Origin of the sequence: Amycolatopsis sp. NPDC048633 (assembly GCF_040650695.1) — a bacterium.
Lineage (GTDB): Bacteria > Actinomycetota > Actinomycetes > Mycobacteriales > Pseudonocardiaceae > Amycolatopsis.
The window spans coordinates 1-113690 of the sequence record NZ_JBEZHS010000016.1 but is presented as its reverse complement, the minus strand read 5'-3'; the positions used below and the strand labels follow the sequence as shown (position 1 = coordinate 113690).

Sequence of the window (113690 nt, the reverse complement as noted above, 5' to 3'; positions counted from 1 at the left end):
CGGGCGCTTGCCGTCGCGCAGGGCGTCGGCCAGGTCGGGGTCACTGAGCTCGAGATTGCGCTCGATCTTCTCGAGCTCGGTGCGATCGTGGTGACTGAGCATCGGGGTACTCCTTCGGCGCCGAACCCGCCGTGTCGCCGTAGCGAATACCCCATCGTCCTCCTGGCTAACCGCCAAACGTCTTCTCATTTCGTGCTTTTCGTTGCTCCGACCGGGTGATCCGCGCTCCGTGACCGCCCGGGAGCGCGTTAGGTTCGCCTGACACGAGGCCGGTCCAGGCCGGCTTCGCGCCGGTTCGAGACCGGTCTGGACCTTCAAACCGCGGAGGACTCCATGACCCTGCCCACCGAACCGATCGGCAGCATCCCGCGCCCCGAGTACCTCATCGAGGGGCTCGGCGCGTTCGCCGCCGGACGGATCGACGGTGCCGCGCTCGCCGAGCTGGAGAGCCGGGCGCTGGCCGACACGATCAGCCGGTTCGAAGAGACCGGCTCCCCGGTCGTGTCCGACGGCGAACAGGGCAAGCCGAGCTTCGCGACGTACCCGCTCGCCGGGCTGAGCGCGCTGGCGCCGGACGGCGTCGTCATCCCGTTCGCCGACGGGCACACCCGGCAGCTGCCGCGGCTGACCGCGGGTCCGTTCCGCTACGCGACCCACGCCGACGAGTACCTGACGCGGGCGAAGGCGCTCACGGACAAGCCGGTCAAGCAGGCCGTGATCGCCGCGTCCGCGATCTCGCTGATCTACCCCGGCGACGGCATCGACGGGTACTCCCAGGAGCAGTTCGTCGCCGACCTGGTGAACGAGGCCGAGGCGGACATCCGGCGCAGCCTCGACGCGGGGGCGCACGCCGTCCAGATCGACTTCACGGAGGGGCGGCTGTCGCTCAAGCTCGACCCGTCCGGCGGGCTGCTGCGGCAGTTCGTCGACCTCAACAACGCGGTGCTGGAGAGGTTCACGGCGGAGGAGCGCGCGAAGATCGGCGTCCACACCTGCCCGGGCGGCGACCAGGACTCGGTGCACAGCCTCGACGTGGACTACGCGGGCCTGCTGCCGGCGTTGTTCTCGCTGAAGGCGGGGAACTTCTACGTCCAGCTGGCGAGCGAGGCCGAGCCAGCCGCCGCGCTGGCGGTGATCCGGGACAACCTCAAGGCGGACCAGCGGATCTTCGTCGGCGTGATCGACCCGATCGACCCGCGGGTGGAGACGCCGGAGGAGGTCCGCGACCGCGTGCTCGCGGCGGCGAAGTACCTGCCGGCCGACCGGCTCGGCACGTGCGACGACTGCGGGTTCTCGCCGTTCGCGGACGACACGTCGACTTCGCGCGACATCGCGTTCGCGAAGATCCGGGCGCGGGTCGAGGGAACGCTCTTGGCGGCCGACGAGCTGTGACGCTGCTTGAGGGCCCGCACCCGCGGGCCCTCAAGCCGTCTCGGCGGCGACCTTCACCCCGAGCGCGACGAGCACGCTGCCGAGCACGGCGTCGAGGCCGCGCCGGACGCGCCCGTCGCTGAAGAACCGCTTCAGCGCCCCGACGACGAGGGCGAGGGCGGCGAACCACAAGACGGTGCCGACGGTGGCGATGGCGGCCAGTTCGAGCGTCTGCAGGGTGGAGCTGCGGGTGGGCAGGAACTGGGGGAGCAGGGCGAGGAAGTAGACGGCGACCTTGGGGTTGAGCAGGTTGGTGAGGAGCCCCTGCCGGAAGGCGGCGCCGGCTTTGAGCGTTGCTCGCTCGTCGGTTTCGCCGGGCTCCCGGTACTCGCCGCGGCGCACGGCCAGCCAGGCTTTGACCCCGAGGAAGACGAGATAGCCGGCCCCGACGAGCTTGACGACGCTGAAGGCGACGGCCGAGGCGGTGAGCACGGCGGCCACCCCGAAGGCGATGGCGACGACCCAGGCGAAGACGCCGAGCGAGATCCCGGCCCCGGCGGCGATCCCCGCGCGCCGCCCCCCGGCGAGGGAGGAGCGGGTGACGACGACGAAGTCCGGTCCGGGCGACATCGCCCCGAGGATGACGACGAGCAGGAACGACGCGGCGGTGGCACCGGGGATCATGAGCTGAGGATACGAGAGTGATGCGAGCGATTTTCCCGGCCGTCCGGGAAGAACCGGTGATCCGCCGGTGTTCGTCCACAGTGACGTAAGGCGCGATCCCGAATGTTCGAATTTGAACTTCCGGTAGGGTCGATCACGTGGGCGATCGCAGGGGAGAAGGCATGACGGCTGAGGTGCGGACGCGGGTGCGGATCCCGCTGCGGCTCCACGGCGGCGTCGAGGTCGATGCCGAGGCCGTCACCTTCCGGGGGCTCGCTGACGGGGGTGAGCACCTCGCTCTCGTCCTCGGTACCCCCGGGGACGTGCCGCTCGTGCGGCCGCACTCCGAGTGCCTCACCGGGGACGTCTTCGGGTCCATGCGCTGCGATTGCGGGCCTCAGCTGGCCGAAGCCGTCGAGCTGATCTCCGAGGCCGGCGGCTACCTGCTCTACCTGCGTCAGGAAGGCCGGGGCATCGGCCTCTACAACAAGCTCGACGCCTACGCGCTGCAAGACCAAGGCCTCGACACCTACGCCGCCAACGCCGCGCTCGGCCTGCCCGAGGACGCCCGCGACTACACCGTCGCCGCGCAGATGCTCGAAGCGCTCGGTGTCGCGAAGGTGGACCTGCTGTCGAACAACCCCGACAAGATCGGGCAGCTCGAGGCGGCCGGGATCGGCGTGCGCGAGCAGGTTCCGACCGGGGTCTTCGCCACCGAGAACAACGTCCGGTACTTGCGCGCGAAGGCCGAGCAGACCGGGCACACGCTGCCCGGGCTGGCCAGCTGAGCCTTACGCCAGCCGCTGGGCCGCCGCGGCCACCGGGCTCGTCGTGAGCTTCTCGAGCAGTCCGATGAGGACCGTCTGTTCCGACGGCGTCAGCGACGCCGCCCAGGCCTGCTCGCGGACGTTGTGCGCCTGGTAGGCGTCCGTCACCGCCGCATGACCCGCTTCCGTCAGCGCCAGCCGGACCGCCCGGCGGTCGCGGGGGACCTGCGTGCGCGTCACCAGGCTGTCGCGCTCCAACGTCTTGACCAGTGCCGACACCGCCGCGCGGCTCATCCCGGCCAGGCGCGCCGCGTGGCGGGACTCCAGCGGGCCGGCCAGCCACAGCACGAACAGCACCCGGAACCCGCCCCAGCTCAGGCCGCGCGGCCGGTGCACCGTCGACTCCCAGTCGTAGACCAGCGCGCCCGCCAGCCGGTGCAGCGTGAGGCCGAGGCGCATCGCGACGGGGTCGGTGGCCGGCAGTTCCGCCTTCGTCTTCCCGATCGCGTAGTCGACGAACGAAAGGTAGTCGAGGTCTTCGGCCGGTCGGTCGGTCATGCGGCCCAGGTTAGGCGAAGGGGTTCCGTGAGCGGGCCGGCCGGGTTAGTGTGACGCGGGAGATAGTCAAACCTTTGATCAAAGGAGCGCTCGCCGTGACGAAGAAAGCATTCGCCTCTTCGGCCGACCTGGCGGAGAAAGCGCAAACCCTCGAAGTCCTGGACGACGGCGTCTACGCGCTGACCGCCGAGGGCGATCCCAACATCGGCGCGATCGAGGGCGAGGACTTCCTCGTCTGCTTCGAAGCGCTGGCCACGCCGGTCGCCGCGGGCGAATGGCTCGCGAAACTCCGCGAGCACACCGACAAACCCGTGCGCTACCTGGTCTTGAGTCACTACCACGCGGTGCGCGTGCTGGGCGCGTCGGCGTTCGACGCCGACGTGATCGTCGCGCACGAGAACACCCGGGCCCTCGTCGCCGAGCGCGGCAAGGAGGACTGGGCGAGCGAGTTCGGCCGGATGCCGCGGCTGGCGAAGGCCGCGGAGTCGGTCCCGGGCCTGACCTGGCCGACGCTGACCTTCTCCGACCGGCTCACCATCGACCTCGGCGGCGACCGCGGCGACCTGGTCCTGCAGTACTGCGGGCGCGGCCACACCGAAGGCGACATCGTGGCCTGGCTGCCGCGGCAGAAGATCCTCTACGCCGGCGACCTCGTCGAAGCCGAAGCCGCGCTCTACACCGGCGACGCGTTCCACCGCGAGTGGGCGTCGTCCACTTTGGACCGCGTCGGTGCTTTCGGGGCCGAGACGCTGATCGGCGGACGCGGCGGCGTGAGCCGTGGCGGCGAAGCGGTCGAAGCGGCCATCGCGCAGACCCGGCACTTCCTGGACACGATGATCCGCGAGGTCGGCGCGGCCCGCGACGCCGGTGGCACGCTCAAGGACGCCTTCGAACGCACGCACGCGGCGCTCGTCGACCAATACGGCCAGTGGCCGATCTTCGAGCACTGCCTGCCCTTCGACGTCTCGCGGCTGTGGGACGAGCTGGGTGGCATCGAGCGGCCGGTGGTGTGGACCGCCGAACGCGACCGCGAAGTCTGGGACCAGCTCCAGGGCTAGAACGATGACTGTCGCGGTTCTCGGCGGCGGCCCGGTCGGCCAGACGGCCGCGCTGCTGCTCGCGCGCTGGGGCGTACCGGTGGTGCTCGTCGACGAGCACGAGGTGCGCGACCCCGTGGGGTCCAAGGCCATCTGCCAGCAACGGGACACATTGGACGTCTGGGCGTCGCTCGGCGCGGGCTGCCTCGCCGAGGAGGGCCTCACCTGGACGACCGCGCGGACGTTCCACCACGACACCGAGCTGTTCTCGCTGAAGCTGCCCGACGGCGGCTCGGCCCTGCCACCGTTCGTCAATCTTTCGCAGGCCCGCGTCGAAGAGGTCCTCGACGGCTTGATCGCGCGGCAGCCGCTGATCGACGTCCGCCGCGGCCACCGGGTCCGCGACCTGACCCAGCCCGGCCGGGTGGTGGTCGAGTGCCACACCGCGGACGGGCCGCGCCGGATCGAGGCCGACTACGCGATCGCCTGCACGGGCGCGCGCGGCGACGCCGTGCGGCGGGCACTCGGGCAGCGTCTCGACGGGGTGTCGTTCCGGGACCTGTTCCTGATCTGCGACATCCGGGCCGACCTGCCGGGCTGGGCGGCGGAGCGCCGGTTCTGGTTCGACCCGCCGTGGAACCCGGGCCGTCAGGTGCTCATCCACCCGTGTCCGGACTCGCAGTTCCGCATCGACTGGCAGGTCCCGGCGGACTACGACCTCGCGGCCGAGGAGTCGGGCGGCGCGATGGAGGCGCGGATCCGGGCGATCATCGGCGCGGCACCGTACGAGGTCGTCTGGCGTTCGGTGTACCGCTTCCACACGCGGCTGGTTCCGCGGATGCGCGTCGGCCGGGTCCTGCTGGCCGGGGACTGCGCGCACCTCGTCGCGCCGTTCGGGGCGCGCGGTCTCAACTCCGGGGTGGCCGACGCGGAGAATGCGGCGTGGAAGCTCGCCCGCGTCCTGCGCGGCGACGCGGGGGAGGAGCTGCTGGAGAGCTACCACACCGAGCGGCACGCCGCGGCGGTGGAGAACGCGGCCGTCACCACGGCCACGATGGACTTCCTGGTGCCGCAGGACGACGAGCAGCACCGGCGTCGCCTGGACGTCCTCACGCGCGCGGCGCACGATCCGGCCGCCTACGAACAGGTCGACTCGGGCCGGCTGGCGGAACCGTTCTGGTACGCGGATTCGCCGTTGACCACGCCCGATCCGGGACGGCCGTTCGCCGGCCGGCCGCCGCGCGGGGCGGTGCCGCCGCCCGGCCCCGGGATCCTGCTGCCCGACGTCACCGTCCCGGGTGGACGGTTGCGCGAGCTTGCCCGGCAGGGGTTCCTGCTCCTGACGACGCCGGGCGTGGACTCCGCGGGGATGCGCTCGGTGGAGATCCCGGTGGGCGGGGCGCTCGGCGCGCGTCCGGGCGAAGCCTGGCTGGTCCGCCCGGACGCGTACGTCGCCGCTGTGCTGGACCGTCCCGCGCCGGACGACGTGACTGCCGCCGTCCGGCGCGGGACGAGCTTTCCTCAGGGGTAGTTGTTCAGCGGGCTCACCTGGTGGGCCGTGTTCGCCGGGTCACCCGTGTCGTTGATGACGTGGGCGATCGTGCCCACGCCGCCGAGTGACACCGAGACCAGGTTGTGGAACCGGACGCCACTGGTGTTCGGCACCTCGAACGAGTGACTGGCCACGATCGACGGGTTGGTCTGGAAGAAGCAGTAGCTGCCCAGTCCCCACCCTTCGTGGCTGGTCACCGAGTCGGCCACCTTGTACGCCGCCCAGCCCTGCCGGCCGCCGCCGCTGGACCAGGACGCCTGGTCCGGCGGGTCGTACGGCATCTCGTTCTGGAAGAAGTACGTCCGCCCGCCGTTGCCGTTCCAGAGCACCTCGTACTGCTGGTAGTGCTCGACGAACAGGCCGTACATCGTGACGTTCGCGCCGTTGACGACCAGGCCGTTCGCCGCGGTGTTGACGTTCCAGCCGACGCCGTTCGAGTGGTCGCCCCGCCACAGCCACATGTGGTCGCCGATGACGTTGTTCGAGTTGACCACCAGTGTCTGCGTGGCCCGGCCGACGGCCGCGCCACCGATGCGGAAGAACACGTCGTGCAGCGAAGTCGGATCGCCCGCGTGGTTCGCGTTCGAGCCCGGCTGCCCGACCTGCAGCAGGACCGGCGAGTTCACCGCGCCGGCGTCGATCAGCAGGCCGGCGATCTTCACGCCGTCCACATCGGACGTCGTGATCGCCGCGGTGCCGTTGGTCGGCTGGAGCGTCGCCAGGCCGAGGCCGAGCACCACGGTGTCCGGGCGCGTGACGTTCAGCGCCTGGTCGAGGTGGTAGACACCCGGCGTGACCAGGAGGTTCTTGCCCGCGGCCAGTGCGGCGTTGAGCGTCGCGGCCGAGTCGGACGGCTTGGCGACGTAGAACTCGCTGAGCGAGATCGACTGCCCGGCCGGGGCGCCGTGGCCCCAGCTGGTGCCGGCCGAGTTCTGCCGCAGCGCCGGGACGAACACGTTGTAGCTGCCCGAGCCGTCGACGTAGAGGAACGGCTTCTCACGGATGACGGGCGTCTGGCCGACGACCGTCTCGGGCGGGTTCGGGAAGGACGCCGGCGGGGTGCCGGTCGAGCCGACGAACACCATGTTCCACACGCCGCCCGCCCAGCTGCCGAGCTCGCTGTTGCGGGTCAGAAACTGCTGCTGCGAACCGGAAACCGCCTGGCCTTCGATTTTGCTGTCGGCGATCAGGCCACCGCTGGCCCAGCCGTCCCCGCCGTTCCACAGCTGGATCTGGCTGCCCTTCAGGTGCATCCGGCGGTAGGGCGCGGCCTGCGCGACGGCCCAGCGCTCGACCTGGCCGGCCGGCAAGGTCACCGAGAGGTTCTCGGCGGAGCGCCAGAAGTTCTGCGTCGCGTTGCCCTTGTTGGCCGGGTTGTCGCCCTGCTGCAGCCAGTCCGCTTCGACGCGGACGTGGCCGTTGAGGTTGACGTCGTCGGGGGAGAGGCCGAGGCCCGCCACCTGCTCGTAGAAGCCGAGGTTGACGTCGGCGTTGTAGGTGCCGGGCTTGAACAGCACGGCGTAGCGCTCGTTGCCGAACTGGTTGGTGTGCTGCTGGTTCGCGAGCTGCGTAAGCCGGTTCTGGATCGTCGCGGCCGGGGTCGACGGGTCGAACACCGACACGTTCGGCCCGAGGTCCGGGTTGCGCGGGTCGGTCGGCGGGATGGTCGTCCCGCCGCCGGTGCCGTGCACGGCGACCTCCCAGAGGGAGTAGCCGTAGCCGGTCGCCCGCTGGGTGCCGTAGACCCGCAGGTAGCGGGCCGAGCCGGAGAGGGCGACGGTCTGCGTGCCGCCGGCGCCGGTGGTCGTCGTGTAGGCGTCGGTCCAGCTCGTGCCGTTGCCGGACAGCTGGACCGTGAACGCTTTCGCGTACGCGGCTTCCCAGCTGAGCACCACGTCGCAGAGCTGCTGCGTGGAACCCAGGTCGACCTGCAGCCACTGCGGGTCGCTGAACGCGCTGGCCCAGCGCGTCCCGGAGTTGCCGTCGACCGCGGCGGACGCGGGCGTCCCGCCGTTTTCGGTGGACGACGAGGTGGCGGTGCGGCCCTGCGCGAGGTTGGTGGTCCCGCACGCGGCAGCCTGCGCCGGCGCCGAACCGACGACCACCGCCGTGGTGACGGCGGTGACGAGGGTGGTCGCTAGGACGAGAAAGCGGTGTGCCGGGGAGAACGTCGTTGATCTCATCTGCCTGCCTGCTGTGAGGAGTGGAGACACCGGGAACGGACCGCACGGCGATGCCGGGCGGCGGCGGACCGGGCGAGCCCCACAGCTCGCGCCGGCGTCGGGTGGTGCGGCAGGTTCGCGTCCGGGCGCCCGCCCGGCACCGTGAGCCGGTGGAGCGGTGCCGAGGTGGGTGCGACGGCGCGAACCGGTCAGCCCGAAGGGGTGCGTGTCGCGGCGGAACGATCCCGGGTGGCGGTCACGGAACCGGTTCCGACCGGCGGTTCGCAGTTAACATCGCGCGCGTCGGCGGAGTCAAGGATCCGGCGCGGATTCGTTCTCCCGGACCAGTCTTCCGCGTGGTCCGCGACCGTCCGGCGCAGCGTCGTTGACATTTTACGGCTCTTTATTTATATCCTGAACTAAGAGCGTGCCGACGGTCGGGCCCCACACCCGCGCCGAGGGCCACGTGAGCCGATCCGCGCCGGGGCAAGGCCGTCCCGGCGCCGGTTCGCCGTGGAGGTGCCCATGCAACGCCGCATGCCGAGAACCCGCGTTCTCGCCGTCCTCGCCCTGACCCTGGCCGCCCTGCTCACCGCACCGGTCGCCCAGGCCGCTCCCGTCCTGCTTTCCCAAGGCCGTCCGGTGACGGCGTCCTCGGCCGAGTCCGCCGCCTTCCCGGCGTCGGCCGCGGTCGACGGCGACGCCGGCACCCGCTGGTCCAGCGCGTTCAGCGACCCGCAGACCCTGCAGGTCGACCTCGGTTCCACCCAGCAGCTGTCCCAGGTCGTGCTGAACTGGGAAGCCGCCTACGCCAAGGCCTTCACGATCCAGGCGTCCACCGACGGCGCCACCTGGACGTCGCTGTACTCGACGACCACCGCGACCGGCGGCTCGCAGACGCTGAACGTGACCGGCAGCGGCCGGTACGTCCGGCTGACCGGCACCCAGCGCGCGACGCAGTACGGCTACTCGCTCTGGGAGTTCCAGGTCTACGGCGGAGGCGGCACGACCCAGCCCGGCGACGTCCTGCTGTCCTACGGCAAGTCCGGCACGGCGTCCTCGTACCAGGACGACGGTGCCTGCCCCGGCTGCCTGCCGGCGAAGGCGTTCGACCACGACCCGGCCACGCGCTGGGCGACCAGCGCGACCACCGGCTGGGTCGACCCCGGCTGGATCCAGGTCGACCTCGGCGCCGTCGCGGCGGTGCACCAGGTCGTCCTGCAGTGGGACCCGGCCTACGCCGTCGCGTACCAGCTCCAGGTCTCGAACGACGGCGCCAACTGGACTTCGCTGTACTCGACCACCACGGGCAAGGGCTTCAAGGAGACGCTGACCGTCAACGGCAGCGGCCGCTATGTCCGGATGTACGGGACCGCGCGCTCCAACGGCTACGGCTACTCGCTGTGGGGCTTCGACGTCTACGGCACCGGCGGCACCCCGACGCAGCCGCCGCCCGCGCCGCCGGCCCCGCACTTCCCGGGCACGCTGGTCTGGAGCGACGAGTTCAACGGCGCCGCGGGCGCCGGCCCGGACGCGAGCAAGTGGACCGCCGAGACCGGCCCCGGCGTCAACAACGAGCTCGAGTACTACACGAACAACAACAACGCCAAGCAGGACGGCCGCGGCGACCTCGTCATCCAGCTCCGCCGCGAAGCCACCCCGGGCAGCGCGTGCCCGGTCGACCCGATCAGCGGCAGCGGCACCTGCCAGTACACCTCGGGCCGGATCAACACCGCGGGCAAGTTCAGCTTCACCTACGGCCACGTCGAGGCGAACATCAAGGTGTCCGGCACGCAGGGGCTCTGGCCCGCGTTCTGGTTGCTGGGCGCCAACTTCTTCAGCGGCACGCCGTGGCCGAACTGCGGTGAGATCGACATCATGGAGCACGTCGGGAAGTCGCCGAACCTGGCTTATTCGACCATTCACGCCCCGGCCTACAACGGCGCCGGCGGCATCGGCGCGCCGCTGGATCTCGGTCAGGACGTCTCCGCCGGGTTCCACAAGTTCGGCCTCGACTGGGACGCATCGCACATGACCTTCTACGTGGACGGCAACGCGTTCGAGACGATCAACCGCGACACCGTGGAGAGCACGCGCGGGCCGTGGGTCTACGACCACCCGTTCTTCCTGATCCTCAACAACGCCATCGGCGGGGACTTCCCGGGTCCGCCGGGAGCCGGGACCGTGCTGCCGCAGGACATGGTGATCGACTACGTCCGGGTCTACCAGTGAGGTGACGGCTCGCACCCGCTCGACCAGGTTGTCGTCCAGTGGCAGACGGTGTCGTTCCCGCTCACCCCGCGGGACCTCGCGCACTGGACCGGGTCGTGGACGACGAACGCGGGCCAGTACCGCGTCTACCTCGGTGACTCCTCGCGCAACGTGCCGCTCTCGGCGGCGCTGACCGTCTCCTGAGTCGACTCCCGGATCACCAGGGAGGTCGGGACGATCAGCGGCTCGTCCGGCTGGGGTGCCCCACCCAGCTGGGCGAGCAGCTGCCGGGCCGCCGTCTCGCCCATCTGCCGCAGGGGCTGGCGGATCGTCGTCAGCGCCGGCTGGGTGTGCGAGGCCAGGGGGATGTCGTCGAAGCCGATCACGGCGACGTCCTCCGGTACCGCGCGGCCGAACTTGCGCAGCCCGGCCAGCACCCCGGCCGCGGTGAGGTCGTTGTGGGCGAAGACGGCGTCGAACTCCGGGCCGGTGGCGAGGAGCTGGAGGATCGCCGCCTCGCCGCTTTCGCTGGTGAAGTCGCCTTCGATGATGAGGTTCGGGTCCAGCACCCGGCCGGCTTCGCGGATGGCGTCGTTGAACCCGTTCAGCCGGTCGGCGGTGCAGCCGAAGTCACGCGGCCCGGTCACGGTCGCCAGCCGGGTCCGCCCCGTTTCGAGCAGGTGGCGGGCCGCGACCGCGCCGCCGTGCCGGTTGTTCGTGCCCACTGACGGGAACGCGGGACGGCGGCCGCGGTCGTCGATCACCACCACCGGCAGCCCGGAGTCGTGCAGCACCCGCAGGTGCCGCACGGCGTCCGGCGGTTCGACGAGCAGCAGCCCGTCGAACGCCTTCGCCGACACCTGCCGGGAGAACTCGTCGAGGGAGTCCGCGCCGCGGTTGGCCGTGGACAGCAGCAGGCCGTAGCCCTTGGCCTCGACGACGTCGGCGACGCCCTGCAGCACCTCGCCCATCCACGGCCAGGTCAGCCCCGGCACCAGCATCCCGACCGTGCGGGTCACGCCGCGGGCCAGCCCGACCGCGCCGGCGCTCGGGATGTACCCGGTCGCCGCGATCACCTCGCGCACCCGGATCGCGGTCGCCGCGTCCACATCGGCCTTGTTGTTGAGCACCCTCGACACGGTCGTCTTGCTCACCCGCGCGCGGCGGGCGACCTCGGCGATCGTGACGCGCATCCGTCCTCCCGGGGAGCCGAGCCGTGTGGTGCCAAGGTACTCGCACCCGGGCCCGCCGTGAGGGGTGCGAGATCGATCAAGTCCGGACAGACATCCGGGAAAGGCTCGCGTCGCCGGACCGCCAGCCCGTCCGGACCGCCACGTACCGGGCCGGCCCGGTGCCGGCCGTCCGGTACGTGACGCCGTCGATGCTGGTTTCGACGCTCGCCGCGGGCCGGCGGCCGGGTGTCCAGGCCAGTTCGACCGCGGAAACCGCCGTCACCGCCCCGAGATCGACGACCATCCGGCCGTCCGGGCCGGGTCGCCACGCCGTCGCCGGGTCGTCGTCGACGGCCGCCGCCGGGCTCGACATCCCGGGCGGCAGGGGTGCCGCGGGGAAGGTGGCCCGCCCGAGCGCGACGTCGGCCAGCGGGTACGGGCGGACGTCGCCGAACACGACCGGCACGGTCCGGCGCGGCGGCAGCACCACCGGCCGCGGCCGGCCGCCGTCCGGCGTCACCGTGACGACGACCGGGAGGAACCCGGACGCCATCGTGAGGTCGACCCGGCTCGCGTCGCGCACGACGGCCTTCAGTCCGGCCGGTCCCCGCACGGTGAACCGCGGGGGTTCGATGCGGCCTTCGGCCGGGGCCAGCGCGTAGGTGACTTCGGTGCCGGTCCTGGTGACGGTCTGCCCGCCGCGGTACAGCCGGTACGCGCCGCCGTCCTGCGAGACGGTGGCCGTGCCGTTCGCCGCGGTGCCGGAAAGGTTGAGCAGCACGAGGAAGCCGTCGGCGACGGTCGCCCGGACCGCGGGGGCGCCGGTGGTGACGCGGGCGCGTGCCGGCTTCCGGGGAGCCGGGTACAGCTCGGCGAGCAGGGGTGCGGCGGGACCGTCGGAAAGCGTGACGCGGTCGCCGGTGACCGTGAGCGGGTTCGGGCTCTCGACGAGGACCCCGGCCCGGCCGTCGACGTCCAGCCAGCCGCCGGTGCTGCGCAAGGCGGGTATCGGGTAGGTCGCCACGGGCGTCCAGGTCACGCCGTCCGGCGACGTCTCGACGCGGTACTTGCGCCCGGCGGCCGCTTCCCAGCTCAGCTTCACGCGATCGAACGTCGCGGGCGCGCCGAGGTCGACCGCGAGCCAGCTGTCCGTGCGCGGCCGGTCCGATGTGGACACCGCCCAGCGCGTGGCCGGGTCGCCGTCGGTGGCGTACTTCGCCTCCTTGCCCGAGCTTGCCGAAGACGCTGACGCGGTTCCGGCCCGCGCGAGGTCGGGGCCGTCGCCGTCGCGGACTTCGAACGCCCAGAGCGAATAGCCGTACGTCGGGTCCGGAAGGACCCCGAGCATCCGGACGTGCCGGGCGGTGACCGGGGCGAACGTGAGGTCGTCGGTCCGGGCGCCGGTGGGCGCGGCCTGGGCCTTGACGGTCACCTTGCCCTCGGCCGCGGTGTAGGTGCGGTCGCCGTCCAGGCCGGGCATGCCCGGCATGGCGAGGTTGAAGACGTTCAGGACGCCTTCACCCTCGGCGATGCCGGTGCTGGCGTAGACCGCGGCACCGGTCGGGAGGGTGGCGAGTGCGGCGTACCCGGCGTCGAAGCGCAGGAGGCCGACGGTGCCGTCGAAGCCGTCGCGGACCTTCGCGTAGGTGGTGGCGTGGCGCTCCTTGACGGTGATGTTCGTGGCCGGGAGCAGCATCGGGTTCGCGCCGCCGAGCACGAACAGCCAGTCGTCGTGGTGCGGCTGCCAGGCGAACTTGACGAAACCGGGCTTGGTCACCGTCGCGGCCCAGGCGGCGGGGGAGCGGTGGGCCAGGAGCCCGGGCGCGGCGCCGAAGTCGGCGACCCCGGCGGCGTGGGCGTCGAACTCGGTTTTGTTTGCGGGGGTCACCGGGCCGCCGTGCCGGGCGCGCCACTCGTGGAGCAGGTAACTGATGGCGAGTTCGGCGCGGGCTTCCGGCTCGTACTTCGGCTCGCCGGAGAACTTCGTGATCCGGTCGGCGGGCGCGTAGGCCTGGTAGGGCTCGAGACGCGCGGCGAGGTCCGCTTCGGCGCGGGCGGCGTGGCGGTCGCCGAGCACTTGGGCGCGGAAGGCGAGCGGGATGACGTCGCGGCCGTAGAGGTGTTCGCGGTCGGCGACCATCGGCATCAGCGGCTCGCCGGCGTCGCTGGTCATCAGCAGCATGGTGCGCCAGAGGAGCTCGCCGTTCGGCTGGGCGGTGAGCACTTCGGGCAGCGGGGTGCCGGCCGCGAGGAAGTGCATCGCGTTGCGGCCGGAGGTGCGCCAGAGTTCTTCCTGGTAGTGCGGGCCGAAGGAGCCGTGGTTCTCGACGAGGAAGGTGTCGTAGAGGTTGGTGGCGGTGTTGGCGGTGATCGGGACACCGTCGACGAGCCGCGGGTTGACGAGGTCGGCGGCCGGCAGCCCACCTTCGTTGCGGCTCCAGGTCCCGAAGGCCTCGCGCCAGTCCTTGGCCCTGGCATCGGCGGGCGCCCACGCGAGCGCGGGGGCGAGCGACTGGGCGTAGACGCCCATCTCCTCGAGCTTGGTGTCCCCGACGTAGCCGCCTTTCCGCCCGTTCGGGGTCCAGCCACCGGAGGTCGGGTCGTCCCGGTCGCCGAGGGCGGTGGTGTAGGCGGCCTGTTCGGTGGTGATGCGCTCGACGTTGGTCTTCGTGGCGTCGTCGAGGTCTGTCCACAGGAGACGGGCGGCGAGCACGAAGTACGACTGGAAGGTGGTGTCGAAGAACAGCTTCCGGCCCCATTCGGTGCCCCCGGTGAGCAGGTTCGACGCGGCGAAGTGCTTGATGGTGGCGAGGGTGTGGGCCTTGAGGGTCTGCTGGTCGACGCCGGCGGTGGCCTCGTCGTAGCCGTCGCGGGTGAGGAGAAGCGCGTTGCCGAGGACGACGGCGAAGGTGAAGTCTTTCGCGGGGTAGATCCCGGCGACGGGGTCGAACTGCTGCTCGGCCCACCGGGTGTGGCGCAGCAGAACCCGCAGGTAGGTCGCGGCGACGGGGTCGGGCGGGCCACCGGGTGCCCGGCCGCTCGCCGTGCCCTCGGTCCCCGCCGCTGCCACGCCCGGCAGCAGTCCCGAGGCCAAGAGAGCCGCGACGCCACCCGCGCCCAGGAGGGCCTTCCGCCGGTTCAACTCACCCATGGTCGGTTCTCCGCTCGATGACAACCTTGTCAGCGCGGATTCTGTGACGGCCCGCGGGGGCGGGGCAAGCCCGGCGCCGGATCCCGTCCGGTTTCGGACAAGGCCGGGGTAATTCGTATAACGACCTATACCGCGGGACTTGCTCGCGCTCGCCCGCCCGGTGTGGGCGCAGTGATTGACTCATTCCTGGCATCAGACGCAAGGAATGAGTCAATTCACTGCGTTGCGGCTCCACCTGGCGGGGATCCGCGGCCCGGTCCCAGAACACCCCGCACCCGTGCCACTGGGAGCAATCTCACCGCGGCCAGCCACCCCCGCCGTGTTGAGATGACAACGTGATCACGGACCCCGGCACCTTCCTCCTCCTAGTCCTGGCCGGCGTCGGTGCCGGCCTGACCGGGGCCATCGCCGGGCTCGCCTCGCTCGTCTCCTACCCCGCCCTCCTCGCCGCCGGGCTGCCGCCCGTCATCGCCAACATCACCAACACCGTCGCGATGCTCGGCACCACCGCCGGGGGCGCCGCCGGTGCGCGGCCCGAGCTCGCCGGCCAGCGGCGGAACATCGTTCCGCTCTGCGTCATCACCACCGTCGGCGGGGCGTGCGGCGGGCTCGTCCTGCTCCTGACCCCGTCCGGCGCCTTCACCGCGATCGTGCCGTGGCTGATCGGCGGCGCTTCGGTCGTCCTCATGGTGGGCCCGCGCCTGCGCCGGCTGGCCGAAGGCGCCGCGCACCACGGCCTGAGCCCCGCCACCGGCGTCGCCGCCTTCTTCATCGGCATCTACGGCGGCTACTTCGGCGCCGCGGCCGGCGTGCTCATGCTCGCCCTGCTCGTCTCGGTGTGGAGCCAGTCGCTCGCCCGGATGAACGCCGCGAAGAACCTGGTCACCGGCTCGGCGAACCTCCTCGCCGCGATCATCTTCGCCGTCACCGGCAAGGTCGACTGGCCGGCCGCCCTCGCCGTCTGCCTCGGCTCGCTCGGCGGTGCGTGGCTCGGCTCGACCGTCGTGCGCCACCTGCCGGCGACGCCGCTGCGCATCGGGATCGGCGTCGCGGGCCTGGGACTCGCCGTCGTCCTCGGCTGGCAGGCCTTCGCCGCGTGACGCCGGGCCGCCGGACAGGGCATGATCGGCGGGGTATCGGCGAGCAGGAGACCAGATGAGCATTGTCGGGACCAGGGTGGTCCGCCAGGAGGATCAGAACCTGATCACCGCGGGCGGCACCTACGTGGACGATCTGCGGGAGGAAGCGCTTTCCGGCGCCGCGCATGCGGTGTTCGTGCGCAGTCCCGTCGCGCACGCGCGGATCGAAAGCATCGATGTCAGCGAGGCGAAGGCGGCGCCGGGGGTGCTCGGCGTGTTCACCGCCGCCGACCTCGGCCTCGCCCCGCACGACGCGGGGCCGGTGAAGGAACCGTGGCTGGCCGACGGCGTGGTGCGCTACGTCGGCGAGCCTGTCGCGCTCGTCCTCACCGAAGAGCGCTACCAGCTGGCCGACGCGGCTGAGCTGGTCGACATCGACTACGACCCCCTCGATGCCGTCGCGAGCATCGACGCGGCACTGGCGGACGAGACGCTGCTGTACCCCGAGACCGGCGGCAACGTCATGCAGGTCAACGGGACGAAGGAGTTCGACGACGAGATCTTCGCGGACTGCGACGTGGTCGTCTCGACGACCATCGTCAACCAGCGCGTCGCGCCCGCGCCGCTCGAGGTCCGCGGCGGGTCGTGCGTCTGGGGCGAGGACGGCAGGCTGACGTTCTGGCTTTCCACGCAGAACGCCCAGATCGCCCGTATGCAGCTGGCCATGAGCCTCGGCGTGGGCGAAGAGAAGGTGCGCGTCATCGCGCCGGACGTCGGCGGCGGGTTCGGCGCGAAGATCGGCGCGGACCCGGAGGCGACCGTCCTCGGCTGGGCCGCCAAGGAGATCGGCCGGGCGGTGCGCTGGATCGAGTCGCGCAGCGAGAACCTCACCTCGATGACGCACGGCCGCGCGCAGCAGAACACCGTGACCGTCGGCGGCAAGCGCGACGGCACCGTCCTCGCGTACCGCCTCGACGTCATCCAGGACGCCGGCGCGTACCCGCGGACGCTGTTCCTGCCGACGCTGACCGAGCTGATGGCCGTCGGCGTCTACCGGTTCCCGAAGGTGGAGACGCGCAGCCGCGCCGTCGTCACGAACACGACGCCGATCGCGGCCTACCGCGGCGCGGGCCGCCCCGAGGCGACGGCCGCGCTCGAGCGGGCGATGGACCGCTTCGCCGGCGAGCTCGGCCTGGACCCGGCCGAGGTCCGCCGGGTCAACTTCATCCGGCCCGAGGAGTTCCCGTACCAGACGCCGACGGGCGCGTCCTACGACACGGGCGAGTACGCGGCGGCCCTGGACAAGGCCCTCGAAGCCGCCGGCTACGCCGAACTGCGCGCCGAACAGAAGCGGCGCCGGGAGGCCGGCGACCCGATCGAGCTCGGCCTCGGGATCGCGGCGTACGTCGAGATCACCGGCGGCGACTCCGGCGGCGAGAGCGGCCGCGTCGACCTCCACCCGGACGGCTCGGTCGTCGCCTGGACGGGCAGCTCTCCGCACGGGCAGGGCCTCGGGACGTCGCTGGCGATGCTCCTGTCCGACCAGCTCGGCGTGCCGATGGAGAAGATCACCGTCCGCCACGGCGACACCGACGAGGTGCCCAAGGCCATCGGCACGTTCGGCTCCCGGTCGCTGCAGCTGGGTGGCTCGGCGATCCGGCAGGCCGCCGACGAGGTGATCGCGCAGGCCCGCGAACTGGCCGCCGAGCTGCTCGAAGCCGCGCCGGACGACCTCGAGCTGGACGCCGAGCGCGGCGTCTGGCAGGTCCGCGGCGCGCCGTCGAGCACCGTGCTCAGCTGGGCGCAGGTCGCCGAGCGGGCGTCCGACGGCAAGCTCACCGCCGACGTCTGGTTCGGCGGCGGCAAGCCGACGTTCCCGTTCGGCGCGCACCTCGCCGTCGTCGAGGTCGACACCGAGACCGGCAAGGTCGAGCTGCGCCGGATCGTCGCGGTCGACGACGCCGGCCCGATCGTCAACCCGCTGACCTTCCGCGGGCAGCGTCACGGCGGGCTCGGGCAGGGCGCCGCGCAGGCGCTCATGGAGGTCGTCACCTACGACGAAGACGGCAACCCGACCACCGCGACGCTGGCGGACTACTCGTTCATCACCGCCGTCGAGCTCCCGGACTTCGAGCTCGTCGACATGGCCACCCCGACCGACCGGAACCTGCTGGGCGTCAAGGGGATCGGTGAGGCGGCGACGATCGGTTCGACGCCCGCGGTGCACAACGCCGTGGTGGACGCGCTGGCCGAACGCGGCGTCAAGCACCTGGACATGCCCACGACCCCGATCCGGGTCTGGGCCGCTCTCGAAGCAGCTAGCAAGGAGAACCAGCGGTGAAGGTTTCGATCGAGGTCAACGGGCGGCCGGTGGCCGAGGAGGTGCCGGACCGGACGCTGCTGGTGTACTTCCTGCGCGACGACGCCGGGCTCACCGGCACGAACATCGGCTGCGACACGACGTCCTGCGGCGCCTGCACGGTGCTGCTCGACGGCGAGGCGGTCAAGTCCTGCACGGTGCTGGCCGCGCAGGCCGACGGCCACGCCGTCACGACCGTCGAAGGTCTGTCCGAATCGGACGGCTCGTTGCATCCGGTGCAGCGTGCCTTCCGGGAGCAGCACGGGCTGCAGTGCGGGTTCTGCACACCGGGGATGATCATGGCGTCGGTGTCGCTGCTGGCCGACAACCCGAAGCCGTCCCGCGACGAGGTGCGGGCCGGGCTCGAGGGCAACCTCTGCCGCTGCACGGGGTACCACAACATCGTGAGCGCCGTGATCGACGCGTCCGGACAGGAGGTGGACCGGTGATCCCCGCCGAGTTCCGCTACGAGCGCGTGTCCACAGTGGACGAGGCAGTGGCCCGGCTGGCGTCCTTGGGCGACGAGGCGAAGGTCCTAGCCGGCGGGCATTCCCTGCTGCCGCTGATGAAGCTGCGGCTGGCCGCGCCGGAGTACCTGATCGACATCGGGCCGGTCGACGAGCTCCGCTACGTCCGGCTCGACGGCGACGAGGTCGTGATCGGCGCGTTGTCCCGGTACAGCGACCTCACGCGCGACCCGGTGCTGCTGGAGCACGCGCCGCTGCTGGCCCACGTGTCCGGTGAGGTCGGCGACCGCCAGGTCCGCCACCGCGGCACGATCGGCGGGTCGCTGGTGCACGCGGACTCCGCGGCGGACCTGCCCGCGGCGGTGCTGGCTTCGGACGCGGTGCTGGTCGCGCGCGGCCCGGCGGGGGAGCGGCGGATTCCCGCGTCGGAGTTCTTCCTCGGCCCGTTCACGACGCCGCTGGAGCCGGACGAGCTGCTGACGGAGATCCGCCTGCCGGCGCAGACCGGGCAGGAGTGGGGCTTCCAGAAGTTCACCCGCCGCGCGATCGACTGGTCGATGGTGGGGGTGGCCGTCGTCGGCGGCCGCGTCGGGCTGGTGAACATGGGCGGAGTCCCCCTGCGGGCCACGGCCACGGAGTCGGCCCTGGCTTCGGGGGCGTCTGTCGCCGACGCGGCGGCACTGGCGGCCGAGGGCACCACGCCGCCGGACGAGGCCCACGCGACGGCCGAGTACCGCCGCCACCTGGCGCGAGTGCTGACCCGCCGGGCCCTGACCCACTGACGGTGTTCGCGATCACCGGCGTCTCTCGCGGCGCCGGTGATCGCGACGGCCGATTCCCGCGAGTCTTCTTCCTGCGGTGGCGGCAGGATCGAGGGTGTGAAGACGGAAACCCTTGCGCACACGGCCATCGAGCCCGGCATCTTGTATTTCGGTACCCCGGTCGTCCTGATCTCCAGCTCGAACGAGGACGGTTCGGACAACCTGGCCCCGATGTCCTCGGCCTTCTGGCTCGGCTGGCGAGCGATGCTCGGGCTCGGCGCCCGCTCCAAGACCACCCAGAACCTCCTGCGCACGCGTGAGTGCGTGTTGAACCTGCCGTCCGACGCCCTTGCTGCGGCCGTCGACCGGTTGGCGTTGACCACGGGTTCGGATCCCGTTCCTCCGGGGAAGGCCCAGCGTGGGTATTTCCATGTGGCCGAGAAGTTCTCGCGGGCTGGGTTGACTCCGGTTCCTTCCGAGACTGTGTCTCCGCCTCGGGTTGCCGAGTGTCCCGTTGCGATGGAGGCCGTCGTCGAGGCTGTGCATCCGATTGCCGATGAGGATCCGCTGCAGCGTGGCGGGATTGTGGCCATCGAGGTGCGGGTTCAGCGGGTGTTCGTGCACGAGGACATCCGGGTGCCCGGGAGTCCGGACCACATCGATCCTGATGCCTGGCGGCCTTTGATCATGAGTTTTCAGAAGCTTTACGGGTTGGGGTCGCAGGTTCATCCTTCTACTTTGGCTCAGATTCCGGAGCGGTTGTATCGGGGGCCGGATATTGATCGGGCGCGGGCTGTTTCTTGAGTTTTAGAGATACGGCTTCGCCGGGGCGTGGGAAATCGGCGCTTCTTGTTGTTGCTTCCCGCTCGGTGCGGGAGCGCCGATTCCCCACGCTACGGTGTCCCTGCCGAACTTATAGTGGATCACCCTGTCGTGTGATGACCGTGCGTTCGACTGGCGGTAATCTTGGTGTGTGGACAGCGAAGCGGTGTGGAGAGCGGACGCGGTGGCCTTGGCCGATCGTGTCTCCGCGCTGCTCGCTGTTGTGCGGTCTGCCGAGGCTGAGATCGGTTCGCTGCTGGTGGAAATCGAGTCTCGCGGTGTCATGGAACTCTTCGGATACCGTTCTGTAGTGCGGCTTTTCGAGCATCTTGCCGATGTTCCCAAGTCCGCCGCCGAGACTGTGGTCAAACGAGCCCGAGCCCTTACGGCCGGCCGCAACCTCGACGGCACTCCCATCCCCGCAGTGGCACCCGCCACCGGCACCGCCGCTTCCGATGGCCGGTTGAGCAATCCGATGATCGACAACATCGTTGGCGCTCTCACCCAAGTCCCGCCCGAACATCGCAATGACGTCGAACGCGATTTGCTGACCTTCGCCGAAGACGCCGGCCACAAACAGGTCGCAGCGTTGGGTGCCCGGATCGTGGCCCACCTCGACCCCGACGGCGCCGAACCTGACACGACCGAACCGGCCACCCCCAGCCGCGAGCTGTCGTTGCGCCGCAAAAGAACCGGGGTCTGGGAGCTGAACGGCCGTTTCGACGACGAGACCGGCATGCGCGCCAGTGCCCTGCTCGACACCCTGGCCCAGCGCCGCACCACCGACGAGGGCCCGGACTTGCGTTCCCCGCAGGAACGCTACGGCGACGCGTTCTCCGACGCGATCGACCTCGCGCTCAATACCCCAGACCTGCCGATGCAAGCCGGCGAACGAGCCCACGTGATGATCGCGGTCTCGTTGGAGGACCTGAAGTCCGGCATCGGCCGGGCCATCCTCGGCGACACCGGCACCATCTCCGCGGCCGAAGCGCGGATCCACGCCTGCGACTGCAAACTCATCCCCGCCGTGTTGGGTGAGAAGAGCGAACCCCTGGACCTCGGCCGCCAAAGCCGGTTGGTCACCCCCGGAATCCGCCGCGCCCTCTACCTACGCGACCGCGGTTGTGCCTTCCCCGGCTGCCACCGCCCACCGCGCCATTGTCAGGGTCACCACATCCGCCACTGGGCTGATGGCGGCCCGACCGAGCTGGGTAAGCTGGTGCTGATGTGCGCTCATCACCATCGGCTGTTGCATCGTTCGGGTTGGCAGGTCCGGATCGCCGCCGACGGTCTACCGGAGTTCTTACCGCCGGTGTTCCTGGACAGGCGCCGAAAACCCAGGCGCAACAACCTCCACCAACCGTTGCCCTTCGCAGCCTGAGCATGGGAAGGCCCGCAGCCACTGGCTACGGGCCTACACCCACGCCCGGGTTTCGCGGGTCCGGCGGTTACCCACCTCGGACACCGCATGCGCCGCCGCATTTCAAGCGCCATCGACCTCGAAGCCGCACAAGCCCACCGCATTCGGAGCGCAGCGAGCCCGCACAACCAGAGGCGCCCGCATCCCAAGCACGCCAGGCCGATATCTCGGGCGCGGTGGGCTCCGGGTCTCTCGAGTGCTGGGCCGCCCGCATGTCTCGGGCGTCGTAAGCCAGCCGCGCCTTACGGGCGCTGGACCGCCCGTAAGGCTCGGGCGCCGAGAGCCGGCCGCGCCTCTCGAGTGCTGTACCGTCCGCGAGTCTCGAGCGCCGCGAGCCCGCTGGGCCGCCCATCTGAAGCGCCCGTGCTCGCGTCCGAGGCTGTCGGCGATGCTCTCGCCAGCCGCTCGCAGCGTCCAGCCGTCTTCCTCGCCGTCTGTCGTCGCTGTGCTGCCGTGTCTGGGCTCGAACTCGCCGGCGATGGTTCCCCTGCCGCACTCTCATCCGCCTCCGGGCAACAGCCTGCAGGTCCTGGCCGTCCGGCTCCCGTCAGCCGCCCTGGCCATACCGCCGGCGGTCCCGTCGGCCGTGGCCTCGACCGAAGCCGCCGGTAACCCACCCAAACTCACGTCGCGTCGAGCTGGGTCAGCAGTGGTGCCAGCGTCGCAATCCCCGCCGTCACCGCCGCCCTTCCCTTCGCTGAACTCACCAGCGGCTGCTGCGTCATCAGCACCACCACATATCGCCCACCCACCACGCCGGTCGTGTTCAACACCAAAGCGTTGCGCAAGATCATCCACCCCTGCTTGATCTGCCACGGGCGCCCCGGCAAGCCGTCCGGGATGCCGAAGTACTGGTCCCAGCCGTCGTCTGCCGGGTTGCGGGCGTTGGCCAATGCCGACAGCAATGGCTCGGCCACCTCGTCCGGGATCACGTTCGTCAGGTACTCGTACGTCGCCACCACGTCGCTCGCGCTCGTCTTCGCCATTCCCCACTGGGTCGGGTCCGTCGGCGGGGTCGTGTGGGTCAGGCCGATCAGGGCCGCCGTGCGGGTCACTATCTCGTTGCCGCCATTTTGCTCCCACAACGCCGAGGCGATCGCGTCGTTGCTGCCCTCCAGCATGTCCGTCAGGTCCTCGACCGCGTCGGCGTCCGGCAGGGCCCAGCCGCCGTTCGAACGGACCTCGTCGATCGCGATCAGGAGCTTGACCACCGACGCCGTGTAGTACGGGCGGTCCGCGTCGAGCGAGGCCAGCTGCTTGCCCGACTCGCGGTCGTACAGGACGAATCCGACACTCGTGCCGCGCGATGCCGCCGTCACCGCGTCGCTCACCTCGCGCGCCACCGAGGACAGGTCGGGGTACGGGACCTCGGTCGTGGAGGCCACCGGGCTCACCGCCGTGTCGTCAGGGGAGTCAGAGGAGTCGGGGGAATCAGCGGCGGCCGGTGGGGCCGACGTCACCGCGACCGTCGTCACCCGGTGCCCGTCGACCGCGACCACCATCCCGGCCGTCAGGGCGGCCGCCGCCAGCCCCGCGGCCGCCCACGTCCAGCGGATCCGTCTTCCCATGCCTGGTCAACGCCCGGCGTTCCCGGAACGACCTGTCGTTTCGCTGTGTCTTGCTGTGGAGTTGCTGTGGTCCGGAGGCGTAGCGTCACGTCGTGAGCGACTTGAAGATTTTGGTGGTGGGAGCCGGCGCGACCGGCGGGTACTTCGGCGGACGCCTGCTGCAGGCGGGCCGCGATGTCACGTTCCTCGTCCGGCCCGGCCGGGCGAAGCTGCTGCGGGATCGCGGCCTGCGGATCACCGGCCTCGGCGAGGACACCGTCCTCGAACCGCCGCTCGTCGAAACCGGGACCCTCGACCGGACCTACGACCTCGTCCTCGTCGCCGTCAAGGCGGCCGGCCTGACCTCGGCCATCGACGATTTCGCCCCTGCGGTCGGCCCCGGCACCCTGATCCTCCCGTTCCTCAACGGCCTCGCGCACATCGACGCCCTCGACGCGCGGTTCGGCAAGGACGCGGTGCTCGGCGGGGTCGCCAAGGTGCAGACCACGATCGACGACGACGGTGCCGTCCGGCGGCTCGGCCCGCTGCAGAGCCTGGCCTACGGCGCCCGCACGGAACCCGCGCCCGAAAAGCTCCACGATGTCGGCGAAGCCCTCGGAAACGCCGGGTTCACCGCGACCCTGGACGAGCGGATCACCGAGTCGATGTGGTCGAAGTGGGTGTTCATCGCGGCGATCGGCGCCGTGAACAGCCTGATGCGCGCCACCATCGGCGAGGTCGTCGCGGTGCCCGGTGGCACGGAGTTCGCCGAAGCCGTCGTGACCGAGGCGGCGGCCGTCGCCGAGGCCGCCGGGTACCCGCTGCCCGCGGCGGACCTCGAGGCGACGCGCAGGACCGTCACGGATCCCGGGATGGGTGGTTCTTCGCTGTACCGCGACCTGCTCGGTGGTCACCCGGTCGAGGGGGACCAGATCTTCGGCGATCTCACCGCGCGTGCCCGTGAGCTGGGCGTTGCCGTGCCGCTGCTCGATCTCGTCACCCTGCAGCTGCGCGTTCACCAGCACCGCATCGGGTGATCCGGTCACCGACCGTCCTTTGCCCGCGCAGTCCAGTGATCGTGGTCTTTCGGGCACCCGCGTGGCGGCGCCGACGCGGGGTCCGCGGGCACTGCTAATCTTCGGCAGGAAAGTTGCTTGAGGGTTTGACAAAGAAGCAGCGAGGGGAAATGGCGGACAGGTTCGAGTTCGTCCTCGAGGTCGTCGAAGCCCTCGTCGTCGGCCGGGCGACCGGTGGCGACGTCCGGCGCTACCCGTTGCGCGCGGGCAACCTCCCGGCGGACCCGGTGCGGTTCGTGCGGGTCGCGCGCCAGGTCTACGACGCGCTCGAGGAGCGACGGCTTTCGGTGTCGGGCGAGCTGCACCCCGGGGTGCGGACGGCGTTCGAGCTGCTGGCCGAGCCGCGCGTTTCGGTTGCGGTGAGCGGGATCGACGGCCTCGGCGCCGACGTCGCCGTGCTGGTGGTCACCGACGGCGCCCAGGCGCTCGGCATCACCCAGGCCCCGGACACCGACGAGCTGCTGTTCTCGCTCTTCGCCGACGAGGACCTGGTCGAGGTCGTCACCGGGGTGCTGCCGCCGGCCCCGGCCGCGACCACGGGCAAGCACGTCGTGCACCGCGCCGCCGGGCGCGAGGTCTCGGCGATGACGGCGAAGCGGATCGCGGACGCCGAGTTCGACGAAGAAGAGACCGACGCCTTCGGCATGATCGAGGTCAAGGCCGTGGTGCGCCCCGGCCGCCGGCCCCCGGCGCCGAAGCCGTCGGACGTCGCGGTGCTCGAGCGCGTGCTGGCCGAACCGCGGCTGGGCGGCGGCCACATCGCCGTCACCGCGCAGAGCAGGCGCGGCGAGCGGCTCGCGGGCGAACCGCTGAGCTGGCTGGACACCGCCGACGGCCGCTACCTGGTGCACACCAAGACCGGCGAGGCCGGTGACCTGACGGCGGAGTACGTGCCGGCCGGCCGTGCCGACCTGGCGCGCGCGATCCGCGAAGCGATCGCTGCCGTCTACTGACCGGGAAGGAACAGCTTCTGATGACGGATGAGACCGAGGCGACGGCCCAGGCTCTCCAGGCGACGATGCAGCTGCAGTCCGCCACGACGCCCGAGACCAAGGCATTGGCCGCGGTCCGCGTCGGCCTCGCCGGCGCGCAGCTGAAGCAGCTCGCCAAGACCGGCGGCTTCGCCATCGACGACACCACGGGCAACCAGCTGATCGAGGCCCTCGAAGGCGTCCTCGAGTCCCTGGAGCAGCGCTGGGCCAACCTCCAGCGGCTGCACGACGCGCCCGCGATGAGCCGGACCGCCACCGGCCAGTGGGTCTCCGCGCACATGGTCAGCACCGCGGCCGATGAGAACGGCCTGGTCACGCAACTGCAGGCCGCGCGGCAGGAGTTCCCGACCTACATCGAAGCCATCAAGCTGGCCAAGAAGAACTACAAGTCCCGGGAAGAGACCACGCGTACGACGCTGACCTCGCTCCCGACCGCCGATCAGAGCTGAGGGAGACCGTGGCACCCACCGCCGAGTCCGTCTCGGACCCGTCGTCGCCGGACTACAACCCGCGCAGTCCGCTCTACGACGTGACGGCCGATTCGTCGTCGAAGTACTTCGTCGGGCCGTTGAAGACGGACAACACGCCCTCGGGCGACGAGATCCGCAACATGGCGACCCAGCAGATCGACGACGAGATCCGGGCCGGCTGGCTCGGCCCGGCCGTCGACCCGGTGCTGCGCGACAAGAAGATCCAGGAGCTGTACCAGCAGCACCTCGACAACTCCAAGCACGGCCTCGACGAGGGCCTCAGCATGCGCGAGAACGGCGGGGCGCCGCGCACGCTGTGGGACAACGCCAGCCACGAGCAGATGAACGAGGCCATCACGCAGGACGCCAACCCGGCGACCGTCGCGGAGACCTCGGAGGAGTGGGTCGCGGTCGGCAACGACCTGGGCACGCACCAGAAGACCCTCGGCGACGCGATCAACGCGAGCACGAGCAACTGGCAGGGCGACGCCGGTGACGCCGTCCGCGAGCACCTCGCCGGCGTCGGCAAGTGGCTGGGCGCGACCGCGCAGGGCGCGACGCTCGCCGGGCGGCAGCAGGAGATCCACTCGCAGGCGCTCAACGAGACCCAGCGGCAGATGGCGGCCAACCCGCCGGTGCAGTTCGACCTGCAGAGCACCAACCAGCGCCTGATGTCGATGACCGACCCGGTGCAGTACGCGGCGGCGGCCGGCGAGGCCATGCAGACCTACCGGGCGCAGACGGCGGCCCGGGACCACGCGGCCCAGATCTTGACGCAGTACGACGACACCATCGGCAGCGCGGTCGCCACGCCGAGGTTCCCGGCCCCGCCGAAGCTCCCGACGGCCACCGCGACGCCGCGCATGGCGGGCAGCCGGCCGTCGGGTGGCGCCGGAACGGACGGCGCCCAGCCGCTGATGGCGGGCACGGCGATGGACCAGGCTTCGGCCCGGATCCCGGCCGAAGGGACCATGGGCGGCCTCGACGGCGTGAACGGTCCGGGCGGCTCGGGCGCGGGTGCGCCCGGCTCCGGCATCCCGGGTTCGGGCATCCCCGGTGACGGCTCGGGCGCCGGCGGCTCCGGGTTCTCCGGCAGTGGCATCCCCGGCGGCGGGTCCGGCGCGGGCGGTTCCGGGTTCTCCGGCGCGAGCATCCCGGCCGCGTCGGGCGGCGGTGGCGCGGGCGGCTCGGGCGCCGGTGGCTCAGGCTTCTCGGGGGCGGGCATCCCGGAGATTCCGGGCGGCAGCTTCACGGGCTCCGGCATCCCCGGCTCGTCGATGCCGGTCGGCGGCGACTCGACGACGTCCTCGGGCTTCACGCCCTCCGGGATCGGCGGCGGGGGCACCGGCGGCGGTAGCGGCTTCACCCCGGGCTCGATCCCGGGTATCCCGGACACCTCGGGTGGCGGTGGCGGCGGGATCCGCGGCGGCGGTATCCCCGGCTTCACCCCGTCCGGCATCGACCCGATCACCGGCCTGCCCACCGGCAGCGGCCCGGGCGGCATCCCCGGCGGCGGCATCGGCACCGGCAAGATGCCGACCATAGGCCGCGGCGGCGGGATCAACGGCGAGAGCATCGCGAGCCGCCTCGGCGGCATCGGCGGCGGCGGTGCCGGGGGCGGGTCCCTCGGCGGGATCGGCGGCGGTGGCGCGGGTGCCGGCGGCGTCGGCGGTGGTGTGCGCGGCACGGGTGCGGGCAGCCTGGGCGGTGGTGCCGCGTCCGGCGCGGCGGAGGCCGAAGCGGCCGCCATGCGGAACGCGGGTGCGGCGGGCGGCAAGGCCGGTGCGTCGGGCAGCCCGGGCATGGGCGGCATGGGTGCCGGCCGCGGCGGCAAGAAGGAAGACGACAAGGAACACAAGGCGGCCGACTACCTCGAGAGCGACGACCCGAACTTCTTCGCGGGCGAAGAAGCGGTGGCGCCTCCGGTGATCGGTGACTGGAAGAACCAGGATTGGAAGTGAGCGCATGACGGCCGGTGGCTTCGAGGTCGAGCCGGACGAGCTGGTCGCGCACGCGAGTCACGTCGAAGGCCTGGTGGACCGGCTGAACACGGCGGCCTCCGCGGCCGACTCGGCGATGTCGGACCACGCCTACGGGCTGCTGTGCGCGTTCCTGCCGCCGATCATCCGGCCGACGGGGGAGAAGGCGAAGGAAGCGCTGAACGCGTCGTCCGAAGGCGTGCGCGGGCTCGCGGACAACGTCAAGACGGCCGCGCAGTCCTACCGCGACGGTGAAGAGGGCAACGCCCAGCCGTTCGAACGGCAGCTCACGGCCGCGCCGCGCGCGACGGAAGCGAAGGTTCAGGCATGACCGGCCCGAACGGCCTGGGGGACCTGATGCGGGACCCCGACGAGTCCATCCGCCGGATGGACGAGTGGGCGGCCGGGTTCGCGGCCAAGGCCCAGCGCTACCAGGCCGCGCAGGAAGAGACGGAACGGCTGCGGCTGACCGCGAGCAGCGGCGACGGCGCGGTGAGCGTCACCGTGGGCGCCGACGGCGCGGTCACGGACCTGACGTTCAGCAACAAGATCAAGTCGTTCCCGCTGGACGAGCTGTCCCGGACGATCCTGACCACGATGCGCCGGGCGCAGTCTGGCATCGCCGAGCGGGTCGCGGGCGTGATGTCGGAGCAGCTCGGCGAGGAAGACCGCGAGACCCGGACGCTGCTGCTGGACAACCTCCGCGGCCGTTTCCCCGACCCGGACGAGCCGGACGACGTGCCGCCGCCCGCCGATCCGCCGCCGCCGGTCCCGCCGTCGCCCGCACCCCCGGCCGGGGGTGCCGGGGCGCCCCCGGCGTCGCCGCCGCGCCGCAGCGGTGCCGCCGACCCGGACGAGCAGGACAACAACCCGTGGTGACCGGGGGCTGAGGACCCGGCGATCGGCTTGGCCCGGCCGGGCGGCATTCCTCGACAGACGGCGTCCAGGGGTCGACACTGAGCCGATGACCGGCCTGATCACCGGCAGCCGTGTCCGCCTGCGCCCTGCCGCAGCCGCGGACGCCGCCCGGTTCGAGGAGATCCTGTCGCACCCGGACGTCGCCCGGTGGTGGGCGGACGCCGAGGAGCCGGTGGCCACCCAGGTGTCCTACCTGCTCGACCCCGACGACGGCACCACGACCTACGCCATCGAGCACGAGGGCGTCGTCGTGGGCATCGAGCTGGCCTTCGAAGAGGCCGACCCGCAGTACCGGCACGCCGGGATCGACATCGCCATCCACCCGGACTGGCAGGGCCGCGGCCTCGGTTCGGACGCGATCCGGACGCTGGCCGAGCACCTGTTCGCCGTGCGCGGCCACCACCGGCTGGTGATCGACCCCGCGGCGGACAACAAGTCCGCGATCCAGCTGTACCAGTCGCTCGGCTTCCAGCCGGTCGGCACGATGCGCTCCTACGAGCGCGGTCCGGACGGCAGCTGGCACGACGGGCTGCTGATGGACCTGCTGGCCGAAGACCTCCTCCCCGCATTGACCGGCTCGTGAACGCGGCCCCGGCCGAGGCGACTCGGCAGCTGCGACGGGTCGCCGTCGCGAGCGCGATCGGGACCACGATCGAGTGGTACGACTACTTCATCTACAGCACGGCGACCGCGCTCGTGTTCGGCAAGCTGTTCTTCACGACGCTCTCGCCCGCGTCCGGCACGCTGGCCGCGTTCGCGACGCTCGGCGTCGGGTTCCTGGCCCGTCCCATCGGCGGGATCCTGTGGGGCCACTTCGGCGACCGGGTGGGCCGCAAGGCGATGCTGGTGCTGTCGCTGCTCCTGATGGGCGTGGCCACGGTCGGCGTGGGCCTGTTGCCCACGTACTCCGCGATCGGTGTCTGGGCCCCGATCCTGCTGCTCGTCCTGCGGCTGCTGCAGGGGTTGAGCGCGGGCGGCGAGTGGGGCGGCGCGGCGCTGATGGCGGTCGAACACGCGCCGGAGGGACGTCGCGGCCAGTACGGCGCCTTCTCGCAGATCGGCGTCCCGGCCGGGCTGATCCTGGCGCAGCTGTTCTTCTTCATCCTCGGCCGCACCATGACCGACGCGCAGTTCGCGGCGTGGGGCTGGCGGGTGCCGTTCCTGGCGAGCATCGTGCTCGTCGGCGTCGGCCTGGTGATCCGGCTGCGGATCGAGGAGACACCGGTGTTCGCGCGGCTGCGGGCGTCCGAAGCGCGCAGCAGCCGGCCGATGGTCGACGTCTTCCGCGAACGGCCGCGCGCGCTGCTCGTGGCGTCGGGCAGCTTCATCGCGAACACCGCGATCGGCTACATCTTCCTGGCGTACCTGCTGTCCTACGGCACGTCGGTGCTGAAGATCGACCGCACCACGTTGCTGGTGGTGGTCATCGTCGGCAGCGTGACGTGGCTGGTGAGCATCCTGGTCACGGCGGCGTGGTCGGACCGCGTCGGCCGAAAACCGGTGTACCTGGCCGGGTCGGTGCTGCTGGTCGTCTGGCCGATCCCGTTCTTCCTGCTGGTGGACACGAAGGCCGCGGTCTGGCTGATCGTGGCCGTGGTGGTGCTGAACATCGGTCTCGGCGCGACGTACGGGCCGCAGTCGGCGTTGTTCGCGGAGCTGTTCGAGCCGCGGTACCGCTACAGCGGCGCGTCGTTCTCCTACGCGGTGGGCGCGGTGCTGGGCGGCAGCTTCGCGCCGCTGATCGCGACGGCGTTGCAGACCTCCACCGGGACTTCGTTCTCGGTGTCGCTCTACCTGGTGGGGGTGGCGGTGCTCAGCCTGGTGGCGGTGCTGTTCATCCCGCGCTCACAGCCGGTCTAGGCGGACGGCGGCGGCCATCCGCTCGTAGCCCGCGTCGCCCGGGTGGAGGTGGTCGCCCGAGTCGTACGCCGGGAGCATCCGGAGCGGGTCGGCCGGGTCGCGGACGGCGGCGTCGAAGTCGACGACCCCGTCGAAGACACCGCTGGTGCGGATGAACGTGTTGACCGCCGTGCGGGTCGCTTCGAGGGTGTCGTCGTAGACGCGCCAGCCCTTGAACGGCGTGAGCGTGCCGCCGAGGACGCGGATGCCGCGGGCGTGCGCCTGCGTCACCAGCTGGCGGTACGCCGAGGTGATCGCAGCCGGGTCGGTCTGGTGCGGGTCCTGCTGGATGTCGTTGATGCCTTCCAGCACGATCAGCGTCCGCACGCCGCCGACGCTCAGCACGTCGCGGTCGAAGCGGGACAACGCGTTCTGGCCCGCGCCGGACCCGGGCACGTCGAGCAGCAGCCGGTTGGCGCTGATGCCCGCGTTGAGCACGCCGTAGCGGCCGTGCAGCCGGTCGGCGAGGTAGTCCGGCCAGCGGTGGTTGGCCCCGGCGACCGAGCCGACGCCGTCGGTGATCGAATCGCCGAGCGTGACGACCGAGGCCTCGGCTCCGCCCTGGACGTCGACGCCGGAGACGTAGTGCCACACCGAGGTCTGCTCGGTGTAGGGCGCGCCCGACTCGCTGCCCGCGAAGTCGCCGGCGCGGGTGAAGTACGACGTCTGCGACGCGGCCGGGTGGTAGGTGACGGGCCCGGACTTCGTGGGCACGTAGGTCGTGACGAGCAGGTTGGCGTCGGCCGGGACCCGCAGACCCACCGGGTCGCTGAGGGCTTCGGCGCCGGCGGGGACGACGACGCTCGCCGCGCCGCCGAAGGTGAGGGACCGCAACGAGCCGGGAATGGCTTCGGGGCCGGTGCCCTGCACCGCGACGGTGACGTGCCCGAAGGTCAGGGGAGTCGTCCCGAAGGCGTTGGAGAGGTGGACGCGGGCCCGGCCGCCGCCGGCACTGGTGTGCACGACGTTGCGGATCGAGTAGCCGGGGTAGCCGTCCGGGGTGTTGGCCACCGGCGCCGCGGGCGAGGCGGCCCAGGTGCCGACCCAGCCGCCGACGGCGTGCTCCGCGACCACCGGGACAGCGCTTTCTGGGTTCGCGCTGCCGGACGTCGTGAGGATGCCTAACCCCGCCAGAAGTGCCGCGCTCACGGCCAGGAAGCGTCGCATGCACTCACAGTGGCGCGGCTGCTCCAGGCCAGGGACCGCTGATCAGGTGACCGAATCGGACAAGATCCCGGACAGTGCGGGGGCGGGCCCGTCCGGGATTCTGGGGATGCCGGACGGGCCCGCGCGAGGTGGCCGTTGCCGCGACGGCCGCTCGCCGGAGTGCCCGGGTCCCGATCGGGCGGAGGCTGGCCCGGATCGTTGGCGTCGTGGCGACTCCGGAGGGCGTGTGCGAGACGCCCTCACCCAAAGCACGGTCCCCGGCCCGGGGCGGTTCAGCCCGGTTCGGGCTTTTGTCGACCCCACCGTGTCGACCCCGTGTCGACTCATCGGAAGACGCGGAAACGCCGTGAAGGGCACCTTCAGGACCTTGGTGTCCCTGAGGGTGCCCTTCACGGCCTTCGAGCGGGAGGCTCAAGCTGCGGCAGGAAGATCGTCGCCGAGCGCGCGGTGCCCGGCGTCGGTCAGTTCGGCCGGGGCCCACTGGCCGCGGGCCGGCGTGCCGATCGCGCGGATCAGCCCGGCCCGGGCGAGGTCGTGGGCGGTGTTCTGGTCGCAGCACGACAACCCGTCCACGCGGAGGTCGGGTTCACAGCTGCAGCGGAGCTCGGCGCGTCCGTCGGCGATCGCCTTCAACATGGCGATCGCGCGGCGGCTCAGCGCGCTCGGGTGGAGGGACATCGGTCTGGCCTTTCGACGCGGCTGGGTTTTCCGGCGGCGAGTTGCTGCAGCTCGTTACCCAGGACTACGAGCCGGACGTGAGCACGGTTCATAACGATCGGTCCGGTTGGCCTCTTGACAGCGGAAGGCGCAGCGAGCAGGGTCATTCATCGGATGAATCAGCTCTGCCAGCGACAGATCGGCCAGCTAGGGGCGAACTCTGTCGTCATTCCGCCCTAGTCATCCGATCCCTGGAGGTTCAGTGACGACCTTCCCTCGCCGGCAAGCCCTCGGCATCGCCCTGGGTGGCGCCGTGGCGCTCAGCGCCGCCGGCCGTACCCCGGCCGGTGCCAGTGGCGCCACCCTGCCCGTGGACGCCGCTCCGGACAGCCCGGGCACCCCGATCGTCCCGCCCCCGCCACCCGTGCCGGTCGCGCTCGACGCCTGGTTCTCGAACGACGGCATCGACAGCGCCTCGACCCCCGGCGGCGACTTCGACGGCTCCGGCTACACCTTCCCGGCCGAGCACCTGCCGGTCGGGCAGACCGCCACCGTCGGCGGCGTCCCGTTCCGGCTGGGGTCCGCGGCCGCCGGCGCCAGGAACGACATCGTCGCCACCGGCCAGACGATCGACCTGCCGAAGGGGCGGTACTTCGTCGCCTACTTCCTGGTCGCCGCCAGCTACGGCACGACCGGCGGCATCGCCACCGTGCACTACGCCGACGGCACCACCAGCACCGGCTCCCTTTCCGGTCCCGACTGGTACACCGGCACCGGCGCGCTGGTCTCGCCGTTCCGCTACGCACCCGGCGGTGTCGTCGATAACAACCCGGTTTCCCTGGCCACCGGCCAGGTCTGGGTCGACCCGGCCCGCGACGCCGTCGCCCTGACCCTGCCCACCACGGCCACGCCGGCGCCGAACGTCTCCAGCCTGCACGTCTTCGCGCTCACCCTGCAGCCGGTGGCCGTCGGCCGTTCGGCGCTCATCCTCGACGGCCGCTCGACGGCCAACCTGCTGACCGACGGCGGTCCGCAGGCCGCCGAGGCGACCGTCGTGAACGCCGGCACGGTGTGGCTCGGGGCGCGGGACAAGATCACCGTCACCGTCGACGTCCCCGGTGGCCGGACGACCGTGCCGGCGAGCATCCGCGCGCTCGCGCCGGGGGAGCAGGCGACGGTGCGGCTCGGGCTCGCGCCCAACGCGTCCGTCCCGCCCGGGACCACCACGAACGGCCAGGTCCGCGTCACGGCCGGCCGCGGCACCCTCGCCACCCAGCAGGTCCCGATCACCCTCGGCGTCCCGGACTTCCGGCCGACGGACGCGTCCCTGTCGACCCACCGGGCGCCGTACTGGTTCACCGACAGCAAGTTCGGCATCTTCATCCACTGGGGCGTGTACGCCGTCCCCGCCTGGGCGCCGGTCGGGCAGCAGTACGCGGAGTGGTACTGGCAGAACCAGCAGGACCCGAACGGCGCGACCTACGCCTACCACAAGGAAAAGTACGGCGAGGACTTCGCCTACGACGACTTCATCCCGATGTTCACCGCGAAGAAGTTCGACCCGCGCACCTGGCTGAAGCTGATCGCGGACGCGGGCGCGGAGTACTACGTCCTGACGTCCAAGCACCACGACGGCTTCGCGTTGTGGGACACCAAGGTCAGCGACCGCAACTCCGTGAAGCTCGGGCCGAAGCGCAACGTCATCGCCGAGCTGTTCGCGGCGTCCCGGAAGTACACGCCGCAGCTGCGCAACGGGCTGTACTTCTCCCTGCCGGAGTGGTTCAACCCCGACAACCCGTGGATGGGCCACGCGCCGCGCAACCCGTACACCGGCGCGCCGCTGCCCTACACCGGGTACACCGCCGGGAAGGACTTCGTCCGCGACTACCAGGCGCCACAGGTGCTCGAGCTGATCTCGGAGTTCGACCCGGACGTTCTGTGGTTCGACATCGGCGGTGACAACGACAGCCGGACCGTGCTCACCGAGTACTTCAACCACGCGAAGAACCGCAAGCGCCCCAAGGACGTCACCTACAACGACCGCGGCGGCATCCCCGACCACGACTTCACGACGCCGGAGTACACGACGTACCCGAACACCGTGGTGGCGAAGTGGGAGTCGAGCCGCGGTCTCGACCCGTTCTCCTACGGCTACAACCGCGCGACCCCCGACGACCGCTACATGACGGCCGAGGAGGTCGTCCGGACGCTCGTCGACATCGTGTCGAAGAACGGCAACTTCCTGCTCGACATCGGCCCGGACTTCGACGGCACCATCCCGGACGTCATGCAGAAGCACCTGCGCGACGCGGGCGCGTGGCTGAAGGTCAACGGCGAGGCCATCTACGGCACGACGTACTGGTCGCGGATGGCCCAGCTCGGTGACCTGCGGTTCACGGTGAAGCAGAACGAGGCGTTCTACGCGCACTCATTGGTGGCGCCGGGCAGCAGGCTGGTGGTCGACGCGCCGGTGCCGATCCGCAGCGGTGACCGGGTGACGATGCTCGGGTACCGCGGGAACCTGCACTGGACCGTCGAGAACGGCTCACTGGTGATCGACGTCCCGGCCGCGGCCCGGCAGGCGGGCCGCTACGCCTGGGTGTTCAAGATCGCCTGGAGTTAGAGGTCGGCATTTTTCCCGATGTACAGCTCCGCGAACGCCGCCGCGGCCGCGGGCGAACCCAGCAGGCGACGCATCCGGGCCTCCGCGATGCGCGCCGCGAACGGGTTCTCGCCCGCGGCCGCGGTGTTGTGGAAGATGTCCGACAGCCACAGCGAAAACTCCTGGTACTGCCACACCAGCGGCAGGCACGCCTCGGAGTACCCGGCCAGCCGGGTGGGGTCGCCCGCGTAGTGCGCCTGGTAGGCCTCCGCGAGCAGGAACGCGTCGTGCAGGGCGAGGTTCATGCCCTTCGCCGCGATCGGCGCGACCAGGTGCGCGGACTCGCCCGCCAGGTGCAGACGGCCGTGGGACATCGGCTCCACGACGTAGTTGTGCATGTCGAGGATCCGCTTCTCGATCAGCTTTCCTTCGGTGATCGGGCCGTCCGGCACCGCGAGCCGGGCCTGCAGCTCCGTCCAGACGCGCTCGTCGGGCCAGTCCGCTTCGGTTTCTCCCGCCGTGGTCTGCAGGTAGAACCGCGTCACCGTGGGCGTGCGGGCCATGTGCGCGCCGAACCCGCGCGGGTGAATGCCGAACAGCACCCCGGCGGCGGACGGCGGTGCCTCGGCGAGCAAGGCCAGCCAGCCGATTCCGTAGTCGTGGTGGGATTTCACGGTGGTTTCCGGGGGCAGGTGGCCCTGGGAGACGCCGCGGGCGCCGTCGCAGCCGGCGATGAAGTCGCAGTCGATCCGGTGCTCGCCCTCGGCGGTCCGGAACGTGACGGCGGGGGAGTCCGACGTCAGGTCGTGCAACTTGACGTCGGAGACCTCGAAGACGGCTTCGCCACCCGTGTCGGTGTACTGCGCGACCAGGTCGGTGACCAGGAGCTGTTGCGGGTACACGAAATGCCGCTGCCCGGTGACGTCGCCGTAGCGGAACGCGTGCCGCTGCCCGGCGAACCGGAACTCGAACCGGTCGTGCCGCGGGGCCTTCGCGACGAGCTGCTCGCCGAGCCCGCGCTGTTCGAGCCCGCGGACGGCCCACTCCTCGATGAACCCGGCCCGCGGCCGCTGTTCGATGAACGCCCGGCTCTCCTGCTCCAGCAGCACGCAGCCGATTCCCGCGCGCCGCAGGAGGTTCGCCACCGTGAGCCCGGCCGGGCCCGCCCCCACCACGGCCACCGCCGTGCGCCTCGCCACCATGCGCCCGAGGGTAGCGCGAACCGGGCAAATCGCTCAGTAGCTGTGTCCGATCAGTAAAACTGGCGCAGGACCGGCCACGCCGTCGACCACGGCTCGGTCAGCGTGCACAGCGAGACCATGACGCCTTCTTCGTCGTTGTCGACGCCTTCGGCGTTGTGGTGCTTGGCCACCAGGCGGCACCCGGTGATCAGCCGCGACGCCGGCGAGTCGCGCTCGAAGCTCCCGATGAGCAGCACCGGGCCGACCTGCCGGTCCGGCGGCGGGCCCCAGTCGGCGTAGGACATGTGCGGGGAGTACGGCTGGGGCAGTCCGCGCGCGGGTCCGTAGTGCTCGAGCGCGCCCGCTTCCCCGTAGTTCCCGGCGACGATCACCGCGGTGTCCCGCTCGGTGTCCGGGATCCGTGCCCACGCACCGGCGACGGTGTCGGCGAACGCCGGCCAGCCGACCTGCTCGCCGGGTTCCTTGTTGACCGCCAGCAACGGGCCGTTCAGAGCCGACGCCGGCACCACCGGGAGTCCGGTGAGGACGGACACGGCCGCGCACACCACGGCCGCCGCGCCGGTGAGCGCCCGCCGTGCGGTCCCGCCCCGGCCCAGCCACCGCAGCGCCGGCTCCGCGCCGAGCGCCACCAGCGGCAGCAGCAACGGCACCGAGTAGTACGGCTTCCCGCCGAGGGCCAGGAGCTCGACGCAGACGACCGGGTAGGCGATCGCGAGCGCGCGGGCCCAGCGCAGGTCCGGGTCGCGCCACGGCCGCACGAGCCCGGCGATCCACACGGGCACCAGCAGGGGGGAGAGGTAGACCAGCTGCATCGGCACGAACAGGGCGCGGTTCTCGGCGCCGTCGTCCCCGCTGATCCCGCCGGCGACGGTGAGCATCGGCCAGCCGTGCGACGCCTGCCAGAGCACGACGGGGGCGGCGACTACGGCGGCGATCCCGACGCCGGCCGCGAGCCACCACGTCCGCAGCACCCGGCGCGGCCCGGCGACGGCCACGCCGATGCCGAGCCCGGACAACAGGAGCAGGACGAGCCACTTGTTCGCCATGCCGAGCCCGGCGGCGGCGCCGACGGCGAGCCACCACCGGCCGTCACCGGTGCGCAGGAGCCGTAGCCCGAACAGCGCGATCAGCGACCACAGCAGCACGTCCGCGGAGTTGGTGGCCAGCATGTGCGACACCACGAGGACGTACGCCGACAGCGCCGTCGCGATCGCGGTGAACAGCTGCGTGCCGCGGCCACCGCCGAACTCGCGGGCGATCAGCGCGACGACGACCACCGTCGCCATGCCGAGCAGGGTCGCGACCACGCGCAGGCCGGTCGGCGTTTCGCCGAACAGCGCCGTCGACGCGTGCGCGAGCCACGGCGTGATCGGCGGGTTGTCGACGTAGCCCCAGTCCGGCCGGTGGCCCGCCGCGACGAAGTACAGCTCGTCGCGGTGGAAGCCGTAGCGGCCGGACAGCACGGTCAGGATCACCGCCTGCACGGCGACGACGAGGCCCACCGGCACCGCGGCGAACCGCGGCAGCCGGGACAACCCGGACCCCCGGAAAACCTCCGTGCGACCGGCCCCCATGGCAGTCTCCCCTCGGCGTGCCCGGGATCGTACGCCGGTGATCATGCTTCCGGGAGCGCTCCGACGAATTCGCCGCCCGCGTCCGCGACGAGCTCGGTCAGCGACTGCGCGCGGCGGATCGGCGTGAATTCGACGTCGCCGCGTTCGGTGACGGTGAACCCGTGGACGGCCGGGCGCGGCAGCGTGTTGTAGGCGTAGTGCGCGCCGAAGTAGTAGGCGCCGGTGTCGTGCGCGACGACGAGGTCACCCGGCTCCAGCAGCGGCAGCGGCCGTTCGCGCGCGAGGAGGTCGCCGGCGAAGCACAGCGGCCCGGCGATGTCCTGTGGTACCTCGGGTCCGGTCTTCGGCGTGCCCGCGGCGTCGAGCGCGGTCAGCCGCAGCGGCCAGTGCTCCGGCTGGAGCACCGTGCGGGCCGCGACCTGCGCGCCCGCGTGCGTCACGGCGATGTGCCGGCCGCCCGCGACCTTCGTGTACTCGACGGTGCTGACGAGGAAGCCGTTCTTCGCCAGCAATGACCGGCCGAACTCGGTGACGAAGGTGTAGTGCCCGTCGGCGAGGGCCGGGACGCGGGCGAGCAGCGTCGCGACGTAGCCGGCGTAGGTCGGGCCCGGGTCCTCGGAGGCGAAGTTCACCGGCAGCCCGCCGCCGAGGTCGAGACTCGTGACCTGCCGGCGCCCGGCCGCGGTGTTGATCTCTTCGGCCAGCTCGTGCACCGCGGCGACGCCGTCGGCCATCAGCTCCGGCGGGCAGCCCTGCGAGCCGACGTGGACGTGCAGCCGGGTCAGCCACGGCCGGCGCGCGAACGCCTCGGTGATGAGGGTTCGGTTGTCCCGCAAGGGAATGCCGAACTTCGACGTCGTGGTCGCGGTGCTGGTGTCACCGATCCGGCCGCCGCCGACCTGGGGGTTGATCCGCAGGCCGAGCACCGAGCGCGGGTTGTCCCCGACGAGCTCGTCGAGGCGGGCGAGCTCCTGGAAGTTGTCGGCGTTGACCGCCGTGCCCTCGCGCAGGGCGTGCGCGAGTTCGGCGGTGGTCTTGGCGGGGGAGTCGAGGACGAGCCGCGGGCCGCGGACGCCGGCGGCTTCGGCGACCGCCGTCTCGCCCGGGCTCGCGACCTCGGCGTCGACCCCGAGGTCGGCGAGGTACCGCAGGACGGGCGCCAGGCCGCACGCCTTGGCGGCGACGGTGTGCTGGACCCGGCCCAGCGGCGCGAACGCCTTGGTCAGGTCTTCGACGGCTTCGCGGCTGCCGGCGAGGTCGACGAAGCCGGCCATCGGGTCGAGGAGGCCGTGCTCCGCCGCGGCGGCGAGGGCGTGGAGCTTGCGGTCGGTGCGGTTCACCTTCCCAGGAGAGCAGCGGCGGCGGTGGCCGGTCCAAGACTTCGTCCCACCGGGTTTATAGGACCAGCCTATAGTGGCTGGGTGGACCTGCGCCGTTGGCACTACTTCGCCGTGCTCGCCGAGGAGATGCACTTCACCCGCGCGGCCGCGCGGCTGTTCGTGTCGCAGCCGTCGCTGAGCCAGCAGATCCGGGCCTTCGAAGCGGAGCTGGGCGTGGCGCTGCTCGACCGTTCGGGCCCGCGCTTCGCGTTGACGGAGGCCGGCCGCGTCGCGGCGGCGGAGGCGCGGGAGCTGCTGGGCCGCCTGGACCGGGCGCGCGGCGTGATCGCGGCGGCCGGCCGGGGCGACGCGGGCCGCCTCCGGATCGCGTACACGCGGTCGGCGCCCGGCCCGCTGGCCGGCGACCTGGTGGCGGCCTACCGTGCGCGGCACCCGGACGTCGAGCTGGCGCTGGAGACGGGCTGGACGAGCCTGAACCTGGCCCGGCTGGCGGCGGGCGAGATCGACGTGGGGTTCGTCCGGCCGCCGGTGGTGGCGCCGGGCATCGAGGTGGCGGTGGTGGGGTCGGAGGAGGTGCTGATCGCGCTGCCGTCCGGGCACGCGCTGGCCCGCCGCCGCGGCCGCCTGCGCCGGGCTTGGATCGCGGCGGAGCCGGTGGTGTTCTGGCCCCGCGAGAACGGCCCGGGTCAGTACGACGCGATCAGCACGCAGGTCTGGCCGGGCGGGGTGCCGCGGATCGTCCGGGAGGAACCGGAGGACGAGCAGCTGATGCGCGCGGTCGCCGAGGGCGCGGGCGTCGCGGCGGTGCCGGAACACCGGGCGCGGGGGTTGAAGCGCCGGGGAGTCGTGTTGCGGCGGTTGGAGGAGCCGGTGCCGGTGATCGATCTGGGGCTGGCTTGGCGAGCCGGCGTGCCCGGGCCGGTGGTGCGGGGGTTCGTGGAGCTGGCTCGCGGTGCGGAGGTGTAGGCGGGCAGGCGACCTGGATCACCCGGGCGAGGCGGCCCGCCCGGCGTATGCTCTCGGCGGACAGGAGGGGATTTCCCATGGCAGGTCACGAAGTCACGGACCGCATCGCCGACCTGATCGACGAGGAGCACCGGCTGCGTCAGGGCGCGCTCCACCACGGCGGGCTGACCCCGGACGAGCGTCTCCGGCTCAAGGACCTCGAACGCCAGCTCGACGCCGCCGTCGACCTCCTGCACCGCCGCCAGGCCCTGTCGGTCTTCGACGACGACTGAGGCGGTTGGCGCCCGGGTTTAACCGTCGCCGAGCGCCGACCGGACGGCCGCCACCACGTCCGGGTGGCCGAGAGGCAGCGGCGGCGGCACCCGGTCCGCCGGGCCGCCGGTGCTCGACGCCACCACCCGCACCTCCGTGCCCGCTTCGCGCAGCTTGGCCACGACGTCGTCGTGCTCGGCCAGCCAGGCTTCGTCGGCCGCGGTGGCGTCCCCGGACGGGAGCCAGGCGTCCGACGCGGGGTCGACCAGCAGCAGGTACGCGGCCGCACCCGTGTGGCGTTCGACGAGCTGGAGGGCTTCGGCCGCGAAGGGACCGCTCGCCACGACGGCGATCTCGGGGTCACCGGGCCCGTGGTCGCCCACGAGGTCGTCGGCCTCGGTCAGGGCGCCACCCGCGGCGATCCGGCACCAGAAGATCGCGCGCCGCTCGGCCAGGGGCCGCCAGGTCGCCGGCAGTTCGCCGTGCCGCGCGGTGCCGGCCGGGTCGAGCACGATGATCTTGGGCCCCGACGGGTCGCCGATGGTGACGACGGGCGGGCCTTCGGAGCGGGTGGGGTCGGGTGCGGCGGCCATTGCGGCCTTCCCTTCAGCGGCGGGGGAGTTCGGGGGAGTCGGTGTCGAGCGGTACCGCGCCGGAGCGGACGAGTCCCAGCTGGACGGTCTGCCGGCCGGTCAGCCGTTCCAGGAGCCAGTCGACCGCCGTGCGCACGCGGTTGCCGGGCATCGCCATGAGGTGGTACGCGCGGGTCACGGCCTTCGCCGGGAGCCCGGAAAGAGGGATGTGCAACGGGTTCGCGGCGGCGGCGCCGGCGCCGAGGTCGACGACGAAGCCGAGGTCGTGGTGCCGGTAGGTGCCGAGGCGACCGTACCCCAGCGACGCCGCCACGTTGCGCCCGGCGAGCTTCCCCTGCCGCTCGGCGTGCTGCGCGGTCATCGCGGTGTACTGGCCGGGGCGGGTGAGGTCGGGCACCGCGGCCGCGTCACCGCAGGCGAAGACGTCGTCGTGCCCGGGCACGACGAGTTGTTCGGTCACGCAGAGCCGGCCCTTCGCCGTTTCGAGCCCGAGGTCGGCCACCAGCGGGTCCGGCCGCACGCCGACGCACCACACGAGGGTTCGGGTGGGCACCGGCTCGCCGTCGGTCAGCGTGACGCCCTTGGCGTCCGCGTGGTCGACCGAGGTCTTCATCAGCACCTCGACCCCGCGGGCGCGCAGCACCTCGTCGGCGGTCTTGCCCAGGCGCTTGCCGAGCTCGGGCAGCACGCTCTCGGCGACGTCGAGCAGCAGCCAGCGGATCTTCTGCCCGGCCAGCTCGGGGTGGCGCGCGGCGAGGGCGTCGGTGAACGCCGGACCCTGCGCGGCGACCTCGGTCCCGGTGTAGCCGGCGCCGACGACGACGAACGTGCAGCGCGCGTCGCGTTCGGCGGGGTCCTCGGCCGTGGCGGCCAGTTCGATCTGGCGCGTGATGTGGTCGCGCAGATACAGCGCCTCGGGCACGCCGCGGAACCCGTGCGCGTACTCCGGGACGCCCGGGATCGGCAGGAGCTTGTTGACGCTGCCCGCGGCGAGCACCAGCCGGTCGTAGCCGATCCGGTGCTCCCGGTCTTCGGGGTCGGTGTAGGTGACGTGCCGGGCGTCGAAGTCGACGCCGGTCGCGACGCCGAGCAGGAGCCGGACGCCGCGCAGCGTCTCGGGGATCGAGACCGTGACGCGCCGCGGGTCGAGGATCCCGGCCGCCACCTCCGGCAGCAGCGGCAGGTAGAGGAAGTAGTCCGTGGGGTTGAGCACGACGACCTCGACGTCCTCACCGGCCGCCTTCCGCAGGCTCTTGGCCGCGTGGTAGCCGGCGAAACCACCGCCGACGATCACGACTCGCATGGATCTCCTTCCGGGCCGGATTTTTCCTCTTCCGGCGGTTACCCGAGGCCGGGGCGGGGAAACCCGCGGGGTTGACCTCCGGGCCGAGGGGCGTACGGTCAGGGGGTTGGCTGTTGTTCAGAATCAAGTGCTCCGGTCAGCGCCCCTGCACGCTGCGATAGGGAGCGCCATGTACTGCTTTCGCACGATCGACGAACCGTCCGGCCTGACCTTCACCACCACCGAGCGACCGGGTGGGATCCACGTGGTCACCTTGGTGGGCGACATCGACGCGGCCACAGTCGAAACTTTCGATGAAGCTCTCGCGACGGGTGAACGGCTGGTCGTCGACCTGACCCGGGTCGCTTTCCTCAGCTGTGCCGGCGTCCGCTCGCTGCTCGACGCGAACGGCCGCGCCCGGCTCGCCGTCGTCCTCGGCGGCCACGCCGTCACGCGCTCGCTGGAGGCCACCGGCGCGGACGTGCTGCTCGAGATCCACCCCAGCGTCGGCGTCGCGCTCGCGAACCTGGCCCCGGTCCCGGAGCCCGGCCGGGAGGCGTGACCGCCCGGCGGCCCCGCCTCCCGCCGTCCACTGTGGTCAGTCGTCCGGCCAGTCGCCGGTGGCCTTGCGGTACCCGACGGCACCCGCCCGCTCGGTCGCGGCCTTGACGGCACCGAAGATCGCGCCCTGCACCGCCGCCGCGATGATCACCTGCGTCCAGGTGTAGTCGCGGTCGATGGCGTCGGGCGCGTCTTCTTCGCCGGCCGCGCGCTTCCAGACCTGCTTGAACACCTGGCCCGCGAGGAGACCGCCGAGGGCGCCCACCGCCCAGCTCAACGGCTTGTACACGACCTTGTTCACGAGTCGTTCCTCCGTCGCAGGATCAGCCGGATCACGATCAGCAGGCCCAGCACGCCGGCGAAGATCGGCACCGGGTTGCTCCGCACGACGTCGGCGCCCTGGCGGAACTTGACCGCGGTCGGCTCGTTCGTCACGTCGGCGACCTTCGCGGTCGCCTGGTCGAGCTTCTCGTCGACGTTCTCCTTGACCCGGGTCTTCACGTCGAGCTTCTGCCCGAGCGCTTCCAGGGTCTCGGTCAGCTCCTCCCGGGTGGTGTCCCGGTCGAGCCGCGCCTCTTCGGCGTTCTTCGGGAAGTCCCCGCTCATGTGTGCACTCCCTGCTTCACGGTGTCCACGTCCTGGCGGACCCCGCTGATGGCTTCTTCGGGCACCGGCGGCACGGCCTGCGTGACCTCCTTCTTGCCGACCAGCGCGGCGATCCCGGCGACCACGAACAGCGCGACCGCGACGATCACCGCCGCCAGCCAGCCGGGCACGACCAGCGCGAGCGCCAGCACGGCGGCCGCGACCAGGGTGCCGGCGCCGAACAGCGCGAACAGACCGGCCGCGCCGAACAACCCGGCGCCGAGGCCCATCTTCTTGCCCTTGCGCTGCAGTTCGAAGACCGCGAGCCGCATCTCGTCCCGGACGAGCCGCTTGACCTCGCCGGTCAGGTCCGTCACCAGCTCTCCGACCGAGCGGTCGGCCGCCGGCTTCTTGTTGACTTCTTCGATCACGGAACACCTCCTTGCCTGGCCGCCGTGTACCCGGCTCCGCCCGGGGTCAACCACGCCGGGTTCGACCGGTTCGGCCCCGGCGAGCTGCGGTAACGCCGGCCGCTCGGGCACGTCACCCACACGAGTGACGCGGCGGGCAGGGGGTGTTCCGCCGCGTTTCGCGTCCGGAGGCCTCGGGTAGGCCGCAGGCATGACTTCCCCCGACGTCCCGGCCGTGGAACTGAACAACGGCGTGCGGATCCCGCAGTTCGGGTTCGGCGTGTTCCAGATCCCGCCCGAGGAAACCGCCCAGGCCGTGCGGAGCGCGCTCGAGGCCGGCTACCGCCACCTCGACACGGCGCAGCTGTACCGGAACGAGGAGGGCGTCGGCGCCGGGGTCGCGGAATCGGGGATCCCGCGCGAAGACGTGTTCGTCACCACGAAGCTGGCGAACGACGCGCACGGCCACGACAACGCGATCACGGCGCTGGAGGGCAGCCTCCGGCGCCTCGGCTTCGACTACGTCGACCTGTACCTGATCCACTGGCCGTTGCCGCACAAGGACAACTACGTCCGGACGTGGCGGGGCTTCGAAGACATCCTGCGCGCGGGCAAGGCCCGCGCCATCGGCGTCTCGAACTTCCAGCCCGCCCACCTCGACCGGCTCGCCGAGAAGACCGGCACGGTGCCCGCCGTCAACCAGATCGAGCTGCACCCGGCGTTGCAGCAGACGGAGCTGCGCGCCTACCACCAGGAGCACGGCATCGCCACGGAGGCGTGGAGCCCCTTGGCGCAGGCCGAGGTTCTCGAAGACCCCGTGCTGACGGACCTGGCCGGGAAGCACGACCGGACGGCCGCGCAGGTCGTGCTGCGCTGGCACCTCCAGCTCGGCACCATCGTGTTCCCGAAGTCGTCGTCGCCGGACCGGATCCGGGAGAACATCGACGTGTTCGGCTTCGAGCTCGACGACGAGGACATGACGGCGATCGGCAAGCTCGACGACGGCCGGCGCACCGGGCCGGACCCGGACACCTTCACGGGGTGACCGCGGCGTTTCCCTCCGCTACCGGCCGGGTACTTCACCCGGAGAGGTCCCCCTGGAAGGAGCGTTCGGCATGAGCACCAACGCGTATCTCTCGTTTCTCGTGATCGGGGTGGTGCTGGTCCTGGTCGACGGGCAGATCATCTACCGCAGCGGCCGTCGCTACCTGGAGAACTCCTACGGCGACCCCGCGGCCGGCGCCTCCATGACCCGCCTGGTCACGGTGCTGTTCCACCTGGGGACGCTGGGCGTCCTGGCGCTGGTGTCGACCATCGACATCGGCGTCGGCATCACGGGCGTCGTCGCCCGCGTGGGCGTCCTGCTGCTGATCCTCGCCCTGGCCCACGGGATCACGCTCGCCGCGCTCTCCCGCATCCGCGGTGAGCAGGAGGTGGAGGCGGTCGTCCAGCGCGGCGGCCGGCAGCAGCGGGTGGAACCCGAGCCGCAGGGGCCGACGGTCACGCCGGCGCCGGGCCAACCGGGCACGTACCCGCAGGTCAGCCCGTCGCTGGAGAACCGGTCCCCGTACTCGGCTTCGTAACCGGATTTCGGTGCGAGGGCGGCACCTTCCCTCGGGAAAGTGCCGCCCTCGCACCGTGTCAGCGGTCCGCCACCGGCAGGTCCACCTCGGTGTGCCGGGAGGCGAGCGTCCGCGCCAGGTCGGCCAGCTTGACGTTCAGGTCCTGGGACGCGCGGCGCAGCACGTCGAAGGCTTCGTCGGCGGTGATCCCGCGGCGCTGCATCAGGATGCCCTTCGCCTGGCCGATCACGTCGCGGCTCTCGACCGCCTGGTGCAGGTTGGCCACCTCCAGCTCGGCCGCCGCCACCGCCTCGGTGTGGGCGAGCGCGAGCGACGCGTGCGTCGCCAGCAGGAGCGCCAGGTCGATCGCGCGGTCGTCGAACGCCCCCGGCCGGCTCGAGTAGATGTTCAGCGCGCCCGAGAGCCGCGGCGGGCGGGCATCCGGGAGCAGGGCCGTGGCCAGCACGGAGTGGTAGCCGTGGGCGGCCGTGCCCGGGCCGAACGACGGCCAGCGCGGATCGCGCGCGAGGTCCTGGGACCGGGCGATGGCCGGCCCGTCGGGGCGGGCCGACTCGACGCACGGCCCTTCCTCGTGGTCGTACTGCAGCTGGTCCAGCCGCACCGCGACCGGGTCGGTCTCGACCGGCGTGTGGTACTTGCCGTCGGGTTCCCGCAGGGTGACGCTGACGAGGTCGGCGTCCGGGACGATCGCGCTCGCGGCGCCGACGACGAGCCGGAGCACCCCGCCGACGGTCGGGGTCACGTCGAGCAGCCGGCGCGTGAGGTCGGCGAACTGGCCGGCGAGCGGGCCGGCCGGCCGGTCATCGTCGCGCCCGAACCTCGCCCGCTCCCGCGACCACTCGTCTTCGCCGATGCTCATGCGTCTCCGTCGTCTCCGGGGATGGGCCTCCATTCAACCCGATGCCGGTGCTTCACCGGGTGAGCCGGCCGCGCGGCGCAGTGCGTCCCGCGCGCGGTCGACGAAGCCCGGACCCGGCCACAGCTGGTCGGCCTGCGGCATGCGGTCGGACAGGTCGGGGTGCGGCAGCGACGCCGCGGCGTCCCGGACCGCCAGGACCTCCCGGCCCAGCTCGGCCCGCCGTTCGGGGGAGCAGGTGAGCCGCACCTGGCGGACCGCCGCCGGCCCCTCGTCGCGGACGTGCCGGCGCACGGCGCGAATCAGCCCGCCCAGCAGGCGCTCGAACCGGGTCTCCTGCGGTCCCGCGCCTTCCAGCTGGCGCATGAGGCCGTCCGCCTCCGCGAGAGCGCCGTCACCGTCGAGAAAGGACTCTTCGGCGACGGCGTGCCGGACGAGCTCCGCGACCAGGTGGTCGGCGAGGTCCTTGCGGTTCTCGGGACTGCCCTGGCCGAGCTCGATCTCGGTGCACAGCCGGTCCAGTTCCCGGTGGTCGCGGGCGAGGACAGTGGTCAGGTCGGTTGCGGGCTGGCTGCCGTTCATGCACGCTCCTGGTCCGGACTCGGGGTTTCCCGGACGGATACCCGCTGCCCGCCCGCCGAATCCCGTGTCGGCCCGGCCGGCGCCGGGTATCCGTCCGGAGAACCGGCCCCCAAGGAGGATGATCATGGCTGCGCCGTCATCGGTGATCGAGCGCGAACGCAAGTACGAGATCGTGGCGGGCAGCGGGGTGCCCCGGCTCGTCGGCGTCGCGGGCGTCGAGATCCAGGACGACCCGGTCGAGCACATCCTCGACGCCTCCTACTACGACACCGAGACCTTCCGGCTGGCCGGGAGCGGCATCACGCTGCGGCGCCGCGTCGGCGGCCACGACGCCGGCTGGCACCTCAAGCTGCCGGTCTCCGCCGACGCGCGGCAGGAGATCCAGCTGCCGCTGGGCGGTGACCCGAACAAGGTCCCCGGCCGGCTGCGCCGGCTCGTGCGCGCCTACACGCTGGGGGAGAAGCTGGTGCCGATCGCGCACCTGCGCACCGACCGGTTCGCCCACCGGCTGGCCGACGGCGACGGCCGGACCATCGCGACCCTCACCGACGACCACGTGACGGGGGAGGCCGGCGGCGAGAGCGCGCGGCTCGACGAGTGGCGCGAGCTGGAGCTGGAGCTCGACCCCGCGACCGAACCCGGCCTGCTCGACGAGTTCGACCGGGCGCTGGCGGAAGCCGGCGCGTCGGCCTCACCGTGGCCGTCGAAGCTGCGGCGCCTGATCGGCGACCGTGTGCCCGCGCCGCCCCGCGGCCGCAAGAAGCCGAGGGCGGGCGAGGTCGTGCTGACGTCGCTGCGCGAGCACTACGCCCGGCTGCGCCGCGCGGACGTCGGGGTCCGGCTGGACGTCGAGGACTCCGTGCACCAGCTGCGCGTCGCGACCCGGAAGCTGCGCAGCGCCCTCCGGACGTTCGGGTCCGTGGTGGACGAGGACGCGACCGCGCCGCTGGCGGCCGAGCTGAAGTGGCTCGGGCAGCAGCTGGCGCCGGCCCGGGACGCCGAGGTGAGCGAGGAACGGCTCCGCGAGCAGCTCGACGACATCCCCGCCGAGCTGGTGTTCGGGCCGCTGCGCCAGTACCTCACCCGCTATTTCGCCCGCGAGGCCGAAGAGGGCCGGACCCGGGCGATGGCGGCGCTGACCGGTAAGCGGTACTTGAAGCTGCTGCGCGCGCTGGACACCGTGGTGACGGAACCGCCGCTGACCGGCCGGGCGCGCAAGCCCGCGAAGTCCGCGTTGCGCGAGCCGGTGCGCAAGGCCGCCGCGAAGCTGCGTCGCGCCGAAGCGGCGGCGAGCGGTCTGGAGGGTCACGAGCTCGAGACGGCGCTGCACGAGGTCCGCAAGAAGGCGAAGCGGGCCCGCTACGCCGCCGACACTGTGAAGCCGGTGTACGGCAAGAAGCTTCGGCAGTGGCGCAAGAACGTCAAGGCCGTCCAGAGCACGCTGGGCGAGCACCAGGACACCACGGTCGGCCGGGACGTCCTGCACCACCTCACCATCGCCGGGCACGGCGAAGGCCAGAACACCTTTACCTTCGGGATGCTGTACGCGCGGGACGCCGAGACGGCGGAGAAGCTGCGCGGGCGGTTCGCGGGGGAGTGGCGGCGGCTCCGGAAGGGCGGGCGCCCGGGCTGGCTGCGCTGACCCGCCCCGAACCGTCTTGAACGACTCATTCACCGCGTCCGAGGGCAGGAATGAGTCGTTCAAGACGTCGGGCGAGGGGGACGGGAACCGGTGGGCGGCGACTCAGCCTTCGCCGGTGAGCTTCCCGCGGAGCTGCTCCAGAGTCTGCGACAGCAGCCGGGAGACGTGCATCTGGGAGATGCCGACGCGGTCGGCGATCTGGGTCTGGGTCAGTCCGCCGAAGAACCGCATCACGAGGATCGCGCGCTCCCGCTGCGGCAGCTCCTGCAGCAGCGGCTGGAGGGCCTCGTGGTTCTCGACCATGGCCATCTCGTGGTCGGGTTCCCCCATGGTGTCCGCCAGCGACAGCGCCTCGGCGTCGTCGTGCACCGGCTTGTCGACGGAAAGGGCCTGGTAGGCGTTGCCGGCCAGCAGCCCTTCGCGGACTTCGTCGACGTCCAGGCTCAGGTGCGCGGCCAGCTCGGTCGGCGTCGGTGCCCGGCCCAGCCGCTGCGACAGCGCCGCGGAGCCCTGGCTCAGGGACAGGTGCAGCTCCTTGAGGCGCCGCGGGACCCGCACCGACCAGCCGGTGTCCCGGAAGTGCCGCCGCACCTCGCCCATGATCGTCGGCACCGCGAAGGACAGGAAGTCGTGGCCGCGGGTGGGGTCAAACCGGTCGACCGCGTTGATCAGGCCGATCCGCGCCACCTGGACGAGGTCCTCGCGCGGCTCGCCGCGGCCCGAGAAGCGGGTGGCGATGTGCTCGGCGAGCGGCAGCAGCTCGGTCACCAGCCTGCTGCGGACGACCTCGCGCCGCGGGTCGTCGGGGCCGAGGGTGCCCAGCTCCTCGAACAGCGGTTCGCAGTGGGCGTATTCGTCCGGGCGGTGGAGGACGGTTTTGCGCTCGCTGCTCACGCGCTCGTTCCCGGGTTGAGCACCAGCTCGATCGTGACGATGCCCGCGCCTCCGCCGGGAAGGACGTCGCAGTGCGCGGTCACCGACCGGCTCAGCGTGGTGAGCACGTGCCAGCCGAACGTGCGGTCGCTCGGCGGCCGCGGGTCGGTCGAGCGCGTGGAGACGGTCACGTGCAGGCCGTCGGGGCCCTGCCGGAAGCGGCAGTGCAGCTGGGTGCCGAGCTCGGCCAGCTGGACGAGCTGGGCGCACGCCTCGTCGACGGCCATCTTGGCGTCGGCGATGGCGTCCAGCCCGAAGTCCGCGCGCGAGACGACGCCGTGCGTGAGCATCCGGACGAGGGGGATCTGCTCCGCCATGGCGGGCAGGCGCAGCTCCACCAGTTCCTCGAGCAGCTCGTCCAGCGTCGGCTTGCCGCCGTGCGAGCTACCGCTTCGTGTTTCTTCCATGCCGGGGGTACTACCCATCTGGGCGAACGCTGACACTTCGTGGTCAGGGGTTTCCGGCTTGGTCACCGGCCCAGCGCCCGTTCGAGTTCCTTCTTGGTCATTGTCGAGCGGCCGTCGATGTTCCGCTTCTTCGCTTCGTTGTAGAGCTGGTCCTTCGTCGGGCCGCCGGGGCCCTTCCGGTTGCCGGACCGCTCACCGCCGCGCTGCTGCGGGGACTTGTCCTGGACCGACGTCCTGCTGGCCTGCCGGGACTCACCCGACTGGGCGCGGTTCTTGTTCACCGTCCGGGCCGCGATCTCCTCCGCCCGCTCGGTGCTCGCTCCGCGGTCTTCGGCCGAGTCCTTGACGTGCTCATACTGACGCTCGCGCTTGGCACTCCACGATCGGGGCATGACCGCTCCCTTCTCCCGCGCGAGGGATACCCGGCGGATCATCGGGTAAACGTCACCTCCGGGCGGCCGGTTACCGCGCGCGTGCGGCGGGTATGCGGGGAGCCGACCGTGAGGAGGCGCCGATGAAGATCGGCTACACGCTGATGACCGAGCAGGCCGGGCCGAACGAGCTGGTCCGGTTCGCCGCCGGTGCGGAACAGGCCGGCTTCGACTTCGAGGTCATGAGCGACCACTACTCGCCCTGGCTCGCCGAACAAGGCCACTCGCCCTACGCGTGGAGCGTGCTGGGCGCCGTCACGCAGGTCACCGACCGCGCCGAGCTGATGACCTTCGTGACCTGCCCGACCATGCGGTACCACCCGGCGGTGGTCGCGCAGAAGGCGGCGACCGTGCAGGCGCTCTCGAACGGCCGGTTCACCCTCGGGCTCGGGGCGGGCGAGAACCTCAACGAGCACGTCGTCGGCCGCGGCTGGCCGCCGGCGAACGTCCGGCACGACATGCTCGCCGAAGCCCTGCAGATCATCGGCGGCCTGTTCGACGGCGGCTACTTCGACTACGAGGGCAAGCACTTCCGCGTCGACTCGGCGAAGCTGTGGGACCTGCCCGGGAAGCGGACGCCGATCGGGGTCGCCGTGTCTGGTTCGCAGTCGATCCAGCGGTTCGCCCCGGTGGCCGACGCGATGATCGCCGTCGAGCCGAAGGCGGAGCTCTCGAGCGAGTGGGACGCGACGAAGCCGGGCCCGCCGACCCGCAAGATCGCGCAGCTGCCGGTGTCGTGGGGCACCGACCGCGACGCCGCCGTGAAGCGCGCGCACGAGCAGTTCCGCTGGTTCGCCGGCGGCTGGAAGGTCAACGCCGAGCTGCCGGGTCCGGCCGGGTTCGCCGGGGCCACGCAGTTCGTCCGCGAGGAGGACGTCGCCGGCTCGATCGCCTGCGGCCCGGACGTCGAGCCGATCGTCGAGGGCGTCCGCGAGTTCGAGAAGGCGGGCTTCACCGACGTCGCCCTGATCCAGATCGGGGGCGACCAGCAGGAAGGCTTCCTGGACTTCGCCGAGAAGGAGCTGCTCCCGGCGTTGCGTGAGTAGCTCAGACCGGTGCGGGTTCGGGGCGCCGGTCGGCGATCGTGAGACGCCGGTCGGCCTCCGTCACCCGCAGGGCCCGGCGGACCATCGGGTTCGTGCCGGCGACCACCAGCAGCTCGGTGCCGCTCTGCTCGGCCTGCAAGGCCGTGCGCAGTAGCACCCGGACGCCCGCCACCCCGAGGAAGTCCACTTCGGACAGATCGAGGACCAGCCGCTCCGGGGCCGCCCGCAGGCGCTCCGAAACCAGGGCGGCGAGGTCGCCGGCCGTCGCGGTGTCGAGGGCTCCGCGGACGGTGACCAGCACCGCGTGCGGAGCGGGCCACGTCGTACGCAGCCGCAAAGAGGGATTTCGTGGTCGGGGGACCTGCACGCCGGTTCGCCGCCGTCCTGGTGCCGCGCGGGCCGCAGCGCCGCGCTCGAGGGTGTTCCGAGCCGGCTGCTGTGCTGAACCGATGGGCCGAGCCTAACCGTGTGCGAGCCCCCCGCAACCGCCGTTGCTCCGTTCGGGCGCGTGGCCCGCCGTGGTGGTGACCGCTTGTGCCCGGGCTCGACGGGGTGCAGTAATCTCGCGCTGGACCCGTTAAAGCGCTAGCGGCCCACTAGTGGCGCGCGCCCGGGTCCTCCCTGGTGAAGAGCGCCCTGAGAACCAAGAAGAGGGGCGTCACCAGGATGACGGGCGGCCATGAGCAGCTCACCGCGCGGCTGGACGAAGTCACCGTCGCGATGGAGTCCTTGACCGTGATGCTGGACTCCGAGCTCGACCTCGGCCAGATGTTGCAGGCGGTGTGCGACCACGTGGTGCAGGTGGTGCCGGGGGCCGACATGGCGAGCATCACCCTGGTGCGGGAAGGCGTGCCGGACACGGTGGCCAGCACCGACCAGCGGGCGGTGAACTTCGACCGCGAGCAGTACCGGATCGGGGACGGTCCGTGCCTGCGCGCGGCCGAGACCGGGCAGCCGGTGCGCGTCGGGGTCGGCGCGGTGGGCGACGTGTGGCCGCAGTTCGTGTCGAAGGCCGAACAGCTGGGCGTGGCCAGCTTCCTGGCGGCGCCGCTGACCGTGGACGGGGACATGTCCGGCGCGGTGAACCTGTTCGGCTTCGGCGAGCACGGTTTCAGTGAGCTGAGCACGAAGATCCTGGAGCTCTACACGGCGACGGTGGTGTTCGGCCTGCGCAGCGCGCGCCGCTACTTCGCGGCGCGCGAGCTGATCGACCAGCTGAACCGCGCGCTCGAGACGCGGGCGGTGATCGACCAGGCCAAGGGGATCCTCATGGCCGCGCACCGGATCACCGCGGAGGAGGCGTTCCAGCGGCTGGTGAAGCGCTCCCAGGACGGCAACCGGAAACTGCACGAGGTGGCGGCGGAGTTCGTGGAGGCGGTCGCGACCACCACAGCCTGAACAGTCGGCTCACGTACCCAGGCAGTCGGTTCGCGTACCTGGAGGGTCGGACAGCGAGCCGACCCTCTGGGTACGCGAACCGACCCTCCAGGTACGTGAGCCGACCCTCTGGGTCAGGTTGCCGGGACCTCGTCCGGCGGCGCCTCGGTGCCGGCCACCGGGTCGGGCCGGTGTCTGCTGCGCTGGCACGTCGTGCAGACCAAGGTCCGGCCGAGCACCGTCCCGTCGTCGGCCACGACCTGGGCCACGTGCATCGTCGGGAAGCCGCAGACTTCGCAGGGCAGCGACCCGTCCTCATGGCTGATGCGGATCTGGGTGCCCATCCGGACCTCCTGGTGTGACGTGGGTCTCACATACCTTGCCGGTTTCCCGCTCCGAACCTGTCGAATTCACTCGTTCGGCCTAGCGTCGAGTGTCTCCGGGAACCCGTTCGATACCTCTTGTGTTTGGTCGGGTAGGACCGGGTAATCGGCCGGCGAACGGTTGACCGGGGATTGCCGGAGGGGAGCGAACATGCGAGACAAGCGAAACGACCTGCGACCGGTGGCGGACCTCCTCCTCGAGGGCGGGGACACACCGGCACAGGCCACGACCCGGCGCAAGGCGGCGCTGGCCGTCGCGGCGAACGCGAAGGACCCCGAAGACTGCGCCCAGCTGCTCGAGATGCTGGGCCTGCACCGGGCCGGAAGCCGCAGCAGCGAAGTCGCCTGACGCACGTCACGCACCGCGACGACGCCGCGTTTCGCGCCTCCTCCACGCGGGTATCGCTGCCGGTGAGGAGGTCGCGACATGGCCAGACCGGTGTGGAACGGCGCGCTGAGCCTGGGGTTGGTCACCGTGCCGGTGGAGCTGTACCCGGCGGTGGCGGACCACACGATCCACTTCCACCAGTTCGAACGCGGGACGGCGGACCGGATCCGCAACCGCCGGGTCAACGAGCGGACCGGCGACGAGGTGACCCAGGACGAGATCGTCAAGGGCTACGACCTCGGCGGCGGCGACCACGTGCTCGTCGAGCCCGACGAGCTGGACGAGATCGCCCCCGAGCGGTCCCGGCGGATCGACATCGAGCAGTTCGTCGAGCTCGACGAGATCGACCCGTGGTTCTACGATCGCACGTACTGGCTCAAGCCGGCGAAGGAGGACTTCGCGAAGGCGTACGGCCTCCTGCTGCAGGCGATGGACCGCAGCGAGAAGGCCGGTGTCGCGAAGTTCGTCCTGCGCGGCAAGGAGTACCTCTGCGCGATCCGCGCCGGCGAGGACGTCATGGTGCTCAACACCCTGCACTTCGTCGCCGACCTGCGGAAGCCGAAGGAGGTCATGGGCGGCCTGCCCAGCCTGCCGAAGCCGCGGCCCAAGGAGCTCGACATGGCGCTCGCGCTCGTCGACGAGATGACCGCGCCGTGGAAGCCCGGCGACTACCGCGACGAGTACACCGAGCGCGTCGAGGAGCTGATCAAGGCCAAGGAGCAGGGCAAGGAGATCGCCCACGAGGAGGAGCCGGAGCCCTCGGCCGACGTCGTCGACCTCTTCGAGGCGCTGTCGCGCAGCGTGAAGGGCCGCAAGGGCGGCGGCAAGAAGAAGACGACGAAGAAGAAGGAGCCCGACCTCGCCGACCTGTCCAAGTCCGACCTGGACAAGCTCGCTCGCGAGCAGGGCGTGAAGGGGCGGTCGAAGATGACCCGCGCCGAGCTGGAGAAGGCGCTGAAGGCGTCGTGACCGGCCCCGGCTGGCGTGAGCCGACGCTGGCCACGCTCACCGGCCGCCGGTTCTCCGACGAGGACTGGATCTACGAGCGCAAGCTTCGCCGCGCTGCAGCCCCGGATCCACGTCAGCGACCCGGCCCGCGCGCGGGCGACCGGCGTGCCTCTGCGGCAGCGGAAAGCGTTGCTGCGCAACGCGTTCGACTTCGCGGACCCGCTCCGGCTGTCGGCCCACCGGAACACCGAGGGCGAGAAGTTCTTCGCGGAGGCCTGCCGGCGCGGCTGGGAGGGCGTCATCGCGAAGCGGGCGGACGCGCCGTACCACCACGGACGGTCACCCGACTGGCTGAAGTTCAAGTGCGCGCAGGGGCAGGAGCTGGTGATCGGCGGCTTCACCGACCCGCAGGGCGCCCGGCACGGCTTCGGCGCGCTCCTGCTCGGCTACCACGAGGACGGCGGCCTGAGGTACGCCGGCAAGGTCGGCACCGGGTTCGACGAGAAGCTGCTGTCGTCCTTGCACGCACAGCTGCGCGAGCGGGAGACGCCGCGCTCGCCGTTCGCCGGGCCGGTGAAGGAACCGGGCGCGCACTGGGTCGAGCCGGACCTGGTCGCGCAGATCGACTTCTCCGAATGGACGCGTGACGGGCGGCTGCGGCACCCGCGGTTCGCCGGGCTGCGCGAGGACAAGAAGGCCGCGGACGTCGTACGGGAGCGGGCGTGAGTGACGAGATTTCGCATGCGGACAAGGTGTTCTACCCCGGTGACGGGCTGACGAAGGGCGACGTCGTCGAGTACTACCGCGCGGTCGCCGGCGTGATGGTGCCGCACCTGCGCGGCCGCCCGCTGACGCTGCGGCGGTTCCCGGACGGCATCGAAGAACAGGGCTGGTTCCAGAAGCACCCAGGGGAGCACTTCCCGGACTCGATCCGCGTCGAGAGCGTCCCCCGGCGCGGCGGGGGCACGGACGACTACGTGGTCTGCGAGGACGCCGAAACGCTGGACTACCTGGCGCGGCAGGGCACCCTGGAGTTCCACATCTGGCTGTCCACAGTGGATGCGCCGGAGCGGCCGGACCGCCTGGTGCTGGACCTCGACCCGCCGGACGGCACGCCGGTCGCCGAGCTGCGCGCGGTCGCGCGGCGGATCCGCGACCACTACGAGCGGGTGGGGCTGACGCCGTTCGTCCAGGCGACCGGCGGGCGCGGCTTCCACGTGCTCGCGCCCCTGGACGCGAAGGCGGACACCGAGGTCGTGCTCGAGCTGTCCCGCGCGCTGGCCGACGCCGTGGCCGCGGACGACCCGGACCGCCTGACGACGGCCCAGCGCAAGGACAAGCGCGGCGACCGGATCTTCCTGGACGCCAACCGCAACGGCTACGCGCAGACGTTCGTCGCGCCGTACTCGCTGCGCGCCCGCCCGGGTGCGGCGGCCGCGACCCCGCTGGACTGGCGCGAGCTGGGCAAGGCCGAGCCGGCCGGCTGGAGCCTGGCGAAGGAGAAGCAGCGGCTGGCGCGCAAGGACGACCCGTGGCGGGACCTGGACGAGCACGCGGGCTCGGCGGAAGCGGCGCTGAAGAAGCTGAGCTGAGCGCGGCCGCGGCTCACTCGAACGCCTGACGGTCGGCCGCAAGCGGGTGACCCGGGTTCCTCCCCGTGCGGCTCGGGTACCCCGCGGGCATGAGCCGGAGCCGAGGAAAAGTCGAAGTCGCGACCCGCGTCGTCCTGGACACCCCCGAGGACCTGGCCGAGCACTACACCCCGGGCGTCGCGGACCAGGCGAAGCGGGTCGCGGACGATCCGTCGGTGCTCGCGCGCGAGACCGTGAAGGGCAACTCCGTCGCCATCGTGTCCGACGGGTCCGCCCTGCTCGGGCTGGGTGACCAGGGGCCGGCCGCCGCGCTGCCGGTGATGGAGGGCAAGGCGGCGCTGCTCAAGCGGTTCGCCGACGTCGACGCGTGGCCGATCTGCCCGGTCAGCCGCGAACCGGACGACCTCGTCCGCACCGTGAAGGACCTCGCGACGTCGTTCGGTGCGATCAACCTCGAGGACATCGCCGCGCCGCGGTGCTTCACGATCGAGCGGCGCCTGCACTCCGAGCTGGACATCCCGGTGTTCCACGACGACCAGCACGGGACGGCGGTCGTCGTGCTCGGCGCGCTGTACAACGCGCTGAAGCTGACCGGCCGCGAGCCCGGCGGCACCTCGGTCGTCATCGCCGGGGCCGGTGCGGCGGGCAGCGCGATCGCGCGGCTGCTGCTGCGGGCGGGCTACAACTCCGAGAGGGTCGTCGTCTGTGACAGCGAAGGCGTGCTGCACCCGGACCGGGAGGTGATGGGGGAGAAGCACTGGCTGGCGGAGAACACCAACTCCGCCGGTGCCACCGGAAGCGTCCAGGACGCGCTGCGCGACGCGGACGTGTTCGTCGGGGTCAGCGCGGGCGGCCTCCTCGACCCGGGCGACGTCGCCGCGATGGCCGATCGCGCGATCGTGTTCGCCCTGGCCAACCCGGACCCGGAGGTCGACCCGGACGCGGCGCGTGAGCACGCGGAGATCGTCGCTACCGGCCGCAGCGACTTCCCCAACCAGATCAACAACGTGCTGGCGTTCCCGGGGATGTTCCGCGGCCTGCTCGACTCGGGCGCGCAGCGGGTCACGGGGGAGATGCTGCTGGCGGCGGCACACGCACTGGCGGACGTGGTGGGCGACGACCTGGACGCGGGGCACATCGTGCCGAGCGTGTTCGACGAGGCGCTGGTGCCGGCGATGGCGGAGGCGGTCGCCGGCGCGGCGAAAGCGGCCGAGTAGCCGAATAGTCCTTTATGGACTCCAGGCTCAGTGCGAGTCGGCGGCCGGGGTGGTGCCGTCGGTAGCGGGCTTGCGGGCCGTCTCGGCGCGGGCGATGTGCCACGCCACCAGCGCGCCGGCGCCGACCGTGCCCCAGAGCACGAGCCCCGCGTCGCGGGCGAACAGGCCGACGACCAGCATGACCGCCGCGGTGACGTCGCAGAGGACCAGCAGCAGGTTCCATCGCTTGGCCTCGCGCAGCGTGCGGCCGCTGAACGCGGCGGCGAACGTGGGGTCGCTCGCCTGCAGCTCCAGCTCGATCTCACGCAGGGCGTGGCGTTCGCGATCCGGCAGCATAGGGGGCCTCCTCGCCTCGGCTATCGGAGTGGTACCCGTTCCGCTTCCGTCCGAAGCGGCGCTTTCTCGTGAAAGTCAGTGGTTGTCGCGGGGGATGCCCTTCGTCTTCGCGATCCGTTGGTAGGCCACCGCCGGGCGCAGCACCATGCCGTCGCAGAGCTGGTCGACCAGGGACCGCTGGATCTCCTGCCACGGCGTCTGCGAGTCGGGGACCGGGTACCCGCCCGCTTCGGCCAGCTCCTTGTGGCGCAGTGCGAGCTCTTCGTCCGGAATGAGCACATCGGCGGTGCCGGCGGCGAGGTCGATCCGCACCCGGTCGCCGGACCGCAGCACGGCGAGCCCGCCACCGGCCGCGGCTTCGGGGGAGGCGTTGAGGATCGACGGCGACCCGGACGTGCCCGACTGGCGGCCGTCGCCGAGGCACGGCAGCTCGCGGATCCCCTGCTTGATCAGGGCCGCCGGGGGCCGCATGTTCACGACCTCGGCCGCGCCCGGGTAGCCGAGCGGCCCGGTGCCGCGCATGACGAGCAGCGAGTGCTCGTCGGCGCCGAGGTCCGGGTCGTCGATGCGGGCGTGGTAGTCCTCCGGGCCGTCGAACACGACCGCGGTGCCTTCGTAGACGCCGCCGGCCAGGTACCGGCGTCGGAACTCGGGCGAGATCACGCTGGACTTCATGATCGCGGCGTCGAAGAGGTTGCCGCGCAGCACGAGGAACCCGGCGTCGGCCACCAGCGCGGTGTCGAACGTGCGGATGACGTCGCGGTCGCCGGCCTCGGCGTCACGGCAGTTGTCGCCGATCGTGCGGCCGTTGACCGTCGGCGCGTCCTCGTGGACGAGCCCGTGCCGCATCAGCTCGTGCACCACGGCCGGGACGCCGCCCGCGCGGTGGAACTCCTCGCCGAGGTACTTGCCGGCCGGCTGGAGGTCGACCAGCAGCGGGACGTGGTGGCCGAGCCGCTGCCAGTCGTCGAGCGGCAGGTCGACGCCGACGTGCCGGGCGATCGCGCCGATGTGGATGGGCGCGTTGGTCGAGCCGCCGATCGCCGAGCTGACCACGATGGCGTTCTCGAACGCTTCGCGCGTCATGATGTCCGACGGCTTGAGGTCCTCGCGCACCAGCTCGACGATCCGCAGCCCGGTGCGGTAGGCCATCCGCGCCCGGTCGCGGTGCGGCGCCGGGATGGCCGCGCAGCCGGGCAGGCTCATCCCGAGCGCTTCGGCGAGCGCGTTCATCGTGGAGGCGGTGCCCATGGTGTTGCAGTGCCCCGGCGACGGCGCGGACGACGCGACGAGCTCCATGAACCCGGCGTCGTCGATCTCCCCGGCGGCGAGCAGCTCGCGGGCCTTCCAGACGATGGTCCCGGACCCGGTGCGCTCGCCGTTGTGCCACCCGTTGAGCATGGGCCCGCCGGACAGCACGATCGCGGGGATGTCGACGGTGGCGGCGGCCATCAGGCACGCGGGGGTGGTCTTGTCGCAGCCGGTGGTGAGGACGACGCCGTCGATCGGGTAGCCGTAGAGCGTCTCGACCAGGCCGAGGTAGGCGAGGTTGCGGTCGAGCGCGGCGGTCGGGCGCTTGCCGGTCTCCTGGATGGGGTGCACCGGGAACTCGATGGCGATCCCGCCGGCCTCGCGGATGCCTTCGCGGGTGCGGTCGGCGAGCTGCAGGTGGTGCCGGTTGCAGGGGGACAGGTCCGAGCCGGTCTGCGCGATGCCGATGATCGGCCGGCCGGACTGCAGCTCCTCCCGGGTGAGCCCCCAGTTCATGTACCGCTCGAGGTAGAGCGCGGTCATCCCGGGGTCGGCGGGGTTGTTGAACCAAGCTTCGCTGCGCAGTCCCATACCGGCCAGTCTGTCAACCGCGGTCGCGGAATGCACGCCCCGTCCGGTGGTGCCGCGAATGACTCATTCCGGGCGCCGGAGGTCCCGAATGAGTCATTCGCGACCTCCGACGGGCGGGCCCGGATCCCTCGGGCCCGGCCGGAAGCCCCGGGCAGGCCACCCGCGCCGGTGGCCTGCCCCGGGGACTCAGCCGAGGCCGTTGAGCCCGATCACCCGGGAGTACCAGTGGGCGCTGCGCTTCGGCGTCCGCCGCTGCGTCGCGTAGTCGACGTGGACCAGGCCGAACCGCTTCGCGTACCCCTCGGCCCACTCGAAGTTGTCGAGCAGCGACCAGTAGAAGTACCCGCGCAGGTCGACCCCGGCCGCCAGGGCGTCGTGCGACGCCCGGAGGTGGGAGTCCAGGAACGCCACGCGGTCGGTGTCCACGATTTCACCGCCGTCGGAGACGACGTCCGGGTAGGCCGCGCCGTTCTCCGTGATGTACAGCGGCACCCGGCGGTAACCGCGGTGCACCTGCAGCAGCGACTCGGTCAGCCCGGCCGGCTGGACCTCCCAGCCGGAGTCCGTGCGCGGGGCCGCCGGGTCCGGGACGAAGTGGACGTCGCCCGCGCCGACCCACTCCGGGCCCGCCGGCTCGCTGCCCGGCACCGGGCGGCCCGCGACGCGGTAGTCGCGGTAGTAGTTCACGCCCAGCCAGTCGACGTGCGCCGCGATGATCGCGCTGTCCTCGGGCTCGACGACGTCGCCCAGCCCGAACGGCTCGAGGTCGGCGACCAGGTCGTCCGGGTAGCCGCCACGCAGCACCGGGTCGAGGAACAGCCGGTTCTGCAGCCCGTCGATCCGGCGGCACGCGGAGACGTCGGAGACGTTCGCCGGGTCGTGCGGCACGACGGGGTAGAGGTTGAGCGTGATCCCGGCCGGGATGCCCGGCGCGTGCCGGCGGATGACGTCCATCGCCAGCCCGTGCCCGAGCAGCAGGTGGTGCGTGGCGGCGACGGCGGCCGGGTGGTCGGTGCGCCCGGGCGCGTGGATGCCGCCCGCGTAGCCGAGCATCGCCGCGCACCACGGCTCGTTCAGCGTCGACCAGCTGGCGACGCGGTCGCCGAGGCGCTCCAGCACCGTCTCGGCGTACTCGGCGAACCGGTACGCGGTGTCCCGCGACGTCCAGCCGCCCTTCTCCTCCAGCGCCTGGGGCAGGTCCCAGTGGTAGAGCGTCGCCCACGGCTGGATCCCGGCCTCGAGGAGGGAGTCCACCAGCCGGTCGTAGAACGCGAGCCCGGCGGCGTTGGGGGCGCCGCCGTCCGGGCGCACCCGGGGCCAGGCGAGGGAGAAGCGGTAGGCGCCGAGGCCGAGCCGGCGCATCAGGTCGACGTCCTCGGAGTACCGGCGGTAGTGGTCGGCGGCCGGGTCGCCGGAGTCGCCGCCCACGACCGCGCCCGGACGGCGTGCGAAGACGTCCCAGACCGAGTCGGTGCGACCGTCGGCCGTCGTGGCCCCTTCCACCTGGAACGCCGCGGTGGCGGCGCCCCAGACGAAGCCGGGCGGGAACATCAGCGCTGTCTCCGCCCGAACGCTGTCGGGTTGTACGGACATGTTCACCCTTTCACGGCACCTTGCATGATCCCGGCCACGATCTGGCGGCCGAGGAGGAGGAAGACGATGAGGATCGGGATGGTGGCCAGGGTCGTTCCGGCCAGCACCAGCGAGTAGTCGACGTAGTAACCGCTCTGCAGCTTCTCCAGGGCGACCTGGACGGTGGGGTTGCCCGCGTCCAGCACCACCAGCGGCCACAGGAAGTCGTTCCAGGACATCATGAACGTGAACATCGCGAGGATCGCCGCGGCCGGGCGCACCGCCGGCATGCAGACGTTCCAGAAGATCCGGATCATGCTGCAGCCGTCGACGCGCGCGGCCTCGATCAGCTCGTACGGCAGTGCGTCCACTGTGTACTGCCGCATCCAGAACACGCCGAACGCGGTGACCAGGTTGGGCACGATCACCGCCGTCAGGGTCCCCGTCCAGCCCAGTTCGGACATCGCGATGAACAGCGGGATGATGCCGAGCTGGGTGGGCACCGCGAGCGTGACGACGATGAACACGAACAGCTTGTCGCGTCCCCGGAACCGCAGTTTCGCGAAGGCGAACCCCGCCAGCGAGGAGAACAGCACCGTCGTCAGGGTCACCGTGCCGGACACGATGACGCTGTTGGCCAGCGCCTTCCAGAACGGCACGGTGTCGAACACCCGCGCCGCGTTGGCGAAGAAGTTGCCACCGGGCACGAACGGCGGGATGCGCTCGGTGAGCATCCCGTTGTCGCGGCTGGCCACCAGGAACGACCAGTAGAACGGGAACAGCGACCCGAGCACGAAGATCGCCAGCACGATGTAGGTCGCCTTGCGCGGCTTGCCGAGCAGGGCGACCCGCCGTCGCAGTCCACTCTGGAGTGTCGTCATTTCTTCTTCACCGTCGGGGTACGCGCCAGCCGGCCGGTGAGGAAGAAGTTCACCAGCGCGATGAGCACGATGATCAGGAACAGCACCCAGGCGATCGCCGAGGCGTAGCCGAGATCGGCGTTCTGGAACGCCGTCTGGTAGAGGTACAGCGTCACGGTCTGGAACTGGTTGGTGGAGCCGCCGTTGTTCGACCCGGGCATGGCGTCGAACAGCTTCGGCTCGGTGAAGATCTGCAGGCCGCCGATCGTCGAGGTGATGGTGACGAAGACCAGCGTCGGCTTCAGCAGCGGCAGCGTGACGTTGAAGAAGCGGCGCCACGTGCCCGCGCCGTCGATCAGTGCCGCCTCGTGCAGCTCCTTGGGGATGGCCTGCATGGCCGCCAGCACGATCAGGGCGTTGTAGCCGGTCCAGCGCCAGTTCACCATGATCGCGATCGCGACGTGGCTGCCGAACCGGCTGGCCTGCCAGTCGACCGGCTCCAGCCCGATGGTCTGCAGTACGCCGTTGATCAGCCCGTACTTCGGGCCGAAGAGGTTGGCGAAGATGATGCCGATGGCGACCAGGCTGGCCGCGTACGGCAGCAGGATGCCGACTCGCCAGCCCGTCGCGCCGCGCAGCCGGGCCCCGAGCAGCGCCGCCAGGAGCATCGCGATGATGAGCTGCGGGACGCTGGAGAGCAGGAAGATGCTGATCGTGTTCGTCAGCGCGTTCCAGAACTGCGCGTCGGCGAAGAGCTCCTTGAAGTTGCCGAGGCCGATGAAGTCGGGGTCGTCGCTGCCGGCTTCCCACTTGAACAGCGAAACGTACGCGGTGTAGAGCAGCGGGAACAGCCCGACGATCCCGAAGAGGATGAAGAACGGCGCGATGTAGAGGTACGGCGAGACCTTGACGTCCCACCGGCTCAACCGGTGACGGAAGGTGGGCCGGGGAGACGTGCGCTCCCCGGCCTTGCTCCCTTCCGGCGCGATCTTGTCGATGACGGTCATCTGCTCAGCGCGTGATCTTCTTCGCGGCTTCGACCATCTGGTTCCAGCCGTCCGCCGGCGACTTGCCCTGTTCGACCGCCTGCAGGGCCGGGCTCGACGCGTTCTCCTGGATCTGGCCGTCGCCCGGGCCCTTGTACTGCGGCTTCTGGACCTTCTTGGCCTGCTCGGCGAACAGCTCGCCGACCTTCGTGCCGCCGAAGTAGTCATCGGTCTTGCTCAGCAGCGCGGGGTCCGTCAGCGCCTTGACCTGGCTCGGGAAGGTGCCCTTGGCCTGGAACGCCTTGATCTGCTGCTCCGGGGCGGTCAGCCAGGCCGCGAGCTCGGCGGCTTCCTTCGGGTGCTTCGACTGCGTCGGGACGGTCAGGTACGAGCCGCCCCAGTTGCCGCCGCCGCCGGGGAAGGCCGCGGTGACCGCCCACTTGTTCGCGTTCTCCGGGCCCGCCTGCTCCTTGATCACGCCGAGCATCCAGGCGGGGCACACCTTCGTGGCGAAGGCGCCCTGCTTGAAGCCGGTGTTCCACTCGTTGCTGAACGCGGTGAGCTTGGCCGACTCGCCCTTGGCGACGGCGTCGGTGACCTTGGTCCAGGCGTCCTTGATGCCCTGGTTGCCCTCGACGGCGAGCTTGTCGTCGCTGCCGATGTAGCCCTGCGGGAGCTGGTTGACCATGGCGTTGAAGTTCTGCGCGGCCGAGTCGAACCAGGCCTTGCCCTTGGTCTTCGACACGTAGTCGGCGCCGGCGGCGAAGTAGCTGTCCCAGGTGGCGAACAGGGGCTTGACCGCTTCGGGGTCCTCAGGCAGGCCGGCGGCCTTGAACATGTCCTTGCGGTAGCACATGGCGAGCGGGCCGATGTCGGTCCCGTAGCCGATCAGCTTGCCGTCCTTGGTCTTGGCGGCTTCGTACTTCCAGTTCAGCCAGCGGTCGGGGGAGGCGTCGGCCGGACCGATCTTGCTCAGGTCGTTGAACTTGGAGCCCTTGTCGAGGAAGTCCGAGAGGTGGCCCTCTTCGAGCGCCGTCACGTCGGCGAGGCCCGAGCCCGCGGCCATCTTGGTGACGAGTTCCTCGTGGTAGGGGCCGCCCTGGCCGGTCTTGCGGTGGGTGATCTTGATGTTGGGGTGCAGCCGCTCGTACTCCGGGATGAGCGCCTCGTAGCCGAACTCGGTGAACGTCGCCAGCGTCAGGTCCACGTGCTCGTTGGGAGCCGCTGCCGGCGGGGTTTCGTCACCGCCGCTACCGCAGGCCGTGGCGCCGAGCGCCGTCATCGTGATGCCCAGTGCGAGGACCAGGCCGTTCCGGATCGTTCTCACGTGTCCAACCACCTTGTTGACGGGAATGAGCGCTCTCACTGCTGGGAGCCCGACTGGGAGCGCTCCCAGGTGTGGCAGAGTCTGGTTGGGGGCTTCACCGGTGTCAAGGGGTCGTAACCGGAGCGTTTCCTGCGAGGAGCGCTCCCGGACTTCGTCCGCGGGTGCCGGTTAAGCTGTCGACGTCAGGGTGGTCGTGGGAGCGAGGGCGGTAGGCGTGGGGCCTCGAGCAGGGGATGAAGAGCGGCCGACGTTGGAGGACGTCGCAGCGTTCGCCGGCGTGTCGCGGTCGACGGCGTCGCGCGCGCTGAACGACGACGCGTACGTCAGCGCGGCGGCGCGCGAGAAGGTCCTCGCCGCGGCCCGTGACCTGGGCTATTCCCCGAACCAGGCGGCCCGCTCGCTGGTCACCCGCCGCACCGGGGCCGTCGCGGTGGTGCTGTCGGAGCCGGAGTCCCGGCTGCTCGACGACCCGTACCGCGCCGCCGTCATGCGCGCCGGCTACCGCGAGCTCGCCGACGTCGGCCGGCAGATGGTGCTGATCTTCAGCGACATCCGCGAGGACCTGAGCCGGACCGTCCGGTTCCTGGAAGGCGGGCACGTCGACGGCGCGCTGGTGTTCGCGCCGCACCGGGCCGACCCGCTGCCCAAGGCGCTGCGGCTGCTGCGCATCCCGGTGGTGTTCGGCGGCCAGGCGGCCGGCATCCGCCGCGGCGTCCACGTCGTCGACTTCGACAACGAGGGCGGCGCCCGGCTCGCGGTCGAGCACCTGGTCGCGGCCGGGCGGCGGCGGATCGGCACCATCGCCGGGCCGCAGGACCAGGGCGCCCCGATCGACCGGCTGGCCGGCTGGCGCAAGACCCTCCTGGACGCCGGGCTCGACCCCGCCGACCTGGCCGAAGAGGCCGACTTCACGCTGTCCGGCGGCGCGAACGCGATGTCCGCGCTGCTGGCCCGCCACCCGGACCTCGACGCGGTGTTCGTCGCGAGCGACATGATGGCGGTGGGTGCGCTGCGCACCCTCGACTCGGCGGGCCGGCGCATCCCCGAGGACGTCGCGGTGGTCAGCTTCGACGACAACGCGACGCTCGCCCCGGCGATGGACCCGCCCCTGACGTCGGTCCACCAGGACCCGCGCGAGCAGGTCCACGCGATGGTCGAGACGCTGATGCAGCTGCTCGACGACCAGAACCTCAAGCCCCGGCAGCAGATCCTCCCGGTCTCCCTGGCGGTCCGCGCGTCCAGCTGACGCCGTGTCGGCTCGGCAATCACGCGAGTCGACCTCCTGATCACGCGTGTCGACCCTTGCCGCACGGACCCGACCGGCGACCTCGCGTGCCCGGAGGGTCGGCTGACGTATCCGGAGCGTCGGCTCGCGTGCCTGGAGGGTCGGCTCGCGTGTCTGGAGGGTCGACACGCGTGATTGCGGGGTCGACACGGTCCGGGGCTCCGGTGGCTGGGAGCGGTCCCGCCTGAGGTGCACGCCTTTGGCGCTAAACGGTGTTTCCTCGGCACTGACCGTGACCGACTCGTTGGGCCGTTCGAGTGAGTGGACGACCATCGGCGGGGGCTGTTCAGGAGTGTTCAGCGGGTCCTCGTTCGCCAGGGGCGCCGATGTGACGTCCGCGCTCGCGGTGTCCTTCTGACTCGATTCTTTACATCCACGTTTCCGGCTGGCTACCGTCTGCGCCTGGAAGCGCTCCCAGATCGCTGGCTCCCTACGGACAAAGGAGTTCCGAAGCCATGCGTTCCTCTCCCCGATGGCGCCGATCGCGCCTGCCGCGTGGCCGCGCCCTGGCCTTGGCTTCGGCCACGGTCGCGTTCGCCGCCGCACTGGTCGCCCCACCGCCGGCGCTCGGCGCCGACATCGCCTGTTCCGTCACCTACACCACCAACGACTGGGACTCCGGGTTCACCGCCAACGTCTCGCTGCGCAACGACGGCGCGGCGCTCGACAGCTGGAAGGTCGGCTGGACGTTCCTCGACGGCCAGAAGGTCCAGCAGGGCTGGAGCGCCACCTTCGCCCAGAGCGGCGCCGCGGTCACCGCGACGAACCTCTCCTACAACGGCCACCTCGACACCGGGGCGAGCACCAGCTTCGGCTTCAACGGCTCGAAGGGCTCCGCCAACCGCCCACCCACCGACTTCTCCGTCAACGGCTCCGCGTGCACCGGCGCGAACAAGGCCCCCACCGTCAGCCTGACCTCGCCGGCGTCGACCGGCACCTACTACGCCCCGGCCACGATCCCCCTGGCCGCGACGGCCGCCGACACCGACGGCACGGTGGGCAAGGTCGAGTTCTACGCCGGCGACACGCTGCTGGCCACCGACACGGCCGCCCCGTTCGAAGGCAGCTGGGCCAACGTCCCCGCCGGGACGTACTCGATCACGGCCAAGGCCTACGACAACAAGAACGCTTCGACGACGTCCAGCCCGGTGAGCGTGAAGGTCCTTTCCGGGCCCACGATCGTCGCGGCCCCGGCGACCGCGCAGGTCAAGCAGGGCGGGACGACGACGTTCGCGGTCACCCTGGCCGGCGCCCCGTCTTCGTCGGTGGCCGTGGCGGTCGCCCGCACGGCGGGGAGCGCGGACCTGACCGCGAGTCCCACCACCCTCACCTTCACCGCGGCGAACTGGAACGTGGCCCAGAACGTCACGATCACCAGCGCCGACAACGGCGGCACGCTGGGCAGCGCCACCTTCACCGCGAGCAGCAGCGGGTACACCGCGGCCACGGTGGCGGCCAGTGAGATCTCGTCGTCCACTTCGGACTACCAGGTCGCGTTCCTGACCCAGTACAACAAGATCAAGGACCCGAACAACGGCTACTTCCGCAAGTTCGGGAACATCCTGGTGCCCTACCACTCGATCGAAACGCTGATCGTCGAGGCGCCGGACCACGGCCACGAGACGACGTCGGAGGCGTTCAGCTACTACCTGTGGCTCGAGGCCTCGTACGGTCAGATCACCGGGGACTGGGCGCCGTTCAACGCCGCCTGGACCTCGATCGAGACGTACGCGATCCCGTCGGCGGCCGACCAGCCGGGCAACTCCGGCTACAACGCGAGCAAGCCCGCGACCTACGCGGCGGAGTACCCGAGCCCGAAGTCCTACCCGTCGCAGCTGCAGACCGGCGTGTCCGTCGGCGCCGACCCGATCGCGGCGGAGCTGAAGGCGGCCTACGGCTCGGCGGACGTCTACGGCATGCACTGGCTGCTCGACGTCGACAACATCTACAAGTTCGGCCACTGCGAGGACGGCACGAACACCGCACCCGCGTTCATCAACACCTTCCAGCGCGGTTCACAGGAGTCGGTCTGGGAGACGATCACCCAGCCGAGCTGCGACGTCCTGAAGTTCGGCGGCAAGAACGGCTACCTCGACCTGTTCACCGGCGACACCTCCTACGCCAAGCAGTGGAAGTACACCAACGCGCCCGACGCGGACGCCCGCGCCGTGCAGGTGGCCTTCCAGGCCGAAAAGTGGGCGGCCGCCCAGGGCAAGAGCTCCGACGTCGCGGCCGTGGTGAAGAAGGCCTCGAAGATGGGCGACTACCTGCGGTACTCGCTGTTCGACAAGTACTTCAAGAAGATCGGCAACTGCGTCGGCGCGTCGAGCTGCGCGGCGGGCAGCGGCAAGGACAGCGAGCACTACCTCGTCTCCTGGTACTACGCCTGGGGCGGCTCGATGGACTCGTCCAGCGCGTGGGCGTGGCGGATCGGGGACGGCGCGGCGCACCAGGGTTACCAGAACCCCTTGGCGGCGTATGCGTTGTCGACGGACCCGGGCCTGAAGGTGACGTCGGCGACCGGCGCGAGTGACTGGGCGACCAGCCTCGGCCGGCAGATGGAGTTCCTGCAGTGGCTCCAGTCGTCCGAAGGCGGCCTCGCCGGCGGCGCGACCAACAGCTGGGAGGGCCAGTACGGCACGCCACCGTCCGGCACGCCGACCTTCTACGGCATGTTCTACGACCAGCAGCCGGTCTGGCACGACCCGCCGAGCAACCAGTGGTTCGGGTTCCAGACCTGGGGCATGGAACGCATCGCCGAGTACTACCAGGCCACCAACGACGCGCGGGCCAAGAAGATCCTCGACAAGTGGGTCCCGTGGGCCATCGCGGGCACCACGGTCGGGTCCGGCGGGAGCTTCCAGATCCCGGCCGACCTGACCTGGAGCGGCGCGCCGGACACCTGGAGCGCCACCAGCCCGGGGTCGAACAACGCCCTGCACGTCACGGTGAAGAACTACAACAACGACGTCGGTGTCGCGGCTTCGCTGTCGAAGACGTTGCTCTACTACGCGTCCGGCTCGGGTAACGCCCAGGCCAAGACCGTGGGGGAGCAGCTGCTGACGGCGCTCTCGGCGAACACCGACAGCAAGGGCATCGCGGTGCCGGAGACCCGGACGGACTACAACCGGTTCGACGACACCTACAACGCCACCACCGACCAGGGCCTGTACGTGCCCACCGGCTGGACCGGCACGATGCCGAACGGCGACCCGATCAGCTCGAGCTCGACGTTCACCTCGATCCGCTCCTTCTACAAGAGCGACCCCCAGTGGCCGAAGGTCCAGTCCTACCTGGACGGTGGCGCCGCGCCGACCTTCACCTACCACCGGTTCTGGTCGCAGTCGGAGATCGCCACGGCGTTCGCCGCGCACGTCGCCCTGTTCGGCTGAAAGGCACTCGATGAAGCGACTGCTCTCCCTCGCGGTCGCCGCACTGGTCGGGGGCGCCGTTCTCACGGCGTCCCCGGCCGCCGCGGCCCCGCAAGCCACCCAAGCCGCCGCGGTCGGCACCGGCACCGGGTACTGGCACGCGAACGGCTCCCAGCTGGTCGATGCCACCGGCGCGCCGGTCCGGATGACCGGCGTCAACTGGTTCGGCGCCGAAACCGGCAACTACTCGCCGCACGGCCTGTGGAGCCGCAACTACCAGGACATGCTCGACCAGATGGCGAGCCTCGGCTACAACACGCTGCGGCTGCCCTACTCCAACCAGCTCTTCGACTCCGGCGTCAAGCCGAACAGCATCGACGCCGTCCAGAACCCGGACCTGCAAGGGCTTTCCGGTCTGCAGGTGCTCGACAAGATCATCGCGTACGCCGGCACGAAGGGCATGCGCGTCATCCTCGACCAGCACCGGCCGGACTCCGGCGCGCAGTCCGCGCTCTGGTACACCAGCGCCTACCCCGAGAGCCGCTGGCTGTCCGACTGGACCATGCTCGCCCAGCACTACAAGGGAAACACCACGGTGATCGGTGCGGACCTGCACAACGAGCCGCACTCGATCCAGGGTGGCGGCGGCGCGTGCTGGGGCTGCGGCGACACCGCGACCGACTGGCGGCTGGCCGCCGAACGCGGCGGCAACGCGGTCCTGTCCGCCAACCCGGACTGGCTCGTCATCGTCGAAGGCGTCGACTGCGTCAGCGGCACCGGCGACCCGCAGTGCGGCTGGTGGGGCGGCAACCTCTCCGGCGCGAAACAGTTCCCGGTGCGACTGTCCAAGCCGGACAAGCTCGTCTACTCGGCCCACGAGTACGCGACGTCCGTCTTCGCCCAGCCGTGGTTCTCGGACCCGTCCTTCCCGGCGAACCTGCCAGCGCTGTGGGACCACTTCTTCGGCTACCTGCACAAGCAGAACATCGCGCCGGTGCTGCTCGGCGAGTTCGGCTCCACGCTCGCAGACCCGCGCGACAAGACCTGGCTGCAGGAGCTGATGAAGTACGCGGGCACCGGCACGACCGGCATGAGCTTCACGTACTGGTCGTGGAACCCCAACTCCGGGGACACCGGCGGCATCCTCAACGACGACTGGACCACGGTCGACCAGGCCAAGCAGGCGATCCTCCAGCCGTACCTGATCCCGCCCGTGGGCGGCGGTGGCGGGACGACCGACCCGCCGCCCGCGGTGAGCTGCGGGGTCACCTACCACGTCGACAACGCGTGGCAGGGCGGCTTCGTCGCTTCCGTGACGCTCAAGAACACCGGCACCACCCCGCTGAAGACCTGGGCGCTCGGCTGGACCGTGCCGTCCGGGACGCAGATCACCGGCGGGTGGGGTGCCACCGTCACCCAGTCCGGGCAGCAGGCGACCGCCAAGGCTCCCACCTGGGCGCCCGACCTGGCCGGCGGCGCTTCGACGTCGATCGGCATCCAGGCGACCGGGGCTTCGACCGGCTCGCCCGGCGGCTTCGCCGTCGGCGCGACCGCGTGCACCACCTGACCCGTCCACCGAACACGAAGGAGCACACTCGATGAAGAGTGAATTCTGGAACCCGAAGAGGAAGGTGCGGCTCGCCGCGGCTTCCTCGGTGACGGCCGCCGCGGTCGTCGCGGGGCTGCTGGTGGCCGGCGGCAGCCCGGCGACCGCCGCCTCGGGCTGCAAGGTCACCTACACCGTCAACCAGTGGGACACCGGCTTCACCGCGAACCTCGCCGTGACCAACCTCGGCGACGCCGTCTCGAGCTGGGACGTCCAGTGGGACTTCGCCGGCAACCAGCAGGTGCAGCAGGGCTGGAGCGCGACGTTCAGCCAGAGCGGCAAGCGTGTGAGCGCGAAGAACCCGTCGTGGGGCGGTGCGCTCGGGTCCAACGCGACTGCGAGCTTCGGCTTCAACGGCTCCTACTCCGGCACGAACGCCGTCCCGGCGTCGTTCTCGCTGAACGGCGTCACCTGTGACGGCGGGACCACCACCACTCCGACCACGACGCCCACGACCCCGACCACCCCGACGACGCCCACCACGACCCCGACGACCACGACCACGCCCCAGCCGGGAACCCACGTCGACAACCCGTACTCCGGGGCCAAGGGGTACGTGAACCCGGACTGGTCGGCGTCGGTGACCGCCGCGGCCGCGACCACGGGCGGCACGCTCGGCTCCCAGATGGCCAAGGTGGCGAACACCTCGACCGCGGTGTGGCTCGACCGGATCGCGGCGATCGAAGGCACGTCGAGCGCGCGCGGCCTGCGCGGGCACCTCGACGCGGCGCTGGCCCAGCAGAGCGGCGGGACGCCGGTGACGATCCAGATCGTCGTCTACGACCTGCCGAACCGCGACTGCGCGGCGCTGGCGTCCAACGGCGAGCTGCAGGCCGGCTCGAACGGCCTGGCCCGGTACAAGAGCGAGTACATCGACCCGATCGCCTCGATCCTGTCGGACTCGAAGTACGCGCCGCTGCGGGTCGTGGCGGTCGTCGAGCCGGACTCGCTGCCCAACCTGATCACCAACACCGCGACGGCCAAGTGCGCCGAAGCGCAGTCGACCGGGGCGTACACCCAGGGCATCCAGTACGCGCTGAACAAGCTGCACGCGATCTCCAACGTCCACAACTACCTGGACATCGCGCACTCGGCGTGGCTGGGCTGGGACAGCAACTTCGGCCCGTTCGTCAACCTGGTCAAGCAGACGCTGCAGGGCACGACGGCGGGGGTCAACAGCATCGACGGCTTCATCAGCGACACCGCCAACTACACCCCGCTGACCGAGCCGAACCTGCCCGACCCGAACCTGACGGTCGGTGGCCAGCAGATCAAGTCGGCGACCTTCTACCAGTGGAACCCGTACTTCGCCGAGGTGCCGTTCGCCACGGCGATGTACAACGCGTTCGTCTCCGCGGGCCTGCCGAGCGGCATCGGCATGCTGATCGACACCTCCCGCAACGGCTGGGGCGGTTCGGCGCGGCCGAGCAGCGCGTCGGGGTCCACTGTGGACAGCTACGTGAACTCGGGCCGGATCGACCGGCGGCTGCACCGCGGCAACTGGTGCAACCAGAGCGGAGCCGGGCTCGGCGTGCGGCCCACCGTGTCGCCCGCGGCGCACTTCGACGCCTACGTCTGGATCAAGCCGCCGGGTGAGTCCGACGGTGCGAGCCAGCAGATCCCGAACGACGAAGGCAAGGGCTTCGACGGGATGTGCGACCCGGCCTACCACGGCAGCGACCAGGCCAACGGCGGCAACCTGACCGGCGCCCTGCCGAACTCGCCGCTGTCCGGCAAGTGGTTCCAGGCCCAGTTCGAGCAGCTGGTCCAGAACGCCTACCCGGCGGTGCAGTAGGACACCCCGGGCCGGGCGGTGCCGTACAGCCCCCGTCCGGCCCGGGTTTCCACTCCCGGCGCGTGTTCGTTCAGCGCGCCGGGCCGAGGTCTTTGCGGAAGGACAGCCGGTCCAGTCCCGGCCCGTCGTAGTCGGGCTGGACCGGCAGGCCGTCGACCTCCTTCGGCCCGGGTTCGGTGACGAACCCCAGCCGGGTGTGGAAGGCGTGGGAGGCCTTGTTCACCGGCGACGTGATGGCGCGGACGGTGCTCCGCCCGTGCGCGCGGCTGTAGGCGAAGAAGCGCTCGTACAGCTCGGCGCCGAGCCCCTTGCCGCGCTCGGCGGGGTCGACGCCGACGAAGTGGATGTAGCTCTCGGCCGGCCGGGACGGCGAGAGGAACCCGATCAGGAACGCGACGATCCGGTCGTCGCCGGTCACCAGGAAGCTGCTGCCGGTGAAGTGCTGGAACATCAGCTTCGGGAGGAGCAGGGCCCGCTGGCGGGAGCCTTCGTCGCCGCCGAGGCCGCCCCACCAGGAGTCGAGGACCGCGAGGACGGGCAGGTGATCGTCCGGGCCGGGGTGGCGGACGGGGTGGCCGAAGAGCGGGGTCAGGTCCGGAGTCGTCACGCGGTCAGGGTGCCAAACGGGGGAGCGGCGCGCGAGCGGTTTTGCGGCCGGGCCGCACGGTCCACTGTGTTCTGACCATCGACAGGAGTTCGCCGGGTGTCCGTCCTCGAAGAAAATCCGTCCCGGACCTCCGAGGCGTCCCCTCGCCGGCACCCGGCGACCGTCCACCCCGGACCGGCCCGGGCGTCACGGCACCAGCTGGTGCACCCCGATCAGCACCTGCTGCCAGACGGCGGCCGGGTCGGCCCCGCCCTCGACCGCCTTGAGCGCGGGCGCGACCACCGTCTCCTGGATCTTGCCGTCACCCGGGCCCTTGTACTGCGGTTTCCCGACCTTTTGGGCCTGGGCGACGAAGACCTGCCCGCTCAGCGCGCCGCCGAAGTAGCCGTTCATCTCGCTGAGCAGGTCCGCGGAGGTGAAGGCCTCGACCTGGCTGGGGAAGTTCCCGCTCACCCGGAACGCGTGCAGCTGCTGCTCGGGCGCGGTCAGCCAGGCGGCCAGCGCGGCGGCCTCCTTCGGGTGCTCGCTCGCGGCCGGCACGGTGAGGTAGGAGCCGCCCCAGTTGCCGCCGCCGTCCGGGAACGCGTCGGTGAGCGCCCACTTGCCGGCGTTGCCGATGCCGGCCTCCTGTTCGATGACGCCGAGCATCCACGAAGGACAGACCTTCGTCGCGAATGCGCCGAGGCGCAGGCCGTTGTTGCCGTCGTCGGCGAAGGCGGTGAGCCCGGCCGACTGCCCCTGCTTCACGGCGGTGGTGACCTGGTCCCAGGCGCCCCGGAGCGCGGTGTTCGACTCGAGGGTCGAGTGGTCGTCGCGGTCGAGGTAGCCGACCGGGAGCTGGTTGACCATGGCGTTGAAGGTCTGCGCGGCGGAGTCGAACCAGGCCTTGCCCTTCGAGCGCTTGACGTACTTCTCGCCGGCCTTGAAGAAGCTGTCCCAGGTCGCGAACATCGTCTTGACCGAGCCGGGGTCGGTCGGCAGCCCGGCCGCCTCGAGGAGGTCCTTGCGGTAGCACATCGCGAGCGGGCCGATGTCCGTGCCGTAGCCGAGGAGCTTGCCGTCCTTGCTGCGGCCCGCCTCGTACTTCCACTCCAGCCACCGGCCGGGCTTCACGTCGGTCGGACCGATCTCGGCCAGGTCGGCGAACTTCCCGGACTGCGCGAGGATGTCGGAAAGGTGGCCTTCCTCGACGGCTTGGACGTCGGCGAGGCCCTGCCCGCTCTGCAGCTTGCCCAGCAGGTCCTGGTGGTACGGCCCGCCTTGGTCGGTCTTCACCTGGCGGACGTCGATGCCGGGGTGGGTGAACTTGTACCCGGGGATCAGGTCGTCGTAGCCGAACTCGCCGAACGTGGCCAGGGTGAGCGTGATGCGCTCGGGCGTGCTGGGGCCGCAGCCCCCGGTCAGGACGAGCAGGACGACGGCGACGGCGAAGGCCAGCCGTCTTCGGATCAGCCTCATGCGTGCGCACTCCCCACTCGCGGTTCACCCCCACGTGATTGGGAGCGCTCCCGGGCCGAGTCTTGTTTCCGGGAGCGGCGGGTGTCAAGGTGCGCGACGGCGGGTGTCCGGGCGGACACGCAGGGGCTTTCCGGTCGGCTTTCCGGTGGGCTTTTCGGTGGGGAAGGGGTGCGATGAAGCGTCCGACGATCACCGACATCGCGCGGGAGGCGGGCGTGTCCAAGGGTGCGGTGTCCTACGCGCTGAACGGCCGCCCGGGCGTCTCGGAGGCGACCCGCCACCGGATCACGCGGATCGCCCGGGAGCTGGGATGGTCCCCGAGCAGCACGGCGCGCGCCCTGTCCGGCGGCCGGGCCGGGGCGATCGGGCTGGTGCTCGACGGGCCGTCCGAGCTGTTCTTGCCCGCCCTGCTCGACGGGTTCGAGCCGGAGCTGCTGCTGCAGGTCGCGGCCGGCCGCGAGGCCTCCCCGGCGGTCTACCACCGCTGGCGCGCCGAGCGAAAGGTGGACGGCGTCCTGCTCACCGGGCCGGACCACGCGGCGGAGCTGGTGCGCATCGGCCTCCCGGCGGTGGTCCTCGGCGGCCCCGGAGGACTGCCCGGCGTGCCGTCGGTTCGGGTGGACGACGCGGCGGGGGCCGCGGAGGCGCTGGAGTACCTGGCGGCGCTGGGTCATAAGCACGTGGCCCGCATCGTCGGAGCGGCGGTGTTCGCGGATGCGGGGGAGCGAGAGGAAGCTTTCGCGGCCGAGGCGCGACGGCTGGGGTTGGCCGGTGCCCGGACCGCGGGGGCAGAGAATTGCCGCGGCGGTGGGGGCGCGGGTGCCGGGTTGCCGGCCGAGCGCGCCGGCCGGTGGGGCGCGAGTGCGGGCCCGGCCGGGACGCGGGCCGGTGGTTCCGAGAGCCGCGGCGGTGTCGGGCCGACCCGCTTGCTGCCCGCGGGCGCCGGGGACCGAGATGTTCGGGGCACCGGTGCGGGGACGGCCGCGAGCGCCTGGAGCCGAAATGCCGGTCAGACCGGCGATGCCGGGCTAGCCGCGCCACCGGCCGCGGGTACCGGTCGGCGGGGCGAAAGTGCGGGCTCGGCCGCGGGTACCGGTCGGTGGGGTGAGAGTGCGGGCCCAGCCGCGAGCACCAGCCGGTGGCCCGAGAGTGCCGGCCCAGCCGGGATGCGGGCCGGCGATCCTCCCGCCGCAAGCCTGGGAAACCGGGCCCGGCCGACCCCACCGGCCACCGTCCACATCGAACCCTCGGCCGATGCGGTCCGGTACCTCCTCACCGCCCATCCCCGGCCCACCGCGCTCCTCTGCGACACCGACTCCCTCGCCGTCGCCGCGCTCGTCGCCGCCCGGGAGCTCGGGCTTTCCGTTCCCGGTGACCTCTCGGTGGTCTCCTGGGACGACTCCGAGCTCTGCCGCCTCGTGCGCCCGGCCCTCTCCGCCGTCCGGCGCCCGCTGGTGGAGCTCGGCGGGCTCGCCGCGTCGATGCTGCGGGACCTCATCGCCGGCGAGGAGGTCGGGGACGTCTTCGCCTCGCGGCCGCGGCTGATCACGCGCGGCAGCACCGGCCCCGTCCGCTGAGCGGGGCCGGTGCTGCCGTCCACAAGGGATGCTCAGGTGCCCTGGCAGGTCGGCGACGGCTGGGCCGGGTTGGTCCCCGACGCGTTCACCACCAGTCCGAACGTCGTCGATCCGTCGGGCGCGACTGCGCCGTTCCAGTTGGCGTTGCGCACTGTCACCACCGAGCCGGACTGGCTCAGCGTGCCGTTCCAGACGCTGCCGATCGTCTGGCCCGAGGGCAGCGTCCAGCCCACCTGCCAGCCGCGGTAGGCCGAGGTGCCGTGGTTCATCACCGTCACCGTCGCCTGGTAGCCGCCGCTCCAGGCGTTGGTCACCTCGTACATCGCCATGCACGAGCCGTCCGGGGGCGGGGTACTGGTCGGGGTCGTCGGCGTCGTCGTCGGGGAACCCGGCTCGTGGACGCCCGTCACCTCGCCGTTCCCGCCGTCGAACGTGACGTCCGAGCAGCCGTAGAACGTCTCGGCGCTGTCGGAGCGCTTCCACACCGAATAGATGATGTGCCGCCCGGACTTGTTCGACGGCAGCGCGCCGGTCCACTTGTACTGCCCGTCGACCGTGCCGACCTGGCCGGTCACCGCCGGGTGGTCCACCGTCAGGAACGGCTGGTCTTCCAGCGAGTCCCAGGTGAGCGGCGCCGACGGGTCCCAGCCGTCCTTGGTCACGTACGTGTAGAACCAGCCCGGGTGCGCGGCCCACGCGTTGTAGGAGAAGTCGTACGTGGCCCCGGCAGTGAGGTGGGTCAGCGGCCAGTCGCCGACCTGGTCGAAGCCGGCGTAGCCCGAGTTGCCGCCGGAGCACAGCTTCCCGTCCGGGATGAAGCCGCGCGTGCGGCCGGCGCCGTCGGACCGCAGCACGGCGAACCAGTTGTACAGCGAGTTGGCGCCGCTGGTGTTCACCGCGGCCGTGCAGGCCGGGTTCTGCGGGATGATCTGGCCGGTCGAGCTGAGCCCGTCCTGCCAGCACAGGAACGTCCGGCTGCCCGGTTTCATCATCGCGCCGTGTGCTTCGGCGGTGCCGGTGTTCAGCAGGATCGCCGTCAGGCTCGCCAGCAGCACGGTGACGGCGGCGAGGATCGTACTTCGTCTCCTGGTCACGTCTGTCCCTTCGTCGGGTAGCGTGCGTCGAAGACTGGGAGCGCTCTCACGATCAGGGTACGCGGTGGTGGTCACTTCCGGAATCCCGCGGTGACGACCGGCGGTGCCGTGGCCTACCTTGGCGGAGGGAGCCGATCACCGGGCCGGCCGTGGAGAAGGGCAGAGAGTGGACAGTCCGTCATCGGTTCCCGCCTGGGTGCGCGCCGAACCCGCCCGCCTCCTGGGCTTCGCCGCCCGCGCGGCCCACCCCGCCGGCGGCTTCGCCTGGCTCGACGACGCCGGGCGGCCGGTCCTCGACCGGCCCGTCGAAACCTGGATCACCTGCCGGATGACGCACGTCTTCGCGCTGGCGTCGCTGCAGGGCGCCGACACCGGAGCGCAGGTCGCGCACGGCGTCTCGGCGCTGACCGGCCTCCTGCGCGATCCGGACCACGGTGGCTGGTATGCCACGACAACGTTGTCAGAGAAGCGCGCCTACGAACACGCCTTCGTCGTCCTGGCGGCCTCGAGCGCGGTCGCCGCCGGTGCCAAGGGCGCGGAATCGCTGCTGGCCGAGGCGCTCGAAGTGGTCGAACGCCGGTTCTGGGAACCGGGCCCGGGCCGCGTCGCCGACGTCTGGGACCGCGGCTGGACGCACCTGGAGGACTACCGCGGGGCCAACGCCAACATGCACACGGTCGAGGCGTTCCTGGCCGCGGCCGACGTCACCGGCGACCGGGTCTGGGCCACCCGCGCGCTGTCCATTGTGGACGGCCTGGTGCACGGTGAGGCCCGCGCCCACGGCTGGCTGCTGCCGGAGCACTACGACGCGGGCTGGCACGTCGAGCTCGAGCACAACCGGGACGAGCCCGCCCACCCGTTCCGCCCGTTCGGCGCCACCATCGGCCACCTCTTCGAATGGGCGCGGCTGGCCGTGCACCTGAAGCGCGCACTCGGGGCCGGCGCGCCGGCGTGGCTGGTGCCCGACGCGGAGGCCCTGTTCACGACCGCGGTCCGCCACGGCTGGGCCGTCGACGGCCGGCCGGGATTCGTCTACACCACCGACTTCGCCGGGACACCGGTCGTGCGCACCCGCCTGCACTGGGTCGTCGCCGAGGCGATCGCCGCCGCCTGGACACTGCACCAGGAGACCGGCGAGGCGGCCTACCTCGACCGCTTCCGGGACTGGTGCGACCACGCCCAGGCCTGCTTCGTCGACCCCGAACTCGGCTCGTGGCACCACGAGCTGGACCCGGAGAACCGCCCCGCGTCGGCGGTCTGGGTGGGCAAACCGGACATCTACCACGCCTACCAGGCGACGCTCCTGCCCGCGTTGCCGCCCGCCGCGTCGTTCGCCGGCGCGCTGGTCACCCGCGGTTAGACTCCGCGAGAACCCCCTTCCGACGAGGAGAACCATGTCGCCTTATGCCGCCGCCGAAGACCGGTACGCGGGCATGCCGTACCGGCGGGCCGGGCGCAGCGGGCTGAAGCTGCCCGCCGTGTCGCTCGGCCTGTGGCACAACTTCGGGGACGACAAGCCGCTCGACGTCCAGCGCGCGGTGCTGCGCCGGGCGTTCGACCTCGGCGTGACGCACTTCGACCTGGCCAACAACTACGGCCCGCCGCCCGGCGCGGCCGAGGCGAACTTCGGCCGCCACTACGCCGCCGACTTCCGCCCGTACCGCGACGAGATCCTGGTGTCGTCGAAGGCCGGCTACCTGATGTGGGACGGCCCGTACGGCGAATGGGGCTCGCGCAAGAACCTGCTGGCCAGCCTGGACCAGAGCCTCGGGCGCACCGGCCTCGACCACTTCGACGTCTTCTACTCGCACCGCCCGGACCCGGAGACGCCGATCGAGGAGACCATGGGTGCCCTCGACACCGCGGTCCGGTCCGGGAAGGCGCTTTACGCCGGCATCTCCAACTACTCGCCGGAGCAGACCGAAGCCGCGCTCGCCGCGCTGAAGGAGCTGGGCACGCCGCTGCTGATCCACCAGCCGTCGTACTCGATCCTGAACCGCTGGGTGGAAGACGGCCTCCAGGACACCCTCGACGAGCACGGCGTCGGCTCGATCGCCTACTCGCCGCTGAGCCAGGGCCTGCTGACCGACCGCTACCTCGACGGCGTCCCCGCCGACTCGCGTGCGGCCGGGGCCAGCCCGTTCCTGACGGAGGACCGCCTCACCGAGGAGACGCTGGCGACGATCCGCGCGCTGAACGACGTCGCGAAGCGGCGCGAGCAGACGCTGGCGCAGCTCGCCATCGCCTGGGTGCTGCGCCGCGGCCGCGTCACCTCCGCGCTGATCGGGGCCAGCAGCGTCGCCCAGCTCGAGAACACCGTCGCGGCCACCGCGAACCTCGAGTTCACCGACGACGAGCTGGCCGAGATCGACCGGATCGTCGCGGCCTAGCAGCCGATCCTCGAGTTGCCCAGCGCGACATCGTCGAACCACAGCGTGTCGGGGTCGGTGCCGTAACTCTCCCAGCCGAGCCGCAGGTCGGTGACCGCCGGGTGCCAGGCCCGGCCGAGCCACTGCTGGTCGACGTCGGGGGTGGGCACGCCGTCGACGACGAGCCCGGGCACCTCGGCGGAGCCGAGCCACGTCCGCAGCTGCCCGGCGGCGCCGTCGATCTCGAACTCGAAGCAGGACCAGGTGCCGGTCGGCAGCGGGACACTCTGGGCGACGCCGGCCGGGCTCTGCGCGGGCAGCGTCGCGTCGTCGGACTCGCGGTTCCACTGCAGGGCCTGGTTCTGCCCGCCGGCGCGCAGGTCGCGGCCGCCGTCCGCGGTGTCGCGCAGGGCCATGAACGTGACGTGCGCGGCGGGTAGCCGGGTCGTGTGGCGGACCCAGAACCGGCCGTACAACACGCCGGAGCCGGGCACGCTCGTCCCGAAGAACGCGTGGTTGCAGTAGCCGCCCGGGCTGCTGACCTTCACCGAGCGGGTGCCCGAGTGCGCGACCGCGGAGTCGACGGTGACCGTGCCGGTGCCCTGGCAGTTCGCCGCGCCGACGGTCCAGCGGCCGGCCGGGACGCTGCCGGTCTGCTGCTCGAAGTCGTCGCAGAACGCCGCGTCCGCGCACCCGGCGGGTGGCGGTGCGGTCGTCGTCGTGGTCGGCGTGGTGGTCGGTGTCGTCGGTGTCGTCGGTGTCGTTGTCACCGGGGGAGTGGTGTCCCCGCACGCGACGCCGTTGAGCGCGAAGTCCGCCGGCTCGGCGTTGGTTCCGCTGTAGGTGCCCTGCACGCCGAACGACACCGTGCCGCCGGCGGGCAGCGCGGCGTTGTAGGACAGGCTCTCCGCGGTGACCGCGGCGCCGGACTGGCGGACGGTGGCGTTCCAGGCCGAGGTGACGGCCTGGTTCCCGGCGTAGTGCCAGGTGAGCGCCCAGGACGTGAGTGCGGTGGCACCGTTGGTCACGGTGATCTCGGCGGTGAAGCCCGTCTGCCACTGGTTGACGCGGTAGCCGACCTGGCAGGCCGGCGCGGCGGTCGCGGGCCCGGCGGCGACGACCGCGGTGGTGCCCGCGGCAGCGAGGCAGAGTGCGGCGAGGGCGGCGGCGAACCTGGTCAACGGGGGCCTCCCGGGACGCGGACAGGGGCGCCGCGGCTCGCGCCACGGCGCCCCTGGGTGGTGGCCGCGTTCGGATGAGGCGACCTGGCATGGGAGCGCTTCCAGCCGCCGGAAAGGTAACCCCCGTGTGTCGTCGTTGTAAAGCGCGACCCCGACGCGAGCCGACCCGGTGGTCCGGTTTCGGGTGCCCTCGCCGGACCCGGCGGGAACTGAACACTCCTGAACGGCCGAAGCCGTTGGGAGGCAAAGCATCCCGAGGTCGCGCTGTGCCACCGGCCGGCGCCGCCGGATGCCGCCGTTGGAGTGGATTCGGAGAATTCTCCCCCAAGATCGCCGCGGGGTTTACAGCCTCCGGGGCGCCGGGTAGCGTCCCCCGCTGCTGGGAGCGCTCTCACGGTTACCGTTTTGCCCTCAAGGGAGTGATCGATGCGTTCCGGACCAGCACTGCTCGGCGCCTTCAGCGCGCTCGCCGTCGTCGGCGCGACGACGGCGTTCACATTGGGGACACCCTCGCCCGCCGCGGCGGCGACGGCCTGCGAAGTCGGCTACACGGTCAATGACTGGGGAAGCGGTTTCACCGCGAACCTCAGCCTGAAGAACCTCGGGACGGCGCCGCTGTCCGGGTGGCGGATCAGCTACACCTATTCCGGCGATCAGCAGCTGCAGCAGGGCTGGAACGGCACCTGGGCGCAGTCCGGCAAGACCGTCACGCTGACCCCGGCGTCCTGGAACGGCACGATCGCCCCGAACGCGTCGGTCACCGCCGGCGCGAACTTCGGCTACAGCGGCGCCAACGCGGCGCCGACGTCGTTCAGCGTGAACGGTGAACCGTGCGGCGGCACGCAACCGCCGACCACCACGCAAACGACCCCGATCACCCTGCCCAGCACCACGACCACCACGCCGCCGCCCGAGGGCGCGCCCCGGCTGCACGTCTCCGGCAACCGGCTGGCCGACGCCGCGAGCACTCCGGTGACGCTGCGCGGGGTGAACCGCTCCGGCGGCGAGTTCGCGTGCGTGCAGGGCAACGGCCTGTTCGACGGCCCGATGGACGCGGCCTCGGTGGCCGCCATCAAGAGCTGGCACGCGAACGTCGTGCGCGTGCCCTTCAACGAGGACTGCTGGCTGGGACTGTCCAACGTGGACTCACGGTACGCCGGTGCCCCCTACCGCGCGGCCCTTAAGTCCTATGTGGACCTGCTGCACCAGAACGGCCTCGTCGCGATCCTCGACCTGCACTGGACGCACGGTGTCTACACGGGGAACTCGTCCGCGTGCAGCGACGTCAACGCCACCTGCCAGAAGCCGATGACCGACACCGAGCACTCGGTCGACCTGTGGACGTCGGTCGCGAACACGTTCAAGGGCGACGACGCCACGATCCTCGACCTGTTCAACGAGCCCTACCTCGACCGCGCGGTGTCCGGCTCGGCCCAGGCGTGGACGTGCTGGCGTGACGGCGGCTCGGCGTGCTCCGGCATCGGCTACCCCGTGGCGGGCATGCAGACGCTGGTGAACGCGGTGCGCGCGACCGGTGCCACCAACGTGCTCATGCTCGGCGGCCTCGCCTACTCCAACGACCTCACCGGGTGGCTGCAGTACAAGCCGAGCGACCCGGCCGGCAACCTGGTCGCGTCCTGGCACTCCTACAACTTCAACACGTGCAGCTCGTCGTCGTGCTGGGACAGCCAGCTAGCGCCGGTCGCCGCGGCGGTGCCGCTGGTGGCCGGCGAGATCGGCGAGAACGACTGCGCGAGCGGCTACGTCACCGGCCTGATGGACTGGTTCGACCGGCACCAGGCGTCCTACCTCGGCTGGACCTGGAACACCTGGAACTGCAGCACCGGCCCAGCGCTGATCACGTCCTACGACGGCACGCCGACAGCGTTCGGCGCGGGCATCCGCGCCCACTTCCTCGCCGCCGGCTGACGCCCCACCCCAAAGGAGGTCGTGCAGGGGTTGCCGTTGAGCGCGATCGTGGTGGGGTTGGTGTTGGTGGTGCCGGACGTGCCGGTGAAGCCGAACTCGGCGCTGCCGCCCACCGGGATCGTCTTGTTCCAGCCCGCGTCGACCGCCGAGACCGCCGCGGCGGTCTGCGTCACCTGCGCGTTCCAGCCCTGTGTCACGCGCTGGCCGTCGGCGAACGACCAGGTGACCGTCCAGCCGCCGACCGGCGCGGTCCCGGTGTTCCCGACCTTCACCCCGGCCTGGAAGCCGCCCTGCCACTGGTTCGTGACGGTGTAGGCCGCGGTGCACGACGAAGACGGCACCGGAGTGGTCGTGGTCGTCGGGGGAGAGGAAGTGGTGGTCGTCGTCGTGGGCGGCGGCTGGTCACCGCCGGACTCTCCGATGATCACGCCCCGCCCGTTCGTGCCCACGTACACCCGCCCGTACACCCGCGGATCCCCGCTCAGCGCCGCCCCGATGTTGCCGTACTGGTGCCGGTCGTCGTTGATCCGCGTCCACGAAGCCCCCGCGTCGTCCGACCGGAAGATCCCGCGCACCCCGCCGATCTTCGCGATCGTGTATAACGCCGCATACGTCCGGCCGGAGGCGGCTTTGCCGAACCCGATGTTGTCGGCTTCGGCGACCCCGCTCAGTTTCGTGAAGGACGCTCCGGAGTCGGTCGAGTGCCAGAGGCCGTACGTCGTGCCGGAGCCGCCGGCCAGCCAGACGTCGCCGGTCACGCCCGTCATCGCCTTGAAGTGCACCGACCCGCTCGGCAGCCCGGTGGCCGCGGTCGCGGTGAAGTTCGCGCCACCGTCGGTGCTGACGTAGAAGCGGCCCGCCGCGAAGCCGTAGAACCGCTTCGGGTCCACGCGGTCGGCCTCGACCACCGCGCCGGCCGGGATGCCGGCCGACGCCGTCCACGACGAGCCGAAGCCCACGGAGTAACTGACGCCGGTGCCCTCGGGGCTCCACACGAACCGGCTGCCGTCGGCGGCCGCGGCCACCGTCCCGCCGCTCGCGCCGCCGCCCGGTTCGGCGCCCTGGAACCAGTTCTTGCCGCCGTCGGTGGAGAAGGCGATGCGGTTGTCGTTCGGCCGGGCCGTCCGGTCGAGCGTGCCGGCGCGGACGATCGTCGCCGGGTTCAACTCGGCGTAGTCCAGGCTGGTCGTGGTCGTGAACACCGGCGAGGTGAACATCGTGGAGGGGACGGCGTCGAGGCTGTCGTGCCGGAACCCGCCGATGTCACCGAGCCCGGAGATCAGCGGCGCGCCCGACGGCGGGCTGATCAGGTCCAGTACCGCGGTCTCCTCGAGGCCGCCGACGACCGGTTTGATCGTGATCTTCCCGCCGCTGTCCCACTTCGTCAGGTCGGACGTGCCGTAGATCGTCGCGCCGGTGCCGTAGAGCAGGTGGTTCGAGTCGAACGGGTCGATCTCGACCGACTCGGTCATCCAGCCGAGCTTGGGCGACGGCACCGGGGGAGCGGCCTGGACACCGAAGGTCAGCCACGGCACCGAGGAGATGTCCTGGGTGAACCGCTGCGACCGGTCGGGGTAGCTCGTGAAGTCCCAGATCCGGGTCCAGCTCGCGCCGCCGTCGGTGCTGCGGAAGAAGATCACGTCCGGCCACCACGACACCTGCGTCGCGACCATCAGCGTGTTCGGGTGCTGCCGGTCGATCGTCAGGCCGCTGTAGCCGAAGTAGTCGTCGGCGCTGTCGGAGGCGATCGGGCTGAGCCGCGTCCAGGCGCCGGTCTTCGTGGCGTACTTCCAGACGTCGCCCTTCGCGCCGTCGTACGGGCCGCCGGTGTCGCTGGTCGCGAGGTAGAGGTAGCCGCCGGTCGCGTCGAGGACGCCCTTGTGCGCCAGGAACCCGGTGGGCTGGCCGGCCAGCCGGGCCCAGGTCGTGCCGCCGTCAGTGCTGCGGTAGACGGTGTTCGCCTTGTCCGCGACGCCGACGTAGATCGTCTGCGTGGTGCTGCCGCGGGTGCCGGTCGACGGGTCGAACGTCACCCAGGTGACGCCTTCGTTGTCGCTGGAGTAGCCCGACGGGTCGCTCGGGTCGGGCGCGTAGGTGCCCGGGTTGGGGAAGGCGGTCACCTTGGCCCACGTGACGCCGGAGTCCGTGCTGCGCCAGAGCCCGTTGCCGCTCGGGGCGCCGAGGTAGAGGACGCTGTCGCGGTTCGGGTCGATCGCGAGCCGTTCGCCCATGCCGCGGCCGGGCATGTTGCCGCCGAGCTTGAACGGCAGCGCCGAGAACTGCCACGTCGCGCCGCGGTCGGCGGAGCGCAGGACGGCGCCGTTGTTCGGGTCCCAGCTGTTGGTGTACATCCCGGCCGCGACGTACACCCGGTCCGGGGCGACGGGGTCGGTGGCCAGGCTGACGACGCCGTTGTGGCCCCAGTCGGTCCAGCCGACGGAGTCCAGCAGCGGGAGCCAGCGCCCGGTGGCGGGGTTCCAGCGGTACGCGCCGCCGATGTCGGTGCGGGCGTAGACGAGGCCGGGTTCGGCCTGGTTGAAGACGATGCCGGGGACGAACCCGCCGCCGCCGATCTCCGCGTTGCGCCACGTGGTGGCCGCGACGGCGGCGGGGGACGCCGGCGCGGCGGCGACGGTGACCGCGACGGCGGCCGGCGTCAGGACGGCCAGCAAGATCGCGAGCAGGTGTCTCGGTGATCGGGAACGCGTACTTCGCACGGTTGCCTCCACAAGTCTGCCGACAGGAGGCTGGAAGCGCTTCCAGGAACTTAAACCACGGCTCGGACCAGGTCAAACGCTTCGACGATTTCGCTCGCGGGCTCCGTCCACAATGGATTTCGTGAACCGGCGGAACCGGCCGTTCGTGTCCATTGTGTACCGATTCGCGACCGGAAAGGAGGGTGTGGCGGACGGAGTAATGAGGTGCGCCAAGTGGTATCACATATGTGAACGGCGATCACGTTTCTGAATCGTTACCAACGACTGTCTTGCCCGGTTTTTTCCGGCGTGTGAGTGTGGTGCCGCTGGCTGGACTGGACCTACGAAAGAGGCGACCCGGCAATGACGCAGACAGCCCCGGCGCGGCATATCAGCCGAACCACCTTGTACTTCTTCGGCGCGCTCGGCGGCATCTTGTTCGGCTACGACCTCGGCGTGATCTCCGGGGTGCTCCCGTTCATCGGGAAAGCCTGGTCGCTGACCGCCTGGGACAAGGGCGTGATCACCGCCAGCCTGTCGGTCGGTGCCATCGTGGGTGCGCTGTTCTCCAGCCGCATCAACGAAGCACTCGGCAGGCGGCGCACCATCATGGTCGCCGCGGCGGTCGTCATCGTGGGCACGCTGGCGGCGAGCTTCTCGCCGACGTTCGCGCTGCTCGTGATTTCGCGGCTGGTGATCGGTCTCGGCATCGGCCTTTCGTCGTCGACCGTGCCGACGTATTTGTCCGAATTGGCGCCCGCCCGGCTGCGGGGCGCGATGGGCGCGCTGAACCAGATCTTCATCGTGCTCGGCATCCTGATCGCGTTCCTGGTCAGCTACTGGCTCGGCCCGATCTCCGCGTGGCGCTGGATGTTCGCCGGCGCGATCGTGCCCGCCGTGATCCTGCTCGTCGGGCTGGCGTTCCTGCCCGAGACGCCGCGTTGGCTGCTCAAGAACGGCCAGGAGGAGGAAGCCCGCCGGGTCCTGGCGAGCGCGCACGGCAACACCGTGAACCTCGACGAGGAGATCGCGACCATCCGCGAGGTCATCCAGATGGACACCGAGGCCAAGCCCCGGTTCCGTGACCTGTTCTCGGGCTTCGTCCGGCCGATGATGATCGTCGCCATCCTGCTCGCGGTCGGCCAGCAGTTCAGCGGCGTCAACGCGATCAACGCGTACTTCCCGACGATGCTGATCGGCCTCGGCTTCGCCACGCAGGCCGCGCTGCTGTCCGGTGTGCTGCTGGGTGTCACGAAGTTCCTGTTCACCGCGTGGGTCGTGTTCGTGGTGGACCGCTGGGGCCGCAAGCCGCTGCTGCTCATCGGCAACGTGATCATGGTGATCACGCTCGTGGCGGCCGGGCTCGTCGTGCTGAACGTCCACGACACCAGCACGCGCGGCATCCTGATGCTCGTGATGATGGTGCTGTACCTGGTCGGCTACGAGCTCGGCTGGGGCGCGGTCGTCTGGGTGATGATGGCCGAGGTGTTCCCGCTGAAGTACCGCGCGGCGGGCATGGGCGTCAGCAGCGTCATCCTCTGGGCGGCGACCGGCATCGTGAGCGCGGTGTTCCCGCTCATCTCCGCCGTGGGTTCGCTCGGCATCGGCGGTTCGATGTTCCTGTTCGCCGGCATCAACGTCGTGCTCTTCGTGCTCACGAAGTGGCTCGTGCCGGAGACGAAGGGCCGCTCGCTGGAGCAGATCGAGCTCGACCTCCGGGCGCGACAGGGGGTCGCGGCCAAGAGCTGACCCCGGGGTCGATTACGGCGGGGCACCGACGGTGACGTCGGTGCCCCGCCGTAATTCGCTTGCCCCGGCCGCGGCCGGGCTGCACTGTGCGCGGGAGACCACGAGCCCGGGAGGCAGCGCCACCGATGGAGATCCGTTCCACGACCGAGCAGGACCGCGGCACCTTCGCCGACACGCTGTACCCCGCCTTCGGGCGCTTCCCGGAAACCCCGGACGCGCTGCTCTCGGCGCTGGAAATGGACCGTGGCGTGCTCGCGGTGGCGCCGGACGGGCGGCCCGTCGGCACCGCCGCCGCGTACTCCTTCGAGCTGACCCTGCCGGGCGAGATCCTCGCCCCGGCGGCCGGGGTGACGGCCGTCGGCGTCCTGCCTTCGCACCGGCGCCGCGGCATCCTCGGCGCGATCATGCGGCACCAGCTCGCCGACTTCCGGGCCCGCGGTGAGTTCCTGTCCGTGCTGCTGGCCTCGGAGGCCGGGATCTACCGCCGGTTCGGCTACGGACCGGCGACGTACACGGAACGGCTGACGGTGTCCCGCCACCGGGCCGCCTTCGCACCCCCGCGCGCGGGCGCGGCGGCCGTGTCCGGCTCGGTCGAGGTGCTGCGGCGTGCCGACTGCGGCGACGTCCTGGAAGACGTCTACGACCGGTACCGCCGTGCCCAGCCGGGGGCGCTGTCCCGGCCGCACCGCTGGTGGGCCGGGGGCGCGGGGCAGCCGCCGGTCTCCCTGGCGCCGCGGTATGTCGCCGTCCACCGGGACGAGGACGGCGTCCCGGACGGGTACGCGAGCTACTCGTTCGATTCCGGCACCTTGACGGTCGACGAGACGATCGCCACCGACGACGCCGTCGCGACGGCACTGGCCCGGTTCGTGCTCGACCACGACCTGGTCACCAAGGTGGTGTTCAAGCACTGCCCGCCCGGGCACCAGCTGCGCTGGCAGTTCGCGGACTTCCGCGCCGGCCAGGCGGAGGATGAGACCGACTGGCTCTGGGTGCGGCTGCTGGACGTCCCGCGCGCGCTGACGGCCCGCGGCTGGAGCACCGACGGCGAACTGGTCCTCGACGTCGAAGACCCGTTCCTCGACGAGCGGGGCCGGTACGCGCTGACGGTCCGGGAAGGCAAGGCCGAGTGCGTGCGGACGGACCGGGCGCCCGACCTCTCGCTGGACGTGAGCGACCTGGGTTCGGTCTACCTGGGCGGGATGGCGCCGAGCACGCTGGTGCGGGCCGGGCACGTCCGGGCCCACCACCCGGGTGCGGCGGCGCTCGCCGACGCGCTCTTCCGCGCCGAGCGGGCCCCGCACTGCCTGCACTGGTTCTGAGGTCGTTCCGGGGCGGTCAGCGGGCGGGCGCGGCGACGAGCCCGAGTTTGCCGGCCAGCCTGCCGATCCAGGCTTCGACCTCGTCGGGCGAGCGGTCCGGGAGCCCGAAGATCGTCTCGGTCACGCCGAGGGAATCCAGGTGGGCCAACCGGTCCGGGTCGGGGCGTTCGCCGAGCGCGCAGATCTGCGGCGCCCCCGACCGTCCTTCGGCGGCCCAGATCTCCTTCAGGGAAGCCACGTGCCCGTCCAGGTCGGTGTCGGCCGGGGTCGTGATCCAGCCGTCCGCGTGACGGGCGATCCAGCGGAACGTCTTCTCCGTCGGGCCCGCGCCGAGCAGCACCGGGATGTGCGCCTGGACCGGCTTCGGCCACGCCCAGCTCGGGCCGAACGAGACGAACTCCCCGGCGTAGGAAGCTTCCTCCTCCGTCCACAGTGCACTCATCGCTTCGAGGTACTCGCGCAGCGCCGTGCGCCGGCGGTTGCCGGGGACGCCGTGGTCGGTCAGCTCGTCGACGTTCCAGCCGAAGCCCGCGCCGAGCGTCACGCGCCCGCCGGAGAGGTGGTCCAGGCTCGCGATCGTCTTGGCGAGCGTGATCGGGTCGCTCTCCACCGGCAGGGCCACCGCCGTGGACAGCCGGATCCGCGACGTCACCGCGGCCGCCGTCGCCAGCGCCACCCAGGGGTCCAGGGTGCGGCTGTAGCGGTCGTCGGGCAGGGACGCGTCGCCGGTGCGCGGGTGCGGTGACTCCCGCTTCACCGGGATGTGGGTGTGCTCGGGCACGTAGAAGGTGGCGAACCCCGCGGCCTCCGCGGCGCGCGCCGCCGAAGCCGGGGTGATGCCGCGGTCGCTGGTGAACAGCACTATTCCGTAGTCCACGCGTGGAGCGTATTAGAACGTGTTTCAGTTTTCAAGGCGGCCGGCCAGTACGAAAAGTATCCACTCCGGATGCGGAGAGTAACATCGAGGGTCGCTGGAGCGATGATCGAGGCGACCCCGGTAGGCAGGCGGGGAGCAGAGCACCGGCGCGGGACACGTCAGGGTAGGTCGGGAACGACACGAGGCGGAGGCAGGGTGGAACCGGTAATCCATTGTGGACACACGGTGTCCCAGCCAGTGGACGCACCGGCGGGGCTGGTTGGCGTGCGTATGCCCGTTTCCAGTACCGTGGACCACAGGTCGAGAGGCGCTGCGACGGACCGCCGGGTCCGCCACGCTCGACCGGGATCCACCGAACAAGGGCGCCTCCCGGATGAGGGAGGCTGCCGGTGAACGCGATCACCCCGCAAGAAACCCCCACGGAGCCCGAAGCCACCGCGCGCCTGCGCGAGCTGCTCGGGCAGCGGGTGGCGGTGCTCGACGGCGCCTGGGGCACCATGCTGCAGGGCGCCGGGCTGACCCCGGCCGACTACCGCGGCGACCGCTTCGGCGACCACACCCACGACGTCACCGGCGACCCCGACCTGCTCAACCTCACCCGCCCCGACGTCATCCTCGACGTGCACCGCCAGTACCTCGCGGCCGGCGCGGACATCACCACCACGAACACCTTCACCGCCACCAGCATCGGCCAGGCCGACTACGGGCTGCAGGACCACGTCCACGAGATGAACGTCCGCGGCGCGCAGCTGGCCCGCCAGGCCGCCGACGAAGCGGGCGGGAAGTTCGTCGCCGGGTCGATCGGCCCGCTGAACGTCACGCTCAGCCTGTCGCCCAAGGTCGACGACCCGTCGTACCGCGCGGTGACGTTCGAGCAGGTCAAGGCCGCGTACGCGGAGCAGATCGCCGGGCTCGCCGAAGGCGGCGTCGACCTGCTGATGATCGAGACGATCTTCGACACGCTCAACTGCAAGGCGGCCATCGCCGCCGCCCGCGACGTCGCGCCGCACCTGCCGCTGTGGATCTCGGTCACCATCGTCGACCTGAGCGGCCGGACGCTCTCGGGCCAGACCGTCGAGGCCTTCTGGAGCTCGGTCGAGCACGCGAAGCCGCTCGTCGTCGGCGTCAACTGCTCGCTGGGCGCCGAAGAGATGCGCCCGCACGTCGAGGAGCTGTCGCGGATCGCCGGCACCTACGTCGCCTGCCACCCGAACGCCGGCCTGCCGAACGCGTTCGGCGGCTACGACCAGACGCCGGAGGAGACCGCCGGGCTGATCGGCGGGTTCGCCCACGAAGGCCTGGTCAACCTGGTCGGCGGCTGCTGCGGCACGAGCCCGGCGCACATCGCGAAGATCGCCGCCGCGGCGAAGGGCGTCGCACCCCGCGAGGTGCCCGCGCCGCCCGCGCACACCCGGTTCAGCGGGCTCGAGCCGTTCGGCATCGGCGCCGACACCGGGTTCGTGATGATCGGCGAGCGCACCAACGTCACCGGCTCCAAGCGGTTCCGGCGGCTCATCGAGTCCGATGACCACCAGGGCGCCGTCGACGTCGCGCTGGAGCAGGTCCGCGGCGGGGCCAACCTGCTCGACGTCAACATGGACGCCGACCTGCTCGAGTCCGAGCAGGCGATGACCACGTTCCTCAACCTCATCGCCACCGAGCCCGAGGTGGCCCGGATCCCGGTGATGGTCGACAGCTCCAAGTGGACCGTGCTCGAAGCCGGCCTGCGCTGCCTGCAGGGCAAGGGCGTGGTCAACTCGATCAGCCTCAAGGAGGGCGAAGAGCCCTTCCTCGCCCAGGCCCGCACCATCCGCAACTACGGCGCCGGCGTCGTCGTGATGGCCTTCGACGAGCAGGGCCAGGCCGACACCGCCGACCGCAAGGTCGCCATCTGCGGCCGCGCGTACGACCTGCTCACGCAGAAGGCGGGCTTCGCGGGCGAGGACATCATCTTCGACCCGAACGTCCTCGCCGTCGCCACCGGCATCGCCGAGCACAACGGCTACGCGAAGGCCTTCATCGACGCACTGCCCCGGATCAAGGAACGCTGTCCCGGCGTCCACATCAGCGGCGGCATCTCGAACCTGTCGTTCTCCTTCCGCGGCAACGACATCGTCCGCGAGGCGATGCACTCGGCGTTCCTGTTCCACGCCGTGCAGGTCGGCCTCGACATGGGCATCGTCAACGCCGGCCAGCTCGCGGTCTACCAGGACATCCCGAAGGACCTCCTCGAACTGGTCGAGGACGTGCTCTTCGACCGCCGCGAGGACGCCACCGACCGGCTGGTGAGCTTCGCCGAGAACGTCAAGGGCAGCGGCACCAAGCGCGTCGTGGACCTGTCGTGGCGCGAAGGCACCGTGGAGGAGCGGCTCTCGCACGCGCTCGTCCACGGCATCGTCGACTTCATCGAGGAAGACACCGAAGAGGCACGCCAGGTCAAGGCCCGGCCCCTCGAGGTGATCGAAGGCCCGCTGATGGACGGCATGAAGATCGTCGGCGACCTGTTCGGCTCCGGCAAGATGTTCCTGCCGCAGGTGGTGAAGAGCGCCCGCGTGATGAAGCGCTCGGTCGCCTACCTCGAGCCGTTCATGGAGGCCGAGAAGGAGGAGGCCCGGCTGGCCGGCCGCGCGGCGGAGTCCAGCGGGCAGGGCAAGGTCGTGCTCGCCACGGTCAAGGGCGATGTCCACGACATCGGCAAGAACATCGTCGGCGTGGTGCTCGGCTGCAACAACTACGAGGTGATCGACCTCGGCGTGATGGTGCCGGCGGCGAAGATCCTCGACATCGCCGTCACCGAAGGAGCCGACGCCGTCGGGCTGTCCGGCCTGATCACGCCGTCGCTCGACGAGATGGTCAACGTCGCCACCGAGATGCAGCGCCGCGGCCTCAAGCTGCCGCTGCTGATCGGCGGCGCGACGACGTCCCGCCAGCACACCGCGGTCAAGATCGCGCCCGCCTACGACAACGCGACGGTGCACGTCCTCGACGCATCGCGGGTGGTGGGCGTGGTGTCCGACCTGCTGGACGCGGACCGCTCGATCGTGCTCGCCGAGAAGAACCGCGCCGACCAGGAAGTGCTGCGCGAGCAGCACGCGAACAAGCAGCGCCGTCCGATGCTCACCCTCGAGCAGGCCCGCGCGAACCCGGAGAAGGTGTCGTTCGACGGCCTGCCGACCCCGGCGTTCACCGGCCGCCGCGTGGTCGAGCCGAGCATCGCCGAGCTGCGCGAGATGATCGACTGGCAGTTCCTGTTCCTCGCCTGGGAGCTCAAGGGCAAGTATCCGGCGATCCTGGAGCAGCCGGTCGCCCGGGAGCTGTTCGACGACGCGAACACGCAGCTCGACGAGATCATCGCGAACGGCAGCTTCACCGCGAAGGGCGCGTACGCGTTCTGGCCGGCGCACAGCGAGGGTGACGACATCCTGCTCGGAGGCGACTACGCGCACGTCGGGTTCCCGATGCTGCGGCAGCAGACGTCGAAGCCGATGGACCGCGCGAACCGCTGCCTGGCCGACTACATCGCGCCGGTGGGCGACCACCTCGGCGGCTTCGCGGTCGCCATCCACGGTGCCGGCGAGCTCGCCGCGAAGTACGAGGCCGAGCAGGACGACTACCGCGCGATCATGGTCAAGGCACTGGCCGACCGGCTCGCGGAGGCGTTCGCCGAGTACATCCACCTCAAGGCGCGGCGCGACTGGTTCGAGCCGGACGCCGACCCGGAGCTGGCAGACCTGCACGCGGAGCGGTTCCGCGGCATCCGCCCGGCGCTGGGCTACCCGGCCAGCCCCGACCACAGCCAGAAGCGCGAGCTGTTCGAGCTGCTCGAGTCGGACGAGCTGGGCATGGCCCTGACCGAGTCGTACGCGATGACGCCGGCGGCGAGCGTGTCCGGGCTGATCTTCGCCCACCCGGACTCGAAGTACTTCACCGTCGGCCGGCTCGCCCGCGACCAGATCGAGGACTACGCGCGCCGCAAGGGCGTCGAGCGGTCCGAGGTCGAGCAGTGGCTGCGGCCGAACCTGGCCTACGAGCCCGAGGCGTAGTCCTTCAGCTCGATGTCCGTGGCGAAGTTGTCGGTCGCCTTGAGCATCAGGCCGAGCAGGAAGCGGGACTTGAACGTCAGGTCCCGCAGCTTGATCCGCAGCCGCGACGGCGGCGCGAGGAACGGGCCCGCGCTGGCGCGCTGCGAGACCTTCGCGTAGCCGCGGAACTGCTCCTCGTAGCGGGCGAAGGCGGCGCGGTGGTCGCCGGCGGCGACGAGGAGCTCGCCGGCGAGCACGTACGCGCCGACGATCGCCAGGCCGGTGCCGAAGCCGCCGAGGGTGTTGCCGTACGCGGCGTCCCCGAGCAGGACGACCCGGCCGCGGGAGTAGTGGTCGATCGTGACCCGCGCGAGCGAGTCCAGGTAGAACTCACGGGCCTCGGGGAGCTTGGCGACCAGCTCGGGCACCCGCCAGCCGGCGTCGCGGTAGGCGGCGGCCAGCAGCTTCCGCTGGGTGTCCGTGTCGGTGCGGTCGTAGTCCAGCTCCGGTGAGGCGAAGACGAAGAACGCCGACGCCTTCGGCCCGCCGACCGCGGCCATCCGGCCCGGCTCGTTGTACATCACCGGTTCCCCGTCAGCGACCTCTTCGCCGAGCTCGGCCAGTGCGTAGTAGTGGCCCAGGAAGTTGACGTAGTCGCCTTCCGGGCCGAAGGCCAGCCTCCGGACGTTCGAGTGGATGCCGTCGGCGCCGACGACGAGGTCGAACCGCCGCGGGTCGGCCTTCGCGAAGCTGACGTCGACGCCGTCGGGCGTCTCGGTCAGCGACGTGATGGTGTCGCCGAAGAGGTACTCGCAGTGCGGGGCGGTGCGCTCGTACAGGATCTCGGCCAGGTCGCCGCGGCGGATCTCGATCTCGCCGCCGGTGAACTCGCCGGGGATCACCGCCCGGGGCCGCCCGCCGGCGTCGATGATCGTCTGGTCGGTGCCGCCGGTCTGGCGGGCCACGACGTCGTCGAGGATGCCCATGCGCTCCAGGACGGTCCGGTGGGTGGGGCCCTTGAAGTCGACGGCCTGGCCGCCGGGGCGCACCGACGGCGCCCGTTCGACGACGGTGACGGTGCAGCCGTAGCGGGTCAGCCAGAGGGCGAGGGCGGGGCCGGCGATGCTGGCGCCGGAGATCAGGACGCTGAGGTTTTTCAAGCCGGGGTTTTTCAAGCTGTCGTTCTTCGAGCTGTGGTTCGTCATGCCGCAGAGCTTCGCCGCGGGCGCTTACCGGTCCCTGGCGATCCGCTGACGGCCGCCGTCAGCGACTGTCGCGAATGGACCGCGCGCGGATCGTGACGGCGGAAAATTCCCGGCCGCGACCAGGGCTTTCCCGCCGGTTTTCGCACGTTGACCCCGGCCGGTCGCGCGGGCACCATTTCCCGGGGGGAGAGGGGGCGGCGATGCTGGACAGCGAAACGCGACCGGCGGCCACCGCGCTCGGCGAGCTGCTGCGCAACGGGGAACGCGCACTCGAGGCCGACGGCGACCTGCGCGCCGGCCGGGAGTGGTTCGACCGGGCGTACCGGGTCGCGGAGGCCGGGTGCGACGGGGCCGGGATGGCGCGCGCCGCGCTGGGCATGGGCGGGCTGTGGGTGCACGAACACCGGAGCGCGCCCGCGGCGGCGTTGCTGCAGGCGCGGCTGCGCAGTGCCCGGACCGCCGTCGATCCGGGGTCGTCACTGGCCCTGCGCCTCAAAGCCCGCCTCGCGGGCGAGGCCGACTACGTGGCGGGGGAGAGCAACGAGATCCTCGCCGTGCTCGAAGAGGCCAAGCGCGCGGGCGACCCGGTCGCCTGGGCCGAGGCCGCGAGCCTGGCCCACCACTGCCTGCTCGGGCCCGACCACGGCGGCCAGCGCCGCGCGCTCGCGCAGGAGCTGATCACCGAGGGCTTCCGCACCGGGCGCCGCAGCGACCTGCTGATGGGCCTGCTGTGGCGCACGGTCGACCTCTTCCTCGACGGCGACCCGCACGCCCAGCGCGGGCTCGCCGACCTGCGCGGCCAGCTGGCCGGGCGCGACCACCTCGCGGTCGGGTTCGTGCTCGACGCGATCGACGTCATGCTCAGCATCCGCGCGGGCCGGTTCGACGAAGCCGAAGCGCGTGCGGCGGCCTGCGCGCTGCGGGGCGAGCAGGCCGGGGACGCCGACGCGATCGGCTGGTACACCGCGCAGCTCGGCGCCATCCGGTGGTACCAGGGCCGCGTCGCCGAGCTGCTGCCGGTGCTGCGGGAAACGGTGCACTCGCCGACGCTCAGCGTGGTGGACAACGCGTTCGTCGCCGGCCTGGCCGTCGCCGCCGCTTCGGCCGGGGACGAGCGCGAGGCGGCCGGCGCGCTGGCCCGGCTGCGCGGACCGGACCTGGCGCTGCTGCCGCGGTCGAGCAGCTGGCTCGTGTCGATGTACGGGATCGTCGAGTCGGCGTACCTGCTCTCGGACGTCGAGTCGGCGCACGCCGCGTACGCGCTGCTCACGCCGTTCGCGCGGCGGCAGCCTCGCCGTCGCCTGCTTCGGCTCGGTGCAGCACGCGCTGGGCGTGGCGATGCTGACCGCGGGCGAGACCGAGCGCGCCGCGGAACACTTCCGGGCGGCGGTGCGCGACAACCTCGCGCTGGCCCACTGGCCGGCCGCGGCGCTGTCCCGCGCCCGGCTCGCGCAGGCGCTCGGACCCGCTTCGGCCGGAGCCGCGCGGGAGCTGGCCACGGCGACGCGCGAGGCTGGCCGGCTCGGGATGGTGCTGCCCGACTTCGCGGCCCCCGCCGAGGACCGGCGGGTCACCTGCCGGCGCCGGGGCAGCCACTGGCTCTTCGCACTGGACGGGCGGTCCGCGCTGGTCGAGCACAGCGTCGGGATGGGCTACCTCGCGACGCTGCTGGACAACCCGGGCCACGAGCTGACCGCGGTCGCGCTGGCGCACGGGGTGGTCGCCGAGACGACGTCCGCGCAGCCGGTGCTCGACCAGGCGGCGACCGCGCACTACCGGCGCTGGCTCGCGAACCTGGAAGCGGAGCTCGACGAGCACGAGGCCAACCACGACGTGGGGCGGGCGGAGCAGGTGCGCACCGAGCGCGACTGGCTGCTGGGCGAGCTGTCGGCCGCCGCGGGGCTCGCGGGCCGGGTCCGCGAGTTCGCGGGCGCGGAGGAGAAGGCGCGGATCGCGGTGGGCAAGGCGATCCGCCGCGCGCTGACCCGGATCGCGGCGGCGGACGCGGTGATCGGCGACGTCCTGCGCGACGGCGTCCGCACCGGCACCCGCTGCTCCTACGACCCCGGCTGAGCGGTCGGCCGGCGACGTCATGAACGACTCTTTCATGGCGTCCGACGCCATGAAAGAGTCGTTCATGTCATCGGCTTGGGCCTACTCGACCGCGCCGTTCTGGGTCAGCAGGGTCTGGTACCAGGCGTCGTACGGGTGGTTGGACGCCGGGTAGTTCGCCAGCGGCGTGGTCGCGTCGCCCGCCGAGTCGAAGTCCCAGCCGCGGACCAGCTTGCCCGACTGACGGGCCGAGGTGATGAACGCCGACTCCGTCGCGGGCGCCCCGTAGAACAGCGCGCCCTGCTGCAGCTCCGCGCTGTCGCCCTTCTGGAACTCGTCGAACGCGACCTGGCGGTAGCGGATCCGGTCACCGGCGACGCTCGCGGTGTCCAGGCGCAGGGTGTTCGACGGCGTCGGGCCGTCGGCACCGGTCCACACCTTCACGCGCCGGGTGCCGTTGGTGGCCGTGTCCTTGGCGAACCGCGCGTCGGACGTCTTGGCGTTGCCGGTCCACGCCACCGTCGTGGCCGACAGCGCGCCGGTCCAGGCCCAGTTCTGGCTGCCGCTCTGGCTCTGGTGGATCTCCCGCAGGTGCGTCCCGTCGGTGAAGGCGACCGTCGGCAGCACACCGTTGTCGTACTGGTGGCTGGCCTGCCAGGTGATCTCGCCATCGGTGCCGAGCTTGCCGACGTGGTACCAGAGCGTGCTCGCGCCCTGCGACTGGTGGACCTCGACGAGGTCGCCGTTGTCGTTGAGCGCGACGGCGGGCGTCTGGCCGCTGTCGTACTTGCCGTGCCGCAGCCAGGTGATCCGGCCGTCGGCGCCGTAGGTGCCGGTCCAGTACCAGAGCGCGCCGCCGCCCGAGTCGTGCACCTCGACGATCTGGCCGCGGCCGTTCAGCGCGACGGCCGGGTGGTACCCGACGTCCCGCTTGTACTCGCTGCGGCTGCCGCCGTCGCCGGACAGGAGCGGCAGCACGCGCCCGCGTAGCGCGTCCACGGTCGGCGAGCCCGCCGGGTAGTCCTGCGCGCGCAGCAGCCGGCTGCCGAACACCGACTCCAGCTCCTGGTTGACGGCGACGAGGTTGCCCTCCGCGAAGTTCGCGTTGTCGGTCAGGTTGTCCTTGAGGTCGAGCATGACGACGATCGGCGCGGCCGACGGGTGCGCGGCCGACCACGTGTTGACGGTGCTCAGCCAGTCCCGCAGGTTGTTCGACGCGGGGTTGCCGCCGCTGTGGTCGACGGCGTTGCCCGGCGAGTCGTGGCCGACGCCGTAGTCGTGGGTCGTGGCGTAGCCGTTGTCGTGGATGTCGAACTCGACGAACCGCACGCCGTGGTCGAGCTGGTAGGCGATCGAGTTCTTCGCGCCGTCGACGCTGCCCGAATAGCTGTTGTGCGTGGCGCGGAAGACCGAGGCGGTGAACGGCGGGCTCGCGGCTTCGGCCGTCCCGCCGGTCAGCAGCGCGGCGGTGGTCAGAGCGGTGACGGCCAAGGCGGGCAGTCGGGTCATCCTCGGGTCCTCACGTCGGGAGCGGGGGCCGTCCCATCCTGGCCGTCCGGGGCGGACGCTGTCCCGAACTCCGGTGGAACGTCGTGGAACGCGAGTGGAACGCCTAGAAGGCGACAGGTGGACATCGAGGGAGGAAACGTCATGACCCACTCGGGAGGACCCCAGTACCCGGACCCGGCCGGACCCGTGCCGCCGCAGGCCGGCATGCCCGGCCCGGCCCAGCCGCCCGCCGCGCCGAAGAAGCCGAAGAAGCGGCAGAAGATCGTGCTCACCGTGTTCCTGGTCGTCGTCGCCGCGATCCTCGCGCTGGTCTGGGTGGCCACCCGGTCCAACGGCGAGAACGCGCAGACCGGAAACTGCGTCACCGAAAGCGGCGAGAACTACGTGAAGATCGTCGACTGCGGGGCGCCCGAAGCGACCCTGAAGGTCGTCGCGCGCGTCGAGGACAAGACGCAGACCGAGGCGCGGATCAGCGCGTGCACCCCGTACCCGGACGCCGACCAGGTGTTCTGGGAGGGCAAGGAGGGCGAGACCGGCGTCGTGCTCTGCCTGGCGAAGACCGGCAAGTAGCCCGATGGCGGGCGGGAAGTTCTCGTTCACCGGCTCCGGTGAGGTCCGGGTCTCGAGCGGCGGGCGCACGCTCGCCGCGGCGGCCGGCGTGATCGTGATCGGTGACCGGGTCTTCCGGCTGGCCGAGGTGGACCGGGTCGCCTACCACGCGGCGGCCCGGCCGCACCAGGCCAGCTACGCGCTGGGCCTGGCCCGCGGCCCGGTGCGGAGCCGCTTCGTGTTCGACGCCTTCCGCCGCGGCAGCGAGCTCGACGACGCGCGCGAGACGTGGCGGCGGCTGGTCGAGCTGGTCGAAGCGGCGGCCTGCCCGCGGATCGCGCGCGCCGCCGTCGACGCCATCACGGCCGGTGCCACCGCCCGGTTCGGCGGTGGCGGACACCCGCGGATCGCCGCGGACGCCGGCGGACTGCGCCGCTGCCGGTGGTTCGCGCCGAAGGTGCCGTGGGCCGGCGTGCTCGGCACCGACCTGCGCGCCGGTCAGGTGCGCGTGTGGACGGGCGGGCCGGAGCCGGAGCTGGTCGCCGCCATGGCCGGCTGGAACGCGGTGGTGCTGCCGCGCGTCGTAGGAATGATGGTCGCCCACGAAAAAGAATCACCGGGAAGCCATTGATCACGGATTCCTGGGAATGATCGGAAAATGTTCACGGAATCGGAGATCGAGTGTCCGTTGTGTCGCATTTGTGGCACCGTTCGTCGATTTATGCCAAATCGCCGCGCGGATTCGGTACTTCGCCGGAGCGTGCGTAGTCATTATCCGGGCAACGAGTGTGCGCGGGCGCCGGAAGGTCCGTGAGGGGTTGGGGAGGCAGTGGGTGTGGCGAACGACTGGCCGCTGGTCGGCCGCGAACAAGAGCTGGCGTTCGCGCGCCGGGCACTGGGCGATCCCGAGGTGTGCGGGCTGCTGCTGACCGGGCGCGCCGGTGCCGGCAAGACCCGCCTGGCCAAGGTGCTGCTGGCCGAGCTGGCCGGCGGCGGGGCGCGCACGCACTGGGTGCGCGCGATGTCTTCGGCCTCGACGATTCCGTTCGGCGCGTTCGCGCACCTCCTGCCCGGCAGCGCGGACGGCACGGGGGACCGCGCGCACCGGCTCAACCAGGTCGCCGGCCACCTCACCCGCGGCGCGGAGGGGCGCCGGCTGGTGCTCTGCGTCGACGACGCGCACCTGCTCGACGACCTGTCCGCGACCCTGGTGCACCAGCTGGCCGCGACCGCGTCGGCGTTCGTGATCGTGATCGCGCCGCACGGCGTGAGCGTGCCCGGGCCGGTGTTCTCCATGTGGAAGGACCGCGTCGCCGAGCGGCTGGACGTCGGCGAGCTGACCCGGCCGCAGACCACCGAGCTGATCACCGCGGTGCTGGGCGGGCGGCTCGACGACGGCGCGGAGGACCGGCTCTGGCACCTGACGCTGGGCAACCCGCTGTTCCTGCGCGAGCTCCTGCAAGGCGGCCTCGACAGCGGCTCGCTCTCGGCCGAGGACGGCGTGTGGCGGTGGAGCGGCGCTCTCATCGCGACCCCGCGGCTGGTCGAGCTGATCGAAACCCGCGTCGACCGGGTCGACGCCGACGAACGGCGGCTGCTGGAACTGCTCGCCTTCGGGGAGCCGCTGGGCAGCGAACCGCTGGTGCGCCTCGGCGCCGCGCGCGTTCTCGCCTGGGCCGAGCAGGCCGGGCTGGTGGTGTCGGAACGGACCGGGCGGCGGCTGAACGTCCGGCTGGCGCACCCGCTCTACGCCGACGTGATCCGGCGCCGGACGTCGCCGCTGCGCCAGCGCGACACCTACCGGATCCTCGCGCAGACCCTGGACCTCACCGGCGCGCGGCGCGCCGAGGACAAGCCGCGGCTGGTGCGGTGGCGGCTGGCCGCCGGGCTGCCGACCGACCCGCAGCTGGTCCGCGCGGCGGCGGAGACGTTGCTGCGCAAGGACTTCCCGCAGGCCGAGCAGCTGGCGGCCGAAGCCGCCCGGATGGGCGGCGGCTTCGGCGCGAAGTTCCTGCTCGCCCAGGTCCGGGTCGCCGGCGGCCGGCACGCCGACGCCGACTCACTGCTCGCCGAGCTCGCGGGCGAAACGGTGTCGGACGCGCAGCACGCCCGCGTCGCCGCGACCCGCGCCCGGAACCTGGCGTTCGGCCTGAACCGCTTCGAGGAGGCCGCCGCGGTGCTGGACACCGCGGAGACGGCGTTGTCCGGAACCCTGGACGAGCTCGTGACGGCCCGGGCGGCGCTGCGGGCGGCGGCGGGTGCGTCCCGCGAGGCGCTGGACCTGCTCGGGCCGGTGCTGGACCGCAACCGGCGTGGCGACGCGCTCCGGCTCGCGGCGCTGGTGGTCGCGGCGGGGGCGCTGGCTTCCACGGGGCGGACGGAGGCGTGCCTCGGCGTCGTCGACGAGGGCCTGGCCATCGCGGAACGGATCGCGGACGCGTCCGCGCCCGGGGCGAGGGTCCGGCTGGAGCACGCCCGGATCGTCGCGCTGTGCCGGGCGGGACGGCTCGAGGAGGCCGAAGACCGGGCGGGCGACGGCTACCGGGACGCCGTCCGGGACCGGTGGGGCCCGGCGGTGGCGGGCGCGGCGGCGTCGCTCGGGACGGTCGCGCTCGCCTACGGCAACGTTCGCGGCGCGATCCGCTGGCTGCGGGAGGCCCTGGCCGCGGACGCGCACGATCAGCCGTACGAGTTCCGCCCCGCCGTCGCCGCGGCGCTGGTCCGGGCGATGGCGATGAGCGGACGGGTGACCGAGCCCCTAGGCGACTGGGACGGCGCGTGGGTCGCGGCGGCCCGGGGCGAGCTGTCCCGGGCTTGGGAGCTGGGTGTTTCCGCAGCCTTGGCAGCGTCGGAAGACGGCAGGCTCGCGATCGCCGCCGAGATCCGCCACGACGTGCTCCGGCTGGGCGGCAAGCCGGGCGAGATCCCCTCTGCGGGCGGGATGGCGGCGTTGTATTCGGCGCACGCGCGGGCCCTGTCGGACGCTTCCGCGTTGGACGCGGTGGCTGCTTCGTTCGCCGACGCGGGGGCCCGGCTCCTCGCCGCGGAGGCCTCGGCCCAGGCGGCGCGGGAGTACCGCGCGGAGGGCAAGAACGGCAGCGCGGCGATGTCGGCCCAGCGGGCCCGGGCGTGGCTGGCGTCCTGTGAGGACGCCGCGACGCCGGCTCTTTCCTCGCTGGACACGCCGTTGGACTTGACGGTCCGGGAACTGGAGATCGCCCGCCTGGTGGCGACGGGCTTGACGAGCCGCGCGGTAGCGGACCGGCTCGTGGTTTCGGTCCGCACGGTCGACAACGTGCTGCACGGCGTTTACGCGAAGCTGGGTATTTCCGGGCGGCGCGAGCTGGCCTCGGTGGTAGGGCCGCTCGTCTCGGGGAGTAGTCCCGGCGACGGTCCATAGGTAGTCCGCGGCCGTGGTCGTGAGGAAGCCGAGTAGCCGCTACTCATGACCCGGGCGCCCGCCGGCCCAAGACTGGATGACAACGGAGGGGCACGGGCTTCACCGATCCGAATGTCAGGAGTGCACAGGATGACGACTTCATCGGGCGACGTTTTCCAGAACGAGCAGGGTTCCGGCCGGGGCGGGGACCAGTTCAACGAGCAGGCTTCGACCGGGGGGTCGGGGAGCATTTTCCAGAACGAGCAGGGTTCGGGTGGTTCCGGGGGGAATCAGTTCAACGAGCAGGCTTCGACGGGTGGGGGCGGTGGGGACATTTTCCAGAACGAGCAGGGCTCGGGCGGCGGCGGGAACCAGTTCAACGAGCAGGCTTCCACTGGCGGTGGCCGCGGGGACATTTTCCAGAACCAGCAGGGTTCCGGCGGTGGCGGTGGGAATCAGTTCAACGAGCAGGCTTCCACTGGTGGCGGCAGCGGGAGCATCTTCCAGAACGAGCAGGGTTCGGGCGGCGGTGGGAACCAGTTCAACGAGCAGGCCTCGACCGGTGGTGGCGGTGGGGACATTTTCCAGAACCAGCAGGGTTCCGGTGGGCACGGTGGCAACCAGTTCAACGAGCAGGCCTCGACCGGCGGCGGCGTGGGAGACATCTTCCAGAACGAGCAGGGTTCGGGCGGCCACGGTGGGAACCAGTTCAACGAGCAGGCCTCCACTGGCGGTGGCGGTGGGGACATCTTCCAGAACCAGCAGGGTTCCGGCGGTGGCGGTGGGAATCAGTTCAACGAGCAGGCTTCCACGGGCGGCGGCCGCGGGGACATCTTCCAGAACGAGCAAGGTTCCGGGCGCGGCGGCAACCAGTTCAACGAGCAGGCCTCGGCCGGCCACCACGGTGACGTGTTCCAGAACGAGCAGGGTTCGGGCGGTCACGGGGGCAACCAGTTCAACGAGCAGGCCTCGACCGGCGGCGGCAGCGGGAGCATCTTCCAGAACGAGCAGGGTTCGGGCGGCGGCAGCGGGAATCAGTTCAACGAGCAGGCTTCCACGGGCGGTGGCCGCGGCGACATCTTCCAGAACCAGCAGGGTTCCGGTGGCCACGGGGGCAACCAGTTCAACGAGCAGGCATCGACCGGCGGCGGCAGCGGGAGCATCTTCCAGAACGAGCAGGGTTCGGGCGGCCACGGTGGGAACCAGTTCAACGAGCAGGCCTCCACGGGCGGCAGCGGCAGCATCTTCCAGAACGAGCAGGGTTCGGGCGGCCACGGTGGGAACCAGTTCAACGAGCAGGCCTCGACCGGCGGCGGCGTGGGAGACATCTTCCAGAACCAGCAGGGTTCGGGCGGCCTCGGTGGCAACCAGTTCAACGAGCAGGCCTCGACCGGCGGCCACGGCAACATCTTCCAGAACGAGCAAGGCTCCGGCGGTGGCAACCAGTTCAACGAGCAGGCCTCCACGGGCGGCCACGGCAACATCTTCCAGAACGAACAGGGCTCGAGCGGCCACCACGGCGGAAACCAGTTCAACGAGCAGGCGTCCACCGAGCACCACGGCAACGAGCGCCACGAGCACGAGCACCACCACGGCGGGGAGCACCACCACGACCACCACGCCGAGCACGGCCACCACGACGTCGACCTCTACTGAGCCGGTAAGCAACTGAGCAAGCACGAGGAGCGGTCATGCAGGAGCCGAGCGGCGGGGGGCACATCGCCCTCGACACCCTCGACCTCGCCGTCAAGGGGGCGAAGGCCTACGGGCGGGACGATCTCGTCCAGCGTCTCACCGACGCCCGGCGCCTGCTGTCCGAGCCCGACGTCACCGTCTACGTCGTCGGGGAGTTCAAGCAGGGCAAGAGCTCGCTCATCAACGCCCTGCTGACCGCGAAGATCTGCCCGGTCGACGACGACATCGCGACCGCGGTGCCGACGGTCGTCCGGTTCGCGCCGGAGTCCGGGGCTCTGGCGACCTACGAGCCGGCCGATCCGTCGTCGCCGCCGTGGACCGAGCGGATCTCCCTCGAAGACCTGCCGACCCACGTCAGCGAAGCCGGGAACCCGGGCAACGTCCGCAAGCTCAAGTCCGTCACCGCGTCGATCAGCCGTCAGCTGCTCTCCGGCGGGCTGGTGCTGGTCGACACCCCCGGCGTCGGCGGCCTCGGCTCACTGCACAACGCCGTCACGGTCAGCTCGCTGCCGCGGGCACACTCCGTCCTCTTCCTGTCCGACGCCTCCCAGGAGCTCACCGCGGCCGAGCTGCGGTTCCTGCGCACCGTCAAGGACCTGTGCCCGAGCGTCTTCTTCGTCCTCACCAAGATCGACCTCTACCCGCAGTGGCGTCGCATCCTCGAGCTCAACGCCGGCCACCTCGAAGCGTGCGGGATCGCCATCGACACCGTCGCCGTCTCCTCGGAGCTGCGCACCGTCGCGGCGCGCTCGGCCGACCAGGAGATGAACGTCGAATCCGGCTTCCCGCAGCTGGTCAAGCGCCTGCAGGGCGTGGTCGGCGACGCCGAGCGCTCGGCGCTCAACGCCGTCGGCCTGCACGTCGGGTCCGCGGTCGGCCAGCTCAACGCGGCCCTGCGCGCCCGCCGTACCTCGCTTGCCCACCCCGAGCAGTCCGCCGCGCTCGTCGCGGAACTGACCCGGGTCAACGACCGCGTCGACGCGCTGCGCAGCCAGTCCGCGAAGTGGCAGCAGCTGCTCTTCGACGGCTTCGCCGACATTTCGTCCGATGTGGACTACGACCTGCGCGCCCGCTCCCGCGGTGTGCTGCACGAGGCCGAAGAGGCCATCGAAGACGGCGACCCCGCCAAGAACTGGGCCGAGTTCGAGAAGTGGCTGCGCCAGCGCCTCGCGAACGAGACGCTCGAGAACTACGGGACCTTCATCAAGCAGGCCCGAGTCATCGCGTCCCGCGTCGCCGAGCACTTCGAGCTCGCCGAGTCCCAGGCCGTGCTGCCGCGCGAGGTCCAGGCGCCGGTCCAGGTCGTCGAGGAGATCGACATCGACTCGTCGTTCACCGGCGTCAAGACCCGCGGCACCACCGGGATGGCCGCGTTCCAGAAGGCCTACAGCGGCTTCCTGATGTTCTCCATGCTGACGAAGATGGCCGCGCTGGCCATCCCCACGCCGTTCGGGGTCGCGGCCGGCCTGCTGATGGGCCGCTCCGGCTTCATGGACGAGCGCAAGCGGCAGCTGGAAAAGCGCCGCGGCCTGGCCAAGACCGCCGTGCGCCGGTTCGTCGACGAGTTCAACCTCCAGGTCGGCAAGGACTCCCGCGACGCGATGCGGATCGTCCAAAGAGAGCTCCGCGACGCCTACAGCGCGCGCGTCGAGGAACTGCAGCGGTCCCTCACCGAGGCGCTGGCGAGCGCGAAGAAGGCGGTCGTCGAGGACGACGCCGAGACGGGCGAACTGAAGCGCCTGGAGGCCGACATCGAAGCCCTCGAAGTGCTGGGCCGCCGCGCCGACGAACTCACCCTGCGCAGCGCCTCCAAAGCCGTGCCCGCGTCCGTCCCGGCGGTGACGCGATGACCCCGCTCTACGTCCAGGTCCGCGGGTTCGTCGCCCGCGCGTGCGCCGGGTACGCCGGCACGCCGGCCGAGCCGCAGCTGCGCCAGATCGCCGGCCGGCTCGCCGAACCGCTGCGCGTCGCCATCGCCGGCCGCGTCAAGGCCGGCAAGTCCACGCTGCTCAACGCGCTCGTCGGCCAGGAGCTGGCGGCGACGGACGCGGGGGAGTGCACGCGTGTCGTCACCTGGTACCGCAACGGCCCGACCTACCGGATCATGCTGCACCCGGTCCGCGGGATGCCGCGCCAGCTGCCGTTCGGCCGCCTGTCCGGCACGCTCGGCCTCGAGCTCGGCATGGCGCCCGGCGACGTCGACCGGCTCGTCGTCGACTGGCCGTCGCCCGCGCTGCGCGTGCTGACGCTGATCGACACGCCCGGGCTCGGTTCGGTGCGCTCGGAGGTGTCCGGACGCACGGAGGCGGCGCTGGTCCCCGAGGGCGACGGCGTCGGCACCGCGGACGCCGTGGTGTACCTGATGCGCCACGTCCACGGCGACGACGTCCGGTTCCTCGACGCCTTCCACGACGACCCGGCGCAGCGGCGCCCGGTGAACACGATCGGCGTGCTGTCCCGGGCCGACGAGGTCGGCCACGCCCGCGTGGACGCGCTCGACTCGGCGGCGAAGATCGCCGAGCGCTACGCCCGCGACTCCCGCGTCCGCGGGCTCTGCCAGACCGTCGTTCCGGTGGCCGGCCTGCTGGCCAGCTCCGCCGCGACGCTGAAGGAGTCCGAGTACCGCGCGTTCCGGCTGCTGGCCGCCGCCCCGGAGGCGGAGGTGGCGCGGCTGCTGACATCGGCCGACCGGCTCGCCCGCGGGGAGTCCGAAGTGGACGTCCCGGCGGCCGAGCGCGCCGAGCTGCTGGCCCGCTACGGCCTGTTCGGCGTCCGGCTGGCGGTCGAGCTGACCCGCGGCGGCCTGGTGACCGGCGCGCGGGCGCTGTCGGGCGAGCTGCTGGCCCGCAGCGGCCTGCACCGGCTGCGGTCCCTGCTGACCACCCAGTTCGCCGCCCGGGCCGACGTGCTCAAGGCACGCTCGGCGCTGCAGGCGGTGGAGCTGGTGCTGCGGGCCTACCCGGACCGCACCGGCGGGCTGCTGCACGAATGGGAGCGGATCGTCGCCGGGGCGCACGAGTTCGCCGAGATCCAGCTGATCGACTCGATCCGGCTCGGCGTCGTGCTCTTCACCAAGGACGAGGCCCGCGACGCGGAACGGCTGCTCGGCGCGGCCGGGGTGGACGTGCCGAGCCGGCTGGACCTGCCGGGGGACGCGGGCCGCGCCGCGGTCCGGCAGGCGCTCGGCGCGCAGCTGCTGAGGTGGCAGCGGCGCGCCGAGCACCCCGCGTCCCCGCGAGACGTCCGCGAAGCGGCCCGCGTGCTGGTGCGCACCTGCGAAGGAATCCTGCTCAGCGAAGCCCGGGCGGAGGTCCTGTCGTGAACGAACTGCCGAGGAAGATCAAGCGGACGGCAGCGGCCGCGGCCGGCGCCGTCGTGTCGGAGGTGGCCGGCAACGCGCTCACGCCCGGTTCGCCCGGCGCGTCGGCGCCCCCGCCGCAGCCGGAGCCGGCCGCCGCGGCGACCCCGCACGACGTCCCCGCCCACGAGTACGTGCCCCAGGTCGAGACCAGCACCGTCACCCGGGGCGAGGACGGCCACGTCGAAGCGCAGACCGGCACGGTCTGGCACCCGGAGACGACCGACGGCCTGCCGCTGAAGGAGCTGCCCACCGTCGAGGAGTTCGAGCAGATCGAAGTCCGCGAAGACGAGTTCGGAAACTTCATCATCGACGCGACCGAGCGGTTCGTGGTGCACAACAACGGCCGGGACGAGGTGTACACCGACCACCAGCACATCGTCGTGCCCGGGGACGGGACGCCGGGCGACACGGACATCGACATCGTCCAGGACGCCGACATCGTCATCCACGAGAACCCGGACGGCACGATCACCGTGGAGCACCAGGGTTCGCTGACCTACGAGCTCACCCCGGACGCGCCGGGGCACGGCGACATCGAGGTGTTCCAGGAGGAGACGGTCATCCTCGACGAAGCCGAGACCGGGCCGCCCGGCATCGAGGTCGGGGTCACGGTGGACCAGCAGGCCAGGGCTGACGATCCCTTCGGCGAGCCGGCCGGGCCGACCATCCACCAGACCGAGGTGATCGCCGACAAGGGCCGCGGCGCCACGGTGACCGCGCAGGTCACCGCGCCGGCGCCGTCGCTGCCCGGGACGCCGTCCGCGCCGGTCGTGACGTTCAGCCGTCAGCCGTCCACAGTGGACACGCCGGTGCCGCAGCCGATCGCGGTCGAGACCACGACGACGCTGGCGGCGTCGAACTCGCTCGCCGAGCACCCGGTCGTCAAGCACAGTTTCGCGACCGAGCCCGAGCCGGAGCACCACGACGCCGGCGAGGTCACGGGTACCCGGCCGCACCCGGCGGAGCGGGAGCACCCGTTCGAGCCGCCGCGGCACCACGAACCGGACGGCGTCCCCGCCGAACCGCCGCCCGAGCCGCACGACGTGCCGCCACCGGAACCACCCGGTCCGCCGGTGCACGAAGCACACGAAGAACACCGAACGCAGGACGAGGAACCGGAACGGGTTCCGGACGAGCACCCGACTTTTGATCACGCGCACACCGGCGGCGGAGGCTGACTGACATGGGCTACGGACTGGGCATCGACCTCGGCACGACCTTCACGGCGGCCGCCGTCGACAGCGCCGGCCACGTCGAGATGGTGTCGCTGGGCGACCGCACGGCGGCCATCCCGTCGGTGGTGCTGCTGCGGGCCGACGGCGGCGTGCTGGTCGGGGACGCCGCTAGCCGGCGCGCGGCCGTCGAGCCGGACCGCGTGGCGCGGGAGTTCAAGCGGCGCCTGGGCGATCCGACCCCGGTGCTGCTCGGCGGGGCGCCGCACTCGGTGGCGTCGCTGATGGCGCACCTGCTCGGGTACGTGGTGCGGACGGTCGCCGGGCAGCAGGGCGGCCGGCCGGACCGGATCACGCTGACGCACCCGGCGAACTGGGGCCCGTACAAGCGGGAGCTGTTCGAGCAGGTGCCGCGGCTGACCGGGATCGACCACGTCGGCCTGATCACCGAGCCCGAGGCGGCGGCAGCGCACTATGCCGCTCAAGAGAGGTTGGACGACGGTGCCGTCGTCGCGGTGTACGACCTCGGCGGCGGCACGTTCGACGCGACGGTGCTGCGCAAGCGCGGCGGCGGCTTCGAGATCCTCGGTTCGCCCGAGGGCATCGAGGGCCTCGGCGGCGTCGACTTCGACGAAGCGGTGTTCGGGCACGTCGACCGGGCGCTCGACGGGAAGCTGTCGCAGATCGACCCGGACGACGTGGGCGCGGTGGCCGCGGTCGTGCGGCTGCGCCAGGAATGCGTGCTGGCGAAGGAAGCCCTGTCGGCCGACACCGAGACGGCTGTCCCGGTGCTGCTGCCGTCGGTGCAGACGGAGGTGCGGCTGACCCGCGGCGAGTTCGAGGAGATGATCCGCCCGTCGATCACCGCGACGATCGGGTCACTGCACCGGGCCCTGCGCTCGGCGAACCTCCGCCCGGCCGACCTCGGGGCGGTGCTGCTGGTCGGCGGCTCGTCGCGGATCCCGCTGGTGTCCCAGCTGGTTTCGGCCGAGCTGGGCCGCCCGACGGCGGTCGACATCCACCCGAAGTACGGGGTGGCGCTCGGTGCCGCGGCGCTGGCGTCCGGCCGGTCGGGCCTGGTCCAGGCGACGCGTTCGCAGCCGGCGATCCGGCCGGTACCGCCGCCGGTCCCGCGCGAGGAGACACGGGAGCTGGCCACCCCGGGGTTCGGGGCGGGAGCGGCGCCCCCGGCGCTGGGCCGGGTCAAGTCCGAGGCAACCCCGGGGCGGCGGGCTTCGCGCCGCGGGGTGGTGGTGGGGCTGTGCGCGGTGGCGGTGGTGGCGATCGGCGGGGTGGCGGTGGCGGTGAGCAACTCGGGAGGAGGTCCGTCGGGCGGCACCCCGCCGGCGACGAGCTCGGCGACCGAGACGCCGACGCTGGTGACGGTGCCGTCCCCGGAGGCCCCGGAGACGACACACACGACGGCGGCGGCCCCACGCACGAACCCCGCGGCGACGACTCGCCGAAAGACCCCGCCGAGGACGACATCGCCCACGCGCACGACAACCCCGACGACGACCACCACGCCGACGACCACGACGAGCGCGAAGGCCACGCCGTAGGGGAGAAGTTCCCGGCGGGGTTCGGGGCCCGGCTGCCGGGCGAGGGCCGGGTCGGCGGTACATGCGGTTCGGGGGCCGACCCGGCCCGGCTCGCCGAGGGGTCGGGGCGGAGCGGGTCGATCCGGCGCACCGCGCGCCCAGGATGTGAGAGGTTTTCCAGCCCATGGTGTGAAGCCCGGGCCGCCGCCGTTGACCCCGGCGACGCGAAAGCCGCAAGTAGTGCACGTGATCATTCCCCGGCTCGCCCCGGCGCAGCTCAACCCCACCACCGGAACCCGCCAGCTCGTGCTGCTCGCCGCGGTGCAGGTGTGCGCCATGAGCGTCTGGTTCTCCGCCTCCGCGGTCGTTCCGGCCCTGCGCGCGGAATGGGGACTCTCGCGCGAACACTCGATCCTGCTGACCGTCACCGTCCAGGCCGGGTTCGCCGCCGGGGCCGTGGTTTCCGCCGCGCTCAACCTCGCCGACCGCGTGCCGCCGCACAGACTCATCGCCGGTAGCGCTCTGCTCGCCGCCGTCGCGACCGCTGCCCTGCCGTGGTGCCCCCACGCGGCCGCTCCGCTGCGGTTCCTCACCGGCTTCGCCCTCGCCGGTGTCTACCCGGTCGGGATGAAGGTCGTCGTGTCCTGGTTTCCGCACAGACGCGGCTTCGCGCTCGGCGTGCTGCTCGGGGCCCTCACCCTCGGCTCGGCCTTGCCCAGCCTGCTGAACCCGTTGCCCTGGCGGGCCGTCCTGGTGAGCTCCGCCCTGCTGGCGACGCTCGGCGCGGGGATCGCCGCCGCGTTCGTCCGGCCGGGCCCCGATCGCACGCCGTCGCCGCCCTGGCAGCCGCGGTACCTGCTGACGATGGCGGCCGACCGGCGGCAGCGGCTCGTGTGCCTCGGCTATTTCGGCCACATGTGGGAGCTCTACGCGCTGTGGGCGTGGCTCCCGGCCTACCTCACCGCGACCGGCGGCCCGGGCGGCCTGACGCCCTTCGTCGTCATCGGCCTGTGCGGCGCGGCCGGGTGCCTGCTCGGCGGTGCGCTGTCGGACCGCCGCGGCCGCGCGGTCGTCGCGATGGCCGCCCTGCTCGTCAGCGGAGGCTGCGCGCTGCTGTCCTACCCGGCGTCCGGGGCCGGCCTGCTGCTGCCGGTGCTGCTGGTCTGGGGCGTCGCCGTGATCGCCGACTCCGGCCAGTTCTCCGCCGCGCTCGCGGAGACGGCGGATCCGCGGTACCTCGGCACCGCGCTCACCGCGATGACGGCGCTCGGCTTCCTGCTCAGCGCGGCCACCATCCAGCTGCTCCCGCTCGTCGCGGACGCCGTCGGCTGGCGCGCCGCCGTGCCCGTGCTCGCGGCCGGGCCGCTGCTCGGCGCGGTCGCGATGCACCGGCTGCGGCGCCGGTAACCTCACGACATGGTGGCAGAGCACGTGATCGTGACGTCCACGACCGACTCCGAGACGGCGGCCCGGGAGCTGGCCGCGAAGGCGATCGAGGAGCGGCTGGGGGCCTGCGCGCAGATCGTCGGGCCGGTGACCAGCGTCTACCGCTGGGAAGGCGAGGTGCGGACCGACCAGGAATGGCGCGTCGAGATCAAGACGACCGCCGGCCGGGTGGCCGCGCTGACCGAGCGGATCACCCAGCTGCACGGCTACGACCTGCCCGAGGTGATCGCGACGCCGATCGTCGGCGGCAGTGCGGGTTACCTGGCCTGGGTGACCACCGAAAGCCAGAACGGTGGTTAGCTTCGAGGTATGGATCTCGGCACGCGCTTCGAGCAGCTGACCACCGCCCACCTCGCCGACGCGTGCATCCGCGCCGGCCTCCCGGTGCGCTGCGCCCCGGCGACGACGCGCGCGGTGGTGCCCGGCACCCGCGTGCTCGGTCCGGCGGTCCCGGCCCGGCACGTCGGCAGCGTCGACGTCTTCCTGGAGGCCTTCGAGCACGCCACCGCCGGTGGGGTGCTGGTGGTCGACAACGGCGGCCGCCTCGACGAAAGCTGCGTCGGCGACCTCGTCGTCCTCGAAGCGCGCGCGGCCGGGCTCGCCGGCGTCGTGATCTGGGGCCTGCACCGCGACACCGCCGACATCCGCGCGATCGGCCTGCCGGTGTTCAGCCTCGGTTCGATCCCCACCGGTCCGCTGAGCCTCGGCCCGCGCATCGACGGCGGGCTCGCCGAAGCGATCGTCGGCACCTGGCGGATCGGGCCGTCGGACCTGGTCGCCGGAGACGACGACGGCGTCGTCTTCCTGCCGCTGGATCGTGCGGACGAGCTGTTCACGCTCGCCGAGGGCATCCGTGACACCGAACGCCGCCAGGCCGGGCGGATCCGGGCCGGCGAGCCGCTGCGGGACCAGGTCCGCTTCGCCGGCTTCCTCGCCGCGCGCGAAGCAGACCCGGGCCTGACGTTCCGCGCGCACCTGCGGGCCGTCGGCGGCGCGATCGAGGAGTAACCCGGAAGTGTGATGTTCCGCCGAACGGGGTATCCGGGCGCTGCGGGGGCGCGGGAGGCAAACCATGAACACCCTGATCGGCTTCGGCCGGGACATCGAATACCACTTCGCCCGCGGCCTGCGGGCCTACCTCACCCGGGTCGCCCGCGCCGTCGGTGTCGGGTTCGAATCGTGTTCGCTCGACCTCCACGTGCCCACCTCCGGCTACGTCGCGCTCGACCGCGGCCTCCCGGACCGGCCGGGCCACGACCTGGCGCTGGTCTGGGACGAGGTGCACGGCTGGTCGGCGGTGGCCGAGCCCGCGGACGGCGACGCGCCGGAGGTGCTCGCCTACCTCGGCGGGGCCGAGATCCTGCCGCCGCCGCGTGCCGTCGTGGGGTTCGTGGACCGGCTGCCGGTCGCCGGGGCGTCCGGACCGCCGGTGTTCCGGGAGGCCGGCCGCCACGAAGACCTCGTCGACCGGCTGCCGGTCACCGGGCCCGAAGGACTGCTGCGGGCGAGTTCGCCGACGTGGTGACGCGCGCCGGGCGCCTAGGATGGACCGGCAGCGACCGTCCACAGAGGGAAACCCCGTGAGCAGCCCCGAAGAGCCCCGTCCCGTCCGAGTCCTGCTCGTGGAAGACCACGACATGGTGGCGGAGGCGCTGCAGCTGGCTCTCGACCGCGCCGACGGGATCACGGTGGTCGGTCGCGCCCGGTCCCGGGCGGAAGCCGTCGCCGACGCGCGCGAGCACGCCCCGGACGTCGTGGTGCTGGACCGTCGCCTCGCCGACGGCGACGCGCTCGGCGTCATCGCGGAGCTCGGCTCCGGCGGCGCGCGGGTGCTGGTGCTGACCGGCGACGCGCCCCCGTCGGTCGCCGTGCAGATCGCGAAGGCCGGTGGGGCCGGGCTGCTGTTCAAGTCGTCGCAGCTCGGCGTGCTGGAAGCCGCGGTGCGCGACGTGGCCGCCGGCGGGGTGGTCTTCGACGCGGAGCTGCTGCCCGAGATCTTCGACCGGCTCACCGGCCGGCTGCCCTCCCGCGGCGCCGAGCTGACCGCGCGGGAGCGCGAAACCCTCGACCTGCTCGCGGAGGGCGCCACCACCGAAGAGATCGGGGAGCGGCTCGGCGTCTCCCGCAACACCACGCGCAACCACGTGCAGCGGGTGCTCGAGAAGCTCGGCGCGCGGTCGAAGCTCGAAGCGGTCGCCGTCGCCCGCCGGGAGGGCCTGATCGGCTGATGCATCTGCACCAGCCACGGGGTCCCGGTTTGCATCTCGTGCGGCGGGGACACCGCCCGGCACGCTTGACGCCGTGGACATCCGGGCGCCGCTCATCGCGGAGTGCGGCCTGACCGACCTGGCGGGCGGCCTGGCCGTCGTGCGCCGGTTCACCCGGCTCACCCTGACGGCCTGGTCCTGCGACGCCGCCGTCGACGACGCCCTGCTGATCGTCACCGAGCTCGCCACCAACGCCGTGCAGCACGGGGCCGGCCGGCCGCTCCTCCGGTTGAGCGTCGGCGTCGGGCACCTCCGCATCGAGGTCTTCGACGACGACCCGGTCCCGCCCGAGCGGCGGCCGCCCGGCGCCGACGGCGGCTGGGGCCTGCTCCTCGTCGAGCGTCTGTCCCTGGCTTGGGGCACCGCGCGTCACGGCCTGGGAAAGGTGGTCTGGTGCGCGCTGTCGGCGCCGTCGGCCGAGCCCGCCGCCTGACGCACCGTGCCGGCCGGGCGGTCATCCGGCAGAGTTGCCGCATGGACGACGAGCTCCGGCCGGGCGAGGACCACGCCACCGTCACGCCGCCCGCGGGCCCGGCGGACGAGCGCCGCCGGGGCCCCGGGCCCGCCGAGCCCGTCCCGCGGCGGGGGGAGAGCGTGCAAGACGACCGGAGCGTGATGCTGGGCCAAGTACGGTACAACTCGGG

At 71.7% G+C, this 113690-nt stretch carries 99 protein-coding genes, 1 pseudogene and 1 riboswitch (1 of these 101 running past the window's edge); of the genes and pseudogenes, 60 read left to right on the top strand and 40 right to left on the bottom strand.

Annotated elements, in window-relative coordinates:
- A protein-coding gene (locus AB0C38_RS26820; RefSeq protein ID WP_360678164.1) for a DUF3040 domain-containing protein crosses the window boundary here: on the bottom strand, positions 1–102 show its 5' end (the start). Its footprint begins 162 nt before the window's first position; only the first 102 of its 264 coding nucleotides appear in the window; the start codon lies at positions 100–102; the stop codon falls past the left edge of the window.
- Positions 103–333: 231 nt separating this feature from the next.
- Here AB0C38_RS26820 and AB0C38_RS26815 point away from each other — a divergent pair, with 231 nt between their 5' ends.
- Complete coding sequence (locus AB0C38_RS26815; RefSeq protein ID WP_360678162.1) at positions 334–1392, top strand: cobalamin-independent methionine synthase II family protein; 1059 nt, start codon at positions 334–336, stop codon at positions 1390–1392.
- A 30-nt stretch (positions 1393–1422) separates the two neighbouring features.
- Here the strand turns inward: AB0C38_RS26815 and AB0C38_RS26810 are convergent, their stop codons facing one another.
- Positions 1423–2055 (bottom strand): LysE family translocator, encoded by a 633-nt coding sequence (locus AB0C38_RS26810; RefSeq protein WP_360678160.1) that lies wholly within the window; start codon positions 2053–2055, stop codon positions 1423–1425.
- A gap of 161 nt (positions 2056–2216) precedes the next feature.
- Here AB0C38_RS26810 and ribA point away from each other — a divergent pair, with 161 nt between their 5' ends.
- Complete coding sequence (gene ribA / locus AB0C38_RS26805; protein ID WP_360678158.1) at positions 2217–2822, top strand: GTP cyclohydrolase II; 606 nt, start codon at positions 2217–2219, stop codon at positions 2820–2822.
- 3 nt (positions 2823–2825) lie between these two features.
- On the opposite strand, the gene AB0C38_RS26800 is transcribed toward ribA, so the two are convergent.
- On the bottom strand, positions 2826–3359 hold the full coding sequence (locus AB0C38_RS26800) for a MarR family transcriptional regulator (RefSeq protein ID WP_360678156.1): 534 nt from the start codon (positions 3357–3359) through the stop codon (positions 2826–2828).
- Positions 3360–3454: 95 nt separating this feature from the next.
- On the opposite strand from AB0C38_RS26800, the gene AB0C38_RS26795 reads away from it, so the two are divergent.
- Entirely contained in the window at positions 3455–4417 is a 963-nt protein-coding gene (locus AB0C38_RS26795) for an MBL fold metallo-hydrolase (RefSeq protein WP_360678154.1), read from the top strand.
- A 4-nt stretch (positions 4418–4421) separates the two neighbouring features.
- On the top strand, positions 4422–5927 hold the full coding sequence (locus tag AB0C38_RS26790) for an FAD-dependent monooxygenase (RefSeq protein WP_360678152.1): 1506 nt from the start codon (positions 4422–4424) through the stop codon (positions 5925–5927).
- On the opposite strand, the gene AB0C38_RS26785 is transcribed toward AB0C38_RS26790, so the two are convergent.
- A complete protein-coding gene (locus AB0C38_RS26785) occupies positions 5918–8131 on the bottom strand; it encodes a discoidin domain-containing protein (RefSeq protein WP_360678150.1) in 2214 nt (737 codons plus the stop codon). The genes AB0C38_RS26790 and AB0C38_RS26785 overlap by 10 nt on opposite strands.
- Before the next feature lie 516 nt (positions 8132–8647).
- Here AB0C38_RS26785 and AB0C38_RS26780 point away from each other — a divergent pair.
- Positions 8648–10342 (top strand): discoidin domain-containing protein, encoded by a 1695-nt coding sequence (locus AB0C38_RS26780; protein WP_360678148.1) that lies wholly within the window; start codon positions 8648–8650, stop codon positions 10340–10342.
- Between the two features lie 48 nt (positions 10343–10390).
- The gene (locus tag AB0C38_RS26775) at positions 10391–10525 is read left to right on the top strand and encodes a hypothetical protein (protein ID WP_360678146.1); all 135 of its coding nucleotides are present in this window, start codon (positions 10391–10393) and stop codon (positions 10523–10525) included.
- On the opposite strand, the gene AB0C38_RS26770 is transcribed toward AB0C38_RS26775, so the two are convergent.
- Together AB0C38_RS26770 and AB0C38_RS26765 are read right to left on the bottom strand one after the other, a co-directional pair.
- Positions 10468–11514 (bottom strand): LacI family DNA-binding transcriptional regulator, encoded by a 1047-nt coding sequence (locus AB0C38_RS26770; RefSeq protein ID WP_360678144.1) that lies wholly within the window; start codon positions 11512–11514, stop codon positions 10468–10470. The genes AB0C38_RS26775 and AB0C38_RS26770 overlap by 58 nt on opposite strands.
- 76 nt (positions 11515–11590) lie before the next feature.
- Positions 11591–14644 carry a discoidin domain-containing protein gene (locus AB0C38_RS26765; RefSeq protein ID WP_360678142.1) on the bottom strand — a complete coding sequence of 1018 codons (3054 nt, stop codon included), beginning with the start codon at positions 14642–14644 and terminating at the stop codon, positions 11591–11593.
- A 335-nt stretch (positions 14645–14979) separates the two neighbouring features.
- Here AB0C38_RS26765 and AB0C38_RS26760 point away from each other — a divergent pair, with 335 nt between their 5' ends.
- The 6 genes from AB0C38_RS26760 (at position 14980) to AB0C38_RS26735 (ending at position 21513) form a co-directional block, all read left to right on the top strand.
- The gene (locus AB0C38_RS26760; protein WP_360678140.1) at positions 14980–15744 is read left to right on the top strand and encodes a sulfite exporter TauE/SafE family protein; all 765 of its coding nucleotides are present in this window, start codon (positions 14980–14982) and stop codon (positions 15742–15744) included.
- 55 nt (positions 15745–15799) lie between these two features.
- Positions 15800–18064, top strand: coding sequence for a xanthine dehydrogenase family protein molybdopterin-binding subunit (locus AB0C38_RS26755; RefSeq protein ID WP_360678138.1), 2265 nt, complete (start codon positions 15800–15802; stop codon positions 18062–18064).
- Positions 18061–18531 carry a (2Fe-2S)-binding protein gene (locus AB0C38_RS26750; RefSeq protein ID WP_360678136.1) on the top strand — a complete coding sequence of 157 codons (471 nt, stop codon included), beginning with the start codon at positions 18061–18063 and terminating at the stop codon, positions 18529–18531. The genes AB0C38_RS26755 and AB0C38_RS26750 overlap by 4 nt, the downstream gene beginning before the upstream one ends.
- Positions 18528–19331, top strand: a complete 804-nt coding sequence (locus tag AB0C38_RS26745) for a xanthine dehydrogenase family protein subunit M (protein WP_360678134.1) — start codon at positions 18528–18530, stop codon at positions 19329–19331. The genes AB0C38_RS26750 and AB0C38_RS26745 overlap by 4 nt, the downstream gene beginning before the upstream one ends.
- A gap of 96 nt (positions 19332–19427) precedes the next feature.
- Positions 19428–20114 (top strand): flavin reductase family protein, encoded by a 687-nt coding sequence (locus AB0C38_RS26740; RefSeq protein ID WP_360678132.1) that lies wholly within the window; start codon positions 19428–19430, stop codon positions 20112–20114.
- Positions 20115–20283: 169 nt separating this feature from the next.
- A complete protein-coding gene (locus AB0C38_RS26735) occupies positions 20284–21513 on the top strand; it encodes a DUF222 domain-containing protein (protein ID WP_360678130.1) in 1230 nt (409 codons plus the stop codon).
- Between the two features lie 662 nt (positions 21514–22175).
- Here the strand turns inward: AB0C38_RS26735 and AB0C38_RS26730 are convergent.
- Positions 22176–23120, bottom strand: coding sequence for a hypothetical protein (locus tag AB0C38_RS26730; RefSeq protein WP_360678128.1), 945 nt, complete (start codon positions 23118–23120; stop codon positions 22176–22178).
- 92 nt (positions 23121–23212) lie between these two features.
- Between AB0C38_RS26730 and AB0C38_RS26725 the strand changes: the two genes are divergently transcribed.
- The 8 genes from AB0C38_RS26725 (at position 23213) to AB0C38_RS26690 (ending at position 30394) form a co-directional block, all read left to right on the top strand.
- On the top strand, positions 23213–24136 hold the full coding sequence (locus tag AB0C38_RS26725) for a 2-dehydropantoate 2-reductase (protein ID WP_360678126.1): 924 nt from the start codon (positions 23213–23215) through the stop codon (positions 24134–24136).
- Positions 24137–24285: 149 nt separating this feature from the next.
- The gene (locus tag AB0C38_RS26720; RefSeq protein ID WP_360678124.1) at positions 24286–25128 is read left to right on the top strand and encodes an ESX secretion-associated protein EspG; all 843 of its coding nucleotides are present in this window, start codon (positions 24286–24288) and stop codon (positions 25126–25128) included.
- A 20-nt stretch (positions 25129–25148) separates the two neighbouring features.
- Positions 25149–25616: a hypothetical protein gene (locus AB0C38_RS26715; RefSeq protein ID WP_360678122.1), complete on the top strand. Its 468-nt coding sequence runs from the start codon at positions 25149–25151 to the stop codon at positions 25614–25616.
- Between the two features lie 8 nt (positions 25617–25624).
- Positions 25625–27598, top strand: coding sequence for a hypothetical protein (locus tag AB0C38_RS26710; RefSeq protein ID WP_360678120.1), 1974 nt, complete (start codon positions 25625–25627; stop codon positions 27596–27598).
- Between the two features lie 4 nt (positions 27599–27602).
- Positions 27603–27947, top strand: a complete 345-nt coding sequence (locus tag AB0C38_RS26705; protein ID WP_360678118.1) for a type VII secretion target — start codon at positions 27603–27605, stop codon at positions 27945–27947.
- Positions 27944–28495: a YbaB/EbfC family nucleoid-associated protein gene (locus tag AB0C38_RS26700; RefSeq protein ID WP_360678116.1), complete on the top strand. Its 552-nt coding sequence runs from the start codon at positions 27944–27946 to the stop codon at positions 28493–28495. The genes AB0C38_RS26705 and AB0C38_RS26700 overlap by 4 nt, the downstream gene beginning before the upstream one ends.
- 85 nt (positions 28496–28580) lie before the next feature.
- Positions 28581–29117 (top strand): GNAT family protein, encoded by a 537-nt coding sequence (locus AB0C38_RS26695; RefSeq protein WP_360678114.1) that lies wholly within the window; start codon positions 28581–28583, stop codon positions 29115–29117.
- Positions 29114–30394: an MFS transporter gene (locus AB0C38_RS26690; RefSeq protein WP_360678112.1), complete on the top strand. Its 1281-nt coding sequence runs from the start codon at positions 29114–29116 to the stop codon at positions 30392–30394. The genes AB0C38_RS26695 and AB0C38_RS26690 overlap by 4 nt, the downstream gene beginning before the upstream one ends.
- On the opposite strand, the gene AB0C38_RS26685 is transcribed toward AB0C38_RS26690, so the two are convergent.
- Positions 30380–31600, bottom strand: a complete 1221-nt coding sequence (locus AB0C38_RS26685) for an SGNH/GDSL hydrolase family protein (protein WP_360678110.1) — start codon at positions 31598–31600, stop codon at positions 30380–30382. The genes AB0C38_RS26690 and AB0C38_RS26685 overlap by 15 nt on opposite strands.
- Before the next feature lie 411 nt (positions 31601–32011).
- Positions 32012–32278 carry a hypothetical protein gene (locus AB0C38_RS26680; RefSeq protein ID WP_360678108.1) on the bottom strand — a complete coding sequence of 89 codons (267 nt, stop codon included), beginning with the start codon at positions 32276–32278 and terminating at the stop codon, positions 32012–32014.
- A 241-nt stretch (positions 32279–32519) separates the two neighbouring features.
- On the opposite strand from AB0C38_RS26680, the gene AB0C38_RS26675 reads away from it, so the two are divergent.
- A complete protein-coding gene (locus tag AB0C38_RS26675) occupies positions 32520–34880 on the top strand; it encodes an alpha-L-fucosidase (protein ID WP_360678106.1) in 2361 nt (786 codons plus the stop codon).
- On the opposite strand, the gene AB0C38_RS26670 is transcribed toward AB0C38_RS26675, so the two are convergent.
- From AB0C38_RS26670 to AB0C38_RS26660, 3 genes are read right to left on the bottom strand one after another with little or no spacing between them, the layout of a single operon-like run.
- Positions 34877–36061 (bottom strand): 4-hydroxybenzoate 3-monooxygenase, encoded by a 1185-nt coding sequence (locus AB0C38_RS26670; RefSeq protein ID WP_360678104.1) that lies wholly within the window; start codon positions 36059–36061, stop codon positions 34877–34879. The two genes, AB0C38_RS26675 and AB0C38_RS26670, sit on opposite strands and share 4 nt — an antisense overlap.
- Positions 36062–36111: 50 nt before the next feature.
- Entirely contained in the window at positions 36112–37635 is a 1524-nt protein-coding gene (locus AB0C38_RS26665) for a glycosyltransferase family 39 protein (RefSeq protein ID WP_360678102.1), read from the bottom strand.
- A gap of 41 nt (positions 37636–37676) precedes the next feature.
- Positions 37677–38975 (bottom strand): diaminopimelate decarboxylase, encoded by a 1299-nt coding sequence (locus AB0C38_RS26660; RefSeq protein ID WP_360678100.1) that lies wholly within the window; start codon positions 38973–38975, stop codon positions 37677–37679.
- Positions 38976–39056: 81 nt separating this feature from the next.
- Here AB0C38_RS26660 and AB0C38_RS26655 point away from each other — a divergent pair, with 81 nt between their 5' ends.
- Both AB0C38_RS26655 and AB0C38_RS26650 read left to right on the top strand, forming a co-directional pair.
- Positions 39057–39941 carry a LysR substrate-binding domain-containing protein gene (locus AB0C38_RS26655; protein ID WP_360678097.1) on the top strand — a complete coding sequence of 295 codons (885 nt, stop codon included), beginning with the start codon at positions 39057–39059 and terminating at the stop codon, positions 39939–39941.
- Positions 39942–40018: 77 nt separating this feature from the next.
- Positions 40019–40213, top strand: coding sequence for a DUF2630 family protein (locus tag AB0C38_RS26650; protein WP_360678095.1), 195 nt, complete (start codon positions 40019–40021; stop codon positions 40211–40213).
- 18 nt (positions 40214–40231) lie between these two features.
- Here AB0C38_RS26650 and AB0C38_RS26645 read toward each other — a convergent pair whose 3' ends face one another.
- Positions 40232–40786, bottom strand: coding sequence for a hypothetical protein (locus tag AB0C38_RS26645; protein WP_360678093.1), 555 nt, complete (start codon positions 40784–40786; stop codon positions 40232–40234).
- 13 nt (positions 40787–40799) lie between these two features.
- Entirely contained in the window at positions 40800–42089 is a 1290-nt protein-coding gene (locus AB0C38_RS26640) for an NAD(P)/FAD-dependent oxidoreductase (protein WP_360678091.1), read from the bottom strand.
- Positions 42090–42258: 169 nt separating this feature from the next.
- On the opposite strand from AB0C38_RS26640, the gene AB0C38_RS26635 reads away from it, so the two are divergent.
- Positions 42259–42630: an STAS domain-containing protein gene (locus AB0C38_RS26635; RefSeq protein WP_360678089.1), complete on the top strand. Its 372-nt coding sequence runs from the start codon at positions 42259–42261 to the stop codon at positions 42628–42630.
- Between the two features lie 36 nt (positions 42631–42666).
- On the opposite strand, the gene AB0C38_RS26630 is transcribed toward AB0C38_RS26635, so the two are convergent.
- The 3 genes from AB0C38_RS26630 to AB0C38_RS26620 are packed head-to-tail and all read right to left on the bottom strand — an operon-like array spanning position 42667 to position 43645.
- Positions 42667–42930 (bottom strand): DUF4235 domain-containing protein, encoded by a 264-nt coding sequence (locus AB0C38_RS26630; protein WP_360678087.1) that lies wholly within the window; start codon positions 42928–42930, stop codon positions 42667–42669.
- A complete protein-coding gene (locus tag AB0C38_RS26625) occupies positions 42927–43235 on the bottom strand; it encodes a DUF3618 domain-containing protein (RefSeq protein WP_360678085.1) in 309 nt (102 codons plus the stop codon). Before AB0C38_RS26625 ends, AB0C38_RS26630 begins: the two co-directional genes overlap by 4 nt.
- A complete protein-coding gene (locus tag AB0C38_RS26620) occupies positions 43232–43645 on the bottom strand; it encodes a phage holin family protein (RefSeq protein WP_360678083.1) in 414 nt (137 codons plus the stop codon). The genes AB0C38_RS26625 and AB0C38_RS26620 overlap by 4 nt, the downstream gene beginning before the upstream one ends.
- A gap of 190 nt (positions 43646–43835) precedes the next feature.
- Here AB0C38_RS26620 and AB0C38_RS26615 point away from each other — a divergent pair, with 190 nt between their 5' ends.
- Together AB0C38_RS26615 and AB0C38_RS26610 are read left to right on the top strand one after the other, a co-directional pair.
- Positions 43836–44669 (top strand): aldo/keto reductase, encoded by an 834-nt coding sequence (locus AB0C38_RS26615; RefSeq protein WP_360678081.1) that lies wholly within the window; start codon positions 43836–43838, stop codon positions 44667–44669.
- A gap of 70 nt (positions 44670–44739) precedes the next feature.
- Positions 44740–45207, top strand: a complete 468-nt coding sequence (locus AB0C38_RS26610) for a hypothetical protein (protein ID WP_360678079.1) — start codon at positions 44740–44742, stop codon at positions 45205–45207.
- Positions 45208–45265: 58 nt separating this feature from the next.
- Here the strand turns inward: AB0C38_RS26610 and AB0C38_RS26605 are convergent, their stop codons facing one another.
- Together AB0C38_RS26605 and AB0C38_RS26600 are read right to left on the bottom strand one after the other, a co-directional pair.
- A complete protein-coding gene (locus AB0C38_RS26605) occupies positions 45266–46066 on the bottom strand; it encodes a GAF and ANTAR domain-containing protein (RefSeq protein WP_360678077.1) in 801 nt (266 codons plus the stop codon).
- Positions 46067–46099: 33 nt separating this feature from the next.
- Positions 46100–46645, bottom strand: a complete 546-nt coding sequence (locus tag AB0C38_RS26600) for a hemerythrin domain-containing protein (protein WP_360678075.1) — start codon at positions 46643–46645, stop codon at positions 46100–46102.
- 124 nt (positions 46646–46769) lie between these two features.
- Here AB0C38_RS26600 and AB0C38_RS26595 point away from each other — a divergent pair, with 124 nt between their 5' ends.
- Complete coding sequence (locus tag AB0C38_RS26595; protein WP_360678074.1) at positions 46770–48287, top strand: CYTH and CHAD domain-containing protein; 1518 nt, start codon at positions 46770–46772, stop codon at positions 48285–48287.
- Between the two features lie 102 nt (positions 48288–48389).
- On the opposite strand, the gene AB0C38_RS26590 is transcribed toward AB0C38_RS26595, so the two are convergent.
- From AB0C38_RS26590 to AB0C38_RS26580, 3 genes are all read right to left on the bottom strand, one after another.
- Positions 48390–49181 (bottom strand): SigB/SigF/SigG family RNA polymerase sigma factor, encoded by a 792-nt coding sequence (locus AB0C38_RS26590; RefSeq protein ID WP_360678073.1) that lies wholly within the window; start codon positions 49179–49181, stop codon positions 48390–48392.
- Positions 49178–49627 carry an ATP-binding protein gene (locus tag AB0C38_RS26585; protein ID WP_360678071.1) on the bottom strand — a complete coding sequence of 150 codons (450 nt, stop codon included), beginning with the start codon at positions 49625–49627 and terminating at the stop codon, positions 49178–49180. The genes AB0C38_RS26590 and AB0C38_RS26585 overlap by 4 nt, the downstream gene beginning before the upstream one ends.
- A gap of 62 nt (positions 49628–49689) precedes the next feature.
- Positions 49690–50019 (bottom strand): plasmid stabilization protein, encoded by a 330-nt coding sequence (locus AB0C38_RS26580; protein WP_360678069.1) that lies wholly within the window; start codon positions 50017–50019, stop codon positions 49690–49692.
- A gap of 122 nt (positions 50020–50141) precedes the next feature.
- On the opposite strand from AB0C38_RS26580, the gene AB0C38_RS26575 reads away from it, so the two are divergent.
- Positions 50142–51104, top strand: coding sequence for a TIGR03557 family F420-dependent LLM class oxidoreductase (locus tag AB0C38_RS26575; protein WP_360678067.1), 963 nt, complete (start codon positions 50142–50144; stop codon positions 51102–51104).
- Position 51105: 1 nt separating this feature from the next.
- On the opposite strand, the gene AB0C38_RS26570 is transcribed toward AB0C38_RS26575, so the two are convergent.
- Positions 51106–51441 carry an STAS domain-containing protein gene (locus AB0C38_RS26570; protein WP_360678065.1) on the bottom strand — a complete coding sequence of 112 codons (336 nt, stop codon included), beginning with the start codon at positions 51439–51441 and terminating at the stop codon, positions 51106–51108.
- Positions 51442–51770: 329 nt separating this feature from the next.
- Here AB0C38_RS26570 and AB0C38_RS26565 point away from each other — a divergent pair, with 329 nt between their 5' ends.
- Complete coding sequence (locus AB0C38_RS26565) at positions 51771–52502, top strand: GAF and ANTAR domain-containing protein (protein WP_360678063.1); 732 nt, start codon at positions 51771–51773, stop codon at positions 52500–52502.
- A gap of 113 nt (positions 52503–52615) precedes the next feature.
- Here the strand turns inward: AB0C38_RS26565 and AB0C38_RS26560 are convergent, their stop codons facing one another.
- Positions 52616–52825, bottom strand: coding sequence for a hypothetical protein (locus AB0C38_RS26560; protein ID WP_360678061.1), 210 nt, complete (start codon positions 52823–52825; stop codon positions 52616–52618).
- Between the two features lie 190 nt (positions 52826–53015).
- On the opposite strand from AB0C38_RS26560, the gene AB0C38_RS26555 reads away from it, so the two are divergent.
- The 5 genes and pseudogenes from AB0C38_RS26555 to AB0C38_RS26535 all read left to right on the top strand — a co-directional run bounded on the left by AB0C38_RS26555 (position 53016) and on the right by AB0C38_RS26535 (position 57009).
- On the top strand, positions 53016–53213 hold the full coding sequence (locus AB0C38_RS26555) for a hypothetical protein (RefSeq protein WP_360678059.1): 198 nt from the start codon (positions 53016–53018) through the stop codon (positions 53211–53213).
- 78 nt (positions 53214–53291) lie between these two features.
- Positions 53292–54221: a Ku protein gene (locus tag AB0C38_RS26550; RefSeq protein WP_360678057.1), complete on the top strand. Its 930-nt coding sequence runs from the start codon at positions 53292–53294 to the stop codon at positions 54219–54221.
- Positions 54218–54926 (top strand): annotated as a pseudogene (locus AB0C38_RS26545) (ATP-dependent DNA ligase). The gene AB0C38_RS26550 and the pseudogene AB0C38_RS26545 overlap by 4 nt, the downstream one beginning before the upstream one ends.
- The gene (gene ligD / locus AB0C38_RS26540) at positions 54923–55792 is read left to right on the top strand and encodes a non-homologous end-joining DNA ligase (protein ID WP_360678055.1); all 870 of its coding nucleotides are present in this window, start codon (positions 54923–54925) and stop codon (positions 55790–55792) included. The pseudogene AB0C38_RS26545 and the gene ligD overlap by 4 nt, the downstream one beginning before the upstream one ends.
- Positions 55793–55881: 89 nt before the next feature.
- A complete protein-coding gene (locus tag AB0C38_RS26535; protein WP_360678053.1) occupies positions 55882–57009 on the top strand; it encodes a malic enzyme-like NAD(P)-binding protein in 1128 nt (375 codons plus the stop codon).
- A 27-nt stretch (positions 57010–57036) separates the two neighbouring features.
- On the opposite strand, the gene AB0C38_RS26530 is transcribed toward AB0C38_RS26535, so the two are convergent.
- From AB0C38_RS26530 to AB0C38_RS26505, 6 genes are all read right to left on the bottom strand, one after another.
- Positions 57037–57345: a DUF3040 domain-containing protein gene (locus AB0C38_RS26530; RefSeq protein WP_360678051.1), complete on the bottom strand. Its 309-nt coding sequence runs from the start codon at positions 57343–57345 to the stop codon at positions 57037–57039.
- Between the two features lie 75 nt (positions 57346–57420).
- Complete coding sequence (locus tag AB0C38_RS26525; RefSeq protein WP_360678049.1) at positions 57421–59187, bottom strand: IlvD/Edd family dehydratase; 1767 nt, start codon at positions 59185–59187, stop codon at positions 57421–57423.
- Between the two features lie 186 nt (positions 59188–59373).
- A complete protein-coding gene (locus AB0C38_RS26520) occupies positions 59374–60786 on the bottom strand; it encodes a GH1 family beta-glucosidase (protein WP_360678047.1) in 1413 nt (470 codons plus the stop codon).
- Positions 60783–61640, bottom strand: a complete 858-nt coding sequence (locus AB0C38_RS26515; protein WP_360678045.1) for a carbohydrate ABC transporter permease — start codon at positions 61638–61640, stop codon at positions 60783–60785. The genes AB0C38_RS26520 and AB0C38_RS26515 overlap by 4 nt, the downstream gene beginning before the upstream one ends.
- Positions 61637–62626 carry a sugar ABC transporter permease gene (locus AB0C38_RS26510; protein WP_360678043.1) on the bottom strand — a complete coding sequence of 330 codons (990 nt, stop codon included), beginning with the start codon at positions 62624–62626 and terminating at the stop codon, positions 61637–61639. Before AB0C38_RS26510 ends, AB0C38_RS26515 begins: the two co-directional genes overlap by 4 nt.
- A 4-nt stretch (positions 62627–62630) precedes the next feature.
- Positions 62631–63932, bottom strand: coding sequence for an ABC transporter substrate-binding protein (locus tag AB0C38_RS26505; protein WP_360678041.1), 1302 nt, complete (start codon positions 63930–63932; stop codon positions 62631–62633).
- Positions 63933–64182: 250 nt separating this feature from the next.
- Between AB0C38_RS26505 and AB0C38_RS26500 the strand changes: the two genes are divergently transcribed.
- The 4 genes from AB0C38_RS26500 (at position 64183) to AB0C38_RS26485 (ending at position 71989) form a co-directional block, all read left to right on the top strand.
- Positions 64183–65178, top strand: coding sequence for a LacI family DNA-binding transcriptional regulator (locus AB0C38_RS26500; RefSeq protein ID WP_360678039.1), 996 nt, complete (start codon positions 64183–64185; stop codon positions 65176–65178).
- A gap of 494 nt (positions 65179–65672) precedes the next feature.
- Positions 65673–68609, top strand: coding sequence for a glycoside hydrolase family 48 protein (locus AB0C38_RS26495; RefSeq protein ID WP_360678037.1), 2937 nt, complete (start codon positions 65673–65675; stop codon positions 68607–68609).
- 10 nt (positions 68610–68619) lie between these two features.
- Positions 68620–70155, top strand: coding sequence for a cellulase family glycosylhydrolase (locus AB0C38_RS26490; RefSeq protein ID WP_360678035.1), 1536 nt, complete (start codon positions 68620–68622; stop codon positions 70153–70155).
- Between the two features lie 31 nt (positions 70156–70186).
- Positions 70187–71989, top strand: coding sequence for a glycoside hydrolase family 6 protein (locus AB0C38_RS26485; protein WP_360678033.1), 1803 nt, complete (start codon positions 70187–70189; stop codon positions 71987–71989).
- 70 nt (positions 71990–72059) lie between these two features.
- Here the strand turns inward: AB0C38_RS26485 and AB0C38_RS26480 are convergent, their stop codons facing one another.
- Both AB0C38_RS26480 and AB0C38_RS26475 read right to left on the bottom strand, forming a co-directional pair.
- On the bottom strand, positions 72060–72596 hold the full coding sequence (locus AB0C38_RS26480; protein ID WP_360678031.1) for a GNAT family N-acetyltransferase: 537 nt from the start codon (positions 72594–72596) through the stop codon (positions 72060–72062).
- A gap of 186 nt (positions 72597–72782) precedes the next feature.
- Entirely contained in the window at positions 72783–74054 is a 1272-nt protein-coding gene (locus tag AB0C38_RS26475) for an ABC transporter substrate-binding protein (RefSeq protein WP_360678029.1), read from the bottom strand.
- 173 nt (positions 74055–74227) lie between these two features.
- Between AB0C38_RS26475 and AB0C38_RS26470 the strand changes: the two genes are divergently transcribed.
- On the top strand, positions 74228–75631 hold the full coding sequence (locus AB0C38_RS26470) for a substrate-binding domain-containing protein (protein WP_360678027.1): 1404 nt from the start codon (positions 74228–74230) through the stop codon (positions 75629–75631).
- A 32-nt stretch (positions 75632–75663) separates the two neighbouring features.
- Here the strand turns inward: AB0C38_RS26470 and AB0C38_RS26465 are convergent, their stop codons facing one another.
- Positions 75664–76725: a lytic polysaccharide monooxygenase gene (locus AB0C38_RS26465; protein ID WP_360678025.1), complete on the bottom strand. Its 1062-nt coding sequence runs from the start codon at positions 76723–76725 to the stop codon at positions 75664–75666.
- Between the two features lie 166 nt (positions 76726–76891).
- Here AB0C38_RS26465 and AB0C38_RS26460 point away from each other — a divergent pair, with 166 nt between their 5' ends.
- Positions 76892–78085, top strand: a complete 1194-nt coding sequence (locus tag AB0C38_RS26460) for an AGE family epimerase/isomerase (protein ID WP_360678023.1) — start codon at positions 76892–76894, stop codon at positions 78083–78085.
- A 34-nt stretch (positions 78086–78119) separates the two neighbouring features.
- The gene (gene mgrA, locus AB0C38_RS26455) at positions 78120–79115 is read left to right on the top strand and encodes an L-glyceraldehyde 3-phosphate reductase (RefSeq protein ID WP_360678021.1); all 996 of its coding nucleotides are present in this window, start codon (positions 78120–78122) and stop codon (positions 79113–79115) included.
- Here mgrA and AB0C38_RS26450 read toward each other — a convergent pair.
- The gene (locus AB0C38_RS26450) at positions 79112–80275 is read right to left on the bottom strand and encodes a cellulose-binding domain-containing protein (RefSeq protein ID WP_360678019.1); all 1164 of its coding nucleotides are present in this window, start codon (positions 80273–80275) and stop codon (positions 79112–79114) included. The genes mgrA and AB0C38_RS26450 overlap by 4 nt on opposite strands.
- Positions 80276–80701: 426 nt before the next feature.
- On the opposite strand from AB0C38_RS26450, the gene AB0C38_RS26445 reads away from it, so the two are divergent.
- The gene (locus AB0C38_RS26445; RefSeq protein WP_360678017.1) at positions 80702–82204 is read left to right on the top strand and encodes a cellulase family glycosylhydrolase; all 1503 of its coding nucleotides are present in this window, start codon (positions 80702–80704) and stop codon (positions 82202–82204) included.
- Here AB0C38_RS26445 and AB0C38_RS26440 read toward each other — a convergent pair.
- Entirely contained in the window at positions 82141–84921 is a 2781-nt protein-coding gene (locus AB0C38_RS26440; RefSeq protein ID WP_360678015.1) for a cellulose binding domain-containing protein, read from the bottom strand. The genes AB0C38_RS26445 and AB0C38_RS26440 overlap by 64 nt on opposite strands.
- Before the next feature lie 342 nt (positions 84922–85263).
- On the opposite strand from AB0C38_RS26440, the gene AB0C38_RS26435 reads away from it, so the two are divergent.
- Together AB0C38_RS26435 and AB0C38_RS26430 are read left to right on the top strand one after the other, a co-directional pair.
- Complete coding sequence (locus AB0C38_RS26435; protein ID WP_360678013.1) at positions 85264–86649, top strand: sugar porter family MFS transporter; 1386 nt, start codon at positions 85264–85266, stop codon at positions 86647–86649.
- A 125-nt stretch (positions 86650–86774) separates the two neighbouring features.
- Positions 86775–87971: a GNAT family N-acetyltransferase gene (locus tag AB0C38_RS26430; protein WP_360678011.1), complete on the top strand. Its 1197-nt coding sequence runs from the start codon at positions 86775–86777 to the stop codon at positions 87969–87971.
- A gap of 16 nt (positions 87972–87987) precedes the next feature.
- On the opposite strand, the gene AB0C38_RS26425 is transcribed toward AB0C38_RS26430, so the two are convergent.
- Positions 87988–88848 (bottom strand): TIGR03619 family F420-dependent LLM class oxidoreductase, encoded by an 861-nt coding sequence (locus AB0C38_RS26425; protein ID WP_360678009.1) that lies wholly within the window; start codon positions 88846–88848, stop codon positions 87988–87990.
- 296 nt (positions 88849–89144) lie between these two features.
- Positions 89145–89223: riboswitch (S-adenosyl-L-homocysteine riboswitch) on the top strand.
- A 14-nt stretch (positions 89224–89237) separates the two neighbouring features.
- Between AB0C38_RS26425 and metH the strand changes: the two genes are divergently transcribed.
- Positions 89238–92891 carry a methionine synthase gene (metH, locus tag AB0C38_RS26420; protein ID WP_360678007.1) on the top strand — a complete coding sequence of 1218 codons (3654 nt, stop codon included), beginning with the start codon at positions 89238–89240 and terminating at the stop codon, positions 92889–92891.
- Here metH and AB0C38_RS26415 read toward each other — a convergent pair.
- Together AB0C38_RS26415 and AB0C38_RS26410 are read right to left on the bottom strand one after the other, a co-directional pair.
- The gene (locus AB0C38_RS26415) at positions 92873–94030 is read right to left on the bottom strand and encodes an FAD-dependent monooxygenase (protein WP_360678337.1); all 1158 of its coding nucleotides are present in this window, start codon (positions 94028–94030) and stop codon (positions 92873–92875) included. The genes metH and AB0C38_RS26415 overlap by 19 nt on opposite strands.
- 521 nt (positions 94031–94551) lie before the next feature.
- Complete coding sequence (locus tag AB0C38_RS26410) at positions 94552–95115, bottom strand: hypothetical protein (protein ID WP_360678005.1); 564 nt, start codon at positions 95113–95115, stop codon at positions 94552–94554.
- A gap of 274 nt (positions 95116–95389) precedes the next feature.
- Here AB0C38_RS26410 and AB0C38_RS26405 point away from each other — a divergent pair, with 274 nt between their 5' ends.
- Entirely contained in the window at positions 95390–96148 is a 759-nt protein-coding gene (locus tag AB0C38_RS26405; protein WP_360678003.1) for a hypothetical protein, read from the top strand.
- A gap of 81 nt (positions 96149–96229) precedes the next feature.
- Here AB0C38_RS26405 and AB0C38_RS26400 read toward each other — a convergent pair whose 3' ends face one another.
- Positions 96230–97636, bottom strand: a complete 1407-nt coding sequence (locus AB0C38_RS26400; protein ID WP_360678001.1) for a hypothetical protein — start codon at positions 97634–97636, stop codon at positions 96230–96232.
- Between the two features lie 141 nt (positions 97637–97777).
- Between AB0C38_RS26400 and AB0C38_RS26395 the strand changes: the two genes are divergently transcribed.
- The 3 genes from AB0C38_RS26395 (at position 97778) to AB0C38_RS26385 (ending at position 101585) form a co-directional block, all read left to right on the top strand.
- A complete protein-coding gene (locus AB0C38_RS26395) occupies positions 97778–98206 on the top strand; it encodes a hypothetical protein (protein ID WP_360677999.1) in 429 nt (142 codons plus the stop codon).
- Positions 98207–98210: 4 nt separating this feature from the next.
- Positions 98211–98816 (top strand): hypothetical protein, encoded by a 606-nt coding sequence (locus AB0C38_RS26390; RefSeq protein WP_360677997.1) that lies wholly within the window; start codon positions 98211–98213, stop codon positions 98814–98816.
- 204 nt (positions 98817–99020) lie between these two features.
- On the top strand, positions 99021–101585 hold the full coding sequence (locus AB0C38_RS26385) for an AAA family ATPase (protein ID WP_360677995.1): 2565 nt from the start codon (positions 99021–99023) through the stop codon (positions 101583–101585).
- 138 nt (positions 101586–101723) lie between these two features.
- Here the strand turns inward: AB0C38_RS26385 and AB0C38_RS26380 are convergent, their stop codons facing one another.
- The gene (locus AB0C38_RS26380; RefSeq protein ID WP_360677993.1) at positions 101724–102506 is read right to left on the bottom strand and encodes a hypothetical protein; all 783 of its coding nucleotides are present in this window, start codon (positions 102504–102506) and stop codon (positions 101724–101726) included.
- Here AB0C38_RS26380 and AB0C38_RS26375 point away from each other — a divergent pair.
- From AB0C38_RS26375 to AB0C38_RS26325, 11 genes are all read left to right on the top strand, one after another.
- Positions 102474–103220 carry a glycoprotein gene (locus AB0C38_RS26375; protein ID WP_360677990.1) on the top strand — a complete coding sequence of 249 codons (747 nt, stop codon included), beginning with the start codon at positions 102474–102476 and terminating at the stop codon, positions 103218–103220. The two genes, AB0C38_RS26380 and AB0C38_RS26375, sit on opposite strands and share 33 nt — an antisense overlap.
- A gap of 35 nt (positions 103221–103255) precedes the next feature.
- Positions 103256–105109 (top strand): dynamin family protein, encoded by a 1854-nt coding sequence (locus AB0C38_RS26370; protein WP_360677988.1) that lies wholly within the window; start codon positions 103256–103258, stop codon positions 105107–105109.
- Positions 105106–106581, top strand: a complete 1476-nt coding sequence (locus AB0C38_RS26365; protein WP_360677986.1) for a dynamin family protein — start codon at positions 105106–105108, stop codon at positions 106579–106581. Before AB0C38_RS26370 ends, AB0C38_RS26365 begins: the two co-directional genes overlap by 4 nt.
- Positions 106578–107798 carry a hypothetical protein gene (locus tag AB0C38_RS26360; RefSeq protein ID WP_360677984.1) on the top strand — a complete coding sequence of 407 codons (1221 nt, stop codon included), beginning with the start codon at positions 106578–106580 and terminating at the stop codon, positions 107796–107798. Before AB0C38_RS26365 ends, AB0C38_RS26360 begins: the two co-directional genes overlap by 4 nt.
- A gap of 5 nt (positions 107799–107803) precedes the next feature.
- Complete coding sequence (locus AB0C38_RS26355; protein WP_360677982.1) at positions 107804–109354, top strand: Hsp70 family protein; 1551 nt, start codon at positions 107804–107806, stop codon at positions 109352–109354.
- Between the two features lie 225 nt (positions 109355–109579).
- Positions 109580–110740 carry an MFS transporter gene (locus AB0C38_RS26350; RefSeq protein WP_360677980.1) on the top strand — a complete coding sequence of 387 codons (1161 nt, stop codon included), beginning with the start codon at positions 109580–109582 and terminating at the stop codon, positions 110738–110740.
- Positions 110741–110749: 9 nt separating this feature from the next.
- Positions 110750–111079 carry a divalent-cation tolerance protein CutA gene (cutA, locus tag AB0C38_RS26345; RefSeq protein ID WP_360677978.1) on the top strand — a complete coding sequence of 110 codons (330 nt, stop codon included), beginning with the start codon at positions 110750–110752 and terminating at the stop codon, positions 111077–111079.
- Between the two features lie 9 nt (positions 111080–111088).
- Complete coding sequence (locus AB0C38_RS26340) at positions 111089–111787, top strand: RraA family protein (protein WP_360677976.1); 699 nt, start codon at positions 111089–111091, stop codon at positions 111785–111787.
- 64 nt (positions 111788–111851) lie between these two features.
- A complete protein-coding gene (locus AB0C38_RS26335) occupies positions 111852–112304 on the top strand; it encodes a DUF6292 family protein (RefSeq protein ID WP_360677974.1) in 453 nt (150 codons plus the stop codon).
- Between the two features lie 55 nt (positions 112305–112359).
- The gene (locus AB0C38_RS26330; RefSeq protein ID WP_360677972.1) at positions 112360–113007 is read left to right on the top strand and encodes a response regulator transcription factor; all 648 of its coding nucleotides are present in this window, start codon (positions 112360–112362) and stop codon (positions 113005–113007) included.
- Positions 113008–113080: 73 nt separating this feature from the next.
- A complete protein-coding gene (locus tag AB0C38_RS26325; RefSeq protein WP_360677970.1) occupies positions 113081–113479 on the top strand; it encodes an ATP-binding protein in 399 nt (132 codons plus the stop codon).
- Positions 113480–113690 lie beyond the last annotated feature (211 nt).

Coding starts and splice junctions, on each gene's coding strand:
- AB0C38_RS26815 (WP_360678162.1), top strand. CDS start 334: ATGACCCTGCCCACCGAACCGATCGGCAGCATCCCGCGCCCCGAGTAC.
- AB0C38_RS26810 (WP_360678160.1), bottom strand. CDS start 2,055: ATGATCCCCGGTGCCACCGCCGCGTCGTTCCTGCTCGTCGTCATCCTC.
- ribA (WP_360678158.1), top strand. CDS start 2,217: ATGACGGCTGAGGTGCGGACGCGGGTGCGGATCCCGCTGCGGCTCCAC.
- AB0C38_RS26800 (WP_360678156.1), bottom strand. CDS start 3,359: ATGACCGACCGACCGGCCGAAGACCTCGACTACCTTTCGTTCGTCGAC.
- AB0C38_RS26790 (WP_360678152.1), top strand. CDS start 4,422: ATGACTGTCGCGGTTCTCGGCGGCGGCCCGGTCGGCCAGACGGCCGCG.
- AB0C38_RS26785 (WP_360678150.1), bottom strand. CDS start 8,131: ATGAGATCAACGACGTTCTCCCCGGCACACCGCTTTCTCGTCCTAGCG.
- AB0C38_RS26780 (WP_360678148.1), top strand. CDS start 8,648: ATGCCGAGAACCCGCGTTCTCGCCGTCCTCGCCCTGACCCTGGCCGCC.
- AB0C38_RS26770 (WP_360678144.1), bottom strand. CDS start 11,514: ATGCGCGTCACGATCGCCGAGGTCGCCCGCCGCGCGCGGGTGAGCAAG.
- AB0C38_RS26765 (WP_360678142.1), bottom strand. CDS start 14,644: ATGGGTGAGTTGAACCGGCGGAAGGCCCTCCTGGGCGCGGGTGGCGTC.
- AB0C38_RS26755 (WP_360678138.1), top strand. CDS start 15,800: ATGAGCATTGTCGGGACCAGGGTGGTCCGCCAGGAGGATCAGAACCTG.
- AB0C38_RS26730 (WP_360678128.1), bottom strand. CDS start 23,120: ATGGGAAGACGGATCCGCTGGACGTGGGCGGCCGCGGGGCTGGCGGCG.
- AB0C38_RS26720 (WP_360678124.1), top strand. CDS start 24,286: ATGGCGGACAGGTTCGAGTTCGTCCTCGAGGTCGTCGAAGCCCTCGTC.
- AB0C38_RS26715 (WP_360678122.1), top strand. CDS start 25,149: ATGACGGATGAGACCGAGGCGACGGCCCAGGCTCTCCAGGCGACGATG.
- AB0C38_RS26705 (WP_360678118.1), top strand. CDS start 27,603: ATGACGGCCGGTGGCTTCGAGGTCGAGCCGGACGAGCTGGTCGCGCAC.
- AB0C38_RS26700 (WP_360678116.1), top strand. CDS start 27,944: ATGACCGGCCCGAACGGCCTGGGGGACCTGATGCGGGACCCCGACGAG.
- AB0C38_RS26695 (WP_360678114.1), top strand. CDS start 28,581: ATGACCGGCCTGATCACCGGCAGCCGTGTCCGCCTGCGCCCTGCCGCA.
- AB0C38_RS26685 (WP_360678110.1), bottom strand. CDS start 31,600: ATGCGACGCTTCCTGGCCGTGAGCGCGGCACTTCTGGCGGGGTTAGGC.
- AB0C38_RS26680 (WP_360678108.1), bottom strand. CDS start 32,278: ATGTCCCTCCACCCGAGCGCGCTGAGCCGCCGCGCGATCGCCATGTTG.
- AB0C38_RS26670 (WP_360678104.1), bottom strand. CDS start 36,061: ATGGTGGCGAGGCGCACGGCGGTGGCCGTGGTGGGGGCGGGCCCGGCC.
- AB0C38_RS26665 (WP_360678102.1), bottom strand. CDS start 37,635: ATGGGGGCCGGTCGCACGGAGGTTTTCCGGGGGTCCGGGTTGTCCCGG.
- AB0C38_RS26650 (WP_360678095.1), top strand. CDS start 40,019: ATGGCAGGTCACGAAGTCACGGACCGCATCGCCGACCTGATCGACGAG.
- AB0C38_RS26645 (WP_360678093.1), bottom strand. CDS start 40,786: ATGGCCGCCGCACCCGACCCCACCCGCTCCGAAGGCCCGCCCGTCGTC.
- AB0C38_RS26640 (WP_360678091.1), bottom strand. CDS start 42,089: ATGCGAGTCGTGATCGTCGGCGGTGGTTTCGCCGGCTACCACGCGGCC.
- AB0C38_RS26635 (WP_360678089.1), top strand. CDS start 42,259: ATGTACTGCTTTCGCACGATCGACGAACCGTCCGGCCTGACCTTCACC.
- AB0C38_RS26625 (WP_360678085.1), bottom strand. CDS start 43,235: ATGAGCGGGGACTTCCCGAAGAACGCCGAAGAGGCGCGGCTCGACCGG.
- AB0C38_RS26615 (WP_360678081.1), top strand. CDS start 43,836: ATGACTTCCCCCGACGTCCCGGCCGTGGAACTGAACAACGGCGTGCGG.
- AB0C38_RS26610 (WP_360678079.1), top strand. CDS start 44,740: ATGAGCACCAACGCGTATCTCTCGTTTCTCGTGATCGGGGTGGTGCTG.
- AB0C38_RS26605 (WP_360678077.1), bottom strand. CDS start 46,066: ATGAGCATCGGCGAAGACGAGTGGTCGCGGGAGCGGGCGAGGTTCGGG.
- AB0C38_RS26600 (WP_360678075.1), bottom strand. CDS start 46,645: ATGAACGGCAGCCAGCCCGCAACCGACCTGACCACTGTCCTCGCCCGC.
- AB0C38_RS26595 (WP_360678074.1), top strand. CDS start 46,770: ATGGCTGCGCCGTCATCGGTGATCGAGCGCGAACGCAAGTACGAGATC.
- AB0C38_RS26585 (WP_360678071.1), bottom strand. CDS start 49,627: ATGGAAGAAACACGAAGCGGTAGCTCGCACGGCGGCAAGCCGACGCTG.
- AB0C38_RS26580 (WP_360678069.1), bottom strand. CDS start 50,019: ATGCCCCGATCGTGGAGTGCCAAGCGCGAGCGTCAGTATGAGCACGTC.
- AB0C38_RS26575 (WP_360678067.1), top strand. CDS start 50,142: ATGAAGATCGGCTACACGCTGATGACCGAGCAGGCCGGGCCGAACGAG.
- AB0C38_RS26565 (WP_360678063.1), top strand. CDS start 51,771: ATGACGGGCGGCCATGAGCAGCTCACCGCGCGGCTGGACGAAGTCACC.
- AB0C38_RS26560 (WP_360678061.1), bottom strand. CDS start 52,825: ATGGGCACCCAGATCCGCATCAGCCATGAGGACGGGTCGCTGCCCTGC.
- AB0C38_RS26555 (WP_360678059.1), top strand. CDS start 53,016: ATGCGAGACAAGCGAAACGACCTGCGACCGGTGGCGGACCTCCTCCTC.
- AB0C38_RS26550 (WP_360678057.1), top strand. CDS start 53,292: ATGGCCAGACCGGTGTGGAACGGCGCGCTGAGCCTGGGGTTGGTCACC.
- AB0C38_RS26535 (WP_360678053.1), top strand. CDS start 55,882: ATGAGCCGGAGCCGAGGAAAAGTCGAAGTCGCGACCCGCGTCGTCCTG.
- AB0C38_RS26530 (WP_360678051.1), bottom strand. CDS start 57,345: ATGCTGCCGGATCGCGAACGCCACGCCCTGCGTGAGATCGAGCTGGAG.
- AB0C38_RS26525 (WP_360678049.1), bottom strand. CDS start 59,187: ATGGGACTGCGCAGCGAAGCTTGGTTCAACAACCCCGCCGACCCCGGG.
- AB0C38_RS26515 (WP_360678045.1), bottom strand. CDS start 61,640: ATGACGACACTCCAGAGTGGACTGCGACGGCGGGTCGCCCTGCTCGGC.
- AB0C38_RS26510 (WP_360678043.1), bottom strand. CDS start 62,626: ATGACCGTCATCGACAAGATCGCGCCGGAAGGGAGCAAGGCCGGGGAG.
- AB0C38_RS26495 (WP_360678037.1), top strand. CDS start 65,673: ATGCGTTCCTCTCCCCGATGGCGCCGATCGCGCCTGCCGCGTGGCCGC.
- AB0C38_RS26490 (WP_360678035.1), top strand. CDS start 68,620: ATGAAGCGACTGCTCTCCCTCGCGGTCGCCGCACTGGTCGGGGGCGCC.
- AB0C38_RS26485 (WP_360678033.1), top strand. CDS start 70,187: ATGAAGAGTGAATTCTGGAACCCGAAGAGGAAGGTGCGGCTCGCCGCG.
- AB0C38_RS26475 (WP_360678029.1), bottom strand. CDS start 74,054: ATGAGGCTGATCCGAAGACGGCTGGCCTTCGCCGTCGCCGTCGTCCTG.
- AB0C38_RS26470 (WP_360678027.1), top strand. CDS start 74,228: ATGAAGCGTCCGACGATCACCGACATCGCGCGGGAGGCGGGCGTGTCC.
- mgrA (WP_360678021.1), top strand. CDS start 78,120: ATGTCGCCTTATGCCGCCGCCGAAGACCGGTACGCGGGCATGCCGTAC.
- AB0C38_RS26445 (WP_360678017.1), top strand. CDS start 80,702: ATGCGTTCCGGACCAGCACTGCTCGGCGCCTTCAGCGCGCTCGCCGTC.
- AB0C38_RS26435 (WP_360678013.1), top strand. CDS start 85,264: ATGACGCAGACAGCCCCGGCGCGGCATATCAGCCGAACCACCTTGTAC.
- AB0C38_RS26430 (WP_360678011.1), top strand. CDS start 86,775: ATGGAGATCCGTTCCACGACCGAGCAGGACCGCGGCACCTTCGCCGAC.
- AB0C38_RS26400 (WP_360678001.1), bottom strand. CDS start 97,636: ATGACCCGACTGCCCGCCTTGGCCGTCACCGCTCTGACCACCGCCGCG.
- AB0C38_RS26395 (WP_360677999.1), top strand. CDS start 97,778: ATGACCCACTCGGGAGGACCCCAGTACCCGGACCCGGCCGGACCCGTG.
- AB0C38_RS26390 (WP_360677997.1), top strand. CDS start 98,211: ATGGCGGGCGGGAAGTTCTCGTTCACCGGCTCCGGTGAGGTCCGGGTC.
- AB0C38_RS26370 (WP_360677988.1), top strand. CDS start 103,256: ATGCAGGAGCCGAGCGGCGGGGGGCACATCGCCCTCGACACCCTCGAC.
- AB0C38_RS26365 (WP_360677986.1), top strand. CDS start 105,106: ATGACCCCGCTCTACGTCCAGGTCCGCGGGTTCGTCGCCCGCGCGTGC.
- AB0C38_RS26355 (WP_360677982.1), top strand. CDS start 107,804: ATGGGCTACGGACTGGGCATCGACCTCGGCACGACCTTCACGGCGGCC.
- cutA (WP_360677978.1), top strand. CDS start 110,750: ATGGTGGCAGAGCACGTGATCGTGACGTCCACGACCGACTCCGAGACG.
- AB0C38_RS26340 (WP_360677976.1), top strand. CDS start 111,089: ATGGATCTCGGCACGCGCTTCGAGCAGCTGACCACCGCCCACCTCGCC.
- AB0C38_RS26335 (WP_360677974.1), top strand. CDS start 111,852: ATGAACACCCTGATCGGCTTCGGCCGGGACATCGAATACCACTTCGCC.